Raw genomic sequence first — 115,343 nt, 5'->3', positions numbered from 1 at the left:
AGATGAATTTGCTAAACATACACTATTTGCATACCCGGATGTGACGAGTCGTTTTTGGGATATGCGTATATTTGTTATTCAAATACTTCAAAATCGCCAAGCTTCCATTGAATCTCGTTTACTAGTATTAGGAATATTCATGAGAAAAATGCAAACTACTGAAGAGAGTGACTGGGAACAGCGGTTACCTCTTTATATAAGCGAATGTAACGATATTTTAAATCGTGCAGCGTCTTTTGGTATACACAAATATTTACCAAGCGATGAAGAAATGATTAATATTATATACCGCCTTCTAGAATTCCAAAAAGAATATGAGCTATTTAATCGCCGTTTCGATGAATGTATCGCACAGTTAGAAGAAGGTTTACAATTAAATGGTGGGGATACAGTAGAGCAGTCAGTTGCTTTGTACAAACAGTCCGTACAAAACTATTACAAACCTTTCTTTGAAGAAAAAGACTATATTTTAGAAAATTATTTAGTGAATTATGTGTTTAAAAATAGCTTACCACAAAGTCAAATGAGCTTTGTGAAGGAATATGAGCAATTGTTTATGTGGTTTTTATTTATTAAAGGTACGTTAATAGGTTTGGGAAGTTATCATCAAGGCTTATCGGAGGAAATCGTATTAAAATTCATCCAATCTTTTACGAAGACATTAGAAAATAATAAGGATTTTAGAAAACTAATGAAAAGTATATTGGAGAGAGAAAATGACTAGCATTCGATCACCATATAAATGAATGTCTATGTTTGACGAAGTAGTGAAGTTTGAAATAAATTAATAAAATAATTTATTAAATATATTAAACATTTTAAAAGCATGTCGATATAGAAATTGTGGGAAATAAAAAGTTGAAAAACGCTTTGTTTCCAAACAACCACAAGGACGTGGAAATAAAAAACATTCAAGGAGGAATTCCAAATGAGAATTCAAAATAACATTGCAGCGTTTAACGCACACCGTAACTTAGCAAACAATACTACAAATACGAGTAAACACCTTGAGAAATTATCTTCAGGTTTCCGTATTAACCGTGCTGGAGACGATGCAGCAGGTTTAGCGATTTCAGAAAAAATGCGTGGACAAATCCGTGGTCTACAAATGGCTTCTAAAAACGCACAAGATGGTATTTCATTAATCAAAACTGCTGAGGGTGCGTTAGAAGAAACACACGCAATTTTACAACGTATGCGTGAGTTAGCTGTTCAAGCATCTACTCAAACGAATGAGCGCGGTGATGATGCTACTAAATCAGCATCAGCAGCAGCAAAAACAGCATCAGCAGCATCAAAAACAGCATCAGCAGCAAGTAAGGGAGCGTCAGCAGCTACTAAATCACAATCTGCTTCGAAAAAAGCAGCATCAGCAGCATCAAAAACAGCATCAGCAACAGTTAAAAAAGCATCAGCTGACGCAATGAAAGCAGCGGGAAGCCTTGCATCAGCAGCAGCTTTAGAAGCATCAGCAGCAACACTTAACGGTTCAGCAGCGACAATTAATGGTTCAGCAGCTGTACTTCAACAGTCAGCAGCAGAACTTAAAGGCTCAGCTGATAACATCAATGCATCAGCAACTGCACTTAAAGCATCAGCAACACTTATTTCAGGTAAAGGTGCTGGGAATAAAGATACTGTAGCAAATAAAGACGTAGGTAAAATTCAAGAAGAATTATCAGCATTACGTAATGAAGTAGATCGTATCGCTGAACAAACTGAGTTCAATAACATGAAGTTATTAGATGGTACGTACCAAGGTAAGAAATTCCACATCGGTGCAAACACAGGTCAAAACATTGAAGTAAATATTGCTGAAATGGGTCTTAAAGGTCTTAATTTAACAGATGATCAAGGTAAAAATTTAATGGAAATTACTTCTCGTGCAGATGCGGATGCAGCAATCAAGAAAATCGATGACGCTGTGACAAAAGTATCTGTTGAGCGTTCTCGCTTAGGGGCAGTACAAAACCGTTTAGAACATACAGTGAAAAACTTAGGTACATCAGCTGAAAACTTACAAGATGCTGAATCTCGTATCCGTGATGCTGATATGGCGAAAGAGATGATGGGCTTCACGAAGAACAACATCTTAATGCAAGCAGCACAATCTATGCTTGCACAAGCAAACCAACAACCTCAAGGTGTTCTTCAATTATTACAATAAGAAATTTAGAAAAAGCCTTCTTTTTGAAGGCTTTTTCTTTATATTTATAAGAAATAACCGATATACATAGGGTAGTAAGGTGAATTTAACTCATTAATACATAAAAAATTAGGAACGTGAAGGAGAAGAGAAAAGGTGGCACATTTAGAATCAATCATTATTCCTGCACACCATACAATATGGAATGGCTATAATAAAAGAGAGTTAAGAATCGAATTTGCGCTACCTGAAAAAGGGACGAACGAGGAAACCGGATTCTTTATTTTTGCTCCTGGTTTTGGTGGACATATCGACTCTAATGTTTATAAAAAAATGCGGAGTCAATTTTCAGATTTATATAATGTAGTGACAATACAATGTGATTATTTTGGGAATCGTTTTATGCAAGGCGTTGACAGATTTACATTTAACGATGAAACTGCTTTTTTAGCTAAAATATTTTTAGATCATGAAATCGCACAAATCCAAAATGATTCATCAAATTTAATACCATTATTGCAAAATAAAGATGCAGAATTTCCTGTCTATGCAAAATTAGACGAAACTTTAGATGAATTTGCGGATATGAGTTATATGCAGGCAATCGACATTATAACCGCTATTGAAGCTGTTAAAGTTGTTTTAACTAAAAATGGTTTTCAATATAATGAACAGCGAATTATCGGATTTGGACAATCGCAAGGGGCCTATTTACTGCATCTTAGCAACCGCTTAGTGCCGCATTTGTTTTCTCATATTGTTGATCTAGCAGCGTGGGTCTCCCCAGTGTATTTAAAGTATGAGAGATGTCTATATACACAAAAATTATGTGTTTACTTCAATTACTTAGCAAAGGATATTATTCAAGATCAAGAGGCATTAACGTTACACCAACTTTATAAAAATTTTGAAAATGGTGCATTTATTTATTCAGCTATAGGCACAACAGATAATTTAGTGAATCCGGCGGATAAGAAAAAAAGTTTAAGCGAGTTACAACACGTTCAATTTGAAATTATTGACAATACAAAAGTAGATAATGTAATTTTTAAATCGACAAATCACGGTATGGATGCTGATTTCCTTGAACTTGTAAAGTATGTATTAAAAAAGAAACCCCAACATCATAATATAAATGAACGCCAACTATGCTATACAGTTACGAGTGCTAATACGAAAATCCATGTAGATTATCGTTATGGGTTACCACTCTTTCAGTTAGAAGATGGACATGTGAATATAGATGTAGCACTAGATGAGTTGGCAAAACAAACGAAGCGAAATACAAAGGCTTTGGAAGACTATACATTGAAATCGAAAAATATTATTGCTGAAATGAAACAACAACAACCAACAATAGAATATATCGATACAAAAATTGGTTCTCCAACGATTGCATTAGGTGGTTATTTATTACATAGTAAATATGACCCTATAAAAGAGGCAGAAAAAATAGCTGAAAAGGAAATCGAAGAAGATTATTTACATGTATTATTCGGCTATGGCTATGGCTATGTTGCACAAGCGTTAAAAGCGAAATTAAAGGATGCCCCATTACTCGTTTACGAGCCTGCCATGAGTGGCATTGAAAAAACAATGACTGTTGAAGGTGTGACAGTCATTTCTAATAAAAAACTGTTCCAAGAGCAGGTTAGAGCTTATCACAATGAATATGATACAAATATGAAATTAATTTGTTCTCCTAACTATGATAAATTGTTTCCGATGGAGCAGCGCAATATCAATTTAATTGTGAAAGAAAGCTACTTAGCAGATCGAATGAGAAGAAATACGATTAGTTTCTTTAGTGATATTTGGCAACAAAATGTTCGCCGTAATCTCCAATACTTGAATGGTGCAGAAAGCTTGAATCGTTTATATAAACGCTATACACAGCCTGTTATTGTCGCTTCAGGTGGACCATCATTAACAAAGCAGCTTCCTTTACTAAAGAAAATTGCAGATCAAGTTGTCATTATCGCAGCAGGTTCTACGACTAAATCCTTACTTGCAGCAGGCATTGAACCAGATTATGTCTTGACAATTGACGGTGCACAAATTAACTATGATTTGCATTTTAAAAACCTAGAAATAGGAAAATCAAAATTAATTACGGCGCTTAGTAGCCATTACAAAATAACTGAGAAGTATCAAAATAATTTGTATTTTTATGGTATGGGGATAGAAGATACAATTTTAGATTATTGCGAGGAAAAGTTAGGGATTAAAATACCGATTATGCTCAATGGGGGGAGCTGTGCACATACAGCGCTCCATGTTGCTACGTTTATCTCAAGTGGTCCTGTCGCATTAATTGGACAAGATTTAGCATTTACAAATAATCAAACACATGCAGCAGACAATGCTGGGTATGTAGAAATTGATGAAAATTGGCTAATTAGAAATCATGCTTATGAAGTAGAAGGGTATAATGGAGATAAAGTTTATACAGATTTAACGTTTAATTCAATGCGCCAGCAATTCGAGGAAATTTATGAAGTGTTAAAAAACAACCATGTCATTTATAACTGTACAGAGGGTGGCAGTAAAATTGAAGGAATGCCGCAAAAAACATTCCAAGATTTTTGTCAGGAGTATGCGGACCTTTTACAAACGAAAGAATTGCAAGATGCCAGCTATGAGAAACAAACAGTCACTTTAACGCAATTAAAAAAATTCTTTGAAGATGAAATGGATGTATATCGTCAATTGGAACACCAACTTCAAAAAGCACTGACGATACTAAGGGAAAAGAAATCTAACATTCAATTTACAAAACCTGTTCTCAAAAAGCTAGATAAAATTGACGAGAAATTAATTGAATTGTATGATCAAGTACTTCTAGATAGTGTCATATACCTTATTATTTTAGAAACGCGTAAAGATTATAAAAAAGGAAAAAATGAAACACTAGAACAGACGTATGAGCGTGTTTATAATCAAAGTAAAGCATTATATGAAAAATTATTAGTGGTATTCCAGAAAGCTAGACGTTATACACAAGAAGTATTATTAGAAATTGAAGAGAGAGGTACACGTTCATGACAGACTTACAAGAAGTGATTGCAAGTTATAATGAGTATATTTACAATATCCCCCATGGTGCACAGTATATTGCAGAACAATTAGCAGATGGCAAGCATGATGATGCACTACTCGCTGTACAAGATTTTTCAGAAGGTATGATTTGGTTGATGGAATTAAAACCATTGCTAAAGGAGCATAATATCGAGCTGAATTTTCCTATAGAGCAAATTCAAATGTTTTTAACGGAAATTAATGAAGGATTAAGTAAGAAAGATTGGGTATTAGTTGCGGATTTATTCGTATATGAAATCAAACCGTTCTTTGAAGAGCAAGTACAAATAATACAATAATAAACAGGGGATTTTCTATGTCAAAAATATTAATCACCGGCGCCGACGGTTTTATCGGCTCACATTTAACAGAGCAGCTCGTACGTGAAGGTCACGACGTACGAGCATTTGTTTACTACAATTCATTTAATTCTTGGGGATGGCTCGACCAGGTATCGCAAGATATTAAATCACAACTTGATGTATTCTCAGGCGATATTCGCGATCCTTACGGTGTAAAAGAAGCGATGAAAGGCTGTACACATGTGCTAAATTTAGCGGCACTTATTGCAATACCTTATTCATATCACTCACCAGCGACGTATGTTGATACTAATGTAACTGGGACGTTGAATATCGTGCAAGCGGCAAAGGAATTAAATGTAGAAAAGGTTGTCCACACATCTACGAGTGAAGTATATGGTACAGCTATGTACGTGCCAATTGACGAGAATCATCCACTACAAGGACAATCGCCGTATTCAGCATCGAAAATTGGGGCAGATCAAATGGCGTTATCATTTTATCGCTCATTTGACACACCTGTTTCTATTATTCGTCCCTTCAATACGTATGGCCCACGTCAATCAGCACGCGCGGTAATACCGACAATTATTAGCCAGCTCGCGAGTGGTCAAACGACAATTAAGCTTGGTGCAGTGAGTCCGACTCGTGATTTTAACTATGTGAAAGATACTGTGCAAGGCTTTATTTCTGTTATGCAATCTGAAAAGTCGATTGGGCAAGTTATTAATATCGGTTCGAACTATGAAGTATCGATTGGTGAGACAGCTGAAATGATTGCTGACATTATGGATGTAGATTTGACGATTGAGACAGATGAACAACGCCTACGTCCTGAAAAGAGCGAGGTTGAGCGTCTTTGGGCCGATAATCAAAAAGCGCGAGAGCTATTAAATTGGACACCACAATACGGCGGGAAAAAAGGCTTCCGACAAGGATTAGAAGAAACGATTGAATGGTTTACGAATCCTAAAAATTTAGCACAATATAAGGCGGATGTGTATAACATATGACGAAACAATGGATAGAATTTGCTCATAACATTAAACAGTTATACGGGAAAGAATTTGTTCCATTACACGAACCAACATTCAATGAAAAAGAAGTCGAATACGTAACAGACTGTATAGAAACTGGCTGGGTGTCGTCTGTCGGGGCATATGTCACACGCTTTGAGGAAGACTTGGCGAAATTTGTCGGTGTGAAGCGTGCGGTAGCTGTCGTGAACGGTACGGCGTCACTGCATATCGCCCTAAAGGCAGTTGGAGTTGAGGCTCAAGATGAAGTACTCATGCCTTCTTTAACATTTATTGCGACAGCGAATGCAGTGAGCTACTTGCAGGCGGTGCCGCACTTTGTGGATGTGAATGAAGAGACACTTGGTGTAGACCCTGTGAAACTTGAGCAGTACTTAGTACAAATTGGTGAAATGCGCGGTGGTGTGCTTTTTAATAAACAGACGAACCGTCGTATAATAGCACTTGTGCCAATGCACACGTTCGGTCACCCTTGTATGATGGACGAGCTCGTCGCTATTTGTGAAAAGTATCATATTGTTCTCGTAGAAGATGCGGCAGAATCACTTGGTAGCTATTATAAAGGGAAGCATACAGGGACATTTGGTAAAGTAAGTGCGATGAGCTTTAATGGCAATAAAATTATGACGACAGGTGGCGGCGGTGCAATTTTGACAGATGACGAGGAGCTCGCTAATTATATGAAGCACCTCACAACAACTGCCAAAGTGCCACACAAGTGGGAATTTGTCCACGATGAAATCGGCTATAACTATCGTATGCCAAATATTAATGCTGCGCTGGGTTGTGCACAGTTAGAAAAGCTCCGAATATTTATTGAGCAAAAGCGTTCGCTCACAAACTTTTATGATAAGCTTGTCGCAACTATAGATGGCGTGCGCTTAATGAAAGAACCGGTTCATACGTCAAGCAATTACTGGTTACAGACGATATTGCTTGATGAAACGTATAAGCGAGATGAAGTTTTACAGCTATTAAATGATGAAGGTATCATGAGTCGACCTATTTGGACACCGATGCATGAGTTAGGGATGTATAAAGGTTGTCCGAGGATGGATTTGATGGTGACGGAGAAATTAAAGAGAAAGGTTATCAATATACCTAGCACAGCAATTGAGGTGAAATTATGAATAAATTTGATGAAAGATACGAAATTCGTTTAGCGAAGTATTCAGATATAGAGATGATTATGGCGTTTTTAAATGAACATTGGCGTGAAGGCCATATTATGGCTATTAATCGAGAATTATTTGAGTATGAATATGTTAACGGAGAAATTGTGAATTTCGTGATAGCAATTGATAAAGTAAGTGGGTTGTTAGAAGGGATTTTTGGATTTTTAAATTGCTCTCATCCAAATAATATTGATAAAAGGGATATTTGGGGAAGTATGTGGAAAGTTGTTGACACGCGAGAAAACATGCCTTTTTTAGGAATAGAACTAGCTAAGCGAGTAGTCGAATTAACAAAATGTAGAACCCAAATTGGAAATGGAGCGAATCCACGAACAACCATTCCTTTAAGAAAAATGTTTTTTAAAGAAACGGTAGGAAAAATGCAACACTTTTATTTTTTAAATGATACTATAGATAATTTTAAGATAGCAAAAATTGAAAGAATAAATCATTCTGAAAATAAAGCAAAGAAGCGAACAAATTTAATTAGATTAAATTCTATAGAAGAGGTTACAAAAAACTTTAATCTAGACAATATAGATTCCATTCCTTATAAAGACTCCTGGTATTTAGAAAAACGTTATTTCAAACACCCAATTTATCAATATGAAGTTTACGGAATCAAAGATAAAAATAAAATAGGGGCTTTATTAGTTTGGAGAGAAGTAATACAAAATGATACTAAAATAATTCGTATTATGGACTTTTTAGGAAACGAAAGCTTATTTGAAGGTTTATATGACGATTTTAAAAAGTTATTTGTAGAAAGAAATATTGAGTATATAGATTTTTATGCTTATGGCTTTAATAATGATTATATATTAAATGCCGGGTTTATATTACGTATAGAAGATGATAGAAATGTGATACCAAATTACTTTGAGCCTTTTTTACAGGCAAATGTAGACATTTGGGTGCATCATAAATTGCCTAATACTAAGTTTTTTAAAGCTGATGGAGATCAAGATCGCCCTAATTCTATGGTGAAAAAAATGTAATATCACTAAAAAATACGCGATATGAACGGTTTGTATAACACTATAACCCAAATGGAGTTATATAGATAGAATAATATACTATCCAATACCAATATATCATCTTATATAAAATGTAAAGGGGATAGAATAATGAAACCCATAGTAATAGGCATGGTAGGTGCAGGGAGAGCAACAGAATTACATATGCAAGCTCTTGAAAGAGTTAGTAAAATCCCATTGAAATTTAAAACAATCGTTGCAAGACGGGAAGAGCAACTAATTCCGGCTAAGAATCTATATGGTTTTGAATATGCTTCTTATAATTTTGAAGATTTAATTAACGATGATGAAATTGATGTAATTGATATATGTACACCTCCATATGTACATGAAGATATGGTAATACGAGCAATGGAAGCAGGGAAGCATGTAATTTGTGAAAAGCCTCTCTCGGGATTTTTTGGACGTGAAAATGATGTATTACCAATTGGTAATAACGTTTCAAAAGCCGAAATGTACAACCAACTTTTGCAATCATTAGATAAACTACAAGCGGTTGTTGAAAAGTCGGGAAGGAAATTTATGTATGCAGAAAATTTTGTCTATGCTCCTGCTGTGGTTAAAGCTGCAGAAGTTATTAAGGCAAAAAAAAGCCGAATATTGTATATGAAAGGCGAAGAAAGTTTAAAAGGATCTAGTTCACCAGTGGCTGGGGAATGGTCAAAAACAGGAGGAGGCACTTTTATTCGGACAGGCTCACATCCTTTATCTGCAGTTTTATGGCTAAAACAACAAGAAGCCAAAGCAAGAGGAATTGAGATTCATATAGAAAGTGTTCTTGGGGATATGGGAAGAATTACACCTACTTTGACTGAGTACGAGCATCGCCATATTATGGCAAGACCTCAAGATGTAGAAGATATGGGTACAGTGATTATTACATTTTCGGATGGTTCCAAGGCAGTAGTTATTGCGACAGATGTTTGTTTAGGGGGTAGTAAAAATTATGTTGAACTCTACTGTAATGATGCTACTATTAATTGTACGATTACCCTGAACGATTTAATGGAGACATACTTCTTGGATGAAGATGGGTTAAATGATATATATTTATCTGAAATGCTTCCAAGTAAACAAGGTTGGAATAAGCCATTTATCGCAGATGAAATAATCAGGGGCTACACTGATGAGATGCAAGATTTCATGGAATGTATCTACTATGACCGAGAGCCGAAGTCAGGCTTTAAATTAGCATATGATACAATTAAAGTCACGTATGCTGCATATATGTCGGCCGAAATAGGTCGTAAAGTAAACTTATAATCGGAGAAAAAATATTATGACGTTAGCAGATTTATTTTATAAGACAGCCCAGTTAAATGGAGATAAAATTGCTATTTGGTGTGAGGGTGAAAGTATTACTTATAAGGAATTAGCAAAATTAACGAGTCAATATGCTAATTTTTTGTTAGAAAACGAAGTAGTATATGGTGAACATATAGGTATACCTATGTATAATAACATAATATCTGTCGCTTTAATGTTGGCGGCTGCGAATAATGGTATTACTTTAGTGCCAATTAATCCAACTTTACCAGAGGCAGCAATAATTCAGGCCTTTGAAGCATCAGATGTAAAACACATTATTGCTAATGCTAGATTTTTTGAAAAAAATAAAAATTTATACTTACAAGGTCGATCTTTTTGTCTGGATGCATATATGGAAGGGAAAACATCATTATTAAATGTAGACCAACAATCTTCTTTGAGACCATATAATGAAAAAGTGAATGGAAAAGAAACCTTTATTATTACACTTACTTCTGGTTCAACAGGGACTCCGAAACCTATTTTATTGACACAAGAAAATAAAAACAAACGTATTGTAGCACATTATGATTTATATAAAGTGACAAAAAAAGATAGAGTATTAGCTGCAACACCTTTATACCATTCTTTAGCTGAGAGGCTAGTTTTAATGCCTTTGTTAATAGGGGGTACGTGTATTCTAATGGCTCGTTTTACTCCAACTAGATGGTTAAAGATTGTCAAGGAACAACAAGTAACGTTTACAATTGCTGTGTCAGCACAGCTAACACAAATTAATCACCACTTGATGGAAGTGCCACAAGACGATATGAATTCTTTAAGGTGCCTTGTTTCCTCATCGGCACTATTGGAGGGAAATGTACGAAAAGAATTAATAGAGAGATTGCAGTGTGATTTTTATGAAATGTATGGAACATCGGAAACTTCTACTATGACAAGTATTAATTTTAAAGAAAGTTTAAGTAAGCAAAATTCTGTTGGAAAACCCTTGAAGGACGCAACTATTAAAATAATAAACGATGATTTTAAAGAAACTAAAACATATGAAATTGGTGAAATCGCCTGTCGTACATTATTAATGTGTGAAGGATATTATAAGAAAATGGACCTATTTGAAGAGAGCGTTGCCGGTGGTTATTTTAAAACGGGCGATTTGGGATATGTAGATGAAGATGGTTATCTGTATTTTGCAGGTCGAAAAAAGGAATTAATTATAACAGGAGGAATTAACGTCTATCCAACAGATGTTGATAAAGTAATAAGTAGTTTACCTGAAATTGAGGAATGTGCATCTTTCTCATATCCTGATGAGAAATTAGGAGAAGTTGTAGCAGTAGCTATTGTATTAAAGAAGGATAACGAACTATCTGCACGTGATATTCAGCGCTATTGTTCAAAAAAGTTAGCTGACTATCAACAACCGCAAAAAATTTTTTTTGTTAAAGATTTACCGAAAAATGCAATGGGAAAATTATTACGAACACAAATTATTAACCATATAACGGAGTGAAGTTTAGATGGATATTAGAGAATATGTATTAACCTCTCTACAAGAAAAACATGAAATTGAAAAACATGAGAATTTAGATGAATTAAATTATGTGGAAGAAGGTTATGTTGATTCTTTTGGTCTTGTGCAGTTTGTATTTGATTTAGAAGAACAGTTTAATATTACTTTTTCTGATGAAGAAATGATGTCTAAGGACTTTCAATTTGTAGGGAAACTTATTCAGTTGATAGAAGATAAATTAAGTAATTTATAAAGTTATTTTCCAATATAGAGGGTGTATGAAATGGAAGATTTAGTTATTATGTATCACTACGTTATGGAGCCGGAAGAGTGGAAGGGGAGTGTCCCAATCTCACCAAGTGATTTTAGAAAACAAGTGGAGTGGGCTAAAGAGCATTATGAAATTATTAAGCCAGAGGACATACATAAGCAAACGCAAAAACCAAAATGTATTATTTCATTTGATGATGCAACAAAAGATCAGTATACCAATGCATTTCGAATTTTAAAAGAATTAAATGTTCCTGGTTATTTTACAATTATGTCAGGTCCACTTATAGAAAGAAAAGTACCAATTTTTCATTTAGTGCATACGGTACTCTCACATTTCAAAGAAGAGCAAATTTGGGAAGAAGTTTTTCAACAAGTCAATGTAACTGAAATTAAAAATAAGAGTGATATTTATTCATATGAGATGAATGAATATAGACGTTATGTCAAATATTTATTTAATTTTTATTGGTCAGAAGAGCAAAGTCGTCCTTATTTAGAGAGGAAAGTAACTTCTATTTATCACACACTTGAAAACTTTATAGAAGAATTTTATTTATCAGAGAGAGAAATTCTTGAGATGGATGCGAGTGGTATGTCTATAGGTGTTCATAGTGTGAATCACTTACCATATGAAAGGAATCCACAGGGTTTTTATGATAAAGAAATACGTGGTTGTAAAAACTACTTAGAAAAATTATTGAATAAAGATGTGAAACTGTATACACCGTCTTTTGGTGGTGGTGAGCAGTCAATTCAAATGCAAGTGGAATTGTTGCCGATTTTAATTGAGAATGGTTTTATTTTAGGATTCACTACAGAAAAGGGTTTTACAGATATGAGAAATGGATTTTGGCATAAGCGAATTGATTGCAATCAATTAATTCTAAATGGAGTTGTTTGATATGAAAATATGCGTTATGACAGGTACAAGAGCAGAGTATGGTTTATTATATCCATTGATTAAGAAGATAAAAGAAGATGATGCATTCCAGTTGCAGTTAGTCGTAACTGGGATGCATTTATCTCCTGAATTTGGCAATACATACGAACAAATTGAACGTGATGGCTTTGTGATTGATGAGAAAGTGGAGATGCTGCTGTCAGGGGATAGTGCGAATAGCGTTGTAAAGTCAATAGGGCTTGCGACAATTGGCTTTGCGGATGCCTTCACTCGATTACGACCAGATTTACTCATCATATTAGGAGATCGCTTTGAAATGTTAGCCGCTGCACAGGCAGCTCTCATTATGCAAATCCCAATTGCACATCTGCATGGGGGAGAGTGTACGTACGGCGCATATGATGATGCGATACGGCATTCAATTACGAAAATGGCGACATGGCACTTTACAAGCACAGCATCTCATCGCAAGCGTGTTATCCAACTTGGTGAGAATCCAGAGCGTGTGTTTAATGTTGGAGCGATTGGCATAGAAAATGTTATGACTATTGACTTATTAACAAAAGCTTCGTTATATGAGCAGCTTTCTGTAGATGAAAATAAACCATTGTTTTTAATTACATATCATCCAGAAACGAACGGGGAAACGGGTGGAATCTTTAAGCTTTTAGCAGCATTAGAAAATTATCCAGAAGTTAACTTATTATTTACAAAATCAAATGCAGATAATGGTGGCAGAGCGATCAATGAAGTGATTCAGCAATTCGTTAATGACCACCCAAATGCGCAATTATATGATTCATTAGGGCAATTGCGCTATTTAAGCGCTGTAAAACATGCACAAGTTGTCATTGGTAATTCTTCAAGCGCATTAATCGAGGTTCCATACTTGGAAACACCGACAGTTAATTGTGGGACAAGACAAAAGGGACGAGAGCGACCAAATTCCGTGTTCGATGTGGCTTTAAGAACGAAAGATATCGTGGATGCGATTGAACAAGCCCTATCATTTAATGAGCCGTATGAACAAATATTTGGAGATGGTCAGGTTTCTAAAAAAATTATAAATATTTTAAAAGAGTTACCGTCATTTACAGTAGTAAAGGAGTTTTATGATCTATGACTAAAACATACATCATCGCAGAAGCCGGTGTAAATCATAATGGTTCGCTAGAGTTAGCAAAGGAGCTCGTCCTTGTCGCAAAAGATGCAGGCGCGGATGCTGTAAAGTTTCAGACATTCAAGGCTGAAACAATAGTGACGAAAGAAGCACAACAAGCAGACTATCAAGTTGAAAATCTAGGTGAAGCTACATCACAATATGCGATGCTCAAAAAACTTGAGCTAACATTTGACGAATTTGTAGAACTTCATGCATTTTGTGGTGAGCAAAACATCGCTTTTTTATCGACACCTTTTGATTTTGAAAGTGTCGATTTTTTATTAGACCAATTAGCGATGCAAACTGTGAAAATTCCATCTGGTGAGCTAACGAATTCGCCCTTCATCCATTACATTGCGACAAAGCAACGTCCAATTATTTTATCTACGGGTATGGCGACGGTGGATGAGATACATGAAGCACTAGCGTTTATTGCGTATGGTCTAGCTTATCCACAGCAGAGTGTTGATACTACTGAAGTTAAAGCGTTTTATAAAACATTGATAGCGAAAGAACTGCTACAAAAATATGTAACAGTGCTACACTGCACAACACAATACCCAGCACCTGTACATTCTATTAACTTAAAGGCTATGGATGCAATACGTACAACATTCCAAGTGCCTATTGGTTTTTCTGATCATTCGGAAGGCATTATTATACCCATCGGAGCTGTAGTTATGGGTGCAACAGTTATTGAAAAACATTTTACTTTAGATAAGAAAATGGAAGGACCTGACCATGTCGCATCATTAAATCCACAAGAATTGAAAACGATGGTACAGGGAATACGTGAAATTGAAGAGGCACTCGGCGATGGTGTAAAAGAGCCGACAGCAGTTGAGCTGCAAAATCGCCAGTCAGCCCGTAAAAGCTTAGTCGCGAAAAAGGCGATACAAGTAGGAGAAGTATTCTCAGAAATGAACTTAACCGTTAAACGTCCCGGTAATGGGATCGCGCCATCAAAGTACTGGGGATATATTGGTAAAACTGCTACTAAAAATTATGCAGAGGATGCGATGATTGATGAATAAACCGCTTATTATTATTGGCAACGGTGGACATGCATCGGTTTTAACAGAAACATTACTAGCGCAAGATGAGAAAATTATTGGCTTTACCGCACTGAATGAAGAAGATAATTTTTTTAACCTTCGTTATTTAGGGCAAGACGATATTGTGCTGCAATATAATCCAAAAGAGATTGATTTAGTGTTAGGAATTGGTATGGTGGGACCTAACAGTTTACGCACTAAAATTTATCAACATTTTACACAGTTAGGTTACAGTTTTAAATCTGTCATCCACCAGACTGCCATTATCGCCCCTTCTGTTACTTTAGGCGAAGGTGTACAAATGATGGCAGGTACAATTGCTCAAACAAACGTCAAAATTGCCGATAATACTATTATTAATACAGGTGCTCAAATTGATCATGATTGCATGATTAGAGAGCACATACATATCGCACCAGGGGCTGTATTATCTGGTGCAGTGACTATAGGTGAAGGGACGCATATCGGTACAGGCGTTACTGTTATTCAAAATATAACGATTGGAAAAGGCTGTTTAATAGGAGCTGGAGCAGTCGTTTTGAAAAACATAGAAGATAATAAGACGGCGTATGGTGTGCCAGCGAAGGAAGTGTAAATAATGAAACAGTGGCAACAAATTATTGTGAAAAAAAATTATACACTACTAGAAACAATGCAAGTTATTGATGCATCTTCACTTCAGTTTGCAGTTGTTGTAGACGACGAACAGCATTTGCTTGGTACTGTGACGGACGGGGATATTCGGCGTGGTATTTTGCGCGGTGAAGGGCTAGATGTATCGATTGATGAAGTGATGAATACAACACCTATTACCGCTCTAGCTGGGCAAAAACCTTATAAGTATAAACAGTTGATGCAAAAAAAGAAGCTGAAGCAGCTACCGATTGTAGATAGTGCAAAACAATTAATCGATATAGTATTTTTTGATAAGTGGCAAAATATTGGTGAAAATAAAAATAGTGTTATTTTAATGTTGGGTGGTTTAGGCACACGTCTACGCCCATTAACGAATGACGTACCGAAACCGATGTTGAAAGTGGGGAATAAGCCAATCGTCGAAACAATCGTTGATAGCTTCAAGCAACATGGCTACACGAACTTTATTTTTTCGGTTAATTATAAAAAAGAGATGATTCAAGAGTATTTCCAAGATGGTGAGCCTTTTGGAATTTCGATTGAATATATAGAAGAACAAAAGAGGATGGGGACAGCCGGGGCATTGTCGTTATTAAAAGAGCGTCCGGTAGCACCTTTTTTTGTCATGAATGGCGATTTGCTGACACAAATTAATTTTGATCAACTCATGCAGTTTCATAAGGAGCATGAAGCGATTGCGACGATGTGTGTGCGGGAGTATGAGTTTCAAATTCCGTACGGTGTGATTGAAACGAACGGCGCGAATCTTGTCAATATAAAAGAGAAACCTATACATCGTAGTTTTATAAACGCAGGTATTTATGTTTTAAGTCCTGAGGTATTAGATTTTATACCACAATCTGAGTTTTATGATATGCCGACATTGTTTGAGCAATTGATGGCAAGAGGTAAAAAAACAGCAGCATTTCCAATTCATGAATACTGGTTGGATATTGGGCAGATGGATGATTTTTATCGGGCGAATGAAGAGTTTGGGAGGTTGGATATATGACTGCAAGATGTTTAGCTGTAATTCCTGCGCGTGGAGGATCAAAAGGAGTACCGGGTAAAAATATAAGACTACTAGCAGGAAAGCCACTCATTGCTTGGACAATTGAAGCAGCTAAAAGATCGAAATATATTACGACAACAATTGTTTCGACGGATGATGAAGAAATTAGTACAGTCGCTATTGAATATGGTGCAGAAGTTCCTTTCATTAGACCCGCCCATTTAGCTGAGGATGATACACCAGGTGTAGCGCCCATTTTGCATGCGTTAGAACAATGTCCAGATTACGATTATGTAGTAGTGCTCCAACCAACTTCACCATTAAGAACAGCTGAAGATATTGATGGGACTATCGAAAAAATGTTTAAAAATGATGGGGATTTTTGTGTTTCTGTTGCAGAGGCGGCACAATCGCCATATTGGATGTACACATTAAATAAAGATGATGTTATGCAACCATTAATAGATTCGCCATTAGTAGTAAGAAGGCAAGAATTACCGAAAGCATATATTTTAAATGGCGCTGTATATGTGGCGAAAGTGGAAGAATTAAAGAAAACGGAAAGCTTTATTACTTCAGAAACAGTTGCATATGAAATGCCAGAAGAGCGATCTTTTGATATTGATGTGGAGAAAGATTTTTTTGTTTGTGAGAATATCATGCAACCGCTCGTTGAATAAAATATAATTCCAGTGGCGCTTCCTGAAAATTGTGGGGAATTTAGCCGTTTCGCAAAAAAACATGAAACTTATAGAAATTACTTCCGATAATAGAAGCAAGTAAAAAAATATTTATGTGAGGTGAATTCAATGCGTATTACATCGCAAGGGCAGCCTACAGAAGGAGGCAACGTAACTCCAACCAAAGCATCAGAGAAAATAACATCTACCGATTATACTCATATAAGTTCAACACCAATTGGAGAAACAGCGTTAGTTACTGTAGAAGAAAAAGAAATTTCAAAAGAAAAACTACAACAAGCAGTTGATACGATGAATAATGTGTTGGAGGCAAACAGCAATACGGCAAAATTTGTTTATCATGAAGGGTTAGATCGCTTTTATGTAACGGTTGTAAATAAGGAAACGGATCAGGTTGTAAAAGAGATTCCACCTAAAAAGTTATTAGATGCCTTTTATGAAATGCAAAAGATGCTTGGGTTGATAGTAGACGAAAAAATCTAAACGTATTCAATATTAAGGAGGAAAATGATTATGGTAAATCGAATTGGCGGTCTGGTCTCGGGAATGGATATTGATGGACTTGTACAAAAAATGATGAGAACACAACGAGCACCATTAGACAGACTATTTCAAAATAAGCAAATAGGGGAATGGCAACGTGATGCTTACCGAGCTGTTAATACAAAAATCAGAGCATTTGATACGTATATGGCTGACAATTTAGTGTTAAAGGAACTTAATAGCAAGACGGCTTCTAGTTCTAACTCTAATTTAGTCGATGCTAAAGCAACTGGAAGTGCGTCAGGTACAATAAGTATTGAAGAAGTAAAACAATTAGCAACTGCAGGTCGTCTAGTAGGAGCAAAAACAGTAAAAACTGAAACAGCAACTGGCTCAACAAAATTAAGCGATTTGGGTGTAACTAGTTCAACGATTGATATTAAAGCGATTCAAAATAATGGGACACTTGCAAAAGAAGCTACAAAAATTAGCATTATAGAAGGTATGACAGTGGATCAGTTTATTAATAAAGTTAATACTAGTAATGCTGGTGTGACAGCCATTTTTGAAAATGGCCGATTCTCCTTTACCGCTAAAAATACAGGTGATGTAACAAATGGGGAGGAAATCGAGCTTGTCGGTGCAGATGCTCTAGGATTTTCAGCAGCTGATTTTGCTAATCCAGATATAAGTAAAAAAGCTAGTGCAACAGCGGGACAAAATGCTGTTTTCACAGTTAATGGTATCGAAACGGAACGTACATCCAACACCTTCTCCATTTCTGGTTATAACATTACATTAAAGGAGAAATTTGACCAAGGTCCTGCTGTTACAATCACTGCGACAAGCAATGTAGATGAGATGGTAGATAAGGTGAAAGATTTTGTGAAAACCTATAACGGGTTTGTCAAAGACTTAATGGATCAAACAAATGAAACAAGATACCGAGATTATCCACCACTAACGGATGAACAAAGGAAAGAGCTGTCTGAGAGTGAAGTAAAACTTTGGGATGAAAAAGCGAAAAGTGGTTTACTAAGTAGAGATAGTATTTTGCGCGATGGTTTATCTAATATGCGTTCTTTACTCTACCAGTCTAATCCCGCAGTCGAGGATACAAACTATAACACCCTTTATAAAATTGGTATTACTACAACTCAAAATTATAACGATGGTGGTATGATTGAGATTAATGAGGAGAAATTGCGTCAAGCCTTAACAGAAAATCCAGATGCTGTTGAGCAACTCCTTACAAGTACTGGAAATAAAAATGGTACTGTGACAAAAGTGAACCCAGATACTGGTGTAGAGGAGACCATTACAACAGATACACGTGGTTTTGTTAAAAAACTACGTGATTCATTGGAAGGTTTTAAACTTGCTATTGAGGATAAAGCTGGACGAGCAAATATGGCCGATGAAAAATTTAGTATTGGTCGAGATTTGAAAGCAACAACTGAGCGAATGGATAATTTAAAAAGAAGATTAGAAACGATTGAGCAAATGTATTGGAAACAATTCACAGCTATGGAGCAAGCAATGAACAAAGCCAGTGAACAATCAAGTATTTTTATGCAAAGGTAAATAAGAGTCGTCATTAAGTGAAATAGAGGTGTACTATGCAACTAGTAGAACAACTATTACAAGTATCGACGAACTTATATAAAGTTTTAGACGATACACTAATTAGTGAAGAACGTGATGAATATATTGCACATATACATGAGCTTCTGGATCAACGTAAAATTATTATAGATATGTTAGTACAAGAAGGTGGTTTTCGCTTTGACAAGCAAAATCGTATTCATTGTAAATTACTAGAATTAGATAATGGAATTAAAGAAAGATTGGAGATTGTAATAAATTCCATTAAGAAGGATTTAACAAATCTACAAAAAGCTAAAAAAAATGAATCTCAATATTATAATCCTTTTGCTAGTGTGCGAGTAATGGATGGGATGTATTATGATAAAAAAAATTAGTAAATTTAAAGATGTGATGTGACTTACTATTGAATAATCACAAATAACATTTAGATAACCAAAATCATATAATCACTGATTCTTTAGATAAGGAAATTGATGTATATAGATAGGTATAAGTGCAAATTGTACAAATCAATGTTTACGAATTTATATATTACGACTTTTCTCAAAAAAGTAGAAATTTGATGGGAGAGCTTTGTGATATATATTATATATGGTAATATTCGAAAAAATAAATGTGAATATATTCTAAAAAAGGGGTTGACCTTTTATGTCAGCTAATTTATCGGCGCAAAATGCCTATAAACAAAATACTGTTTCTACTGCTTCTCCAGGAGAACTAACACTGATGCTCTATAATGGTTGCTTGAAGTTTTTACATCTGGCTAAGATAGCTACTCGAGAAAAAAAGATTCAAGCTAAAAATACCAATATTCAAAAAGCGCAAGCTATTATTCAAGAGTTAATAGTGACATTAAACATGGATTATGCTATTTCTAAAAATATGTTAGCATTATATGAATATATGAACCAACGTTTAATGGAAGCCAATATGCTAGATGATGTAGCCATTATTGAGGAAGTGGAAGGATTTGTGACGGAATTTCGCGATACGTGGAAGGAAGTAATTCGCATTAATCGACAACAGCAATTTGGTCAGGGAAACAGCGGACAAATTTAGACACAATTAGAGACCATCGAAAGAGATGGTCTCTTTTTTGTTAAACCGTTATTATCATGAAATAGTCATAAATTAGGCTATTCAACGGTAAAATATGTTACTTATTCCCTGTGGCTGTTAGTTGGGCATCATGGCATAATCAAAGCAATAAACATGTTTAAAAGAGTACTGGGGTGGGAATATGATCTTTAAGCGTCAAGAAGGTTTCCGATTTAAATTTAAGGAGCCTATTCAAATAACTTTTGCTATTTATGAGAATGGGAAGGTCAATCATGGACAAACGGCTATGGCTGACTTGTTGGATATAAGCCCACGTGGATTAAAGATGTTTACGGAAGTGGATTTAGGTATAAACCCTCCTCCATTAGATATCCATTTTGTGCTTGATACACAAGAAGTTCGCGCTTATGGAGAAGTGATTTGGAGTCGTCCATTTGGGAGCGGCAAGCAATACGGCATCTATTTCAATAATCAAGGACCCGTGGAAGATTTGATTGTTGAAGAACTAAAGCTTCGACGAAAAAAGGAAGCAGCAGAAGCGAAAAAACAAAATAATAATTTATAAAAATTTTTGTAAAAAAAAGAATGATTTTAGAGGAATTTCACACACTTGTGTAGAAATAGATAGTATAGCAGTTATAAAGGAGGAGTTTACATGTTAAACTTTAACATTCGTGGTGAAAATATTGAGGTAACTCCAGCTATTCGAGAGTATGTTGAGAACAAAATCGATAAAGTTGAACGCTATTTTAACGAAGATGTTAATGCCAACGCTAATGTCAATTTAAAGGTTTACAATGACAAACAAACTAAAGTGGAAGTTACTATTCCAATGAAGAATCTAACTCTTCGTGCTGAAGAGCGTCATAATGATATGTATGCTGCTGTTGATCTAATTGTTGATAAATTAGAGCGTCAGATCCGCAAGCATAAAACAAAAGTAAACCGTAAATTCCGCGAGCGTGAAGGTGCAGGCCTTTATTTTGCTACTACTCAAGCAGCCGCTGATGCTGTGTCAGAGGAAGAAGAATACTCAATTGTTCGTACAAAGCAATTTGATTTAAAACCTATGGATCAAGAAGAGGCAGTTCTACAAATGAATATGCTTGGACATGATTTCTATGTCTTTACAGATGCTGAATCGAACGGCACAAATATTGTATATAAACGTAAAGATGGAAAATATGGCTTAATTGAAACTACTTAAAACTTCATGATGACAAAGGCTCTCGCGATGGCGAGGGCCTTTTTTTGGTATGACAATCATATGTAGCCGGGGTGACAGTTTGCATGAAACTGTTACACAATGGTAAAATGAAAGTTGAATCTATATAGGAAGTGAAAAACATTCATGGCAAACCTATTAAATAAATTATTTGATTTCAATAAACGTGAGCTAAAAAAATTAGAAAAAATCGCTGACCAAGTTGAGAGATTCGCTTCTCAAATGGAACAGCTTTCAGATGATCAACTACAAGCGAAAACAGATGAATTTAAAAAGCGCTATGCTGAGGGTGAGCATTTAGAGTCGATTCGTGCCGAAGCGTTTGCTGTTTGTCGAGAAGCGGCAAAACGTGTATTAGAGATGTACCCATTCCGCGTTCAAATCATGGGGGCAGCCGCTCTTGATGAGGGGAATATTGCGGAGATGAAAACCGGGGAAGGTAAAACTTTAACAGCGACAATGGCTGTTTATTTAAATGCCATCACTGGTAAAGGTGTACATGTTGTAACAGTCAACGAATACCTAGCGAGTCGTGATGCTGCTGAAATGGGACAACTTTATAATTTCTTAGGCTTATCTGTTGGGCTTAATTTAAATAGCCTTTCAAAAGATGAAAAACGTACTGCTTATGAGGCAGATATTACGTATAGTACAAACAATGAGCTAGGATTTGACTACTTACGTGATAACATGGTGCTTTACAAAGAGGAACGTGTACAACGTCCATTGCACTATGCTGTCATTGATGAGGTGGACTCGATCTTAATTGATGAAGCTCGTACGCCATTAATTATTTCGGGTCAAGCTGGGAAATCAGCACAGCTTTATAAACAGTCTAATGCGTTTGTGCGTATGTTAAATGCAGAGACAGACTATACGTATGAAGAGTCAACAAAAGGTGTTACGTTAACAGATGCAGGTGTGGAAAAGGCAGAAAAAGCATTTGGCATCGATAATCTATTTGATTTGACACATGTTCGTTTAAATCATGCGATCAATCAATCATTAAAGGCGCATGTTAGTATGCATAATGATGTCGATTATGTTGTGCAGGATGGCGAAATTGTGATCGTTGATGGCTTTACTGGTCGTTTGATGAAGGGTCGTCGTTATTCTGATGGCTTACACCAAGCGATTGAGGCTAAAGAAGGCGTTGAGATTCAAAATGAATCGATGACAATGGCGACAATTACCTTCCAAAACTACTTCCGTATGTATCAAAAGCTTGCAGGGATGACAGGTACAGCGAAAACAGAGGAAGAGGAATTCCGTAATATTTACAATATGAATGTTGTCGCTATTCCGACGAATAAACCGATTGCTCGTGATGATCGTGCTGACTTGATTTTTGCAACGATGGAAGGGAAATATAAAGCAGTTGCTGCTGATATCGCAGAGCGTCATAGAGCTGGTCAACCTGTTCTTGTTGGTACAGTTGCTATTGAAACGTCTGAGATTATTTCTAAACTATTGGATAAACATAAAATTCCTCATAATGTATTAAATGCGAAAAATCATGAACGTGAAGCTGAAATCATTGCGAACGCTGGTACAAAGGGTGCAGTGACAATTGCAACTAACATGGCTGGACGTGGTACAGATATTAAACCTGGCGAAGGAGTACTCGAAATTGGCGGTTTAGCGGTAATCGGTACAGAGCGACATGAATCACGTCGTATTGATAATCAGCTTCGTGGACGTTCTGGTCGTCAAGGGAATCCAGGGGTTACACAATTCTACCTATCCTTAGAGGATGATTTAATGCGTCGTTTTGGCTCTGATAATATGAAGTCGATGATGATGCGCTTAGGTATGGATGATTCCCAGCCATTGCAATCTAAAGTAGTGTCGAGAGCTGTAGAATCAGCGCAGAAACGTGTCGAGGGTAATAACTTTGATGCGCGTAAACGCTTATTACAATATGACGATGTACTACGTCAGCAACGTGAGATTATTTATAAAGAGCGTTATGATGTACTAGAAACAGAAAATATGCGTGTGCTTGTTGAGTCTATGATTCAAGAAACAATTGATAATGTTGTTAGCCTGTATACTCAAGGTGAACAGAAGGATTGGAACCTAAAGGCTATTGAAGACTTTGTAGCGGCTAATCTTTTAGAGGAAGGTCAACTTAAAGTATCTGATTTCCAAGGCAAGTCTGCTGAAGATATTAATCAGCTAATCTCTGATGCTGTTCATGTTCGTTATGATGAAAAAGAGGCAGAACTGACACCAGAGCGTATGCGTGAGTTTGAAAAGGTTATTTTATTACGATCAATCGATACAAAATGGATTGATCATATTGATGCAATGGATCAACTACGTCAAGGTATCCATCTGCGTGCTTATGGTCAAAACGATCCTCTTCGTGAATATCAACAAGAAGGCTTTGCGATGTTTGAGGATATGGTAGCCTCTATTCGCGAGGATGTTGCGAAATATGCGATGAAAGCAGAAATCCGCAATAATCTGGAGCGTGAAGAGGTGGCAAAGGGGCAGGCTGTTAATCCGAAAGAAGAAGGTGGCGCTGCGCCGAAAAAGCAACCAGTACGTAAAGCTGAAAACATTGGCCGTAATGATTTATGTCCATGTGGTAGTGGCAAGAAATTTAAAAACTGTCATGGCACAGCTCAATAATATCTAGGTGAAAAAATCATTTTAACTACGTGTTGAAATGATTTTTTCTTTATAAAATTACTTAAAAATGAAGAAATTTTAGTATAAAAAGTCAGAATTTATAGACAATTGAAAAATATGGGTATACAATAGCTGTAATAATAGGTATATAGTACAAGTTATTTATCCTATTATTATCCTGAATTTTTGATGGTGATACTAAGTCTTAAGGAGGATCGGGATTTTCAAGCAATCTTACTCATTGAAAATAGCGGGAATGTACGCATATTTGTATATTCCTTTTTATTTTGACTGGAAGCAACATAAAATGTATAAAGGGGGACTATAGATGCATAAAAAAGATATTATGAATAGTGAAACAATGATGTATATGCCTGTGTATGATTCCTTTGGAAATTTATGTACGCAGGTGTATGAGAAAAATAATGAGTATATATCTACGTTACCACCAACGAAATTATTGGACTTTAATCTGCGTTATTTTGGTTCTAGTTTAAGAGGAGCGTTCGATGGTTCGAAAATGATCCTAGGCAAGCTTAATAAAAATCCTATCGTCGTGCACGAACGTTGTAATATTTTATGGTTTCCTAGTAGGTCTCCTTTACACCCTGACTGTATCTGGTTCGCTGTTCATCATATAGATGACTATGTCGCTGTGGATAAAAAGAGGACAAAGGTTACTTTTATGAATGGCAAGGAATTTATTGTGGATGTCAGTGTCAATGCGTTAGAGTCTCGGATTCAAAGAGCATTTTTATTAAAATATAGACTAGAGAAACGAACAAAATATTTACTTGTTCAGTATGACCGTGTGAAAGTATTTCAACGTCTTGCCAAGAATATGTTTGAGGACGAGACGCAGGATAGTTGACTTAATTCCACAAAACATCTGCTAGATAGTATGTTTTCGTTTCTAAAAACGTTATAATAAAAAGATACGGAGCTTTATGATTAAAGTGTTAGCTCCATGACTAACGTTCGGAGGATTTAACGATGATTGAATTAGCAGATGTACGCAATGTGTTAGACACTACAGCCAAAAAATTGGCGGACTTTAGGGGGTCTCTTTGACTTAGAGAACAAAGAGGCACGTATTCAGGAGCTAGATGAAATGATGCTAGAGCCAGGCTTTTGGGATGATCAGCAAGGTGCTCAGGTGATTATCAATGAAGGAAATGGCTTAAAAGCTATTGTCAATGAATATAAAGATTTAGTGGAAACACATGAAAATTTAGATATGACACTGGAACTTTTGCGTGAAGAACCAGACGAAGAATTACAAGAAGAACTAGGCAAAGAACTAGCAGAATTCCAACAAAAGATGGCTGATTTTGAGCTTCAATTACTGCTAAGTGGCCCATACGATCAAAACAATGCCATTTTAGAGCTGCATCCTGGTGCTGGTGGTACGGAGTCACAGGACTGGGGTTCAATGCTATTACGTATGTATACACGATGGGCTGAGAAGCGTGGATTTAAAGTGGAAACAGTGGACTATCTACCAGGAGATGAAGCTGGGATTAAATCTGTAACATTGTCGATTAAAGGTCATAATGCTTTCGGTTATTTACAAGCGGAAAAGGGTGTGCATCGTCTAGTACGTATTTCTCCATTTGATTCGTCTGGCCGCCGTCATACGTCCTTCGTTTCCTGTGATGTTATGCCAGAGTTTGACGACAATATAGAAATCGATATTCGTACAGAGGATTTAAAAATTGATACGTATCGTGCAACAGGTGCAGGTGGTCAGCATATTAATACGACAGATTCTGCAGTCCGTATTACGCATATTCCTACTGGTACTATCGTACAATGTCAAGCTGAGCGCTCCCAGATTAAAAACCGTGAAAAAGCGATGACGATGTTAAAAGGGAAGCTATATCAATTAGAACTTGATAAACAGCAGGCACAATTAGATGAAATACGCGGTGAGCAAAAAGAAATAGGCTGGGGCTCCCAAATTCGTTCGTATGTCTTCCACCCATACTCGATGGTGAAAGATCATCGTACAAATGAAGAAACAGGTAATGTGGGTGCTGTGATGGATGGCGACTTAGATCCATTTATTAATGCCTATTTACGTTCAAAAATAAATTAATACCCAGATTCCCCAAGAGTGAGATGCTCTTGGGGAATTTTTGTTAAAAGGGTGGATGATAGGGTGCATCTTGGCTCAGCTGTTTTCGTTCATTCATGTAATATTTATACAGCATAGAAGCGTTAAGAAATTGTTTACTAATGGAAGCATAACGAATAGGTAGTTCGATTTGTTTATCATTTTTTAACGTTACAATACACCCCAATTCACTAGGAGTAATATTAATAATTGCATGAAGCCCTATCCATATATTGTGAATGGAGCTGGGTGAATAAGTTGGCAGAAAAATACAGGGATAACCATAATCAAAGGCCACGACGATTGGTAGCTTATGTTGATTGCCGAAAAAACGTTTAGCCGATTGTTTTGCGGCTTCATAAGTTGATCCTAATGAGAGACAGGATTTTCGAAGGACATGCATCGGTTTGCGTGTAACAATCAGCTCATTATGCTTATCAATCACATGCGTGAAGACTTTGGAGTCATGCTGAATAGGTTGCAGCAAATAAGTATTGAATGAAATTAAGTAGCCGTTTACAAAGTTAGTTGTCATATAGGGAGTGCCTCCTCTTTTCTAGTGATAACGGTAGTGTAAAACAGAATATGACTTTCTTAAATTAAATGAAATAGTTGAAAATCGTTCAGAAAAGCACGAAATGCCTAGAGAATTTGCTCTAAATATAAAATGATTAATAGCTAATCCAAGATATTTTCGAATCGTAAGCATTGCTTTTTAAATTCAATTTTCATATAATTTAGAAAAGGATCGAGGTGGGATCGTTGGATAAATATTATTCGTATACAGATTTTCTGAAAGCCGTTGGTCAGTCGAAAAAAGTTGATGAGGCAGAGAAATTATTAAACGAGATTTATTTAGATTTATTTTTAAATCGTATCCAGCGTATGCATCGGCAAGAGCAGCTCATGGTTCTGATAGATAGAGCACTCGATGAAAAAGATGAAAACGCATTTTATCAATACGCATCCGAACTAACTTCCTTACACCAAACAGAAGATGAATCATATTGACGAACCCGCTCTCCATATCTATTGGAGAGTGGGATTTTTTTGCCTTTGAAAATAGTTGCAGAGGATGTGAAGATTGTATGTTTTGGTTAGAAGAAGTGATCTTGCTTATAGAATGGGGAAAGTCATTTAAAAAGTTTGAGACGCTGTTTATAAAAAAAGTGAGAGACGCTCTAAAAGTACAGACCCCGGCTCCTGAGAGAGTGTGAGCTGCACATAAAGCAAAACAGGAAATCCCATCCATCGATGAAGCTTGAAAACCTAATAAAACGGCTATTATAAGAGTAACAAGTTAAATTGACTGTATTGTTATGTAATAAAAATTTTAGAGATGAAAAAAAAAATTACAAACATTCGTTCGTTAAATGTTCGAAATTTTAATATTGCTATGCTAAAATATATGTACAAATTGGAAGAAAGGACGGGGACATGAGTGCAAACATTTGATTTACAAGCGCCATATCAGCCTAACGGGGATCAGCCACAGGCCATTGCGGAATTAGTGGAGGGTGTGAAAGCAGGCAAACGTCATCAAACATTGCTTGGTGCTACTGGAACAGGTAAGACGTTTACCATTTCGAATGTCATCCAGCAAGTCAAAAAACCAACACTAATTATGGCACACAATAAAACACTAGCTGGCCAGTTGTATAGTGAATTTAAAGAGTTCTTCCCAAATAACGCCGTTGAATATTTTGTCAGCTACTATGATTACTACCAACCAGAAGCTTATGTACCGCAGACAGATACCTATATAGAAAAAGACTCTAGCATTAACGATGAAATTGATAAGCTGCGTCACTCTGCTACTTCTGCATTGTTTGAGCGTGAGGATGTCATTATTATTGCATCTGTGTCCTGTATCTATGGTTTAGGTTCTCCCGAAGAATATCGAGAAATGGTTGTTTCCATTCGTACGGGTATGGAAATTGAACGTAATCAGCTACTGCGCAAGCTTGTAGACGTTCAGTATGAGCGAAATGATGTTAGTTTTACTCGCGGAACATTTCGGGTACGTGGAGATGTAGTGGAAATCTTCCCAGCCTCTCGTGATGAGCATTGTATTCGTGTGGAATTTTTTGGGGATGAAATCGATCGCATTCGTGAGGTAGATGCACTAACGGGAGAGATTTTATCGGATCGAGAGCATGTTGCTATTTTCCCTGCATCTCACTTCGTTACACGAGAAGAGAAAATGCGTAAAGCGATTGAAAACATTGAAAAAGAATTAGAGGAACGACTTGCATTATTACGTGCAGAAGATAAATTACTAGAGGCACAGCGTTTAGAACAGCGTACACGCTATGATTTAGAGATGATGCGTGAAATGGGCTTTTGCTCTGGGATTGAAAACTATTCACGTCATTTAACATTGCGTGAAGCAGGTGCTACTCCATATACTTTGTTAGATTATTTCCCCGAAGACTTTTTACTTGTGGTTGATGAAAGTCACGTAACACTTCCACAGGTTCGAGGAATGTACAATGGTGACCAAGCACGTAAAGGAGTGCTCGTAGAACATGGCTTCCGATTGCCATCTGCTCTAGATAACCGTCCATTACGTTTTGAAGAGTATGAAAACCGCGTACATCAAGCGATTTATGTATCAGCCACACCAGGTCCTTATGAACTGGAGCATACACCAGAAATGGTAGAGCAAATTATCCGTCCAACTGGATTATTAGATCCATTAATTGATGTACGTCCTATTGAAGGTCAAATTGATAATTTAATTGATGAAATACAAGATCGAATTGCGCGTGATGAGCGAGTTTTAGTGACAACGCTAACGAAGAAAATGTCTGAGGATTTAACGGCTTACCTGAAGGAAATGGGCTTAAAAGTAGAATACTTACATTCAGAAATTAAGACACTAGAACGTATTGAAATTATCCGTGAGCTACGCAAAGGAACGTATGATGTGCTAATAGGTATTAATCTATTGCGTGAAGGTCTTGATATCCCTGAGGTGTCCCTTGTGGCAATTTTAGATGCTGATAAAGAAGGATTTTTACGTTCAGAGCGTTCATTGATTCAAACCATTGGTCGTGCTGCTCGTAACGCGAATGGTCATGTCATTATGTATGCGGATCATATAACAGACTCGATGAAAAAGGCGATTGATGAAACGCAACGTCGTCGTGCGTTACAAATGGCTTATAACGAGGAGCATGGCATAACACCTCAAACGATCATTAAGAAAATCCCAGATGTGATTCGTGCAACACAAGTAGCAGAAGAAGAGGAATCGTATGTAACAAAGGCAACAAAAGGCAAAAAGCTGACAAAGGCGGAAAGAGAACAGCTCTTGGCTTCTCTAGAAGTAGAAATGAAGGAAGCAGCAAAAGCGCTTGACTTTGAACGTGCGGCTGAGTTACGAGATACAATATTTGAATTGAAGGTAGAAGGGTGAATGACTTGTGAAAAATACTGAAATCGTCGTGCAAGGTGCACGTGCTCATAATTTAAAAAATATTAATGTCACAATTCCACGTGACCAATTAGTCGTTTTAACAGGATTATCGGGCTCTGGAAAGTCTTCTCTAGCATTTGACACAATTTATGCGGAGGGCCAGCGTCGTTACGTTGAGTCCCTCTCCGCCTATGCCCGTCAATTTCTTGGACAAATGGATAAGCCAGATGTCGATGCCATAGAAGGTTTATCGCCTGCTATTTCCATTGACCAAAAAACGACAAGTCGTAACCCACGATCTACTGTCGGTACGGTAACGGAAATCTATGATTACCTACGTTTACTTTATGCACGTATTGGTAAACCGATTTGTCCAAATCATGGCATAGAAATCACTTCCCAAACGATTGAGCAAATGGTGGATCGTTTATTAACCTATCCTGAGAGAACTAAGATGCAGCTCCTTGCACCAATGGTTTCTGGACGTAAGGGTACCCATGTTAAACTGCTAGAAGATTTAAAAAAGCAGGGGTTTGTTCGTGTACGAATTGATGGGGAATTGCGTGATTTAGATGATGCTATCGAACTTGATAAAAATAAAAAGCATTCCATTGAAGTAGTAGTGGACCGTGTTGTTATGAAGGAAGGGATTGCTGCTCGTCTGAGTGATTCTTTAGAAACGGCTTTACGCCTGGCAGATGGACGTGTGCTTGTCGATGTGATGGAACATGAAGAGTTATTATTTAGTGAGCATCATGCCTGCCCATTATGTGGTTTTTCTATTGGTGAGTTAGAGCCTCGTATGTTTTCATTTAATAGTCCGTTTGGTGCTTGTCCAAGCTGTGATGGCTTAGGTTCAACACAAGAGGTAGATTTAGATTTAGTGGTGCCTGATTGGGATCGTTCCTTGTTAGAGCATGCCATCGCACCATGGGAACCAACAAGTTCGCAGTACTACCCACAATTACTAAAAGCTGTATGTGATCATTACGATATTCCAATGGACGTGCCTGTGAAGGATTTGCCAAAGGAAAAGATGGATAAAGTTTTATATGGCTCTGGAAAAGACAAGATACACTTTCATTATGAAAATGAGTTTGGCAATGTGCGAGATCAAATGATTGAATTTGAAGGGGTGGTGCGCAATGTTGAGCGTCGTTTTAAAGAGACGACATCCGATTATGTTCGTGAGCAGATGGAAAAATACATGGCACAGCAGGCTTGCCCTTCATGTAAAGGGTATCGTTTAAAGCCTGAGACGCTAGCAGTGAAAGTAGCTGATAAACATATCGGTGAGGTCACACAATATTCAATTCAGGAAGCAGACACTTTCTTTAAAGAGCTTGATCTCACTGAAAAGGATATGCAAATTGCTCGATTAGTTTTACGAGAAATCGAAGAACGATTGGGCTTCCTTGTGAATGTTGGTTTAGACTATTTAACATTGAGTCGTGCAGCAGGTACATTATCTGGTGGAGAGGCACAACGTATTCGCCTTGCTACGCAAATTGGTTCACGATTAACAGGAGTCCTCTATATTTTAGATGAGCCTTCGATTGGTTTGCATCAGCGAGATAATGATCGACTGATTAGCACATTACAAAATATGCGTGACATTGGAAATACGCTGATTGTGGTAGAGCATGATGAAGATACGATGCTTGCTGCAGATTATCTCATCGATGTAGGACCTGGAGCAGGCGTCCATGGCGGTCAAATTGTGGCAGCAGGTACACCACAGGAAGTTATGAATAATGAAAAATCCTTAACTGGACAATATTTAAGTGGTAGAAAGTTTATTCCTTTACCAATTGAAAGACGCCAACCAAATGGTCGAAAGCTCTCCATTAAAGGTGCCAAGGAAAATAATTTACGCAATGTTAAAGTAGATGTTCCATTAGGCTTATTTGTAGCAGTGACAGGTGTGTCTGGTTCAGGGAAATCTACACTGATAAATGAAATTTTATATAAATCTTTGGCACAGAAGCTTAATCGTTCAAAGGTTAAGCCTGGCGAGCATAAAGAAGTGACAGGTATCGATGAGCTTGAAAAAGTAATCGATATTGATCAATCGCCAATTGGTCGTACACCTCGTTCAAACCCAGCAACTTATACAGGTGTTTTTGATGATATTCGCGATGTTTTCGCAGCAACAAATGAAGCAAAGGTACGAGGCTATAAAAAAGGACGCTTTAGCTTCAATGTTAAGGGCGGTCGCTGTGAAGCATGTCGTGGTGACGGCATTATTAAAATTGAAATGCATTTCCTTCCAGATGTTTATGTACCATGTGAAGTATGTCTCGGCAAACGTTATAACCGTGAAACACTTGAAGTGAAGTATAAAGATAAGAGTATTGCAGATATTCTCGATATGACAATTGAAAATGCAGTAGTGTTCTTTGAAAATATTCCAAAGATCCAGCGTAAGCTACAAACGATTGTTGATGTGGGGTTGGGTTATATGAAATTAGGGCAACCAGCCACAACCTTATCGGGTGGTGAGGCGCAGCGTGTAAAACTAGCCTCTGAATTACATCGACGCTCAACAGGGAAATCCTTCTATATTTTAGATGAACCAACGACAGGATTACATGCCGATGATATTGCTCGTTTACTTGTCGTTTTACAGCGTCTTGTTGAAAACGGTGATTCGGTATTAGTTATTGAGCATAACTTGGATGTGATTAAAACAGCTGATTATATCATTGACTTAGGTCCAGAAGGCGGAGACAAAGGTGGTACGATTGTTGCAACTGGTACACCTGAAGAGGTAGTAGAAGTAGCAGGCTCCTATACAGGCAAATACTTAAAACCAATTCTGGAACGTGATCGTATGAGAATGGATGCATTGCTAGCAGAAGCTACTAAGTCTTAAGGGTTTTACATTCGAACGGAAATGATTAATCTGGATTGAAAGGTGATCTTAAATTGGGGAAAGTCGCTCAATCCAGATTGAAAATGATTCGAAATGTGAAGAACCCACTAAAACAGAGGTCAGAAGTGATCCAACTAATCTAAAAAACGAGCAATAAAATCTTCAGAGGTAAAAGCCTGTCGATGTTGAAATGAAAAGACCCAATTTATTCAATTTTGCAGTGAAACTTTTCACATGATGAATCGTATAAATAGTATAACGAACTGAGGGAGGCTATTTATTTATGCAAAATGAACGTCAACGAATTTTAGAACTTGTAGAAAAAGGAACAATTTCGGCACAAGAGGCGATTACATTATTAGAAGCATTAGAGCAACCTGGCAAGTCTACTCAACATGTTATGAATGATGTGTCGAAAGAGACGCAATCCTTTTCAAATGAAAAAGAGCCATTATTTGAAGAAAAATCAAAAGATGGTGACAAGAAAAAAGATGATTTTATGAAATACTTCCAAGATGAAATGCAGGATTTTCGTAAGGATTTAACGCAAATCGGTTCTCTTTTTATGGATATGATGAATACGGCTGTTAAAAAGGTAAAGGAATTTGATGTAGCTTCTCCATTTGGAGATAAAATTGAATTTACCCATACAGAAGAAGTGGCTGCTGCCAATGTGGACAATATTATTGTTGAATTACCGAATGGTAACTTCTCATTGGAATCCAGTGAAGGGGAAACTATTCAGGTGATTTGCAAGGTAAAGGCACCTTTGATGAACGAAAGTGAAGAAGAAACTCGTAATCACTTCTTAGAGCAATTTGTTGTGAAAGAGGAAGCGCAATCACTTCGTATTTTGAGCCAATTAAAGCTTGTTCAAGTCAATGTGAAGGTGCTAGTACCAAAGGATAAACTTGAAAAATTATCTGTTCGTCTAATGAATGGTAGTGTTTCATTACAGGATACAGAATTTGAAGAATTAAAAGTGAAAACGTTAAACGGTGCCATTAAAGGTACGAAATTTAATTTTGGAAAAGCTGAAGTGGATTCTTCTAATGGTTCCATTGAATTAACGAATGTTCGAGGTAAGGATTTAGAGGCTGAAACATTGAATGGGCGTGTTTATTTGGATGGTGCATTGGATGAAGTTGAAGCTAAGTCTGTCAATGGACATGTAGTCGTAACAACATGCTCGACAAATTCTTCTAAAATTAAAGCTCAAACAGTTGCTGGAGCAGTGGAATTATATGTCCCAAGAACAATTTCATTGAGCGGTAAAGTCGTAACGAATTTCGGTAAAGTGGATGTGGGGATCCAGGATGTTTCTAAAATGGAGTCACAAGATCAATTCTTATCCAAAGTAGTCCGTTTCGACAAAGAAGTTGAAAATGCGAATCGCCTATTTATCGAGGGTGAATCGAAAACTGGTGCTGTTTTAGTGCGTTACACAACAACAGATGAACAACAAATTTAACAGTAGGAGCATTCAAGTTAAAGCTTGAATGCTTTTCTTTTCAAACAGGATTCGACCTAGCACATAGAGGCGAATCTTGTTTTATTTTTGTCATATTCTTAAGGATAATGGCAAGGAAAGAATGAAATAGAAGGAACTGCCACGGATTGAAATGAAACTGTAATAAAAAAACAGAAATAGAGTGCTATAATAGTAAAAGAAATACCTCTTACATAGATGAGAGTTTTAGGTGGTTTAATCATGATAGAAATGAAAAATGTGACAAAGAAATACCCAAACGGTGTTGTTGCGACAAATGGTATTTCAGTTAATATAAAGCAAGGCGAATTTGTGTATGTAGTTGGCCCAAGTGGAGCAGGGAAATCCACATTTATTAAATTGATGTACCGTGAAGAAAAAGCAACATCAGGACAAATAATTGTAAATGGTATTGATTTAGCAACTTTAAAGAATAAGAAGGTCCCTTTTTTGCGCCGTCAACTTGGTGTAGTTTTCCAAGATTTCAAATTGCTACCTCGTTTGAATGTCTATGAGAATGTAGCGTTTGCGCTTGAAGTAATAGAGGAAAAGCCAGATGAAATCCGACGTCGGGTTATGGAAGTGCTAGAACTAGTTGGATTGAAGCATAAAGCAAGAATGTTTCCAAATGAACTTTCAGGAGGAGAGCAGCAACGAGTATCGATTGCTCGTTCAATCGTCAATGTCCCAAAAGTGGTGATTGCAGATGAACCTACAGGGAATCTTGACCCTGAAACATCATGGGAAATTATGAATTTATTTGAGGAAATTAATGCACGTGGGACAACGATTGTAATGGCAACCCACAACCGTGAAATTGTAAATACGATTCGACGTCGTGTTATTGCAATTGAAGGCGGCTTAATTGTCCGTGATGAACACGGAGGTGAATACGGCTATGAAATTTAGTACAGTAAAGCGCCACTTCCGGGAAAGTATCAAATCACTTGGTCGAAATAGCTGGATGACCATTGCCTCTGTCAGTGCCGTTACCGTTACGCTCATTCTAGTAGGTGTTTTTGCGCTTATTATGATGAATTTAAATAAAGTAGCAACGGATTTAGAAAATGATGTCGAAATTAAAGTGTTAATTGATGAAACAGCAGATGAAGCTGCTGAAAAAGCACTCATCGAAAAAGTCAAAAAATTGCCTGGTGTCTCCGAGATGACGTATTCCACTAAGGAAGATGAGTTAACCAAGCTAGTAAAAGACTTCGGTGATGATTTTAAACTATTTGAACAAAGTAACCCTTTACGTAACGTTATTTATGTAAAAGCTGCTGATCCACAGCAAACAGCAAAAGTTGCGAAAACCATTGATAAATATGAGTATACATATGATGTAATGTATGGCGAAGGAAAAGTTGAAAAACTATTTAACTTCTTAAATATTAGTCGTAATGTAGGAATCGTACTTATTTTAGGGTTATTATTTACGGCAATTTTCTTAATTTCGAACACAATTCGTATAACGATTATAGCTCGACGTGATGAAATAGAAATTATGAAACTTGTAGGGGCTACAAATTCATTCGTGCGTATCCCATTCTTATTAGAAGGTATGTGGCTTGGAATTTTAGGTTCAATTATTCCGATTGCGGTTGTCACGACCCTTTACCACAATATATATAAAATTATTGCACCACGTTTACAAGGAGAGCTTGTTCAATTACTAGATTTTTCTCCACTTGTGTATCAGGTAAGCGGTCTTCTGTTACTCATTGGTGTACTGATCGGTATTTGGGGAAGTTTCATGTCAGTACGTAAGTTTTTAAAAATTTAGTCACAACGGATATTTGTGAAAAAGAAAAGAATAGTCGAAGGGGAGTTCAATCGGTGAAAAGTAAGGCGAAAAACATATTAAAAACACTTGCAGCAGCATCTGCTCTAATTCTTTTTATCCAAACTCCATCAGCATATGCAACAAGTTTATCGGATTTAAAAGAAGAAAAGAAACAAGTTGAAACAAAGAAGAATCAGTTAAATTCATCTATCAGCAATAAATCAAATGCAATTACAGCTAATCAAGAAAAGCAACAACAAATCTTAGATCAAATTCAAGCATTGAACGCTGAAATCGACAAAACTAATAGTAATATTAAAAAAGTACAAGCAGATATTCGGGCAACAAATGAGGAAATTAAAAAGTTAGAAGCTTCTATTGAAGAGCTTTTGCATAAAATTGAAGAGCGCGATTTATTGTTACAAGAACGTGCACGTGCCATTCAAGCTGGGGGCTCTGTAAGTTATTTAGATGTTTTGCTAGGCTCTAATAGTTTTGTAGACTTTATTGATCGTTTCTCTGCAGTTAATGCATTATTGGAAGCGGATCGTCAAATTATTCAAGATCAAAAAGATGATAAACAAAAATTAGAAGAGCAAAAGCAAAGTGTAGAAGAGAAACGTAAAAACTTAGAAGGTAAAAAAGCCGAGCTTGAACGATTAAAAGCATCATTAGACAGTCAAAAAACTGAGAAAAATAAACTAGTAGACCAATTAGAAAAAGAGCAAGAAAAGCTGAAATCAGAAAAGGTATTACTTGAAAAAGAATACTCAGAGGCTTTGGAAGTAAGTCAGGAATTGCAAGATCAAATTATTGCTGAACAAAATCGTTTGGCTGAAATTGCACGTCAGCAAGAGGCAAAACGTAAAGCAGCGGCCGCGGCAGCAGCTGCTGCTGCTAACAATGGTGGCGGATCATCTGGTGGTACAGTCCATGCGCCTCAATCAAACGGAACTTGGATAAAACCAACGAATGGTCGCTTAACATCACCATATGGTTGGCGAAATCTTGGAGCAGGTCCTGAATTCCATTATGGTGTCGATCTTGCAAATGCAACGGGAACACCAATATGGGCAGCAGCAGATGGCGTTGTTTCTTACGCAGCACCACTTAGTTCGTATGGTAATGTTGTCATTGTAACGCACTCTATCGATGGACAAATTTACACAACCGTTTATGCACATTTAAGTGCATTTAATGTTAGTGTAGGACAAGAAGTAACACAAGGTCAGCAAATTGCAGCCATGGGTAGTACAGGTCGCTCTACTGGCCCACACTTACACTTTGAAGTGCATATTGGTCCTTGGAAAGGACAAGCAGTCGGCAGTGTAAATCCACTGAAATATATTCCATTGTAAACATAAAAGCTATACACTAGCGTTTTCTAGTGTATAGCTTTTAATATTTCATCGAATGTTTCACCATTCACCAACTTATAGGTTTGCCCATTAATAGCCAATAAGCCATTTTTGCAGAACAGTATTTTTAATGTATGGTCAAAATAAGTAAGATCCAATTGATAGACAACATCAGCTTTTTTGTTATTTAATAAGGTTCTTTTTAATTCCAAAGTACGTAAGTCTAAACGCAAACATCTAATCGTGGATTTTCACGATTGAGAATGCAAAGCTTTTATTGGTACCATTGTCAACTTCCAAATCGTTATCTTATTTACTATTTCTAGAAGATCTTTATTAAGAAAAAATCTTGTAGTAAATTCTTTGTTCAATACTCTGAGTACAGCATCAGAACACTATTACTAAGACAAATAGCAGCAATCCATAGTATAAGTCGCTTTGAAAGCATAATTCCTCCCCTTTTCTCATTTTACGAAATATTCCATTGAAAGTTTCATCGCTATTATAAGATTCTAAATTATGTTATGATGAATATATACTTAGTGGGGTATTTTTATTGTTGTTATTTCTGAAGATTTTCGTAAAACAGTGTGAAATAGTCTTTTTTTAAAAAGGTTCTATGCTATGCTTTCGGAGGAGGATTCGTTGAATTGATAAATACAGAGTGGTACTCAATCCGTACATTAACTTTACCAGCTACTGCAGTCGCTTTACTTATTACTTTTTTTATTGTGTGGCTTATCTTGCGCTTACAATTTTCTAAAAAGTGGTCTGAGCTATATAGTGATGCCATTTTCACCTTTATTATTGTTTGGAAGTTAAGTTTGCTTGTAACAGATTTCAAAACGGTAGTAAACAATCCAATTACATTGCTTTATTTTAATGGCGGAACAATGGGTGTTCTTCTCGGTGTCATTGTAGCATCTTTGCAAATATGGAGAAAGCGACAGAGTCTACAGCTTGAGGAACAAGAGATGATAGCTGGTAGCTGGGCTATTATTCTCACGCAATCCATTTATCAAATGCTTGCTGTGCTATTTAATGACAACAACACATCAAGTGAAGTTATAACATTAGCTGTGCTAAGTGTAGTCACGCTCGTCATATTATGGAGATTAGTAGCGGTGAAACAAGCTCTCATACTCTATACAATTAGCTATTTGATAGTGGCTATCTTCCAGCCGCTTGGTATAGGGCAAACAGCTGTGGCTGTCAGTGTAATACTACTTTGTTTGGGCTTAACTATTCAGCATGAACGAATCAATGTGGGAGGTAAGAAATGAAAAAAAATATTGGACTGCTGATCGTTGTGCTATTAGTGGTTGCGATGATTGGTACATATGTAAAACAACAAATTGACGAAGAACGTGCTATTGATAAATCGGCCCTAGGTAAGGATATGGAGGAGCTAGAAACCGGCTTAAGCAAAGGCGATATACCGCCTGATTTCACCTTAACAAGCTTAGACGGGGAAGATATCACGTTAAGCGATCTTCGTGGAAAAAAAGTCGTTTTAAATTTCTGGGCGACATGGTGCCCACCTTGTAAGGCGGAAATGCCTCATATGCAAAGCTTCTATGATGAGTATGCAAAAGAGAAAAACGTTGAAATTATAGCGGTCAATTTAACAGAAGCCGAACGTGATGTGACCGCTGATGCCAAAGTGGACACAGTGATGACATTTAGAGATAGCTTTGAGCTAACGTTCCCTATTTTATTGGACCCTGACAATGAAGCTGGCTTGAATTATCAAGTCATCACGATTCCAACCACTTATTTTATTGATTCCAAGGGCCTCATTCAACGCGCCATCAGAGGACCAATGGACGTGGATATGTTAAATGATTATGTAGATGCACTAGATTGATTCATAAAAAATCTGCTCGTTTTCTAGAGTGGAAACAAGCAGATTTTTTTATTTTTCATGAAATCAAGGTGAATACTCGCGGGAACCAAGGTATATCCGTGCGAATCAACAGCCAACATCCATGTGTAAAGTGAAATATTCTCTCTTAACAAATTTGAAAGGTAATTTTGTATGTTTGAAAAAATAGAGTCATACAGTAAAAGAGACGGAGGAGGGAAGATTTGCGCAAATTAACAGCCGGTGTCGGAGTCCTACTTAGTAGTTTGGTGGTGGGCAGTGGTATTTACTTTGATTGGTTTAATATTGGCGATAAAAAGGAGCCTGTTACGGAGGTTGATACTATTGGTGAGGCTATGACAATCATTGAAGAAAAATCAGTATACAGTACAAAAAAGGATGAATTAGTGGAAGGGGCTCTTCGTGGGATGGCTGATGCCATTAAAGATCCTTATAGTACGTATTACTCCAAGGAAGAGGCTGAGCAACATCGGCAAATGCTAGCTGAAGAACGAGTAGGCATCGGTATTGAACTAACCGAAAATAAAGGGAAGTTTATCGTTGTGTCACCTGTTCGCTCATCACCAGCAGAGAAAGCAGGCATGCGTTCACTCGATGAAATTGTACAAGTTGATGGGGTACGGATTGATGGGAAAACGATGAGTGAATTAATGCATTTAATTCAAGGTGAAAAGGGAACGAAAGTAACCATTGTTGTCTATCGTCCAAGTGAAGATAAGCATATTAAGATGACGATGGAGCGTGCAGCAATTTCCAATAAAACGGTAACTAGTGAGGTAGTGAAGGTAGAAGATACAGCTATTGGCTATGTAGTGATCTCATTATTCGGTGAAAAAACCGCCAATGAATGGGTGGCAGAAACGAGTAAATTACTTCGTAAAGATGTGGAAGGAATTGTGATCGATGTACGGGATAATCCAGGTGGTTATTTACATAGCGTCGCAGCGCTACTGAGCACAGTATTGGACAATGGCAAAGTATTTGCATATATGCAAAATGCGGAAGGTGCTATGGAACCATTAAAAACGCAAACAAAAGGCTTTGATGAAAAATATATAGAAACGATGAATAAAATTCCAATTGTTGTTTTGCAAAATCAAGGTAGTGCATCTGCTAGTGAAGTATTAAGCGGTGCTTTAAAAGGCTGGGGACGCGCTTCACTTGTTGGGGTTAAGAGCTTTGGAAAAGGGACTGTACAAGAATCTTGGGAGCTTTCCAATGGCGGCGAGCTTAAATTATCAACCAACAAATGGCTAACACCAAAACGTGAATGGATTCATGGGCAGGGCATTGAAGCTAGTTTAATGATTGAGCAAAATGAATTATTTGCTTTTCAACTTCATCCACTAACAGGTAAGTTTAAAGTGGGTGATATGAGTGAAGAGATTTCCTATTCACAAAACGCCTTGCAGAAACTAGGCTATCAAATCGATCGTTTAGATGGCTATATGGATGAAACGACCGCAGAGGCCGTTAATCTTTATCGTAAACAGAAAAAATTAAAACTAGCAGAAGATGAATTTTATATGGACACGACTTTCTTTAATAGTTTAAACGAAACGTTAAAGGATTTTAAAGCCGATCGTCAAAATGACCAACAATTCCAAATGGCCACTAGTTTTTTACTGCATACGATTGACCAATAAAACTCGCAGACAGAACAAAAATAYCWTAATAYAWAKSTTTCTATGAGTTTGTACTACGAAAGCGTGTAGTTCTTTGATACAATAAATTCATAGTATTCAAGATAGAAATGGKGGGTGTTCGTATGGTTAGTGAGATATTAATAGAAATTGTAACAGCGATTGGCCGCTTTTTACTCAACCCATTACTATATATAGTCATAATATTTGCTATTATTTTAGGTTATCGTCGAGTAAAACAGGAGCGTAAATATTTTAATAGACGTATTATTTGGGGCTGGACGGAGCTAATCGGACAATGGAAAGATGGGTGGATCTATGCACTAATTATTTCTATCATTAGTATTGGAGCAGGTCTAACTGTCCCAAAGGAATTTTTAATCATTTTAACGGCAGTTTCTATAGTAGCACTTATCTTGTTTGTCATGAATGCAATGTCGCCTATTTTGACAATGGGGATTGCCACACTTGCCATATGGGGTATGTCCTATTACAATTGGTCATTTTCCTGGTGGGAAATTTCGGTAGAGGCTGTCCATTTAGAGAGTGGCGCAATTGTGACAATTACCATTCTTGCGGGCCTTTGTGTTATTGCAGAAGGGCTATTAATTCGACGTATGGCGATGAAGGTTACAACACCTTGTATTGAGAAAACGAAGCGGGGTATGCAGGCAATTGTCTATCGGTCAAAAAATGTATGGGTATTACCTATTTTCTTTGTTATTCCTGGTGATGCGATCTCGGCTATATTCCCATATTGGCCACAGTTTACGATAGGTCATAATAGCTTTGCAATTGTGTTATTTCCACTTGTCATTGGCTTTACTAAACTGACAAGAAAGGAATTACCAGCTTACATGTATCCAAAAATTGGCCGACCTGTCTTTTTACTAGGACAGCTTATTTTAATAGGAGGATTGGCTGCGTATTTTGAGCCAGTGATTGGCTTCATTACACTTGCTGTTGGTGTAATTATCCGCATTATAATTGCTATCTACTTTGCGCAACAGGAAAAAACAGATCATTATGCAGTTGCGCCAAGTACGAAGGGTGCTATTATTGCAGCTGTTCTTCCTGATTCACCTGCTGAGAAGATGGGCTTACTTGCAGGAGAATGTATCCGCAAAGTAAATGGTGTGTCAATTTTTACAGAAAATGAGTTATATGAAGCACTGCAATTAAACGCAGCTCATTGTCGTCTAGAGGTTTTAGACCGAAACAATGAATTACGTTTAACACAACATGTGATTTATAGCAATGATCATTACCGTATTGGATTATTATTAGCTGAGCCGAGGGAAGTATAATGGACGTTTTTGGGAAAATGATGCTAGCATTATTCATACCAGCTTTATTGGTATTACTATTCACTAGAATTACCTATAACCGCTATGTTGCATTATTATTAGCCATTGCACTTATTGCTGCCTCTGTATATGCAGGCTATACATCCCCACCTATTATTTTCGTTATCGATGCATTTTCATTAACAGTAGGCTTTTGGCTAGCAAGTAAAATGAATAAATAAGGAAAGGTCAGTCCAGGCAATAGGACTGACCTTTTTACATGAAAAATCGCACTGCTGCCATAATGATTACTCCTGCAACTACTGTAATCGATAAGCTTTTTGTGACAAGGGCAATAATAAGAGTAGGAACAAATGTAATAAAGACTGGCCAATCAAGTGTCACTACTTTGCCGCTTTCAGTATCTATTAAATTTTCAATGACAAGAGCACTTAATATACAAACAGGAATAAAACTAAGCCATTTTAGCACAACATCAGGTAGTGTTACACTACGCACAAAAATAAATGGAATGACACGCGGTAGCCATGTTACAAGTGCGCAGCCGATAATAAGCCAGACCATATAAGAAGTTGTTGTCATTTATCTGTCACCACCCCAATTGTTGCGACAATCACGGTTGCCAGTAGCACAGCCACATGTGAAGGGACTACATAAGAAAGACCGTACATAATAACCGCCATATAGCCAATTAACTTGATATAATGCATGATTTTACTTTTACCAACACTGCTCAATTGCAAAACTAAAAGTGCAACAAACATGGCAACCAAGGCAAAATCTAAACCCCATTTTTCAGGATTTGCTACCCACTGTCCTAAAAAGGCACCCGTAACACAGGAAAGAATCCAGAAGATATAGGCTGTTATATTTAACCCATCCATCCATTTACCATATAATTTACCTGTTTGCATTTGCTTTGTGACTGCTACACCAAAGGTTTCATCCGTTAATAATGTACCAAAGCCAACATTTCTAAGCATGGAGTAGCGCGTAAAATGAGGTGCTAATGTTAAACTCATTAATAAATGGCGTAGATTCACTACGAAAATGGTTACAATGATAGCAGAGGCAGGGCTACTTGTTAAAAGAAGTGCACAAAAAATAAATTGTGCAGAACCTGCGTAAATCAGTATCGTTAATAGCGCGATTTCAAGGACAGATAACCCTGAAGCGGAACCTACAACCCCAAATGCAAGTCCTATACTAATATAACCGAGTAATGTAGGCACGCAATCTTTCACGCCTTGTAAAAAACTGTCATTGGAAGAGCTTGTTGTGTCATCATGTTGAAGCTCTGTTGTACTTGTCATAAATAGGTCATCCTTTCTTGATAATTTCCATGTATACTATTGATGGAATTGTTTGATAGTTCTTGATGTTTATTAAAGTATACATATGTCTGATAAAATAAACAATAGAAATTGGTGAGTAAAGATGGAACAAATGAGTCGAAATTTAGCATTTCAATTAAAGAAAATTAGACAGCAACGTCATTTAAGTCTCGATGATGTGGCCAAAGCGACAGGTGTCAGTAAAGCACAGCTTGCACAAATCGAAAAAGGAGAGGCCAATCCAACTGTTTCAACAATTTGGAAAATTGCAGCGGGTATGCGTATGTCATTCTCTTCATTATTACAGCCACCAACTGCCCATTACATGCGTTATAGCAGTAAAGATGTACCACATGTAGATGAGGATGAGGGACGCTATCGTGTTTACTCCATAATTCCGTATAATCCAGAGCGAGGCTGGGAGTTTTATAAGGTTGAAATGGAGCCAGGGGCAGTTAGTAGGAGTGAAGCCCATACAGAAGGGGTAGAGGAAACTGTAATGGTTATTAAAGGACAAGCAGTTATTTCTGCTGGAGACATGCATGAATTACTAGATGAAGGGGATACACTAGTATTCTCAGGGCATCAACCCCATGAATATCGCAATACTTCAGAAGGGTTAACAATTTTTCATTTAATTTTACAGTATAAATAGAGGTGTCGATATTGAATGAATGGTTTACTGTAGAAAATATTGAACAGGTTGCGGCACAGTATCGAACGTTCGGCCCAATCATTGGTTTACTGCTCCCGTTTTTAGAGGCGTTTTTACCATTCCTACCATTAGTCGTATTCGTTGTGGCGAATGCCAGTGCATTCGGCTTATGGCTAGGATTTCTATTATCTTGGCTAGGCTCTGTAGCTGGCTCCTATGCGGTTTTCTTACTTGTGCGTCATTTTGGCAAACATCCAAGATTACAATTTTTAACAGGTAGTAAAAAAGTACAGAAGCTTATTAAATGGGTGGATATGAATGGCATCAGCCCTCTTTTTGTCCTCCTCTGCTTCCCTTTTACACCATCTGTGATTGTCAATATTGTAGCGGGATTGTCACATATCCATAAAAAATTTTACTTAATCGTTTTGCTTGCAGGAAAGTTTGTCATGATTTTAGGTATGAGTGTATTGGGCTATGATTTAAAATCGCTCTTGACAAGCCCAGTGAGATTGATAATTGCAGCTGTGGCCATTGTTATTTTGTGGTGGGTCGGTAAGTTGATAGAGAAGCGTTTGAATGCCCGTGTAGAAAGAGATTTAAAGCAAGCGCGAAATTTGACGAAAAAGCAGGACCACCATGCCAGTTAAGTAAATAAACTGTAGCCTCTTTCATTATGTGAAGAGGCTGCTTTTTTGTGTAATAAATAAACCTTTTTATAGGTAGGTGAAGGTTGATAGATAGTATTTACTAGTTTTTTTCGATAGAATTTAAGATGGATGATTTATGTTGTTTTTAGTAGGCTGGGAAAACTGCTCCACCATAGATGAGAAACGATCAATAGTCTGGAGAAGCCGCTCCAAAATAGATAAGAAGTAATCAATTCAGCGAAAGAATCGCTCAAATAAAAGTACAAATTTTTATTTCATTAAAAGAGAGACACCCGCAACAGCAAGTTAATGAGGAGGGGGAAAGTAAATGACATTGCGTATTGTTTCAGGACGTTCGGGAACAGGGAAATCAGCATTTATTCATCAGGAAATTGTTGAGCAATTAAAGACAGATCCATTGGGACATCCAATTTTCATTATAGTGCCTGACCAAATGTCTTATTCTACGGAATATGAGCTGACAAATAAGCATGGTTTACAAGGCTTGATTCGAGCACAGGTGATGACGTTTAAACGTTTAGCATGGTTGGTTTTACAGGAAACAGGAGGTATTGCTCGTAAAGAAGTGAATGGCTATGGGTATCGAATGCTTATACGTAAACTTTTGGAGGAACAAAAAAGCGAGTTTTCCTTATTTCGACAAGCAGCAGGAAAACGTGGCTTTACGGAGGAAATTGAAACCCTTTTAAGAGAATTTAGTCGCTATAGCGTCAATAGCTCAGTCTTGGCAGAGGTAACGGAATCGTTAAAGGCAATAGATGCACCTAATACATTGCAGGCGAAAGCGAATGATTTACATGTCGTTTTGCAGGCATTGGAGGAACGACTTGGTACGACCTATGTTGACAGCGAGGGCTATTATCCGATTTTAACGGAGCAACTGAAGTATGCAGAAACGATGAAGCAAGCGACCATCTATATTGATGGTTTCACCGCCTTCACTGTGCGAGAGTTAGAACTGGTTCGTGAATTGTTAAAGGTAACGAAGCAAGTAACTGTCGTCCTTCCATTTGATCATATGGATGAAGCCTTTGATGAACAAGCATTATTCCATGAAGCAGCGTTAACGAATCAACGTCTTCAGGATATAGCAAAAGAAGAGGGCATTGATGTTGAATTACCATTACATTTTTATAAGACTCAAAGATTTCATTCTAAAGATTTACAGCATGTGGAGGCAAAGTTTGCTGATTTGGAGCCCAAAACGATAAAAACTTCAGGAGATGTAACCGTGCTTGAAGCATCAAATCGTCGAGCAGAGATACATGCGATTGCCCGGGAAATAACAAAACTGACAAGAGAAGACGGTTTTCGCTATCAGGATATCGTACTTTTGTATAGACAAGCCGATCTCTACGATCCACTTATTACAAGTATTTTCCAACAATATGAAATTCCTATTTTTACAAATACAAAAAAGACAATGCTACATCATCCATTAATAGAGCTAAGTCGTTCAGCCTTGGAGGTTATGACCTCGAATTGGAAATATGAGCCAGTTTTCCGTAGTGTCAAAACCGATTTGTTTTTCCCATTACAAGCTGAGCTAACAATTTGGCGTGAGAGAGCAGATCGATTAGAAAATTATTGCTTGGCACAAGGCATCTATGGTGAACGATGGTTTGAGGAGGCACGTTGGTTTTATAAAAAATATCGAGGTCTAGAATTCCATTCGCGTGTACAAACAGATGAAGAGCGTGCAATGCAGGCAGAAATCGAGGCCATTCGAGATGAAATACGCCAACCTCTAAAACTTTTACAAGACAAGCTTGATAGCGCCAAAAATGGCAGAGATATTGCGACTGCTTTATTTGAACTTATAGAGTCATTACAGGTATATGATAAACTGCAAGCCATGAAAGATCGTGAGCTAGAGCGAGGTGACGCATTAGCTGCAAGTGAACATGAACAAGCTTGGAATGAATGGATTGCTGTTCTTGACCAATTCGTTTATATGTTTGGAGAGCAGGAGATGTCTGTAGAGCAAGCAGCCAAAATTCTTGATGAAGGCTTTGATACATTAGAATTTTCAAGAATTCCGCCAACCCTTGATGAAGTAATGGTGGCTACTGTTGATTTAGCTMGTTTATCCAATATCAAAGTCGCTTTTATAAGAGGAATAAATGAGGGTGTTTATCCAAMTCGRATRGAGTATGAGGGCTTGTTGTCAGATATCGAACGTGAATGGTTTAGTCAAATTGGCTATGAGCTTGCTCCTACCTCTACTAATCGTTTATTACAGGAAAATTTCTTGTTCTATCGCGCTATTACAACGCCATCTAACAAATTGTATATGACCTATCCTACGGCGGATGAGGAAGGCAAGGCACTTCTAGCCTCACTTTATATTAAGAAAATAATAGGAAATGACAAAAAGGCTGGCTTATTAAGTGGTGTTTCGATAGAACGAGTGGTAGTCGATCCAATTGAATTACTAGACGGGGATGTTTTACCATATTTACGCCATCCAAGGACTGCATTGGCACATCTAATGGTACAGCTACGTCAAGCTGAACATAGCCGTGAACTAGCGCCAGAATGGCTAGCTTTACAAAGATTTTATACACAAGATCCGTATTGGGCACTCATTTTCGACCGCGTACTTTATCCAATTACCCATAAAAATGAGGCTGAGCCACTTGAAACCTATATTACACAGGAATTATATGGTCAGAAGCTAACATCCAGTGTGTCGCGAATTGAGAAATACTTCAGATGTCCTTTTTCTCATTTCACTACGTATGGTCTACGTCTTGAAGAACGAGCTGAGTATCGGCTAGAAACGTTTGCAATGGGTGACTTATTCCATGAGGCATTAAAGTGGATTACAGAGGAAACACATCGTCAGCAATTATCTTGGATTCGTTTAACAACAAAGCAAATTAAACAATTAGCACGTCAAGCAGTAGAACAAATTGTTCCAGTCTTTTCCCATCAAATCCTATTATCCAGTGCCCGCTATCGCTATATTCAGCGTAAGCTAATTCGAATTGTTGAGCGTACAATGACAGCACTGACACAGCATGCAAATGTATCACACTTCAAACCAATTGCAATTGAGGCATCGTTTGGTCCTGGACAACATGAACAGCTACCACCATTAGAGATTGATTTGACTGGTGGTAAGAAAATGTTTATGCGTGGACGTATTGATAGAGTGGATAGTGCAACGATAGATGACCGCTCTTATTTGCGGATTGTCGACTATAAATCCTCAGCTCGTGACCTTGATTTAAATGAGGTTTATTACGGATTATCCTTACAGGTCCTAACGTATTTAGATGTTGCAATGGAAAATAGTTCTTACTGGCTCTCAGGTGAAGCAGAGCCAGCAGGGGTACTGTATGTCCATGTCCATAATCCTATGCTGAAGCTGGATAAAGATTTGACGGACAGTGAAATAGAAGAGGATCGTTTAAAGCAGTATAAAATGAAAGGTTTGCTATCTGAAAATGCTGAAGCGATTTTATCGATGGACGAGCAATTGGAAGAAAGTAGCGGACATTCAAAAATCATTCCTGTCTATATGAAAAAAGATGGGACACCGTCTGAGTCACAATCGCGTATAGTTCCTGTCAATGATATGAAAAAGTTGCAGCATTTTGTTCGTCGTAAACATCAGGAGGCAGGGAATGGTATCTTATCTGGTGATACGGCCATTAGCCCCTATAAATTAAAAGCCAAAACGGCATGTGATTATTGTCAATTTGCTGCGGTTTGCCAATTTGATCCATCAGATGGTAAACAAAACTATCGTCAATTAATGCAAGCAAAGCCGAATGATATTGTCGATAAAATTCGGAAGGAGATAGAATAGCATGGTACAAACAATTCCTGTTAAGCCAGTAGATGTCACATGGACAGACGATCAGTGGAAGGCCATTTATGCTAGCGGTCAAGATACACTCGTTTCGGCTGCAGCAGGGTCGGGGAMRWCWKCRGYWYKRATCAATCGTATGATTGAAAAAGTCATTGCTACTGAAAACCCGATCAATGTAGATGAACTATTGGTAGTGACCTTTACAAATGCCTCAGCCGCTGAAATGCGCCATCGTATGTCTGAGGCATTAGAAAAGGCGATAGCAGAAAATCCAACATCTAATCATTTAAGACGGCAGCTAAGTCTTGTGAATAAAGCACAAATTTCTACGCTACATTCATTCTGTTTAGCAATTGTGAAGCAATATGCCTACTTACTTGATATAGACCCAGGCTTCCGTATTGCCAATGAAGCAGAAATAGCATTATTGCGAGATGATGTTTTAGCAGAAGTTTTAGAAGATGCCTACGATGCTGAGGATGAGGCTCACGTACAAGCTATCTATCGTCTTGTCGATAGCTTTACCTCAGATCGTGATGATCAAGCCATCGAAACGCTGATTAGTAAACTTTATGATACGTCTCGTGTCCATGCAGAGCCTCAAAAATGGCTTTGGAGCCTGCCGAAAGCATATGAATTAGCTGCGGAAGTGACAATCGATGATTTAGAGCTATCTCAATACGTCAAATTAACCGTACGTCATAGCCTGGAAGAGGCGTTTATGCTAATTTCTGAAATGCGCACAATTACATTACAGCCAGATGGACCTGCACCCTATGCAGAAACGGCAGAGGTAGATTTTGCTATGATTCAGGAAGGGATACGCATTAGTCAAAGTGGGACATGGCAGGAGCTATTTGATTATTTTGCAACGGTTAAATGGTCTACCTTAAAGCGGGTATCGAAGGATGCACTAGTTAATGTAGAGCTACAGGAGCTTGCGAAGAAAAAACGAGAAGCAGCCAAAAAAATGATGAATAAAATCAAGGAGACATATTTTGTTCGTACGCCTGCACGGCTACTTGAGGAAATGAGGTTAATGGCACCGACCATTACTACGCTAGTTGAATTGACCACTACATTTAGTGAACAATTTCGACTAGCCAAGTTAGAACGGGGAATCATTGACTTTTCAGATTTAGAGCATTATGCACTTCAAATTTTAACGGTAGAGATAGATGGTGCACTTCATCCATCACCGGTTGCACTAGATATGAAAAAGCGTTTTAAAGAAGTACTTGTGGATGAATATCAGGATACCAATATGCTACAGGAAACCATCTTACAGTTTGTTAAAACGGGTGAAGAACAAGATGGCAACCTTTTTATGGTTGGGGATGTTAAACAAAGTATATACCGTTTCCGATTAGCTGAGCCAAAGCTTTTTATGAAAAAATATAGTGAATATTTGGAATCACCTGATGTAACGGGGATGCGAATTGATTTAAACGCTAACTTCCGAAGTCGAAAAGAAGTATTAAATGCTACAAACTATGTTTTTGCACAAATTATGGGTGAGCGTGTCGGTGAGATTTCGTATGATGACAATGCGTCACTAAAGCCTGCTGCGCCCTATGATGATAAAGAAATACCTGTTGAGCTGGTCGTATTGCATCCACCACAGGAAGAGGAAACACCAGAAGAACTGGAAGAACTAAGCAATGAGGCAACGGAGCTAGAGGAATTAAAAAAATCACAATACGAGGCACGATTTATTATCGATCGTATACGTCAAATGATGGAAGATGGAACAACCGTATACGATACGAAAACAAAAACAGAGCGACCATTAAAGTATAGTGATATTGTGATTTTAATGCGCTCGATGACATGGTCAACAGACTTAGTAGAGGAATTTAAGATGGCAGGGATTCCACTCTATGCAGAATCATCTAAAGGCTATTTTGACGCACTCGAAGTAATGATTATGTTAAATGTCCTGAAGGTAGTCGATAATCCCTATCAGGATATCCCCTTAGCCTCTGTACTGCGCGCACCGTTTGTTGGTTTAACGGAAAATGAGCTGGCGAAAATTCGTTTAGCCGATCAAAAGGTACCTTTTTATGATGCTTTACGACAATTTATTCGTAGTGAAGGACATGGTGTGCAAACCACTACATTTGAGAAGTTGCAACGCTTTATGCTAGCCTTTGAAAATTGGCGTGATTTAGCACGTCGTGGATCATTATCAGATTTAATTTGGAAAATTTATTTAGATACACATTATTATGAAATGGTTGGGGCAATGCCGAATGGCAAACAGCGTCAAGCAAATCTACGCGTATTACATGATCGTGCATTAATGTATGAAAAAACGGCATTTCGTGGGCTATTCCGTTTTTTACGCTTTATTGATCGTATGCGTACGCGTGGCGATGATTTAGGTACGGCCAAATCAATTGGCGAAAAGGATGATGTAGTACGTCTGGTGACAATACACTCTTCCAAGGGGTTAGAATATCCAGTCGTCTTTGTTGCAGGAATGGGACGTCCGTTTAATAAAATGGATTTTCATCAGCCCTATTTGTTTGATCAAGATTTTGGACTAGCTGTTAAGGCCATTGATCCCGAAAATCGTATCACCTATACATCGTTACCGTTTTTAGCATTGAAGGAGAAAAAAGAACTGGAGATGCGTGCAGAAGAAATGCGTGTCTTATATGTTGCGATGACTCGTGCGAAGGAGCGTTTGATTTTAGTAGGCTCAGTGAAGAACTGGGAGAAAACACGCGACAACTGGCAGGACGCACAAAGTTTACCAATGGATGCACCGCTTCAAGAATATTTACGTGCAAGAGCTAATAGCTATTTGGACTGGGTTGGCCCAGCAGTAGCAAGACATGCAGATTTTGCAGTAGTAGCAAGCACATCTTATAAAGAAGTGGAGGATCAATCACATTGGTGGGTTCAAGCCATCGATACAAAGCATTATTCATATGAGATAGAGGCGATGGGCGATGAAGTACAGCAAGTGCTTGCGATGCAAGAGGATGAGGACTTGCTGGCTGAAATCACTACCCGCTTTCAAGCGCAGTATGTCTATCAAAAATCTACAAGAAAGCGCTCCAAAACATCTGTTAGTGATATAAAGCGATTAGAAAATTTACAGCGCCAGGAGGAACCTGAATTTTATTTTGCCTCTCCTATCAAGCAAAAGGCTTCGTCCATTGCACCTCGACCCGCTTTTTTACAGGAGCAACAGCTAACTGGTGCTGAAATTGGTACAGCTGTACACACAGTGATTCAGCATTTTCCTCAATATGGCTTTAGTCATATCGATGCTGTAAGGGACTTTGTGGAGGATTTAGTGGCAAGACAGCTTTTAACAGAGGCGGAGGGCAAAGTAGTTCCGCAAGCGAAAATTTATCGTTTTTTTGAGACAGAAATAGGGCAACGCTTTCAACGCGCAAGGCAGATACGTAGAGAAATGCCGTTTACAATTAGTAGAATCGATGAAGATGGTGATGCTCAAATTGTGCAAGGGATCATTGACTGCCTATTTGAGGATGAATACGGTAATTGGGTCTTGTTGGATTATAAAACGGATCGTATACAATCTCATTTTGCGCAGGAGCCAGCCTTGTCAAAGGAAATACTAGGTCGTTATGCCGTACAGCTTCGTGTTTATAGCGAAGCCATTGAATCCATCTTACACATTAAGGTGAACGATAAAGTATTATTTTTATTCGATAATGAACAGACCATACACGCATAAAGAACTTGTTACGGGCAAAGTGGGGCAAAGTTTTTTCTTGCCCTGCTTTCACCATAGCTGTTAGTCAAGAGGAGGCTATTTTGTGGAGTTAAAACCAACAATGTTGCAGGAACGAATAGCAACATTAGATATTTTACGAGGTATTAGTTTAGTAGGTATCTTATTAGTAAATATGTATACCTTTTATTTGCCAATGCCGCATATTGATTTGGCATCATGGTTTACAACCCCATCAGATATTGTTTGGCAGAAAAATATAGATATTTATGTGCAAGGCAGCTTTTACCCGCTTTTTGCCATGCTATTTGGTTATGGGCTAGCCATGCAGTGGCAAAAGGCTCAAAGTCGTCAACAAAACTTTTATACGCTGGGGCTTCGTAGACTGTCCATTCTGTTTGCTTTTGGTTTTATCCATGCTGTGCTAATTTGGTGGGGCGACATATTAATGATGTATGCATTTTGTGGCGTTTTCTTAGTGCTTTTACTACGATTGAGTCCCATCTGGCTATTAGCGAGTGCTTTGATTATTAATGGCTTGATGCAAGCTTTTATGCTCTTTGTAGTAGGGATTGTAAATTTTAATACAAAAGTAGATGATTACTTAGATATCGTTTCAGTAGAGAAGGCCATCACGGCTTATGGGACAGGAAACTGGGTAGATGCCTTTTTGCAACGCTTAACAGATTTATCAACGCAGGCAGGCATCGAGATGTGGTTTGTCGCACTGTTCACGATTTTACCGTATATGTTAATAGGGGCCGCTGCCTCTAAATGGCATTTAGTAGAACGGGCTAAAGAATTGAAGTGGCTCTGGCTGACGTTTGCAATTGCTGGATTGGTCATCGGTATTGGTATAAAAAGCTTATCTATTATGTTTACAAGAACATATTTACTAGATTATTTAAAGGTATACATAGGGGGCCCAGTTCTATCGGTGGGCTATATTGGGGTCATTGTGTTACTTTGCTTAGTGCCAATAATGCCAAAACTACTTAGTCCTTTTGCTAAAATCGGACGCATGTCATTAACGATGTATATTCTTCAATCTATTATAGGTACTTGTTTATTCTACCAATTTGGCTTTGGCTGGTATGGTAAAGTAAGTGTAGAAACAGGGGTATTAATTGCTGTCGGCATTATTGTTGTGCAAATGATCATAGCAGAAATCTGGTTATCTAAGTGGAAACAAGGACCGTTAGAAACAATATGGCGTAAATTAACATATAAGCAAAAAGTAGAAGTGCGTTAATATATTCCTCTTCACATGCATATTTTATGAAGATATAACAACTTATAAAAATGTTGTCGCAAAAATGAGGTAATTTCTATCATATTGTTGTATTATGTAGAAAAAAGAAGGAGCTCTTTCAATCATGAAAATTTTATCATTCAAATTAGGTGGACATGTAAGCTTTGGACCAAAAGTAAAAAAAGAAGAAGCGGTATGGGATGTACTCGCTATTCAAAGTGAACTTCAAGTTCTCCCTTCTTTTTCAAGTTCAATCGTGGATGGCATTGCTTTAGGCTTTGATTTTGTGGAACAGATTCGTAAATTAGTAGAAGCAGCAGAAAAATCAGATAATGCTAATAGTTTTAAACGTGAATTTACAGAGATCGAATGGCTTTCACCAATTCCACGTACACTTAAAAATATTATGTGTATTGGTATAAACTATGATGAACATGCAAAGGAAATGGGTGCAGAGGCAGCACCAACGGATTTAATGGTATTCACAAAATCACCAACTGCAATTGCTGCAGATGGACAAACAATTTCCATACATGCAGATCTTTCTTCAAAAATGGATTATGAAGGTGAGCTAGCTATCGTTATTGGTAAACGTGGCAAAAACATTCCTAAAAACTTAGCGTTTGATTATGTATTTGGTTATACTATTGCCAATGATGTAACAGCTCGTGATTTACAAGAGAAACATAAACAATTCTTCTTGGGTAAAAGCTTGGACGGTTCTTGCCTTCTTGAACCAAACCTGGTGACAAAGGAGGAGATCCAAAATCCAAAAGACTTAACAGGAGTAACAAAGGTCAATGATGAAGAACGTCAAAATGGCTCTACAAAAGATATGATGTTCGCTGTTGGAAAGATAGTGTCCATCTTATCTGAGATTGTAACATTAGAGCCAGTATGTGTGATTTTAACCGGTACGCAAGCTGGTKTTRGCAAAGGGATGAACCCGCCACAATTCTTAAAAGCTGGAGATACAGTAAAAGTGTCTATTCAAGGAATTGGTACTTTAGTCAACCATTTTGAATAATGATGATATCAATCCGCGTGAGTCTATACTCCGCGGATTTTTTACTGCTTTAAGGCATAGTAACAGATGTAAAAACTATGAAATGCAAGGATTCCAAGTTTTAAATGATGTAAATTATGTGAACACTATTGTAATATTTGAAACCCTTTCCATCGCATGGTAGGATAGAGTTTGATAGAAAAAGAATGAGGGGGACAATCATGAGTTTTTTAACTAGCCAAACGCATTTGCATATTACTACGTGGGTAGTAGGTATTGTCATCTTTTTAATTGCGGCACTAATGGGCAAGCAATCAAAAGGCTTACATATGACATTACGTCTGTTTTATGTACTAATAATCATCACAGGTGGGGCATTATTTATCGAGGCAATGGACTATGGTAAAGGTATGCTTTACGGATTTAAGTTCTTAGGTGGCATACTTGTAATTGGCATGATGGAAATGGTATTAGTACGTCAAAAGAAAAATAAACCAACAGCTATGTTTTGGATTTTATTTGCAGTATTCCTATTAATCACTTTGTTCCTAGGATTTAAACTGCCAATGGGTCAAGATTTCTTAGCATAATGATTTAAAAGTCGTGAAGTAGTTGCTTCACGGCTTTTATTTTGTAAACGAAAACGGAAGACGGAATTGACACCTTTTTGTCGTAATTCATTTCGCTTTTACGCAAAATCTTTGGAAAAGATAGCGACGTGACAGAGTTATTTGGTAAAATGACGTTGATTGGTTTGAAAGAGAGGGAATAACAGTGAAATTTAAGAAGTGGATAAGTGCGACGGCTGCATCACTTTTATTAGCAACTTCATTAGTAAGTACTATACCAGTAGCACATGCGGATGAATCAGCGACTAGAACAATAGCAGAAGAAAGCATCTATGATTTAATCGTTGACCGTTTCTTTAATGGCTCGGGCACAAACGATTTTGATACAAATACGCAGGACCCTTCGAAATTTGCGGGGGGCGATTTTACAGGTTTACAGGATAAACTGAAATTTATCGGTGAGATGGGCTATACAATTGTTTCCATTGGGCCTATTTTTTCTACAGAGAAGTATGATGGATCAATGCCCACAAGCTATACTACAATAGAACGTCATTTTGGAACAACGGAAGAATTCCAAAGTACTGTAGAGGCCTACAAAGCTAAAAATATGTCCATTATGGTGGATTTTCCACTTACAAATGTGAGTCCAAATCATGAGTGGGCAAAGGATGCATCGAAAGCGGATTGGATTGCATCTACCAATAATGGACAAGTACAGTGGGATTTATCGAATAAGGATGTGCAAGAAGCACTTATTCAAGCAGTAACTGAATTTGTTTCTACATATGACATCGGTGGTATTCGTTTAACAAATATCGCAGGGGCTGATATAGCGTTTATCAATGCAGTAATAGCTGCATTAAAAGAGACAAAAACATCACTTTATGTGATAGCAAATGAAGAAAGCGATGCTGACTTTGATGCAACTTTCTCACCTGTAACGGCAGATATCTATCGTAATATATTTAAAAACGTGGATATGGATTCTTCTAAATTAATGGAACCCTTCGCAGGAGAAAAACCGACACAAATTATGGTGGATTCACTTGAAACTCATCGTTTTACATTTGACTCTGCTAATGAAAATATGTTCCCACCTACCCGCTTAAAAATGGCGATGGGTGCTTTATTTATGCTACCAGGAATTCCTGTCGTACAATACGGGACAGAAATAGCTATGAATGGGGAAGCAAAACCAGATACACACCAGCTTTATAACTTTAAAACAGACGAGGAACTGATAGATTATATTAAAAATGTTCAATCTTTACGTAATCAATCAGCTACTTTACGTAATGGTGATTTTGAAGTCATTACAAATGAAAATGGCCTTCTTGTCTTTACACGTTCTTCTGACGAAGAAAAGTGGGTAATCATGGTTAATAATACTGGTAAAACACAACGCGTCGACTTAACACCTGAACAACTTGGTGAAGGGAAAATGCTGAACGGTATTTTACATGAGGAAAAAGTTCGCATAAATGAAAAAGAAGTCTATCCTGTTATTTTAGACCGAGAAATGGTTGAAATTTATCAAGTTCGCAATGATGAAGGCTTAAACACTCCTTATATGGTGGCTCTTGGCTTAGTATGGGTGATCTTTATTGGCTTTGTAGTCATCATCATTAAACGAGGGAAAGTTCGTCGTCAGGAGCAAGACGTCCAATAATAATAACACGACAAAAAAGCATGCCAGGAGCCATCCTAGCATGCTTTTTATTAGCCTTCAAAGCTTTTATTTGTGAAGAAAATTGCAATAGTCCCAGGTCCGACATGTGAGCCGATCGCGGAACCTATCATGGTAATTTGCACAGCTTGAGGTGAAAAACGCTCCTGGATAGAGGCTTTTGCTTCATTCGCAAAGGCAGCGTCGTCACTATGGCTAATACCTACGATTTTATTTGTAAAGCTGCCACCACGCTCCTGCATTAAATCTAACATACGATTAAGTGCTTTTTTTCGACCGCGTGACTTTTCAATCGGTACAAGTTTGCCATCTTCTACATTTAAAATAGGCTTAATACTAAGAAGGCCACCTAAAAATGCACTAGCTTTTGATACACGACCACCTTTTGCAAGGTAATCTAAGTCTTCTACAGTAAATAAATGCTCGACCTGAGGTGCAAGGGTGTTTATTTTAGAGGCCATGTCTTCTAAGGATACTCCTATATTTCGCAGTCGTACAGCTTCTTCCACGACAAGGCCATGGCCTAGTGATGCGCATTTAGAGTCGATAATGACTAGTTTTAAGGAAGGATACTGCTCAAGTACCTGATTGCGAATCATTTGAGCAGTACTATATGTGCCTGATAATTCTGATGAAAAAGCGATATAAATACCTTCTTCATCATTTTTGGCTAGCTCCTCAAAATGCTTCAAAAAGAGCTCAGGTGACACTTGTGATGTTTTTGGCTGAGCACCTTGGCGTATTGCATCATAGATCTCTTTGGAATCAATTGAAATCACATCTTCATATTCTTTGTTGTTCAATTGCACTCGTAAAGGGAGTAGCACGACATCATTTTCTTCATAGTAAGATTTTGGTAGATCACATCCACTATCCGTAAAAATCTTCATTCTCTTGTCCCCCTAATTTCAACTTACTTTTGCTTTTTAACTTTATTCAGTAGATACTCACTTTAGATAAATGGAAGGGGTACCACTGAATAAAGTTAAACTGGTAAAAATGGAATGTTAACTTGAACTTACTACTTAACTATGATAATTTCAAGCGTTCAATGAGTATTTTTGCAATTCCATCATCATTATTCGTTGTCGTAATTTCATTGGCAATGTTTTTAAGACTTGAAATACCGTTCCCCATCGCTACACCAAGTCCAGCATATTCGATCATTTCTAAATCATTGTCTTCATCACCAAATGCGATGATGCGCTCACGAGGAATACCTAAATCTTTTGCCACATGTGCAATACCCACAGCTTTATTTAAGCCGCGACGCACAATTTCAATAATATGAAGTGGCGCGCCCCATCGACGATGTTCAATGACTTCAGCATGCACTGCCTGTAAATGATCACGTATAATAACCGAATTGGCTTCATTTGCCTGAATCAGCAAACTTGTAGGATTTTCCAAGAGGTGTGTGTATAAATCGCCAAGTGTAATTTTTGGGTTACCCATATTAAAGATATTTAAGATACGATCGTCCTCTGTGTGAACATAAACTTCATCTTTTACCTCAGCGATAATATTTTCGTATTCATAACTGTTAATAGAATCAACGACATCATGTACGACACTTAAATCAATTGGTGTGTGCATATGTTGCCAAGAGACATTTTTAGGATGATGCACATATGCGCCATTAAAATTAACAATGGGTGTAGTGAGCCCAAGTTCTTGATAATAAATAGTACTTGCTCGGTAAGGACGTCCTGTCGCAATCATCACTTGATGCCCTTGTTCCTTAGCCTGCAATAATGTTTTTTTCGTTTTTGCAGAAATTTGCTGTTGATCTGTTAATAAAGTTCCATCTAAGTCTAATACGATTAAATGCGGTTTCATAGCTCGTTGCCCCTTTCCTATAGTTTGAATAGTATCTCTTTGTCTTACATTCGTCAAAATTTTGTCACAGTGAAAAAAGTTTGCTAACATAAAGATGAGAGAATAGTTGGGAGTGACAATAATGTTTGTAGAAAAAGAAGTGTGGGGAAATATTCCTTTATTACATATACATACAGACAATATGAATGAAGAAACCCCGGTAGTCATTTTTTTGCATGGCTTTATGAGTGCAAAAGAACATAACTTACACTATGCATACCAATTGGTGCATAAAGGGGTGCGTGTCCTATTGCCAGATGCAAAATTTCATGGTGAGCGTAGCGAAGGCCTAACAGAAATGCAAATGAATTTAAATTTTTGGGACATTGTTTTAAATTCTATTCATGAAGTACAACAATTATATGATGAATTAAAGAATAAAAATTTATTAGCTAGTCATAAAATTGGCATAGGAGGCACTTCAATGGGTGGCATCGTGACATCAGGCTGTCTGAAACTTTATGATTGGATACAAACAGCTGCAATATGCATGGGTGCACCTGGTTTTATAAAATTGGGTGAATACCAATTGCAACAATTTGCAAAAAGCGGAGTTAACTGGCCGATGTCAGAGGAAGACGTTGAAAAAATTAATGAAGCCCTTGCTAAATATGATGTCAGTTTAACACCAGAAAAATTCGCGGGTCGCCCTGTATTCTTTTGGCATGGAGAATTAGATAAAACAGTTCCTTTTCACGAAACGTATAAATTTTATGAAACATTACGGGGATACTATAAAGCAAACCCTGAATATTTAAAGTTCATGGTTAACAAAAGGGCTGGACATGCTGTACCACGTGACGGTATGCTAGCAGCCACAGCATGGCTTGCACAGCATTTGGCATAATAGGGTGCATCTGCTATGATAAGGTTAACACTATGATGGAAGGAGAAATACGAATGGATCAGGATATGAAAGATAGCATGTTAGGTGCTTTAGAAAACGTAATTGATCCTGAGCTTGGCATTGATATTGTCAACTTAGGTTTAGTATATGATGTGGAATTAGATGATGAAGGTGTTGCAACTGTTACGATGACGCTAACATCTATGGGCTGCCCACTTGGTCCAGTCATTGTGGATCAAGTGAATACGGCGTTAGGTGAACTTCCAGAAGTGAAAAGTACAAATGTTAATATTGTATGGAATCCACCTTGGTCGAAAGATAAAATGTCACGCTATGCCAAAATGGCATTGGGCGTACGTTAAAATGGCTTATTTAAAACCCTGCTTATTGAAAAATAAGCAGGGTTTTTGCTTGTAACGAAACTAATCGATACGGCATATTTGTAATGGACAATTTTCACAGGCAATTTCATTTTTTAAAAATTGTAAATCATGAATGGTAATAAATCCTTTATCAAAAGTGATAATCTCATGTTTTTTTAAATCATTCAGCATACGATTAATCATTTCCCGACTTGTCGCACACAAATTTGCGATTTCTGTATTTGTTAGCTGAAAATCAATAAAAATCGAGTCATTTTCTACAGGTTTACCATACGTATTGGACAGCCGAATGAGCGTTGAAAATAGAGCACCTTTTTTCCCGTTTAACACTAAATCGCGCAAACGACTCTGATGCTTTAAGTTTTCTGTTTGTAGCCACTTCATGTATTCCACCATAACTGTCGGCTGCTCTTCTAGTAAATGCTCCAAAGATTTACGACTCAAAACATACAACGTAGAGGGTTCTAAAACTTTGGCAGTCATCGAATTATAGACGAGATTACAAAATAACGAACCTTCTCCTATTATGCTGTCAGGGCCACAAATACGAATGGTTAATTCCTTACCCGTCTCGGATTCTTGGCTAATCGAAATAACACCTGATTGGATGTAATAAATTTCTTTTGCCCGTTCGCCCTCTAGAAAAATTTTATTTCCTTTATTCACTTTGATAAAAACACCGTGGTTTTGAAAAAGATCGTTAATTTTTTCAAACATATTATCCATTAAAACCATATCTCCAACACATCGCTTTCTTTTTGTAATAAATGGCGATTATTACAAAAGGATAGTGGATTTCGATACTAAAACATAGAAACATACCATTATTATAACGTAAACTTCCATAATAAGTGAAAAAATTTTAGGGCGATTTCTTTGCTAAGCATTGTCGAGTGATGTAAAATAAAGTTAGTCAAAAAAGGTCAAACTTTTTTAATGAATAAGAATGGGTATATAAATAATGAGAAATATGAAAAAAAGGAGTGCTAGCTATGCAATTTCAACAAACAGACAATAAAAAACCATTAGAACAATTTGGACGCAATTTAATTGAAGAAGTAAAAAACGGCAAGATGGATCCTGTTATCGGGCGTGATGAAGAAATTCGAAATGTAATTCGTATTCTAACACGTAAAACAAAAAATAATCCTGTATTAATCGGTGAACCAGGAGTTGGTAAAACGGCAATTGTGGAAGGTTTAGCACAGCGTATTGTTAAAGGTGATGTACCAGAAGGCTTGAAAGAATGTGTATTATATGAATTAGATATGAGTGCGTTAATCGCTGGTGCAAGTTATCGTGGACAATTTGAAGAACGCTTAAAAGGTGTGCTAAAAGAAGTAAAAGAATCAGAAGGACAAATCATTCTATTTATTGATGAAATTCATACGATCGTAGGTGCAGGAAAAACAGATGGCGCTATGGATGCAGGAAATATGCTAAAACCTATGCTAGCACGTGGTGAATTACACTGTATTGGTGCTACTACCTTAGACGAATATCGTATGTACATTGAAAAGGATCCTGCCTTAGAACGTCGATTCCAGCAAGTACTAGTACGTGAGCCATCTATAGAGGATACGGTATCCATTTTACGTGGTTTAAAGGAACGCTTTGAATTACATCACGCAGTACGTATTCATGACAGAGCAATTGTTGCGGCAGCAGAACTATCCAATCGCTATATTACAGAACGATTTTTACCTGATAAGGCCATTGATTTAATTGATGAGGCTTGTGCAATGATTCGTACAGAAATTGATTCAATGCCACAGGAATTAGACGCAGTCACACGTCGTATTATGCAGCTTGAAATTGAGGAACAGGCATTGCGTAAGGAAAAGGACGAGKCAAGTAAAAAACGTCTGGAGCAATTACGCGAAGAATTAACTAAGTTAAAAGAATCATCTAAGGGCATGCGACAACAATGGGAAGCAGAAAAAGAAAAACTACACGATATTCAGAAAAAACGTGAAACATTGGATAAATATCGTCGTGATCTAGATGAGGCAGAAAGTAAATATGATCTAAATAAAGCTGCTGAATTACGTCATGGTAAAATTCCAACACTTGAAAAAGACATTCAGGTACTTGAAAAGGAATTAGAGAACGGTGCAGAATCTCGTATTTTACGTGAAGAGGTAACAGCAGATGAAATCGCTGCAATTGTTTCACGTTGGACAGGAATCCCTGTAACAAAATTAGTAGAGGGTGAGCGTGAAAAACTATTACGTTTAAAGGATACATTACATGAACGTGTGGTTGGACAAGATACAGCAGTTCAATTAGTGACAGAAGCGGTATGGCGTGCACGTGCAGGTATCAAAGATCCACACCGACCTATTGGTAGCTTTTTATTTTTAGGTCCAACTGGTGTAGGTAAAACAGAACTTGCCAAGGCACTTGCTGCACAGTTATTTGATTCAGAAGATCACTTTATTCGGATTGATATGAGTGAATACATGGAGAAACATAGTGTGTCTCGACTTGTTGGGGCTCCTCCAGGCTATGTGGGCTATGAGGAAGGTGGACAGCTAACGGAAGCAGTTCGCCGAAATCCTTATTCTGTGGTGCTACTAGACGAGATTGAAAAAGCTCATCCTGATGTGGCGAACATTTTATTGCAAATTTTAGATGATGGGCGCATTACAGATAGTCAGGGACGAATGGTGAATTTTACAAATACAGTAGTCATTTTAACTTCGAATATTGGATCAAGTTATTTAATGGAGGCAAAGGAAAATGATGCGGCTGTGGAGGACTTAGTCATGTCAGCCCTACGACAACATTTTAAACCTGAGCTATTAAACAGAATGGATGATATCATCTTCTTCCATGCATTATCTACTAAACATTTTACTGCGATTGCCTGGAAGTATGTGGAGCAATTGATTAAACGTGTCGCAGAGCAAGAAATTACTTTATCTGTCGAGCAAGAAGTCATTGATTGGGTAGTAGAGCAAGGTGCAGATGCCCAATTTGGAGCAAGACCACTAAAACGCTTTGTACAGCGACATATCGAAACAGCCGTTGCTAAAGAACTATTACGCGGAGAAGTTTTACCAGGGGAGACGTTGCATGTGAAAATGCATGAGGGTCAATGTGTTGTGGAAAAATAACAGAAAAAACCTGTTCGGCATGAAGCTGAACAGGCTTTTTCTAGCTGAATTAATGATGGTCTGCAGCTTCTGGTGTAGGGTCGTTTGGAATGATTGCTCCAATAATAAAGATAAGGATGGAGAATACAACAGAAACGATTGCCCCAGTTTTGAAATCAAATGGTACACCAAGTACAGAGCTGACTACGTAGTTTAACATAGAAACTAGTAGGAATGACCATATGAACGTTACGATATATTGCATTAATTTCACCTCAACCGAACTTTTTTCATCATAAGGTTTTACTCATATTCATTATCATATCATAACATAAATCAAAAAAAAATGAACCATTTATGTGAAACATGGCGATTTTGTCACAACAAATATGCGATTTAGTATTTTATGTTTAGTAATGTAAAGTATTTAGGAACAGCTCTGAAATAGGGGAATGCGCTCCTAAGCGGGTGAAAAGTGCTCCAAAAGGGAAGAACACCGCTCATACATGATGCAAGGTGCTTTGAAAAATAATGAACAAGCTCAACAAAGTACGTTAGATAAAGCTCTAAACAGAATAACCTCATTCCATAAAATTCTTCACTTCTATATTCAAAGAACACTACCCTCAGCCGCATAAATTTTAAATCATCTTGCGTCATTCCTTTTATATGCGTTATAATTATGACCAGTTACTAATAATTGATAGTAAGAAAGCTGAGGGGTTGCTATATGAACGCTGGTATTATAGGAATAGGCAAATATGTTCCTGAGAAGGTCGTTACAAATTTTGATTTGGAAAAAATCATGGATACTTCTGATGAATGGATTCGTACTCGAACAGGCATTGAAGAACGTCATTTTGCGGCAGATGATCAGGAAACTTCAGATTTGGCAGTAGCTGCTGCAAAAGAAGCTATTGCAAATGCGGGTATTACGCCTGAGGAAATTGGTTTAATTCTTGTAGCAACTGTCACACAGGATCAAACTTTTCCAAGTGTAGCTTGTATGATTCAGGAACAAATCGGAGCAGTAAATGCTGCAGCAATGGATCAAGCAGCAGCATGTGCAGGATTTATATATAGTTTAGTGACAGCAAAGCACTTTGTTGAGGCAAATGCTTATAAATATGTCTTAGTAGTAGGTGTTGAAAAGCTGTCTAAAGTCGTTGATTGGGAAGATCGCAATACAGCTGTATTATTTGGCGATGGTGCCAGTGCAGCTATCATTGGGCAAGTCTCTGAAGGTAGAGGTATTCTATCCTTTGAACTTGGTGCAGATGGTACAGGCGGAAAGAATCTTTATTTAACGAAGCAAGATACAATTGCGATGAATGGTCGTGAAGTGTTTAAATTTGCTGTTCGACAAATGGGTGAATCGGCTGTTAATGTATTAGAGAAAGCGGGATTAACAAAAGAAGACGTTGATTTCCTAGTGCCACATCAGGCAAATATACGTATTATGGAATCTGCACGTGAGCGTTTAGAGCTACCACCAGAAAAAATGTCAAAAACGATTCATAAATACGGAAATACTTCAGCAGCATCTATTGGTATTTCCTTGGTAGATGAGCTCGAAGCAGGTAAGATTAAAGAGGATGATTTATTAGTCCTTGTAGGTTTTGGTGGCGGCTTAACATGGGGTGCCGTAGCCATGAGATGGGGAAAATAAGTAGGAAAAATGCTTGAGGGGAGTAAGACAATGAGTAAAAGACGAGTAGTAATTACAGGAATTGGCGCAGTTACACCACTAGGAAATAGCATCGAAGAAACATGGGCAAACATTAAAGCTGGTAAATCTGGCATTGGTGAGCTGACACGTTTAAATAAAGATCTTTTTGCCGCAAAAATCGCCGCAGAAGTAAAGGACTTTGATATTGAAAAATACATTGATCGTAAAGAAGCACGTAAAATGGATCGCTTCACACAATACGCATTAGCGGCTTCTATTATGGCAATGGAAGATGCACAGCTAACAATTGATGAAGAGCTAGCTCCACGTGCAGGTGTATGGATTGGTTCTGGTATCGGTGGGATGGAAACATATGAACAACAATTTTTAACATTCCAAGAGCGTGGCGCAAGACGTGTTAGTCCTTTCTTTATCCCAATGATGATTCCTGATATGGCATCGGGCCAAGTCTCTATTCACTTTGGTGCAAAGGGGATAAATTCTTGTTCTGTAACGGCATGTGCTTCAGGCACAAACTCTATTGGTGATGCCTTTAAAGTAATTGAGCGTGGAGATGCTGATGTTATGATTTCTGGTGGTGCTGAATCACCAATCGTAACAATGGCGGTTGCAGGTTTTTGTGCCAATACAGCACTATCATTAAATCAAGATCCACAAGCTGCATGTCGCCCATTCGATAAAAACCGAGATGGCTTTATTATCGGAGAAGGAGCGGGTATTGTCATTTTAGAAGAATATGAACATGCAAAAGCTCGTGGTGCCAAAATCTATGCTGAAGTTTTAGGTTATGGTGCAACTGGGGATGCGCATCACATTACGGCTCCAGCTCCAGAGGGTGAAGGTGCAGCACGTGCGATGACGCAAGCATTAACAGATGGTGGCGTAGAGCCATCACAAGTTGATTATATTAATGCCCATGGTACAAGTACGCCATATAACGATTTATTCGAAACACAAGCTGTGAAAACTGCTTTTGGTGATCATGCGTATAACCTTGCAATGAGCTCAACAAAATCTATGACGGGTCACTTATTAGGAGGAGCAGGTGGTGTGGAAGCTATTTTAACAGCATTAGCCCTTAAAGAAGGGATTTTACCACCTACAATCAATTTAAAAGATCCTGATCCTGAATGTGATTTAGATTATGTTCCAAACGAAGCAAGAGAAGCAAATATTCAATATGCAATGAGTAATTCTCTTGGTTTTGGTGGTCATAATGCAAGTCTCCTATTCAAAAAATATGAAGCATAATAGATAAACATAAAAAAACGTCAGCCAAATTTAAATGGCTGACGTCTTTTTTTATAGTTTTGTGAATAAATGATAAGTAAGAAGAAATAGAAAGGATGCCATTACTATGTTTCGTCTCTTTTTATTTTTAGTAAGTTATGGCTTAATGATCCTCTCTGTAGGGAAGCTCATATTGTATTTAAATTACCGCACACTAGGTTATTCATGGAAGGTTGTTTTCAAATTTATTTTTCAAACAACAGAATTTTATATGGCGGTAGGAGCCTGTATCATCATCTGCGCAGTTGTGCTTGATTTGGGCTTTGATCGATCCTCAGACAAGCCGTAAGTTTAGCGACGTGCGCGACCAAGACCCATAGCATCTTCCATACGTTTTAATGTAGCACTAGCAATCGCATTCGCCTTTTCAGCACCTTCATCTAGAATGACATCTAATTCTGATGATTCTACTAGATGATAGAATTTCTCTTGAATAGGTGTTAGGTGTTCAATTACTGCTGTTGCTACACCCTGCTTGAATCCACCATAACCAATTCCCTCATATTTTTTGACTAAATCTTCAACGGCTACCCCTGAAATAGCTGATTCGATTGTCAATAAATTTGAAACACCTGGTTTATTTTCCACATCAAATGCAACGATGCCGTCAGAGTCAGTTACAGCTGATTTAATTTTTTTCTCAATGTCTTTCGCAGTATCTAATAAGCGAATTGTCGCTTTCGTATTTGGATCTGATTTACTCATTTTCTTTGTTGGCTCTTGTAAGGATTTAATGCGTGCGCCAGCTTTAGGTAATTGAATTTCAGGAATTGTTAAAACATCGCCAAAGCGTTTGTTAAAGCGTTCTGCAAGGTCACGAGTTAGCTCAATATGCTGCTTCTGATCATCGCCGACAGGGACAATATTTGTATTATAAAGTAGAATGTCTGCAGCCATTAGCGGTGGATATGTTAAAAGAGCAGCAGATACGCTTTCCTTACCATGTGATTTATCTTTGAATTGTGTCATACGTTCTAGCTCACCGATAGACGCAACACATTGTAACATCCATCCTGCCTGAGCATGCGCTGGCACCTCTGATTGAATAAATAATGTCGATTTTTTAGGGTCAATGCCAGTAGCAATGTAGGTAGCAGCAAGCTTACGAATACTTTCTCGTAATTCTTTAGGATCTTGTGCAACAGTGATGGCATGTTGATCAACGATACAATAAATAGCGTTTCCTTCATCTTGTAGTGCCGGGAACTGCTTGAATGCTCCTAAATAGTTCCCTAATGTTACGATACCTGTAGGCTGTACGCCAGAAAAAATAGTTGTCATTAAAAAATTCCTCCTCGAATTCAATTGCTGTAACTTGTGTCACAGCGTTGTCTTCACCTTTCAACTTGGTGATGAAGACAAAAAAACATCATGCGTCCTCATTAGATTTTTCTAATGAAGGGACGAATGATGTTTGAATCCGCGGTACCACCCAGCTTGCCTAAAAAGGCCACTCAGCTTCGTAACGTGAAGGGACGAGCTTTGCTAATAGCTTCAAGTAGCGTTCACAAAGCTAACTCGGAAGTCCATTCCACATGCATCCACGATCTGTTTACAGCAACCACAGACTCTCTATACGTGAATTAGCATATGTACTACTCTTCGTCAGCGTTTTTCTCAATTTAAATTGTTCAAATTGATTTGATTGCAAAGAATTATATTATAAAGATTCCTTTGTGTAAAGTCAGACTTTTGACGGTGTTTTTTTTCTAGAAAAAATTATATGCTTTTTTTGTTATGTAATTTTGTTATAAATTTATAATTTTTTATTAAAAAATTGTTTGGATGTACACATGGGATTGACAATTTTCTCGATTATTTTTCTTAAATGAGAACAACTGAGATATCTGTTTAGATGTTTAAAATGCTTTAAAAATGGGAATGGTAGTAGTAGCACATAAGTTTGAAGAAAATACATCATATTTGAAAGCTGTATGAATAGACAGAATATTTATGGATAGGTTCAGATTTTTTTATTGGAACTATATTCAAATACAGCTGAGTACTGTATAATGGTACTGTGTATTTTACATTACATTAATTCTAATTTAACACATTGGTTCTGGTTTATAGATAATGATTTTTAAATGAAAGGATGTGTCAGAATGATCGTAACCCTATTTACATCACCAAGTTGTACCTCTTGTCGTAAAGCAAAAGCTTGGTTAGAGGAGCACGAAATTCCATATACAGAACGTAATATATTTTCTGAACCGCTTAGMATAAGTGAAATAAAAAAAATTTTACGAATGACAGAAGATGRAACTGATGAAATCATTTCCACTCGTTCTAAAATATTCCAAAAATTAAATGTGGATGTTGAAAGCTTACCATTACAACGTTTATATGAATTAATTCAGGAATATCCTGGCKTASTACGTAGACCAATCATTTTAGATGAAAAACGTCTGCAGGTTGGCTACAATGAAGATGAAATTCGTCGTTTCTTACCTCGAAAAGTTCGAGCATATCAATTACAAGAAGCGCAACGAATGGTGAATTAAACCTTTCTATTCTGAATAATATATGTAATAGATGTTACAGATGTGGAATACATGTTGTGACATCTTTTTTTTATGTTTTACTTCTGTAAAACCTTCTATATGAAGTATAATAATTAATAGGGAAAAGTCATATATTTCCGTAAAAGTATGTTAAACTTGATTTAAGTTAAATAGTTTACTACAATTTCAATAATTCAAATATCTTCTGTGAAACGGTGTATATCCTTTTCATTTTATGACAGAACAGCATACAATAGAGTTAGAGACAACTGTGAACACAAAAATTCATGTTTACGGTTACTCGATGGTTTTACTGTAGTGTGGTCAAAGGTTGAAAAACAAATGCAGTATGAAGGTTAAAAACAAAGAATAAAAGCATACTAATGAAACAAACTGTTTTTCGACATATGACAGTGAAGGGAGATGAGGTCTAGTGGACATCGAACGTGTAAATGAAAATACACTCAAGCTCTTTATTACGTACAATGATATAGAGGATCGCGGCTATAGTCGTGAAGAAATTTGGTACAATCGAGCAAAGGGTGAACAACTTTTTTGGGATATGATTGATGAAGTAAACACGGAGGATTATTTTGATGTAGAGGGTCCGATTTGGATTCATATCAATGCATCTGAAGTAGGCTTAGAAATCATTGTCACACGTGCACATATTTTAAAAGACGGTGAAACATTAGATGGTCATTCGAATTTTGATGAACACAAAGATATGTTTGCACCATTCGATGAAGTTGGAGAGGATCTTCTTAGCCAACTAACTCAATTTGGTGACATGGATGAGTCAGAATTATTTATGGATACAGACATTTATGTTTATAAATTTAAAGATATTGATGAGTTAATCCCTGTCGCAAAACGAATGACAGACGAATTAGTGGATTCCTCATTATTCAAATATGAAAATTGGTACTATCTAGTTGTTGATTTCGGAAACGCAGATGAGGATTTAAATCGTCATGATAGAAATGCAGTTATCAAGGAATTTTTAACACCATCCAATTTTACAATTCATCGTCTAGAGGAGTACGGTGAAAAGATTATGAAATTCAATTGCTTTGAAACAGTTCGAAAATACTTTGCATAGGCAATGAAATACTAATTATTTTAGACTGTAGTGAAACTCGTAAATGAATCGAGTTTCGCTACAGTCCTTTTTTATGTTTTCAGCATCAAAGAGCTTGAATAAGAGCGCATTTTTAAAATTTCAAGAAAAAGGTGCTTTATTTTTGTTAGTGAAAATCCATTCTATTATAGTTGGCTAAAAAGGAGCTGATACTATGCTGATTGCCTATAACAATCAACAGCAACTATTTCTCCCATATCAATATACGAGGAAAGCTTTACAGCGATATAGGCGGCAAATGAAATTTTATTGCCCTCAATGTTTAGAACAAGTTCAATTGAAAATAGGTAACTATAATATTCCCCACTTTGCTCACTTCACAAAAAATCAATGTTCACAGCTGTTCGCAGAAGGTGAATCTAAAATACATTTACAAGGTAAAGTGCAATTATATGAGTGGCTCCAAAAGCATGGACATCAGGTGAAACTAGAACCATATTTAAAGGAGGTTTCTCAGCGCCCAGATTTGCTTGTTACACTCGATAAGGAGCAGTTTGCAGTTGAATTTCAATGTAGTACTATCTCTCATGAAAAATGGCACCAACGAACAATGGGCTATGAAAGAAACGATATACAAGCAATTTGGCTTTTTCAAACTCCACAAGGCAAAGAAGCTGTCAACGGCATCAGAAAAATTAGAATCTCTCCACTCTTGCAAAAGGCGTTTATAACGACAACGGATTTACCATATTTATTGACGTACAACCCGGTGACAGCCCAGTTTGTTTATTGGACGAATCTTCTTCATGTTCATGGGCATACTTTCATAGGTAAAGTACAGAAAATTTCGGTCGATCTACAACATTTCCCTTTTTATAGACCTCAACGTATTACCCCAGAAGAATTTCAACGCTATTGGCAGCTCTATAAACAGACTTGTAGGCAATTTGCGCATAGTCGTCTTTTACATAGCAAGAAGGGGGCACAAGATCCATTTTTACGTAATTGCTATGAATTAAATCTTTCTCTTACTGCTCTGCCACCATACATTGGTATTCCAGTGAAAGAAGGAGCAGCTATCCCTTTGTTTACGAGCGAGTGGCAAATAATGCTGTTTTATTTTAGTAAACAATTAGGACGTCTTCCATTTGAATTAACAAAGGGGCAGATGGAAAACTTTTTATGTAAGCATCAACTGGAAGTAACCGAACAAGCACTCAGGGCTATTCAAAATTATGGGTATCTTCTTAAGCGTATGCATCATGAGGATGGTTTACTAGATAATTGTGAGCAAGTCTATGTACATTTATTTGCAATTGCCACAATATACTGAGAAAATATGAGAGTAAAAGGAAAAAAGCACATATAAAGGGGGCTGGCATATATGGCTAGTAACAGTAATCAGGTTTTGGTTCGAAAAGAAGTACCAGAAGAATTAACATGGCGCTTAGAAGACATCTTTGCAACAGATGCAGCTTGGGAAGAGGAATTGAAGGAGGTTGCAGAGCTTGCTAAACAAGCACCTAGCTATGCAGGTACTTTAAATAATGGGGCAGAGGCATTATTAGCAGCTTTACAGTATCATGATCATATATATGAACGTGCAATGAAGCTCTACACATATGCTCATATGCGCTATGATCAAGATACTACAAATAGCTTTTATCAAGATATGAACAGCCGTATTCAAACATTGGCAACGAGTATCTCAGCTGGCCTTTCCTATTTAACGCCAGAAATTCTGTCATTAAGTGAAGAAACGATTGAACGCTACTTAACAGAAAATCAAGACCTAGAACTATATAAGCAATCTTTAAAAGAAATTACAATGGCACGTCCACATGTATTACCAGCCGAACAGGAGGCATTGCTAGCGCAAATGTCTGAGGTGACAGGTACAGCTTCGAATACATTCAGCATGTTAAACAATGCCGATATGGTATTCCCTCATGTGAAAAATGAAGAGGGAGAAGAAGTACAACTTACGCATGGTAATTATATCAAGTTTTTAGAGAGCAAGGATCGCTCTGTACGTGAAGGCGCATTTAAGGCTATGTACGAAACATACGGCAAGTTTAAAAATACGTTCTCGGCTACGCTAACTGGTAATGTAAAGAAGCATAATGTAAGTGCTCGAATTCGTCATTATGAATCTGCACGCCACGCTGCCATGTCTAATAACTTCATTCCTGAAAATGTCTATGATCAGCTGGTGGAAACAATTCATAAGCATTTACCAGCTATGCAACGTTATATTTCGTTGCGTAAGAAATTATTGGGTGTAGACGAATTGCATATGTGGGATTTATTTGCGCCACTAGTTAAAGAGGTGGAAATGAAGGTCTCTTATGATGAAGCGAAAGATATTTTAGTAAAGGCTTTAGCTCCATTAGGGGAGGAATATCAAAGCATCGTTCAAAATGGACTGGATAACCGCTGGGTCGATGTTTTAGAGAATAAAGGGAAGCGTAGTGGAGCCTATTCTTCAGGCGCCTATGGTACGAATCCGTATATTTTAATGAATTGGCAGGATAATGTGAACAATCTATTTACATTAGCACATGAATTTGGCCATAGTGTTCATAGTTATTATTCACGTAACAACCAGCCTTTTGTTTATGGAGACTACTCTATTTTTGTGGCAGAGGTCGCTTCTACTTGCAATGAAGAGTTATTAAATGACTATTTACTGAAAACAATTGATGATCCACAACAAAAAATATACTTATTAAACCATTGGCTAGATGGCTTCAGAAGTACGGTATTCAGACAAACAATGTTTGCAGAGTTCGAACACCTTATTCATCTGATGGATAAGAACGGTGAATCCTTGACAGCAGATCGTTTAACAGAAGTTTACTATGAATTAAACAAAAAGTACTTCGGTGATGATATGGTGGTTGATGAGGAAATAGGCTTAGAATGGGCTCGTATTCCACACTTCTACTATAATTACTATGTTTATCAGTATGCGACTGGTAAATCAGCCGCTACAGCATTGAGTAAACAAATTTTAGAGGAGGGTGCACCAGCTGTAGAACGTTATATTAATAACTTCTTAAAAGCGGGATGCTCTGATTTCCCTATTGAGGTATTAAAGGCAGCAGGCGTTGATATGAACGTAGCTAAGCCAATTGAAGATGCATGTAAAGTATTTGAAGAACGTTTAAATGAATTAGAAAAATTATTGTTAAATAACTAATTAATTGGGCTATAGGAGTGTTCCTATAGCCCAATTATTTTTATTAACAGCATAAATTAAAAGGAAAGAATAATGTTTTTTTTTGATTTCTAAATAGTTTAAAAGTGTGCATCTTGGAAAAATACTGTTTGTAATCGCTTTCTATTTGACAAATTTGTGAATCTAGTATTGGTTTCATTGCTAAATATATTATTCCATGATAGAGTAATTCTTGTGAAATAAATCACAAAACAAACATACACCCCTTTGTTTGAACGTGAACATTTCTCCCATCCCCTTTGTGAAAAAGAAGCGTCTCTATCGGTCGAGGATAGAGGCGCTTCTTTGTATTTTGCGTTATCTTGAAAAAGGGACTCCATCATGATGATTGAAGTCCCTTTTGTTTATTTTATTATTTAAGACGCCATAACGTAGCGTGAGTAGTCTGGATTCGTTCGATCTTTTGTTGCAGCATGCGTTTCTTTAGTTCACGCTCTGCTGCTTGCTCTGTTAATGAATAGATAAAAGCTATTTCATTTGTAGAAWGAGTATGGAATTTAGAAAATAAGTCCTCTATTGATGGTAAAGGCTGACGGACAAGCTGTTCGTTCAGCATTTCTTGTAAAATATGTTCATAAACTTCATAGGAATAGCTACCACTAACTTTTAGTCCCTCATCTTCAATACATTCATTGAAAAATACGATACTTGGTACTTCATCTACTTCCATTTCGCGTTTAATATATAAATCGCATTGGAAAGCACGTGCTGCCTCTTTTGAACCAAAGTCAACAGTAAACTCATTCATATCGAGTTGAACATCCTCAGCTATTTTTAAAAGCGTTGCATAGGAGTTTACATCTTGATGACTTAATAATACGTATTCTTGTAGTTTCGACAAATAACGCGCACCTGCACGTTTCCCCTGTAATTCAGCTGCTTTAATAGCGATAGAAGGTAAAACAGGGTGATTAATATCAAGTTCGATTCCTGAAATACAGCCTTTGACACGTTTACTTAAGCAATTTAAAGAAGTAAGTTCTGTACTTAAAACAAAGCGCCATGTGAAGTAATGGTTGTATTCAAGCTGTAATTTACGAAGAGTTGCTTGCATACTGAAAGCTTCAGGGCAAAGTGGATCTACGAAAATATACAATTCAATTGGCTTGTTTGCAGTAGAAATCGTTGGCGTTGTCTCTTGCAACATTTGAATATTATTCACGTAACAAYWCCCCCTCATCGTCATTTGGCGTATTAACCATGTGATGAGCTGTTAATACTAAACGTTGATAATAAGTTTCACGGAACTTCCCTTCCAAACCTACCTCATCCATTGCTTCTGACATACACTCTAGCCAAGCTTGAGCGCGGTCAGGTGTAATAGGAAAATTCATGTGACGCGCACGCATCATCGGATGACCATGCTCCTCAGTAAAAAGATTTGGCCCTCCTAAATACTGTGTTTGGAATTGAATTTGTTTACGGGCTGTTTCTGTTAAATCCTTTGGAAAGATTGGAATAAGATCAGGATGCTGAGCAACTCTTTTATAGAACGCATGAATGAGTTCTGACAGTTTTTCAGCTCCCAGCTCCTCATAAGGAACAGTGTATTTTCGACTCATAAGTTATATGCTCCTTTAATTCTTTATATCGTAAAGTACCATATTGTATACTTCATCCTCATCAAATTGTGAAATTCTTGTGACTACCTTCATTCTATCAACGTCTTTTCGTTAACACAAACAAAGAGCTCTTTCGAATTGCTGTTCGCTACAAAAGCACAAATTTCACCACTATGGGTGAAATTTGTTGGAAATGACATAGATAACAGGAAAGATGCGATTACACTGTAAAGTAATTCATCACTTTTTTGACATAATTCTGTGTTTCTTTGAAAGGAGGGATTCCTCCATATTTCGTAACACGAGATGCGCCAGCATTATAAGCTGCTAATGCTAGTGAAGGGTCATTATTAAACTTATCTAGCATTTGACGCAAATATTTTGCACCAGCCATAATATTCTGCTCTGGATCAAAAGCGTTAGTCACACCCAAATATTGTGCTGTTTTGGGCATGAGTTGCATTAAACCTTGCGCACCCGCATGGCTTACTACAGTTGGATTAAAATTAGATTCTTGTTTAATAACCGCTGCAATAAGCTTCGCGGGTATCTGATAAGTAGCGGCTGCTTTTTCAATAATGGCAGTATACTCATTTGATCCTGCTAGTGAATTAGCATATGCTGTAGAGCCTATTACATCGTCTGAAACATAGGAATCAAGTTTGTTATTAGCATATGTGTTTGCTAAAGCTTGTTTGACTGATTCAGGTATAAACACAGCATTAGACCCTTTGTAAAGTAATGATTCTAATGAACTTTGCTCCAAAGTAGCTATTTCTTTGACGAAATTTGAATTATTTGCTGTTCCTGTAGCAAGCAAGCTTGATAATTTAGCATTACTTGCTGTCGAAGTTTCTCCTAATAATTCGTTAATCATATCAGAAAAAATAGACTCATTGTCTGTGGGTGAACTTTCGCTTGATCCAAGTGTTTGCAAAGCCCGAATTTCTAGTAAAGATTTGAATGATTGAATATCCAAGGAGTCAGACACCTTCCTTTTTTCTACTTTTATAAATTTTGTGCTTTTAGTGCCTTCATAAAACGAGCAATTTTTTTATCAGTTGGTTGCTTATCAATACCATATTGTTGTAAAAATTCGTCGAAAATTATATTTCCTTTTATTGCATCTTTTGCTTCATATTCTACCTCATAATCGTCACGCTGCAAATAGAAAGAATGATCAAAAACGAGAAGTCCCTCTTTGTAGGGAATTTCGACACGATCTGTAGTGAGAGAACCAAATACATGCAATTGTTCTAAAGGAATGTGATAAAGAGCTAATCTTTTAGCTACCTGTTGAGCATAAAATCCTTTGCCATCTAACATTTGTTGCGCCTCTATTGCTGTTATTTCATCCGTCGTTTCAAGGTGTGCGTGCTCGGCGTTTTTTTCTTTGAGTGTACATTCGTAATAATCACCAATTTGTCTAATACGAAGACCACTTTGTAGGTTGCGAATTGCTTGATCAGGTGTGTCAAAATAATGATTTGTTTGACGATGAATAGCATTTTGGCTAATGTGGAACTCTTGTAATAATTGCTCGTATTGTTGTTTTGTTAATAGATTTTTAAATTCAATTTCAATTTCTTGTGTCATTTATAGTCACCTATTTATTTTTTATTTTTCATCCGTTGTTTCGCTCGAATTAATATTTACACACTGCAACTATTTACCCTGTGTGCTAAAATAAGAGGAAGAGTACAACGAAAAGGGGAACCGCATGTGCGTAAAATTTATACAATAGATACATCGAATTTTGAACAAGATCAACTTCATTTTAGTTTAAACGACAATGAAGTAAATTTACAGTTAAAACCTGCTGGACAACTCATTGCAGATTCAGATGATTTTGCATTCATTTATTTACTTGATGCAGGTGAAGACTATCATTACTTGCGTTTTCCACCGAGTAGTTGGGAGAATCTTGTACATATTTTACAAAAAGGGAAAAATCCATTGCTACGAATAGGTGAAGAAGTGATTGAGCTGACAAATTTCTACGAGGAATTGGAAATGCTCGTGTATAATATTGAAGGAAATTACAATTATGGGGCAGAATTTGTCCAGGCAGTGGAACAACACTTCAAGGCTATTCTTGCTGAATAGAAAGACAAAACGAACAGACGGTGGTGTTCGATACCGATTGTCGGGAGGTTTTTACAATGGGACAATGGGAAATTTTTTTAAGTCCTTATAAACAAGCAGTAGACGAATTAAAAGTAAAATTAAAGGGCATGCGTTCGCAATTTGGTATTGTTAATGCCAATTCGCCAATTGAATTTGTTACAGGACGTGTCAAGCCTTTAGCAAGTATATATGACAAAACGTTAGAAAAAGGACTAGCTTTTGAGCCTTCTAAACAACTTGGTGATGAACTTGGTGATATTGCTGGCCTTCGGATTATGTGTCAATTTGTTGATGATATTTCAACGGTAACTGAGCTAATTCGTCAGCGAAAAGATATGCGTGTAGTGGAAGAACGCGATTATATTACACATAATAAGCCTAGTGGTTATCGCTCCTACCATATGATAGTGGAGTATCCTGTTGAAACAATTCAAGGAAAAAAAGTAGTATTAGCGGAAATACAAATCCGTACACTAGCCATGAATTTCTGGGCTTCAATAGAGCATTCTTTAAATTATAAATATAAAGGCATGTTCCCAGAAGAGATTAAGAATCGCTTGCAAAGTGCTGCCGAGGCAGCATTTCGGTTGGATGAGGAAATGTCATCCATTCGTAGTGAAATTCAAGAGGCACAGGCCTACTTTAGCGAATATAAAGAAGCATCGAATCCTAATTTACTAACGGAGAAGGAGCGTGACGCACAATGAAATTTTCGATTCAATCACGTAGAGATGCACAATCCAACGAGCTGATGGAACTTGCTAAAACCTATTTACAGGATTTTGGCTTGACCTATGATGAAGAGACGCCAGAAATTGTTGTTTCGATTGGAGGAGATGGCACACTATTGCATGCCTTTCATCGATACTCCCATTTATTAGATCAGGTAGCCTTCGTTGGTATCCATACAGGGCATTTAGGATTTTATGCGGATTGGAAACCATCTGAATTAGAAAAATTAGTTTTGTCCATTGCTAAGAAGGATTTTAATGTTGTGGAATATCCACTGCTGGAAGTAAGGGTAGAGCATCATAATGCCGAATCAAATACGTATCTTGCTTTAAACGAAGCAACCGTCAAATCGCCAGATGTTACACTTGTGATGGATGTAGAGTTAAATGGGAATCAATTTGAGCGTTTCCGTGGTGATGGTCTTTGTGTATCCACTCCCTCGGGTAGTACGGCTTATAATAAAGCTCTAGGTGGAGCCATCATACATCCTACACTAGCGGCACTCCAAGTCACTGAAATTGCCTCAATTAATAACCGCGTTTTCAGGACAGTAGGATCGCCATTAATCTTACCAGCACACCATCATTGTGTATTGCGTCCTGTAAATGAACAAAATTTTAATATGACTGTTGATCACTTGCAAATTACTCAAGGTGATGTCAAAGCCATAGCGTTTAATGTAGCAAATGAAAGAGTACGTTTTGCCCGTTTCCGACCATTCCCATTTTGGGAGCGAGTGCATGAATCATTTGTTGCAAATGAATAACGTGGATACAAGATTTACATTACAATTTGAGGCAAAGAAAAATGGCCAATTATTACGAGAGGCTCTTCAAGAGTGGCGTATTTCTAAGCGAGCTCTAACAGCTATTAAGTTTGATGGTGGCATGTTGACTGTGAATGATGTCGAACGTAATGTGAGACATATCCTGCAAGTTGGAGATTGTGTGAAAGTAACGTTTCCTCCTGAAGAAAAAAGTGAAGGGCTTGCTATCGAGCATGGAGATTTGTCCATTGTATACGAAGATGATGCCATCTTAGTGCTCAACAAACCAGCTCATCAAAGTACGATACCCTCACGAGAGCATCCAACAAACAGCATTGCAAATTTAGTTTGTGGCTATTTTCAGCAACAAGGATTGGCCTCTACGGCTCATATTGTTACAAGGCTAGACCGAGATACATCAGGTTTACTATGCATAGCTAAGCATGCTCATATTCATCATTTAACAGGGCTTGCTCAGCGTAAGAGAGAGATTTCAAGACAATATGAAGCCATTGTACATGGGCATGTCGAACAAAACTTTCAATCGATTATAGCTCCGATTGGTCGTAAAGAAGCTAGTATTATTGAAAGAGAAGTACGAKAAGATGGACAATATGCACATACGGATGTAAAGGTTCTGAAGCGTTTTTCACTGGGTGCTGAACCAATGACACATGTACGACTTCAATTGCATACAGGGCGTACACATCAAATTCGCGTGCACATGTCACATCTTGGACACCCACTTGTGGGGGATGACCTTTATGGTGGTAGTCGTCTTCAGATTGATCGACAAGCATTACATTGTGTATCTTTAAGTATGGAGCATCCTTTAACAAGTGTGCCATTACACTTTACAAGTATGCTAAATGAAGACATGCAAAGATTACTGAAGGAATCTTCAGCATAAATTTTTGATAAAAGGAGGTGTTCGCGCAAACGAGCATCTCCTTATCATTTTTTGAATTAGGTTAAACTGCGTATTTCTTCACGAGGGAGATTCTTAATATCACAGGTTGTATGGTAGGTGAAAATTGGATGTATTGTTTATCTGCGCGTCAACAACAACTATCTTGGAGTTTAGAGAAGTAGATTATTTTACACCTTATTCATAACAAAGTGACAAAGGTAAGGTATAGTAAAATAGAATCGTCATGATTTTAGGCGTAATATTGAATTTTATAAAAATCTGCCCAATTGCTCATAAATATAACTTAAAAAAGAGTTTGCAGAAAAGGTACATTACACTCTATTATATAGAAGGTAGATTTACGGCAGCATTGCCCGTAAAATGATTGAAAGCTCGGAAGGAGGGGACAAGCATGATAGAGGAAAGAAATGAAAAGGATGATGTGCAATTTGATGAGGCACATCTACGAGAAATGCTGGAAGCACATAATATTGACGCATTCCGTGATGAGTTTTTAGAACTTCATCCATATGATCAGGCAACGTTTTATGAAAAGGTGGAACCTGATATAAGGAAAATCATCTATTCGTTCTTGTCTCCGACAGAAATGGCTGATATTTTTGAGGCAATCGATATTGAAGATGATGAGTATAAAGCATATCTTGCTGAAATGGATCCATCATACGGTGCAGAAATGCTATCTCATATGTATGCGGATGATGCGGCAGATGTCTTAAATGAACTGGATACAGCACAGCGCGAAAGCTATTTAGAAATGATGGATGAAGAAGCGGCAGAAGATATTAATGAGCTACTAAGCTACGATGAATATACTGCTGGCTCTATCATGACCACTGAATATGTCGCTATACCAGAAAATTCAACAGTTCGTTCAGCTATGGCTATTTTGCGTAAAGAGGCACCAGATGCAGAGACCGTTTATTATATTTTTGTTGTGGATGAAGAACATCGTCTAACGGGTGTTATATCGTTACGTGACTTAATCATTGCTGACGAGGATACACTTATTCGGTCAATTATGAATGAACGTGTCGTAATGGTACATGTAGGCGATGACCAAGAAGAAGTCGCGCAAATTATGAAGGATTATAATTTTTTAGCGACACCTGTTATTGATGATAAAGGAGAATTACTTGGTATTATCACGGTTGACGATATTATTGATGTTATTGATGAAGAGGCTTCTGAGGATTACTCTAAATTAGCTGGTATTTCGGATATGGATAAATTTGATGTAACACCATTCCAAGCAGCTAAAAAACGTTTGCCATGGCTAGTAGTTCTACTGTTTCTAGGTATGTTAACAGCTAACCTAATGGGGCAATTTGAGGATACTTTAGATAAGGTTGCCTTACTAGCGGTCTTTATTCCATTAATTTCAGGAACTTCAGGTAATAGCGGAACACAGGCATTGGCCGTGGCCATTCGAGGGATTGCAACAGGTGATGTAGAAGAACATAGTAAATTGAAGTTACTATTACGTGAAGCAGGTACTGGCTTAATGTCAGGCATTGTTTGTGGATTAATTGTTATTGGGATCGTTTATTTTTGGAAACATGAACTTGTCCTAGGTATGTTAGTAGGGGCAGCGCTTTGTGGTTCTATTTTAGTGGCAACATTAGCTGGTTCATTTATTCCATTGTTAATGCATCGACTAAAAATTGACCCTGCCGTTGCATCAGGACCCTTTATTACTACATTAAATGATATTACAAGTATTTTAATTTATTTGGGCTTAGCGACAGTTTTCTTAAGCCAAATAGGCTAAGAACCAATTTGCTTACTTTCGCATATTGTATGGAAAAAAGGGAAGTGAGTAAAGTGGATCAAGAACCACGCTTGTTTATAAAATCACCATCATATTTTTTAAATATTTCTAAGGTGTTACATGAACTTGATTTGGATGAGAGTACATCTGTCTATGTAAAGGACACTATGTTCGATGAGCAAATAGTTGAAGAAAAAAATGAGGCAGTGGATGAAGTACAAATAGATCCTTATTTACTGAAACAGCTCCAGTTTTTAGAAAAACCATTTCGTCAGAGAGCCTATCAGCCATTATTAGTTTGTTTAAAGGATGGTAGAAAATTAACTGGGACAGCTTCAGATGTACAGAATGATTCTTTAATGCTCACATCATTAGAATTAAAAATACAGGAAATTATTCATTTTGAAGATATACAGCAAATACTTTGGCGAGGAAGAAAATTGCCAACTTTATAAAAAAAGTGTACAGCAGAGGATGCTGTACACTTTTTTTATGTGTGTGTGTCAAAGGTGAAAGAATTAGTCACAAATCCCTAAGTCAACATCAGCGATACATTGTACAGCGCAGAAGCAAGATAAATCCACAGTAATACAGCTATCTGTTGAGCTCCAGTCATCTACTTTACAGATTTTCTTCATGTTGATACAACAACCATCTTTGCTTAGTAAGTCTACTGTACTTTCACTAGAGTCAAATGTACATAGTGGCTCTAAAACACGTGAAGTAGCACAGCATTCATCAAACATATCTTCTACGCGGAAGAATACGGATGTACAAATACAAGGATCTGCTGTTGGAGAGTTAAAGAATACTTTGAAAGGAGTACCATCTGTTGTAAATAACATGAAAACACGTGTATCTGCTTGTGAGCGTGCAGGACTAACAATCCCGCCTAGTGGCTCTAAGAAACAGTTTGCTGTACATGGAGAACACTCATCTCGCACCGCTTGATTTTGAATATCTAAAATAGCGCGAACTACGTCACAAACGCAGCCTGCTGAATGGATTGGTCCAATAGGATTTGTTGGCTTACCACAACCCATATTGTCACCCCCTTTCCTTGTTACTACTTCTACAATATGTACTTTTGAAAACTGGACTCGGGCTTTTGTGTATTTCTTTGAATGAATAGTTTTTTTATGTGTGGAGAAACTGTAAAGAAAAGGAGGGTAAAACTTGAGGCTACTAGGAATGACGTTACCTCTCTTAGTTGTTTTATCGCTGTTAAATGGTTGTGCTGAAAAGGAAAAATTTATCGTCTATGGGTCTCCACAAAATGAAAGTGAAGTCGAAACCCTTATAAAAGAAGAAGACTATGTTGATCGTTCAACGGTTATCCACTATGACGATAGTATGCTTGTTGCAGTACAAATTAAACCATGGGAGAAGTGGAAAAAAACTAMGTTTGAGAAAAAGTTGCAAAAGAAATTTGAAAAGAAATATCCAAACAAGGATGTGTTTGTCTCCGCTGATTACAAAATTTTTTATGAAGCCAATAAAATAAAAAAGGATCAGATGGAAGATACTAAATTAAGCGATAAAATTACAGAACTAAAAGAGCTTGCAAAGGAGGAGACATAAATGGAAAAAGAGCAATATCAACAGTTAGAGCAAAATGTTACACCAAAGCCCCCTTATTTAAAGAATGTAGCAAAGGCCTTTTTCGTTGGCGGTTTTATTTGTGCAATTGGTCAAGCTGTGTCTCTTTTTTATATTATTTTCTTCAATTTTACAGAGGCGACAGCAGGAAATCCAACTGTTGCAACAGTGGTGTTTTTTTCCATGATTTTAACAGGTCTTGGCCTTTATAAAAGAATTGGTCAATTTGCGGGGGCTGGATCGGCAGTACCAGTAACAGGCTTTGGTAATGCTGTTGTTTCGGCAGCTATTGAGCATCGTTCTGAAGGGTTAGTATTGGGAGTCGGCGGAAATTTATTTAAATTAGCAGGATCGGTTGTATTATTTGGTGTAGTGTCTGCGTTTTTTGTAGCACTCATTAAGTATATCCTCGTAACGATAGGAGTGGTTTCATGGTAATTGTATTTCAATCGAAGCCCTCTCTTTTAGCAGGTGGAGTGGTAGCGGGTCCATTAGAAAATAGGAGTATTTTTAGTCAATATTTTGACTCTGTGTATGATGATGAACGTTGGCAAATGAAAACAAATGAACAGGGACATCGTAAAATGATCGAAGAGGCCTGTGAATTTGCTATGAAAAAAATGGGCGTACAAAAAGGTGATATCAATTATTTAATGGGTGGAGATTTAGTCAACCAAATGACACCAACTAATTTTGCCGCTAGGGATTTAGAAATCCCTTTTATTGGACTCTTTTCGGCATGTGCCACATCTGTATCTTCAGTCATTATTGCATGCCTGTTAACCGAGTTAGGTGCTGCTAATTTTTCATTAGCAGGTGCCTCTAGTCAACATAATGCAATTGAACGCCAGTTTCGTTACCCCATCAATTATGGAGCACAAAAACCGCAAACAGCCCAGTGGACTGTAACTGCTGCTGGTTATGCGTTAATTGGGAAGCATCGCGAGGAATATCCTTCTATAGAAGCGGCAACAATTGGCAAGTCTGTTGACTATGGTATGGATGATCCTTTCCATATGGGTGCTGCAATGGCACCTGCTGCTTTTCAGACGATTCAATCTCATTTACAACAGAGAAATCAAAAAATTTATCATTACGATTTAATTTTAACAGGCGATTTGGGCCAGCTTGGCTTAAAGCTATTGAAAGGAATGCTTGTGGAAAATGGCGTAAAAAATGAAGTGATCAAGTTATTACGTGATGCAGGTGCTGAATTTTATGGACAGGATGAAGCATTCCAATCTGGTGCAAGTGGTGCAGGCTGTTCGGCAGCTGTTTTTTTTAGTTATGTTRATCAACAAATGCGTGCAGGGAGCTATAAGCGAGTATTACTAGTAGCAACGGGTGCGTTATTATCTCCGCTATCCTATCAGCAAGGCGAGACGATTCCATGTACGGCACATGCGATAGAAATTACGATGAAATGAGGCAAAAAACATGGTTATGACTTTTGTATTTGCATTTATTGTTGGAGGCATTATTTGCGTCATTGGCCAATTATTAATGGATGTTGGCAATTTAACACCGGGCCATACACTAAGTACGTTAGTGGTTGTAGGCGCGATTTTGGATGGTATGGGCTTATATGAGCCATTAATTAATTTTGCTGGAGCAGGGGCGACAGTGCCCATTACATCCTTCGGGAATTCATTAACACATGGTGCTCTGGCGGAGGCAGAAAAACATGGACTTGTTGGCGTATTAACAGGCATGTTCGAAGTAACAAGCTCAGGAATCAGTGCTGCTATTGTGTTCGGCTTTATTGGTGCCTTAATATTTAGACCAAAAGGAAATATTGACTAGACGAATACCCCTCCCATTTTTACGACCGAAACATATTATAGGTTGTAGAAGGGAGGGGTGCTTTTATGGGATACCAAGGCTGGGGCTCACAACCGTACGGAAATAACGTTGGTGGGTGGAACAATAGCTACTGCGGAGGATACTCTGGAGGCAACAACTATGGTTATGGTTCTACATTTGTTCTAATTGTTGTACTATTCATTCTATTAATTATTGTTGGCGCTACTTACATCTAATTTGATGAACATAATAAAGGCTTTAGCTTTTATTTAGGAAATTCTAAATAAAGTTAAGGCCTCCACCATTTGCGAAATGTTTCGTGCAAGAAGCAAGGTCATATTGAGTTTTAATGATAGGAGGGAAAACATGCATCGCTCGTTTTTTAATTCGATTGAGCAAAAAACAGGTGTATCGATGGATGAAATCTTCGCATTAGCCAATGCCATTCAACATGCGGATTTTACCAGTGAAAAACAAGTAAGAAAAATTGTACGACGTGTTGCTAAAATATCTAACAGATCAATTACGCAAGAGTTAGAAGATAAATTAGTACAATCTATTATTCAAGATGGCGCATCACTAGATTTCGATAAAATCACTAGAATGATGAAGTAGCGCATGGCATATCTACTTGGCAATGCAGCTTGTTACGATAGAGTAGATAAATGGTGGCAAGCGAATTCGTCTCATAAAAAGGGGTGTTACGACATTATAAATATCGTAACACCCTTTCATTAAATATTCTTCTCCATAGCACGGTGTGGAATACCTGCATCCATAAACTCAGGTGAGGTAACTGTAAAGCCTAGCTTTTCGTAAAAGGGAATTGCATAGCTTTGTGCATGAAGTTTTAAGGTTTTTTTATTAATAGAAATGGCATGCTTCTCCATTTCCTTCATAATTAAAGCGCCTAATTTTTTGCCGCGTTGGGATTGTAAAATACAAACACGCTCAATTTTAGCTGTATTGTTGTCAATACTGCGTAAACGTGCTGCTCCTACAGGCTCATCGTTATCATACATAATGAAATGTGTTGCAGTTGCATCCTCAGCATCACATTCTAGATGAAGCGGAACACCTTGCTCTTCAACAAATACTTTTTTGCGAATAGCAAAGGCATCATCGTGTTCTTGCTTTGTTTCAACAATTTTAACGGTATACAACAATCACTCAGCTCCAGACAAACGGAATGTTTCGTAAGTTGTCCATGAACCATCTTCTAATTGATATAAAAGATGAATGCGATCAATTGTATCTTTTTCATCAACGCCTGTCATGCGTAATTGACCAAAAATGTCATCATGCTCTGAATCTGACATTTTTTGAGCGATTGTAATGTGTGGAACAAATACATGCTTCATTTCCCAATAAGTGTTTTTTTCTTGAAGTTCATGTTGGAATGCTGCTAATTGTTCTGTTGGTTCAATGCGGAAGTAAATCGCATTTGTTGTAGGGAAAAACGAACTAATGCGAGATGCATGAATGTTTAAAGGTGCATATTTAGCAGCAAGTTCATCTAATTGCTTGACGATGGTTTGAATCTCTTCTTCAGACGCATCGAAGCTGTCCTTTAATGTCATATGCGGTGTAATCTTTGCATAATGAGGATCGTATCGTTTGCGATAAGTATTCGCTAAATCTTGCAATTTTTTTGATGGAAATGCCACAATACCGTACTTCATAGTCCATTACCTCCCGAAAATAAACAATTTTTCTAATTAAGTATAACAGAAATTTCAGTTTTCGTAATTTGAATCGCTTCATATTAATTGAAATTTTCAATTAATGCACGTCGAAGGTCTGGTTTCCAATATTTCCATGTATGATTGCCATCAAACTCGTCATAAAATGTAGTAAACCCTTTACTTATCATGAGATCATGCAATTGACGATTAGGTGTTAAAAAATCTTTGATGGTTTTATCCATTGTCACAACCTGATCTTCGCCTTTGCCGACGATATGGTAGATAGAAATAGATCCTGGATCTTTAAAATTTTCCACAGCCTTTAATACATCAGCATCTACATAAGGTGATTGTAGGATGACTTTGCCAAAGATGCTTGGATATTTTAAAGCAGCCATTAAGGAAGCAGTGGCAGCCATAGAGTCACCAATCACTCCACGACTCATACCCATTTGGTAAGTGGCATACTCCTGATCTAAATAAGGCACTAGCTCATGTGCTAAAAAGCGAAGATAGGCTTCATGTTGCTCACCGCTCGGGATATATTTATGACGTCGATCTTTTATGTCTTTGTAAGGAACAAATGCAATAATTAAATTTTCGATTTCATAGTCATCAATCAGTTCATCAGCTAGCTTTGTAATACCACCAAGTTGGAAATAATCTTTACCGTCTGATGCGATTAAAATGTTGTATTTATATAGTGGAGAATAATTTGCAGGAACATAAATATAGAGCTGTAATTCTTCCTGTAATGACTCACTGTAAAATGTTAAATCCTGTACTGTTCCCTTATCCAATGATGACACTCCTTCTTGTGTTTGTAACAAAATTGTACCATATTACGTAAGTAAAGGTATAATAGGTTGGGCTAGCATTATACTAGCAATAAAAATCGAAATGAGGGTTAATTATGCATAATAAAAGTATTCGTGTGCACTCTGACGAAGTAGCAAAGGCAGCTCAAGCCGCGTTAATTCGTAGAGGTGTAGCGATAGAGGATATCGCGCAAATTGTTTACGAAATGCAAAAAACCTATAATGAAGGTTTAACACTAGAGCATTGTGTTCATTCTGTTGAACGTGTATTACGTAAGCGAGAAGTGCAACATGCTTTATTAGTAGGGATTGAATTAGATGAATTAGCAGAGAAAAAATTATTATCTTCACCACTACAACAAATTATCGAATCAGATGAAGGTCTATTTGGTGTAGACGAAACAATCGCACTAGGATCTGTATTTACATATGGCAGCATTGCCGTTACTACTTTTGGTCACTTAGACAAGCAGAAAATAGGGATTATTAAAAAACTGGATACAGAACCCGGACATCATGTCAACACGTTCTTAGATGATTTGGTTGGTAGTATAGCAGCGTCAGCAGCTTCCCGTATTGCACATCGTATGCGTGACCTAGAAGAAGAAGGCGAAACATTCGCTGATATCGAACCTGAAGAGCTAGGACCAAAACCAAAATCACATAATGAAATTTAAAATGAGTTTCTTCTATATAAAAATGAGCCTTCTCAAATTTTGAGAAGGCTCTAATTTGTATTACTTTTTATCGTTATAAGCTTTTACCAATTCTTTTACTTTTTCGCTATCTGCTTCAAGTTTTAAACCAGTATCAATTAATGGAGAGACTGTGGATACAGCTGGTTTTTTATTGCCTTGATAATAGCTAATGAATTCATCTTGGTTAATAGAGTATAGAATTGCTTTACGTAAATCTGCTGAATCAGAAACCGCACGGCCAGATGTATTCATTTGTAGGTAAGACACAGCATTACTATCTGCCGTATTTAATGTTAATTTAGCATCTGATTTGACAATATCCAGTTTCGTTTCTGGTACTGTTTGCAGAACATGAATTTCACCATTACGTAATGCAGATAGGGCACTATCAACATCAGAGATAAAACGGACATTGATTTTAGCAATTTTTGGCTCATATTCGCTACCAGCTCGATAAGCAGGATTTTTCACAAACTGTGCTTCATAATCATTTTTCTTCACTAAAATGTAAGGACCACTTGCATATAACTGGTTATTGAATGTAGCTGAACCTTCCGTTACAGTAGCTTGATCACCATAGGCAATGTCCTTGTCAGGGTTGTAGTTAGCCACATCATACGTATTAATACTTGTTACTTGTTTTTCAGATACGATACCACCAGATTGGTGTGCTAAATAGTTTAATACTTGTGGGAAAGGTGTAGGTGTTGTAATTTTAACAACTTGGTATGCACCTGCTGCATTATTAACAGCACCTTTATCTTTTGCTAATTGCGCTACAGAAGCAGGTAGGTTTTGTGATAATGCTTCTAAAACGGATTGCTCAGAGCCTGCTACTTTTTTATTTTGTAATTCAGTTAAATCTGAAACGATTTCGACTGTTTCAATGTTTTCATGAATGCTGTAAGTACGATGATCTGGTACTGAATTAGCGTCTTTCGCACGGTTTAATGAAAAGACTACATCTTCAGCTGACACTAATTCACCTGAATCAACARCTGCACCATCTTTCACTGCTGCAAAATTGATATCATCTCGTAAAATGAAGTAATATTCTTGATTCCCTTCAGCCATTACATGGTTGTAAGATAATGAACCATCTGACACAACTTCATCTGTGTCTGTTAAGTTAACAAGACGAACATACATATTCGTGTTTAATGTGTTGATTGAACCATCATTCCCTTTGATTGGGTCTAGTGAAGTAAGAGAATTGATTGTTTGGTGTAAAATTAAAGGTTCTGTTGTATTTTTAGATGTATCATTAAATTCTATTTTTTCCCAAACTTGTGCTCGAGATTTTGGTAAAAGTACTGTTTTAGGGTTTACAAGTTCAGAGTAGATACCTTGATACTTATTGGAAATATATAAAGGCGCAATATAAGCTTGATCGAATACTAATAATTGTTCTAAATCTTTATATTTAGCTGCTGCTTCTTCACCAGTCAATGTACTCGCTTCATCAATCAATGCATCTAGTTTTGAATCTGCCACCACACTGTAGTCACCGCCAGTTTTAAATAAACCACGAACAGCATAGTCTGGGTTCCCTGTAACTGTCGTCCAGCTTGAAAGAGCAAGATCATAATTACCTGCTTCTTTTTGAGCAGAGAAAGAACCGTAATCAGGTTGAATATTTAGCTTTACATCAAAACCATTTTTCACTAATTGGTCACGCACAATATTCATATCTTCTTCAGAAGCTGCCATCCCTAATACTTCAATGGCAACCTTGCCATTGCTCTTGTCACTATCTTTTGAATCTTTACTGCCTTCTACGTCAGTTTTTGTTTGTACACAGCCAGCCAAAGCTAGTACTGCAACGAATAAAAATACAAGTAATTTCTTCATAGTTACCTCCGATTAATTTGTTTTTGGATCTAAAGCATCTCGTAAACCATCTCCTAAGAAGTTAAAGGAGAGGACAAGAAGCATAATACAAAGACCTGGGAAAATCGCGACATATGAATGTGTTTCCAGGTACGTACTACCAACTTTTAAAATATTGCCCCATTCAGGAATGTGTGGCTCAATACCTAGCCCTAAAAAACTTAAACTACTTGTGGAAATAACAGCTCCACCAATCGTTAATGTTGCTTTCACAATCATTGGTGCTAAAGAATTGGGGACAATGTGCTTGAAAATAATAGCTGCATCAGATGCACCTAAAGCTCTAGCCGATTCTACAAACTCATAATTAGCAAGCTGCATAACATTTGCCCGCATTGTACGGGCATAGGTTGGAATTGCTCCAACACTAAGTGCAATAATAAGATTCACAGTATTAGCACCAAATGCGGCGATAATAGCAATGGCTAACAATATCCCAGGAATGGCATATAAAATATCGAGACTTCGCATGATGATATTATCGGTGGATTTACCATAATAGCCTGAAAATGCTCCTAATGCGCCACCAATAACTGCGGGGATAATCGTGGAGAAAAATCCGACGATTAATGATATTTGTGCCCCAAACACAATACGAGAAAATAAATCTCGACCATAGTTATCTGTACCTAGTGGATATTCTAATGCCGGTGTTTGTAGCAATGCTCCATAATTATTTTCAGTAGCGAAATCATAGTCGAAAGTCCAAGAACTTGTAACGGATAACGAGAACATGAAAATAATGAAGAATAAGCCGAATACAGCCATTGTATTGCGTAAAATCTTCTCCCATATTTTTTGCCATTTCTCAATAGAAGATGGATTTGCCCTTCTAGCCTTTTGGATAAGGCTATATCCTAGTAAAGTCGCAAATAGATTACCAGTGAAAGTCGCCAATAATAGGACAATACCTGGAATGAGCATCCAGTTAGGTGCCTCAGTTGCTGTGACATATTTCGTACATAAAATGGCCATCACGATATAGAGAAGCGAGAGTACTAAGAAAACGCCCATTGCCAGTACAAAGGTATCTGTGACATATGGCTTAAATAAATTCAATGCTGCAATACCTAAGATGAATAGCTGTGTTATAAAGGCATAGGCAGCAAAAGTATATTCAGCAGTCTTTCTTTTTGACACAAGCATAAATGCAAAGGATGTCGAAAAAATATTGCCTGACAGTATCGTTATTAAAAGAGGATAGCCAAACATTCGAGTATTTTTTTGAATGTCACCATACGTTGCTAAATCCTTTTTAATTCGTAAATTGACGAAGGCAACATATGCCGTAGTGATGACATAAATAACAAAAAGAAGCAGAACCACTGGTCGCCAGCTATTGCTGGAAAAATTATAGCTATAGGCTAGAAATAGTAAAGAAAACAGTAAGGAAAAGACAAAAGTAAAATGAGAATTGACATATTCCTGTGTAATCTTCAAGAGTAGTTTGACATGTAAGATGTTTTTCACAGGTGATCCTCCTTTAAGACTTCTTCATTTTCGAGCGAATGCGTGGATCAAAAAAGGCATACATGATATCAATGAATAAATTGACAATCGAAATGGTGATGGCAATATAAACAACGCCCCCAAGAATGGCCGGAATATCAGGGATAAATTGTTTATCGACGATATAACTACCTATACCACTAATGTTGAATACCTTTTCTGTTACAGATGCGCCTCCCAACATACCTCCAAAAAGAAGTCCAATCACCGTAATAATCGGAATCATAGCATTGCGAATGGCATGTTTTGAAATCACTTTGAATTCATTTAAGCCCTTAGCTTTTGCTGTAATAATGTAATCCTCATGAATCACCTCAAGCATACTTGACCTTGTCATCCTAGCAATAGAAGCCGTAATGGATGTTCCTAAGACGACAATTGGCATGATAAGCGATAGCCAATTATGAGGGTTATAGGTAGCTGGAAACCACTGTAGCTTTAGAGCAAATGTCAAAATAAAAATTAAACCTTGCCACAAGCTTGGGATGGATAGACCAATTAAAGCAATGAACATAAATGTATAATCCAAATATGAATTTGGACGAACAGCTGAAATAATTCCAACTGGTATGGCAATAGCAATAGCCATTAGCAACGACAATACGGCAATTTCAAGAGTGACAGGAAATTTTGTAGCAATGCTATGTGTGATATCTTCTTTACCTGCAAAGGATGTGCCTAAATCAAATGTAAATAGACCAGATAATGCGTTCCATAGCTGTGATAAATAAGGTTGATCCAAACCATGAATGCGATTAAAGTTTTCTATTTGCACAGGTGTTGCTTCAACTCCGAGTAGGTTTCTTGCTGGATCAAAAGGTGATAAATATAAAATGGTAAACACTAATGTAGCCACTCCAACAATTACAATGAAGCTTTGTAAAATACGTTCAATGATAAATTGCAGAAATGGATTCGCAAATAAGATAAGTACTACATAAAATAAAACAGCTGGTAGAAAGGTAAGAGCCACAAAACGTTTGTTAGTTAGTTGCTGATTAAAAAATTGGACATAGGATAGTTGTTGTATGTCCTCTTTTTGTAAATCCTGATCCACTTGCTGTTGAAGCTTCCTTTGAGCTAAGTGCTTGGCTGTGAGCTGAATTTGTGACTCCAATACAGCCTCTTTAAAAAATGTAGCTTTTGCTATTTCTTGTTGCTCAAATTCCTTTTGCCACTGGGCAACCAATCCATGCTCTATATAGTACTGACTACGCAATGCAAAAGCCTGATCATAAGTGTTTGAAAGTTTCCTTTTCCGATAGATAAAGTATGTAAAAGGGTGAACTAAAATACTAAAAAGAAAAAGAAGTAGATGATAAGGCTTTTGATGCATTAGTTTTTGATAAACCGTAGAAAAGAAAATAAATTTCTCTGGTTTTAAATGATTTTTTGAAGTAACCATGCATTTCCTCCAAACGTAAATAAAATATTCAGCATTATATTGTATAATTCCTATCAGTATTGTAAAGTATGGATTATACTTGAAAGTAAGTCAATCACAAATTTTAAAAAGGATGGGTCGAATGAGTGAAAAGCTTTTAGAAATCAATAATCTTCGCGTATCCTTTATCACAGGGGAGACAGAATTTGAAGCCGTTAAGGACGTTAACTTCCATCTAAATAAAGGTGAAACACTAGGAATTGTGGGAGAGTCTGGGAGCGGGAAAAGTGTAACGGCTCGCTCCATTATGCGTTTATTACCATCGCCACCTTCATTTTTGAAATCTGGCTCAATTGTGTTTAAAGGGCAAGAACTCACTGAATTTAGTGAAAAACAAATGGAAGGGATACGTGGACAAGATATTAGTATGATTTTCCAAGATCCGATGACATCCACAAACCCTACTATTCGAATAGGTGATCAAGTGGCTGAAAGTTTAATCAAGCATCAGTCAATGTCAAAAAACGAAGCCTATCAACAAACAATAGAATTATTAAAATTGGTTGGTATTAGAGACGCCGAAGAACGGTATCGACAATACCCTCATGAATTTTCAGGTGGTATGCGTCAACGGGTAATGATTGCTATGGCGCTTGCTTGTAATCCCTCACTGCTTATTGCAGATGAGCCAACAACAGCACTGGACGTTACTATTCAAGCTCAAATCCTAAAATTGATGCGCGATATGCAAAAGAAAATGGGAACGTCTATTATTTTAATTACACACGATTTAGGCGTTGTTGCAGGTATGTGTGATCGCATCATAGTGATGAAAGAAGGAGAAATAGTTGAACAGGGCACAACAGAAGAAATTTTTGCAAATGCCCAGCATCCGTATACCCAGAAATTATTGAATGCCTTACCAAAACTGCATGAGAAAAAGCAGCCAAAAGAGATTGCTACTATTCAGCCAGGTATCGATCGACATAAGCCGTTAATCGAAGTGACCCATCTATCCAAAGAATTTCCATTAGGTCGTGGTCAAACGTTGAAAGCAGTGAATGATTTATCGTTCTATATATATCCTGGTGAAACATTGGGCTTGGTTGGTGAATCTGGTTCAGGTAAATCGACTACAGGTAGGACGATTCTTCAACTTCATCAGCCTACAAATGGAGAGATTCTGTATCAAGGAATACCTGTAACGAGGCTATCGAAAAAACAGCTAAAGGCAATGCGTCGCCATATGCAAATTATTTTCCAAGACCCCTATTCATCGTTAAATCCTCGCAGAAAAATCTTAGATATTATTGGCGAGGCTCTTGATATTCATGGTCTGGTGAAGACACATGAGGAGAGGCGACAACGGGTAGAGGAATTGCTTGAACTTGTTGGTTTGAAAAAAGAGCATGCCATGCGTTATCCTCATGAATTTTCGGGAGGTCAGCGTCAACGAATTGGTATTGCGAGAGCATTAGCGGTTGAGCCAAACTTTATTGTTTGTGATGAACCCTTATCGGCACTTGATGTTTCCATTCAAAGGCAGATTGTTGATTTATTAAAAGAATTACAACAAAAGCTTGGGCTGACGTATTTATTTATTGCCCATGATTTATCCATGGTGAAGCACATCAGTGATCGTGTAGCCGTGATGTATGGTGGAAAGATTGTAGAACTGGCAGAAAGTGAAGAGCTATACGCTAACCCACAACATCCATATACACGTGCATTACTACGTTCTATTCCTATTCCAGATCCTGCAATTGAGAAGCAGAAATATACTGATGCTGATCATGCAGAAGACGTGAAAATACGTTATGAGGTAGAAAATAGTCAGTTAGTAGAGGTTTTACCAAATCACTGGGTAGCAGTGACAATATGATAGCTTGAATGTAGTAGCTTGATATTTTACAATAGAAACATCGTGAAACTTGTTGTCTTTCTGATGATGAGGTGCACAACTTATACGAATCGTAAGTATAAGCAATGATGATTAGTTGTGAGGGGCCTACTACATGAAAATGCAAGATATAAAAACATTAATAACAAGTGGTACGATTATTTTGGCTGTAGCATTGTACATGATATTTGGCAGATCACCTGCGGAAGATCAAAGTACTAAATCAGTTACAGATCAGCAAGGTACTATTACCATTGAACAAGTGGAAGGAAAAACAGGTAATAAACGCTTTGAGATAGACTATATTAAAGCATATGATGGGTTATCACTATAAAACTGTATATTAAATTATTGTACACATTAAAATCGTAAAGTGTTGGTATTACTGTAATTTCATGTAGGACTCTAAGAATCAGGTGTACACATTAAAAAATGTTTAGTTATAGAATTTAGTTGTATCTTGATTAATTGTTTTCTAAGAAATTGTACGTATTTATCCCATGTAGAGAAAATAATGCATCACTATATAGATATTACTTATTATAAAGGACTATTAATCTTCAGTTTAAAGACTGAAGATTTTTTGTTTGAATAAAATTATTTCATGCCTTTTGAAAAGAAAGCTAATTCATATGCATTGTGATTTTACAATATAGATAATAGACTAAAGTAAAGTGTTTATTGAATTTAAAGAAGAACTAATAGATATGAATGATAAAGATATTAAGACCTTAATTACAAGTGGGACTATTATTTTGGCATTTGTATTCTATTTGATTTTCAGTTAATGGAAAGCATTTATTATTAATGATATTTAATAATTGAAGGTAAAGGTGTTAATCGAGCATTATCTATTTTATTTGAAATTATAAGGAGGATATATGTTTTATATAACGAGTTTTAGATCACCTAAGAACAAAGTAGGATTTCATTTGGTACCTGATAATTGGAATGATTATGGATATCGAACATTGTATAACTTATTTTATGTGGATGAAAAAATGAATGAGCATGAAATTGGACATGTGAAAATTGGTTATACTGATGAAGAATTAGCAAGTCAATTATATTATCCTTTTGAGAATTTACAGGAAGGTTTATTTTCCTTAGGACAAGGTGTTTCTTATTATAGTAATTTAAGAAAGCTTGGAGATTCAGTCAGACTAAATTGCCTAATTGGATTAAATGATTTAGCTTATTACACAGATAAATATGAAAAGTACAAGCATTTAGAAATTGTAAGAAAATCTTTAATGAGAGAAATGAATATAAGGAACATGGAAAAGCAGTACAGGAGGGTAGCACATGGGGGAGCGGTTTTAACTAAATACGAGCTTGATTTTCCAATTCAATCAGGTAATGGAACTGGAAACTTTGAATTTGTAGTAACACCTGAATCATTTCCACCAACTAATATTCATGCTTTAATAGGTACAAATGGATCTGGGAAAACTACTACATTGAAAGGTATTATAAAGGGCTATTTATCAGATTCATTGAGTGAACAGTTTTCAAATGCCATATTTGTTTCTTTTAGCTTATTTGATAAAAGTATTGAGTATGATTTTACTGATAAATCAAAAGAATACTATTATGTAGGTGTAGTTAATTCATTAGATTCCAGTATAAAATCTCTAGAAACATTAAATACTGAATTTAATGTTTCTATTCAAAATCTATTAAAGAAAAACCGAATTTTATATTTACATCGAATGATTGAAATATTAAGTACTGACAATAATATTAAAAATTTAGGGCTATTAAATATTGTTGAAGATTTTTTAGAGATAGATTTGGAAAAAAAAGGGGAAGACTTAATCAAGGAACATAGCCTAAGAATGACACAAGTTTTCGATACGCTAAGTTCGGGACATAAAATTATTTTGTTAACAATTTCTAAAATTGTAGAATTAGTTGTTGAGCAATCTTTAATAATAATTGATGAACCTGAAACACATCTTCATCCACCTTTGCTATCTGCATTTATTCGTGCAATTTCTGAAATAATAATAGCTGAGAATGCTGTTGCAATTATGGCTACTCATTCACCAGTAGTTTTACAAGAGATACCTAAATCTTGTGCGTGGATTATAAGAAAACATGGGTCAGAAATGAAAATTTTTAGACCAAGACTAGAAACTTTTGGAGAAAATATTGGGGTACTTACTGAAGAAGTATTTGGTTTAGATATTCCTAAAACGGGATATCATACCCTTTTACAAAAAGTCATAGAAGAAACAAATTCTTATGAAGATGTTTTAGAGAAATTTAATTATGAATTGGGTATAGAAGCCAAGTCCGTTATAAGAACTTATATTAATGAAAAAAATTTGAGAGAGGATTAATTTAATGTAATGTATTTATTAAAAAAGCCTAGTTATAAGATAGATGATTTTTATGATGAGCTATTGATTAATCGTCACAACAACGAAAAAAATGATTTTTTGATTACAAAGTTAAATACATTAAAACAAACGCTTATTAATGCTGAAGAACAGTACTTTAACAATGGAGAAAATAATAAGTTACATGAAATAACTCAGGAAAGTGAAATTAATCTACCTTCAAGAATTGATCAAGTTAAAAATAATAAAGTCACCTTTAAAGACATTGAAAAAGTATATTCAAATTACTTTGTAGAAAAACCCGGCTCTACAAAAATTGGTCGTGTTATATATGATTCAATTTTAGCAAATGCAGAGTATAATTTATGTCCTTATTGTTCTCATAGAGAGGTTAATACTTTAGATCATTATTTACCAAAATCACAATTTATTACTTTTGCTATTACTCCAATAAATTTATTACCTTGCTGTACAGATTGTAATAAAGAAAAACTAGATACTTTTAGTTTGAAAAAAGAGAGTATGCTAGTTCATCCTTATTTTGAGAATGTAGATGATTTTAATTGGCTGCATTGTGTAGTTAAAGAAAACGTTTGGCCAATAACATTTCAATATAGTATCTCAAATAATATCCAGAACAAAGAACTGGAGTCACGAATCCAATATCAGTTTATTTTATTAGGGCTAGGTAAATTATATGGAGACAATGCAGGTAGGGAATTTAATAGAAGAGTTAAGTCGTTAGTTAAAGAATACAATTCAAAGAAAAGTGAGGAAGTATCGCGATTTTTGGAAGATAATATTGAATCTTATAAAGTAGCAGGAAGAAATTCTTGGCAGACAAAAATGTTTGAAGCATTAAAGGAATCTAAATGGTTTATAACAGAGGCATTATCTAACTTAGAATCATTTTATTTGAGTTCCAGAAAATGATACATAGTTTATGTTTTATTCTTCTGTTTATTGCTTCTAAGTGCATGTACAGAAGAAACTTGTACGTATATTATTGAAAGAGAAGATGTACAAATTATTGTAAATTCAACAAAAGAAAATGCTGAAAAGCATAAAGTAAGTGAATTTGAAGAATATGAGTTGCAAGAGATAATTGACGGATTATCACTATAAAATATTGTACACATTTTTGCTAATAATAAGATAGAATATAAAATAGTATGATCTTCAGTTGTGAGAACTGGAGATTTTTTTTATTCTGTTTGTTATAAAAGCCGTTAGAAATTAAGGCTATTCGTAACAAGTAGTGGAGACTAATTTTTAAAAATTATATTTCACTACGCATTTTAAACATATTGCGGAGAAAGGAATTAATATTATGATTAATTTATATGTGGATGATTTAAGAGATTGTCCTATTGGTTTTGCCGTGGCAAGAACGTTTCAAGAAGCAATTCACTTACTTGAAAATCACGAAGTAGATATACTTTCTCTTGATCATGATTTAGGAGAAGATCTACAAGGTAATCTATTGCCAACAGGTTATGACTTAGTAAAATATATTTGTGAAAAAGGGTTACGGGCAAACAAAATATATATTCATACTGACAACCCTGTTGGTAGAGAGAATATGTATCAAACACTGCATGGAGCGAAACGAAGAGGGTTCATTGATTCAGATATTGAAATTTACCACTATTCTATTACGGAAAATAAATATACCGAATGAAGTAATACTAAACAATTCGAAAATTGTTTAGTAAGAAAAGGAAAATTAATGGGCAGTCAACCACTTATTACGAATGCCCGAAATTAAAATTAATGAAATGAGCTTGATTTATTGTTATGGTCATACATTGATAATAAAATGTAGAGTGGCGATAATAAGAGTTGGAAAAGGAGTAAGGAAAATGAGTGATAAAGACATAAAGACTTTAATTACGAGTGGTACAATTATTTTAGCGGTTGTATTGTATTTGATATTTAGTTAAATCATGCAGCTAGGAGAGTAGATAAGTTTGAAGTTAGAAGGGGAATAATATTGAAAAAAATTTTGTATGTATTATTTTTCTCTACATTACTTTTAAATGCATGTGTAGAAGAAAATACGACAGATAATGTAGGTACAGAAGACATTCTGGGGATTGTTTCATCAACTATAAAAAGTGCTGAAAAGTATGATGTAAGTAATTTTGAAAAGTATGAATTACAAGAAATCATTGATGGAGATACAATAAGAATAAAATACAATGGTAGCTCTGAAAAAGTTAGGCTGCTTCTTGTCGATGCCCCAGAGACAAATCATGAAACATTAGGTGAGCAGCCGTATGGACCTGAAGCTAAAGAGTTTTTAAAACAGTTATTAGGTGGTCAGGATTCAGTATATGTAGAATTCGATGTTTCGTATCGTGACAAATATAAAAGGTTATTAGCTTACCTTTATACAGAAGATGGAATAAGCATTCAAGAACAACTTTTAAAAAATGGTTTAGTACGAGTAGCATATATTTATGATCCTAATACGAAGCATGTAGAATGGTTTAAGGAAGTTCAAAAGACTGCACAAAATAAAGCAATTGGAATTTGGTCAGTTGAAGACTATGTAACCAAACGAGGCTATGATAAAGAAGTTTATTATGCTTCTGTCAAAAAGGATACTTTCGCTAGTGTAGATGAAAATAAAGTGGATTTAACTGAAGATAATGGGAGCTGTGCAATAAAAGGTAATATTAACTCTAAGGGAAACAAAATTTATCATATGCCAGGGCAACAAGATTATGATAATACAGAAGCAGAAGAAATGTTCTGTACAGAAGAAGAAGCAAAAGACGCTGGATTTAGACCAGCAGCTCGTTAAGGATACGATTGAAATATTTATACAATATTATAGAAGAAAGTGATTATTTTGAATTATTGTAACTATTTCACTTGATTAATAAAGTACAGATGGTATATATTTTTGTATATAGAAATCCGACAAAATTTTTATTATTAATATTGATGAAATGAACATTCGTTTATATATCAGGAAAATCTGTTTTTAAAAAAACAGTATTAACTTGAATATATGTAGCGGATGTTTTTTTTGTCGTTTCATATAGTATAAACGCAAAATATTTTTAAATATATGTAAGTTGTATAACCCTAGTATTCATCAATGATAGAGAGGTGTTTTAATGTGAATAATAGAAAGATAATCGAAATTTTTCCTAATAAATACGAATTTATTACAACAACAATTTGGTCAAATGATGCTATTAAAAAAACAAAGAAACAATTGGCTTTAATTTGTATACGAGAAACAGCTACTAATCTACAAGTTATTCACCCGCTTAGCAATTTTATTATTAATTGGAAGTGGAAGGATCGAGCATATAATACGCAACGTAAACAAGCGAAAAATATTGTTCGATTCTTAAATTATTTATTAAGCAAAGGGATGGTTATTAAAAGTTTATCGAACTTAACGATTGAAATTGGAAATGAATATCTAGATAGTATGGTAAGTGAAGGACGTAGAAGAGATACAGTGACGGATGCAGGGAGAAGTCTTACAGCTTTTTATGTATGGCTTTCCAAACAGGGGCTTTTAACTGAAATTAATGAAAATTTTATAGAAAGCAAAAAATATACTAACCCGAAAACGTATAAAAGTTTTTATGAATCATTATTTAGTCCAATTTTGCCTCCAAAGATGGCAACTAATAGAAAACACTTAATCCCAACAAAATATATCCCTCTACTTTTAGAGATAGCTACATTGTATGCACACCCAATTGTATTAGGAATTTATCTACAAATATTTGGGGGATTAAGAGCTGGAGAGGTAGTTAATTTAAAACGTACACAAATCAAAAAAAAGTTAGATAGCGGTGATTTCTTACTGGATATTAAAGAGCAAAATTTCAGAATGGATCTTAAAGATAGTTCTGGAGCAAGTTATGTGAAAAAAAATAGAAAACAGCAGGTTCTTCAAATAAAGGATTGGGGTGAAATATTATATAAAGAACATTTTGAAATTTATAAAGACCAAGATATAACAAATACAGGGGCACTATTTATAAATAGGGATGGTCTTCCGATGTCTGGCAAGAGTTACTGTCAATACTTTTATAAAGTAAAGGACAAGTTTGTGAATTTTTTAAGAGATTATGGGACTGCTGAAGATCGTATTATAGCGGCAGATTTAAGAATTAGTAACTGGGGAACCCATATTGGTCGAGGTACTTTTACAAACTTGATTGCAGAAGAAATTGAGAATCCAGCAGAATTAATGTTTTTAAGAGGGGATAGTGATTTATTATCGTCATTACCCTATTTAGCAAAAACGGATAGAGTGAGAAAAAAAATTGAAGATCGTCTACAAAAGATGCATGAAGAATATGTGCCAACTTTAGTGTTAAGGAAGACTGAAAATAATAGGTAGGTTTTTATATGGATAATAAAGAAGTGCGACTACTTAAAATGGCAGAAATAGCGAAAATGTTAGGGTTAGGGCATAGTACATTTACTAAAAAGATTTATAACGAAGATATTGAAAAAATTTATGTGAATAATAAAGTATTTATTCCGAGTACTGAATTGAGCAAAATAAAATCAATAGTAAAGTTTAATGAAGAGTTTTTAACTGGAGAGTATATTTCAACATCAGAGGCAAAAAATTATTTCCAATCTCACTTTATAGATATAAAAAGAACTGATATTTCAAACTGGATTAGAGTGGGGAAAGTGAAAACTATACTCCACATGGGATATAGATATATCAAAAAACAAGATTTATTAGAATTGGTTACTAAAATTGTAGATGAAAGGACTATACCAGACGGCTATTGCTCTGTAAATGAAGCTGCTGAATATAGTAATAATTCTGAAGCAACAATAAAAATTTGGGCAATGAATCAAGATATTCAATCTAAATTGATTATTCAGGAGGGTTATAAAAGGATATTTATAAAAAAGATGAGTTATTAAGGGTAAAAAAAGAAAAAAATGAAAAGATATTGAGTTGTTTAAATATTGATGTAGAAAAAAAATCTCTATTTTTGAATGTAGAGGATTTTGAAAATAAAAAGAAAGAAAAAGAGAAAATAGAAAATGATTTAGGATACATAAATTTAAAGGATATCGAAAGTAAATATTGTATTGATAAAAAGTTCATAAAAAGGCATAGTGTTAAATATTTCAAGAATACCAAAAAAATACTCGGTGATTGGTTTATTTCAATTGTAGATATTCAAGAATATTTTGAGCATTCATCAATTGAAGGATTTATAAGTATGGCAAAGGTATCCAATGAATATAAAATCAAAAGAGAAAGGATACATCAAATTGTAAAAGAATTTAATATACCAATGAAAAAAGGGCACAGAGGTAAAATTTATTTAGATGAAAACTCAATTCGATCAAAATTAGGTGAAGAAGTAATTAAGAACTTAAATCTAAAAAAGGAGAAAGAAAAAGAAAAGGCAAAAATTCAAAAAGAGAGGGAAGAACGAATAAAATTAAAAAAGGAGAAGGAAGAACAAGCAAAAGTAAAAAAACAACTACCAAGTGGATATGTAAGAATGGGGGATTTAAGCAGTTTATTAGAGATAAGTAATTATGCGATTAAAGCTTTAGTGAGAAAAGGAATAATACACGAAACAAAGATAAGAGGGATGAATTGCTATAATATCGGAGAATTGAAAAACTATTATGAATATATTGAAGAACAAAAAAGACAAAAAGAAGAGAGGGAATCTAGAGAGAAAGTAAATTTAATAATACCGAAGAATTTTATAACAAAACAAGAATTAAAAAAAATAATAGGAAAAAGTAATAGTACTATATCGAGGTTAGTGAAAAAAGGGGTCTTAAGACGAGAAAAAATAGGTAAACATAATTATTATGATAAAAATTTTTTATCAGATTACTATGATTATAAAATATCCATAGAAAAAAAGGCAAATATCAAGAAAGTTTCAATACAAAAATCTAATCCTTTAGGGGGGATTTTGACTAATGAAATAGCAAAGACATTAAGTCGTAGAATTAAAGAAACTATATTTATAGATGAAATCAAAAGATTAGTTACTATAGGTTTTTATCATATTGATGAAATTGTAGAGAAATTAATGGTTGATAAAAAAGAAGTCGTTAGGGCTTGTAAACAAGGGATTATAGATTGTAATTATATTAAAAAAGAAATTTTTCTACATAATAGTCAAATTAAGTTATTACAGAATCATTTTGATTTACTTAAAGAAATAGAAGAAAATAGATATATTTCTCTCGGTTTAGCAGCTCAGATGTTAAAAAAGCAGAATAAAACAATAAGTAAAATGTGTTCAGAGGGTATCTTAAGTTATGCTGAAGTATATGGGAAACTGTATTTAAAAAAGGATACAATTTTGAATTATCTTCAAGAAAAAGAAGATGAAAAACTCCAGAAACAACAAGCACAAAAACAGAGATACGAAGAAAAAAGAAAAAAAATAGAGGTACAAAAGCAGAAAGACGAAGAAAAAAGAAAAAAAATAGAAGGTTTTATAAAAATAAGTGAAGCAGCAAAAATCTTAGATGTGTGCATTGAAACAGTATCAAAATATATAAAAAAAGGTATAGTTGAAAAATCTAATAAAGTGGGTAGAAATATATATATATGTATGGAGGAAATAAATACATTAAAAAAAGAACGAGAGTTGAATCGAGTAAAATCACGCACTAAAGAAGAATTGATTGCTGAATATGCTTCTTTCATTAATGGGGTTTCAGTAAGAACTGTACACAAAAAGACTTTTGATTTATATAAAAAATTTGGATTGGCAAAATTGAATGCTACAGAAGGTCGGATTAGTAATATAAGAAGGACTTTGAGCTATGTAATAAGGCTATATGAAGATATCTTAACTAAATTAAAAGGAGAAATTTTTTCTGTTAGTGAAGAAAGCATTGAACTAGTTTTAAAGAATCAAAAATATTCCAATCCGCTAAGAGAATTGTTTTTGAAGTTCATTAAATATGCATTTTCAAATAGTAATATGGAGTTACCAAGAGAATATATGCTTTCTAGAAAAGTGAAATTAACGAATAAAGATATTAATGATGAAAGGTACAGCCCTGAAACGTATCAAGTGTATTATTTACATACGAAGAATACTCAACATATTTCGGCAGCTATCACATCCAGGGAATACAGTAATATGTGGGTTTTTGTAACGATGCTTTTAACTAATGCGTGGAGACCAAGCGATATAATTTATGAAATGCCAAGAATCGATTTAGAGGTAGTGGGAATAGCTGACTTCGTATGGTTCCAATCTAATGTACTCACTCTCGAAAATTGTAACCTCATAATTCAACAATTGTATTTAAAATTAAATAATGCAGAAGCTAGTAAAACTTCGACAGTATTAAATTTTTTGGTGGTTCCTACGATGATTGAGGCTCTTGCAAACGCCTGTGTTATTTCAGAATTACATGCAAGGAAAGCTGAAAATTCAGGAAAATATGAGGAAAAATTATTAGGTAGCTTTATTAATCAAAATACATTAGAAACCAATACTTCTGGTAATAGGAAACATAAGAAGTTTTTTGGTAAGAATATTCAATTAAAGGACTTTAAAAGTAGAAAGCTGCAAAATAGTACAATAACCTATTTATTTTTAGGGATTAGTGAAAATCAAGAATCTGCAGAGTTATCTTTAGAAATGCCTGCATGGATGAGAAGCCACAAAAGTATCGAGACTACTGCCACGTATATTAAGCTAACAAATAAAGATGGTACTTTAGATAGAGTAGCTATTAATTTATATGATCGAGGACATTTTGGATGGTTGTATAATTATATGGTTCAATTTGCATATAAAAATTTGAATTATACTCAAACTATTGAGCAAAGAACAGATACTATTATTGATTTAAAAAAAGAATTTATGCCCTTAGAATTAGAAGATTGGTCAAAAGAACTATTGAATCAAACGGAAAAGCAGAGAAATGTAATTTATAAATTAAATCAACTTGATGAAGACTATTTGAAGCAATTGATACTAAAGGTTTTTAAGGGTGAAATGCCAGCAAGGGATACTACAGGACAGTGTTTAAATTTCCCAAGCTGTGAATATCCAAATCGAAAACTTTGTGTGGGTTGTGAGTTCCATATTCCCCAATTATATCAGTTTTTATTTGAAATAAAGATAGAATTTTTTAGATTAATTGATGCTATAGAAAAGAATACATCTTCACTACTAATTAAAAGGGATACTAAATTATTGATGAATTTATTAGTTGTTTTAAACGAGGCAGTTAATACATTTGGAATAGAAATAATTAATTCGTTTATAAGTATTGAAGAAAGAAAAGAAAATTTGCATAAAATAATCGGAAAGTTAATTTATTGAGGGAGGTGTAATTAATTATGGAAGTACAAAAAGATATTAATTTTAGAGGTGTAAGTAAAGTATATGTTAAAGAAAAGGTGATTTTTAATAAATCAGAACTAGGAGAATATATAAAGATATTTGATGAACTTAAAGAGAAGGGCTATATTATAGCTGAATCTTATGAGTCTAATAGATGGATTTTACCCTGTAAAGCATCAAATGAGTATCATAATTTGAACTTTGAAGTGGATATTTTTCCTGATTTTAAAGAGGCTTTAAAATGTTTTTGCCTAATAATATTAAGGAAAGGGAAATCTAGAGCTCATGTAGTGCTTAGTGCTATTAAATTGAATGCAACAATTATAGTTTCTAAGGGTTTTAAAGATGCTGAATCATTCGAAATGCTCCTTCAAAAAGATAGTCAAAAATATATTTTAGCAAGAACGGTAATAGCTTTTTTAAAATATATAAATATACCAAATTCGGAAAAAATCGAATTAATTTGTGATGAAGTTTGTGAATGTGAAAGAGGAAACAAAGAGTTGCCACCTATAAAGGAAGTATTATTATTTGATGAAGTATTAAATGATTATTTTGTATTGAATGAAAATACTTTCGATTTAATATATTGGCCGATTAGATTATGGTGGGAAATCACTACGATTTTACCTATGAGACCATCAGAATTTTTGAGATTAAAGACTAATTGCGTGGAAAGGGATTCAAACGGTATCTATTGGTTAACTGTTATTAGATCCAAAAAAGTGAAGGAATCTGTTTATGATGTTGATCCCGTACAAAAAATTCAAGTTAATGAACATATTTATAAGTTAATCCAAAAGTTTGTGAATGAATTATTGCAAGCTGAAATATTTACAGAGTATCTATTTTCACAAGAATATTATGATTTACGATCGAATTATGGAAAAACAAGAAAAACCGTAGTAAACAGGTTACATTTGGATCAATTTAGATCGATTTTAAAAAAATTTCAAAAAGAAGTAGTCGAGGAAAAATATAAAATAGATATGACAAAAACAATAGTGCCATCCCATACTCGGCATTTCGCAATTATTAATTTGTTTTTACAAGGATTCAATCTTGTATCAATAGCAGAACTTGCAGGGCATAATGACTTGAATTCTCCTGCAAATTATTATAATCATGCAAAAAATTATGTAGAGTCTTACACTTATTTATTAAATAAGGTTAATCTAACCAATAATATAAATAAAAATTTTAGTGATGGCTTTATTGGCGGTAGGCGTGAAAAAATTGATAGAGGTAAGATTTATTCTACCAGTGAGGCTGAGAGTTTATTTCTGAAAGTAGATTATGGATATTGTAAGGATACAATTGATTTTCCGAAAAACTGTGGGGAAGATTGTAGAATATGTCCATTTTTTATCTTTAAGCCAACAATAAATGATACTACAGAAGCTTTATATTGGTTAGAGGAGTATTCTGGAAAATGTTCGGCGGATATTGGCAAAGTTGTTGAATCAATGATCAATTCTAGTAAAGCTTTACATGCTCATTATAAGCCCGATTTAAATGAAGTTTTAAAATTAAAATCAAGATATTTGCAGCAGCTTATGGATCACAAATTGAAAGTCGAACAAATATTGATGGAGGAACAATTGTATGACTGATGTTATTAAAGGGAAAAGGGGTCCTAAAGAGAAGCTAACGGATATTCAAATGAGAGAGCTGGCTTTGAAAGTAAAAAGGAAATATAAAAATAAGGCTTTATCTTATTTACTGTTAGAAAAGGAAACAGCGATTAGCAGAAATACTTGGAAACGAAGATTGGAGAGTTTTATACAAGAATTAAATACTCCAATTGTTCGTGAAATCAATAATGTAGATGGCGATGAAATTTATTTTCCGAATATTGAAAGTATTTTCGAATTGTATGGAGATAACACTGATAAAATTATTAACGAACTTCAGGATTTCGAAATATTATTTCAACTTTTATTTAAAGAAAGAAATGAATTGAAGACTAAATTTAAAACGATCCAGAAGGTCGCAGAAAGAGCTAAAGAACAAGAAGAGTTTATTGCTAAGCTGAAGTTAGAAAAAGAGCACTACAGGCAATTATATGAGCAAATTACAGTAGCCAGTGTAGATTCAACTTTAAGAAATCAAATGGGGCTGAAAAATAACTTAATCGATTTTAATGAATCAGTTAATCAAAATTTAGGTTTAAATAATTTACATGATTATTTCCCTGCACCACAGCAAACGAAGGAAGAAAAAAAATCGATAAATATGGAGAAACTTAAAGATAAATTTGAAAATTTATTTTGATTTAATTCAGAAGGAGATTTTGAAAGAGCGAACGGTTAGAGTTATATGACAGATTCACAACCCATACAGCCTTGATGAAATTTCTGTAAGGGTTGTGAAATTTTAATTTTGTTTTTGTAAGGTATTATGATTAACCTTCTCGATTTCTAAATATTTATGGAAAGCGTTATTAATCATATATCGCTCATTATTAGTACGTTCAGTATATTTGAGAGCAAGTTTATTTATGATTGCCTTATTTCTACGTTCACTATAGAATTCAAATTCATTTTCTCTTATTTCTTTTCCTAAAAAAGTTAATTCACATAGTATTTCAATTATATTATTACAAGTGTCAGAGTTCGTTTCACCCAAACATTTTTCGATTTCTAATCTTGATAATATTGATTTTTCTCCAGCGAAGTCATATAGTAAGCTTTCAAAATTCTCTATTCTTCCTCCGTTTTCAGGAAGTAAAGATTGTAAAGCATATTGGGAATAAAGGTACTCAGCTTCTAAAAAATCAGCTTCTTCTACTATGGTATGTCCTCTATTAATAGATTCTTGTATTGCTGCTTTAAATAAAAAAACAATATCACGAGGTCTAGGTAAAATTAATTTTTCAACGTATTCCTTAAGGCTAACGCCATTTATTGTTTTGCAAAAGTATTGATTCCATAGTTCTTCTGGACTTGCGATAGATTGACTGCTATACTCGATTCTATTTTCTATGACTCTGAATAATTGAGATGTGTCATTCCAAGACATATGTTTAAATGGAATTTTATCTTGTTCAGGTGCAAAAGAAAGGATTCTGCTAAATATATCGCTACGCAAGAAAACGATAAGAGCCAAATTAACACTATTGTGTTTATAATTCTGTTTTTTAAAGTCATCTGAAATTTTATGAGTAACATTCAAGAGTCCAAATAATAATAAACTTAATTGCTCTAAATCTTCATTATCACTCCAGGTCTTGTCTAGGTTATCAATAAGAACTATTACCTTTTCTTTTTTATTAAGAATTTTACCTAGATGGAATCGTAAGTTACTAATTACAGTTTCATGTAAGATTTCACTAATTTTTATTCTTTTATCTTCTAACGAATACCCTTCCTTTTTTTCAATGATATTTTCTAAGATATTTTCTAATCTCAATGTAAAATCAGCATTAATGAATTTATAATTTTTTCGTAAAATTCAACAAACTCTTTTTCGTCTTCGCTGAAATCGTAATGCTGAGGTTGGTTTATTAAAGAATCATAATATTGTTTTGAAATTTCTGTGTAAATTAAGTATTTCCATATACTCTCGATTAAATGCCCTTTTTCAGAATTTGATAAAACCTGTTTCATAATGTGCAATATTCCTTCAAATTCATGACCAAATGGTTGAATTACAACAACAAAATTTCTTTTATCATGATTAAAAGTATCAGTTAATTTAATTAAATTTGCAGTTTTTCCTGTTCCTTTTCTTCCCACAAATAATATTTGTCTAGAGGTTAGAGCTTCTTTATATTCAGATGTTTCAATAAAATAATCAATTAAATCTATTTGTTCATTTTCAGCAATATGATCGCCTAAAATTAAATTTGATAAAGCACTTAAAGCTTTTTTATCTTTTACATACCCAGTATATTTTTCGTTATTAATTTTAAATTCTTCTTGAAGTGGAGCAATCCATTCTCTTACAATTTCTTCGCAATGAGCAATATTTTTAGGCGTTTGGATTAATGCTTTATAATCCATTGGAGCATCTTCAGCATCATCATAAGAAAGTAAAAGAGACTTAACATTAAATCCGTAAGCTAGTCCTGCAATGAAAGCTTTTTTTGCATCTATACTATTGAACTCATCATTATTTCTCGCATTAAAATGAATAACTATTCCATAGGAATTAGGGAGAAATTCTAAAAACCAGTTTAATAATTGATTACCTTCATAAGGATCTTCAACTTTTAATGGAATACCGCTTTTATCTAATATACTTGTAACTTTCTCGGTTGGAGCTTCATTTCTATCACATTTTAAATAAACTAGATTTTTATCAATAGATGTTTGATAAGAATGTATATTGTTTTCAGATTCATGAGGAAGTTCAGAAAAAAAGTTATCTCTTAAATGATAACCGTCTTTATAAATGGTGTACCCTATACTACTAATAGGGAGCTTACCGTATAAACTTTTACCATTTCCGATATTTTGATTTAATACGATCCAAATTTTCTTTTTCTTAGCTATTGCGTAACCTAGTTCAAATAGCACGTTATAATTTAATAAGGATAAATCACAAATAAATACATCGTTTGCATCAATTGTTGCAAAGATTTTTTCAGGGATGAAATTACCGTTAATACCTAATGACTCCCATGAAGTAATTTCTAAAATTTGGGATTTGTTGATTTCATTGATGGCATAATTAATTTGAGACATTAATTCTTTATCTTGACTACTATATGCGAAAAAAGCTCCCAAATAAGACACCTCCTATTTTAATACAAATTATATACTTAATTTGTATTAAAATCACTTCAATTTATCTATGTGTTTATTAGTAATTTATTAATATGAAGTTAACTGCACTGTAAATAGAGGTTTCTTTATGAGTACTAAAATATATTATTTTTGAAAGTAGTATAAATAGTTAATGTGTCATCGTTTATACTTGCCAAGTACATTATTCATCTTAAATAGTTTTTATTGTTGAAGATCCTTTCCGATGTTAGCTCTCATATTAGAGCAGAAACAATAAGAATCTATACAACCGCTAATAGGTATATTATGTTTGTATTATGGTTATTTATGGTTATATATTCCTATTATCTAACTAATGACGTACAATATATGTACAGTATAATTTGTTACAATTATTTTAAAAGGAGGAAATTATGTATTTAAAGTATGAAACCTATGCTGATTTTGTTGAAGGAAATCAAGCCTATAAATATCATGAGTGCGAAACTTGTAATGGTATTAGAGAATTAAGTATTGAAGATTTAGACATTACGATTGAGAATAGAAAAATGCACTTCAAGGATTTTTTAGTACTAACTTGTCTAAAATGCGGAGAAAATTGCGTACCTCAACATTCTAAACAAATGGTCGATGGCTGTTATAAAATCATGATTAGGGATGGTCATTTGGAAGGTATTCAAAAATATACTGGGTACAAGAAAAAATTTATGTATTGTTCACAACAAAACTTCAATTATGATCATAGAGATTATTATAATATTCCAGGATTATGCTTTGATGAAGAAAATTCAGAAGAGGGATTTCTTACGCCTGTATATTTCACCAAAAATGTATTAATTTACTTTATGCATCACCCAGAATATAAAATGAATTTATTTTCTGAATCATATGGAGTAATAAGTTATAAAGATGAATGGAATGTTCCGTTTGGTATAAATAGGAATGGTAAAGTGATTTTTTGGTTAGGTGATCTGAACTTAATGGATATAACAAGTTTAGAAATAATGAAACCTCATAATGTTGATTCAGATCATAAACTTATCGATTCTGAATTTTATGCAGCACAGCTGTGTTGTATTTGGAGTGAACCTAATAAAGAGTTAAAAGCATGTTATAAAAAGCAAGAATTATTTGATTTAATATTGAAAAAATATGGTATTAATTTATTTCATTTAGAAGATGAAATAGAACAACAGATGAGAGACTTTGATAAACCTGTAATTTTCACAAAAAAATCAATTGAAGCAGCAATTAATATGTTACATAAAGTACTAATTGAGGGCGTAAATATAAAGTCTTTTAGAGAATTATATGTACAATTGTATGAACATCCAGAAAAAGGGTATAAAGAGTGGAAATCTATAAAATTTTATCATAAGTTGCTAGAAAAAATAATATCCGATCAAGACAAAGTGAAAGAAATTATTGCACCACTATATTTGATAAATGATTTGAGGCAATATTACGACCATTTATTACCGAAGGATAAAAAAGAATATATTGAAGCTAATGTAAAAACATCATTAGGTATAGATTCTTTTGAAAATATTGATTTAGTTTATGATGGATTGATAAATAAATTGAACATATTATTTCAATACTTAGTTATCGAATATTCGAGAGATTGATATTTTACTGATTTATGTTGCTAATCTTCTGATTAAATAAAGAAAAGGTCATCTGAAAATTCAGACGACCTTTTCTTATATATTGAAAATGCTTTCGCTATGCTACATTTAAGGTATCGTAGAAAATTAATGATTCCAGTATAACCAGCAAACGATTATCTCTTAACGGAACTCTTGGTGATCGTTTAGATAAGGCAAAACGCTTTTTAGTCATAAATTTTGTAGCTAAATGATCAATTCTTAAAGGTGAATTTAAAACCGTAAAGCCATCTAGCTTCCATACATCATAATCTCGATCATCAGCATAAAGTTTTTGTGCAATACGTATTTCTAGTTGTCCAGTAGCAAAAACGTAAGTTTGCTCGCCAATTTGTTTGGTTAATAAGACATTCATTCCTGGTTTCCCTGTTTTTTGACTAAATCCTACTGCTTGATTAGCTAGACTAACCTGAACATTTTCGTCATTTGTTTCATGTGAACATAAAATCATACTTATCTCCCCTTAATATGATTGATTTTTTACATAATCGATACTAACTTTAATAAATCAGTTACATTTTCAACTTCGAAAAAGCTAATGTCCTTCTCATTAAAAATATCTTGTACAAACTTCACTAATTTCGTAGGAGAAATAAGATGCAATAAAGTATCATATTCATCCAATTCGTCATCAAAATCCGTGATAAGAGCTACCACCATATCGAAATCATTATCAATTGAAGTTAAAAAGAATGACATAGCAATATCAGTTTCATAATCTCCATCTTGATATACTGCGTTTAACGTCACTACATCACCTTTAATGAATACGAAGTTAGGAAGTAATTCATCCAGTTCGTCTAAATTAATATACGTCCCTACTAATTCCTTTGTTTGTAATAAAATAGTTTCATGTAAATATTCATTTGATACAAGAGCTACATTTACATTTTGAGGACAGCCTTCATTTACTTCAATGTCTTTCGATTCATTTGATACAAGAGTTACATTTACATTCTCGTTTGTAGTAATCATATTAAACGCCTCCGATTCTTCATGTTTTTTTATTAGCGTTTTTAATTCAGTTATAGCCAAATTAAAATTAGTGTATGAAATTTTTAAATCAACATTTAAAATTTCTTTTGCTTTTTGCAACAATTGTTCATTATCTGCGTATCGTTCAAGGAAACTTACCCAAATTACCAAGTGCTCCAAATGAACCTTTGAATACCTAATAATATTAGTATTAATTTTAAGCACACGACTAATTGCTTGCTCCAATGCACTCGCTCTATCTGGAAGATCTTTGTAATTATTAGAGGTTTTTACAATCTGTGATGAAAAATTTCTGTAATTTGTTGGTTCTACTTCATTATTTGTTCCTAATTCATCATCCGCTGAAATGATAATCAATTTTGCTAATGTTAGATTTGATATGGATTTAAATTTGCTAGTTGATTTAACAAAAACACTTGTTTTCATACCTTGAAAATTAGTTAAAGCCCTTTGTCTTAAATTCATTAAATTTGCCCTCCTTGGTAAGTTGAGAGATTATTTTTGACTCCCTTTAACGTAATTATATATGTAAAATTATGTTATTTAACCTTTAGTTTTTTTGAATCTATTATTAAAAAAAGTAAAGGGACACTAAAAAAACAAGATATCATTTGATACCTTGATTTACTAGAAATACAACGATAACCCTAAAACAATTGTCACTCCCATTTTTGCACTTTAAATCTCCTCAACTATTAAACTAAGTAGGGGGGCGTTATGAACATCACAAACTGGTTTAATTCTCTTTAATAGTATAAAATATGAAAATATAGGGTTATATTTGTAGAATTTTGCTTAGCATATGCTTTGTGCGAAATTTTGGCGATACTGATGACATCAAAGATGACGCCTTGGTGAGGGTAGTCGAAGCTCCTGATGTTGTATTTGCTTATGAAGCAGTGGCGTTAGCCGTTAAAAAAACTTTTTATATAGAGAAATTTTTGTGGTAGGGGGCAGTTTTTGTGACGCAAGAGGTTGAAAAAAATCCAGTAGTTTTTATTAGTTATACGCATGATTCTGATGAGCATTTAGATAGAGTTCTAGAATTTTCCAATAAACTTCGTGCTGAAGGTATAGACGCTGTTTTAGACCAATATGAGGAATCACCTCCTGAAGGCTGGCCTCGTTGGATGGATAGACAAATTCGTAGAGCTGATTATGTCATTATGATTTGTACGCCTTTGTATTTTAAAAGAGTTATGGGAGAAGAAAAACAAGGTGTTGGATTGGGGGGAATTTGGGAATCAGGATTGATTTACCAGCATTTATACAATGAGGGTGGAATTAATAATAAGTTTATTCCGGTTTTATTTGAAGATGTTTCTTCATATATGGATATTCCTACTCCATTACAAGGTTCTACTCACTATATTGCTAATAATGAAAGAAGTTTTGATAGATTATATTGGCGATTACGTGGCGTATCTAATGCGGCAGTTAAACCAGATTTAGGAAAACTACGTCCTGTAGAAGAAAAAGAACGAAAAACTATGTTCGTTACTTCTTTGATTGATATTGAGGTTTGGAATCAAGCTAGTTGGAAAGGCTGTGCTTATTTATATTCTCCGAATGGAGAATTACCACCAGCCATTGGTTTGTTATTTGAAAACAAAAAGGCTGCTGAAGTTATTTTGAAGCAGTGGAAGAGTGCATTATTCAAGAATCATTCTTCCAATGATTTTTATGAGGAATTAAGGATTTCTATAATCAATACTGACTTTGAGGGAGAAAAAGCAGGTTATTTTATAACAGTCGGAACTAACCCTGATGGATTATTAAAGCGTTATAAAGATTTAGGTGTAGAGGTTGATTATGATACATCACTGTTTATGATGGTTAGTCGAATTCAATATATGAACCGTATTCAAGGCTCTGTACATCAGCAGATATTTTTTGACCACTATAGTAAGCATGGTAAATATTTTGTTGAACTTGGTTATTTGGAAAATGGACAAATAAATCTTTTAAAAGATTTTAGGTTGGAGAAAACAGTTATTGAACAAAGACATATTTCTGAAATAAAAGAAGATGATTTAGATGTTTCAGTATTGGGTAGATATCAAGAAATGTTAAACGATTAAAATTTTTATATCGTTAACTTTGTTCCATAAATGGTTTAAGATAGTTAGTTTTTTAAAAGAAAGGCAAAGTTATTTACCTTTGAAAAATAGGCTAGTTTGGAAATGGTTTTCATCTGCATTCACTACCATTTATTTGTATACAAAAGTATTTAAAGGTTATAGAGTATGCAAAATAAAACTGTATAACGTTCTCAAATAAAAGTTTGAAAATGCATGAAAAAAGCACGAATGTCGTCACATGAGCGTTTCGTGCTTTTTCTTATGAACAATATTTATGCAGTATTTTATACAGCGTGTTTAAAACGTTGAGACGATTGAATTTATGAAACGTATTCCTCATTTTGTATAGAATTTTGTATATTCTTAGTGTTATAAATCATCATTTTTCTGAAGAGATTCCCTTTTTGATAAAAGTCACTTTTCATTCCCCTTAAATCGACCAAAAATCTCATTAGATACATTCAATAACATACGAATATCATCTACATCTTTATCTTCAAGTGTATTTATTAAAAGGTTTAGAATCTCATTTCTATTGCTCGGTGAATCATCGTGTGCTCTTGTTTCAGGTATGAGCACACTTGCTGCATCAACCTGTAGAGCGTCTAATATTTTCGTTAATGTTTGTAACGTAATATTTCTTTCGCCACGTTCAACGTCTGATAAGTAGGGGGCTTGAAAATCACACATCTCTGCTAATTCATCGATTGTTAGTTTTTGAGCCTTTCTTATTGCCCTAATGTTCATACCCACTCTTTTTGTTAAATTCATTTGAATCACCTCAATTAAAGCCTAATTGAGCTAGGGGAAACATAAAATACCACTTAAATATAAAAAAAATAACTTATAAGTTATTTTTGGTTGCTTTATATTATCTTTTAGTATTAAGATGTGAATACCTAATTTAAATGTGCGAATAGCATGAGGTGACCATGTAAGGAGAGAAATTAAAAGATGGTTAATACAGATAATTTTAATAAGAAGTTTTCAGAGCTTTGTTCTGTAATGAGCAATGATGTATATAAGTATTACTTTTACGGATCAGATGAAGAAATGGATATTGTAATTGATTTTTTAAATCATGGGGAAATTGAATA

The 115,343-nt window shown here is 35.8% G+C and carries 104 protein-coding genes, 2 pseudogenes and 1 other annotated feature (2 of these 107 only partly in view); of the genes and pseudogenes, 83 read left to right on the top strand and 23 right to left on the bottom strand.

The window, feature by feature from the left end:
- From fliB to prfB, 25 genes are all read left to right on the top strand, one after another.
- Positions 1–724, top strand: partial view of a flagellin lysine-N-methylase gene (gene fliB / locus ACHZEU_RS10385; protein WP_257961506.1) — the 3' portion only. 437 nt of this gene lie to the left of the window's left edge; only the last 724 of its 1,161 coding nucleotides appear in the window; its start codon lies beyond the left edge, outside the window; its stop codon occupies positions 722–724.
- A gap of 204 nt (positions 725–928) precedes the next feature.
- Positions 929–2,167, top strand: a complete 1,239-nt coding sequence (locus ACHZEU_RS10380) for a flagellin (RefSeq protein ID WP_279493955.1) — start codon at positions 929–931, stop codon at positions 2,165–2,167.
- 135 nt (positions 2,168–2,302) lie between these two features.
- On the top strand, positions 2,303–5,191 hold the full coding sequence (locus tag ACHZEU_RS10375; protein ID WP_279493956.1) for a 6-hydroxymethylpterin diphosphokinase MptE-like protein: 2,889 nt from the start codon (positions 2,303–2,305) through the stop codon (positions 5,189–5,191).
- The gene (locus ACHZEU_RS10370; protein WP_257961508.1) at positions 5,188–5,523 is read left to right on the top strand and encodes a hypothetical protein; all 336 of its coding nucleotides are present in this window, start codon (positions 5,188–5,190) and stop codon (positions 5,521–5,523) included. The genes ACHZEU_RS10375 and ACHZEU_RS10370 overlap by 4 nt, the downstream gene beginning before the upstream one ends.
- 17 nt (positions 5,524–5,540) lie before the next feature.
- Positions 5,541–6,539 carry an NAD-dependent 4,6-dehydratase LegB gene (locus ACHZEU_RS10365; protein WP_216486552.1) on the top strand — a complete coding sequence of 333 codons (999 nt, stop codon included), beginning with the start codon at positions 5,541–5,543 and terminating at the stop codon, positions 6,537–6,539.
- Positions 6,536–7,693 (top strand): LegC family aminotransferase, encoded by a 1,158-nt coding sequence (locus ACHZEU_RS10360; protein WP_279493959.1) that lies wholly within the window; start codon positions 6,536–6,538, stop codon positions 7,691–7,693. The genes ACHZEU_RS10365 and ACHZEU_RS10360 overlap by 4 nt, the downstream gene beginning before the upstream one ends.
- A complete protein-coding gene (locus tag ACHZEU_RS10355; protein WP_279493960.1) occupies positions 7,690–8,736 on the top strand; it encodes a hypothetical protein in 1,047 nt (348 codons plus the stop codon). Before ACHZEU_RS10360 ends, ACHZEU_RS10355 begins: the two co-directional genes overlap by 4 nt.
- Before the next feature lie 129 nt (positions 8,737–8,865).
- On the top strand, positions 8,866–10,038 hold the full coding sequence (locus ACHZEU_RS10350; RefSeq protein ID WP_279493961.1) for a Gfo/Idh/MocA family oxidoreductase: 1,173 nt from the start codon (positions 8,866–8,868) through the stop codon (positions 10,036–10,038).
- 16 nt (positions 10,039–10,054) lie between these two features.
- Entirely contained in the window at positions 10,055–11,554 is a 1,500-nt protein-coding gene (locus ACHZEU_RS10345; protein ID WP_279493962.1) for a class I adenylate-forming enzyme family protein, read from the top strand.
- A 7-nt stretch (positions 11,555–11,561) separates the two neighbouring features.
- Positions 11,562–11,807, top strand: coding sequence for an acyl carrier protein (locus ACHZEU_RS10340; RefSeq protein WP_279493964.1), 246 nt, complete (start codon positions 11,562–11,564; stop codon positions 11,805–11,807).
- A 30-nt stretch (positions 11,808–11,837) separates the two neighbouring features.
- Positions 11,838–12,728, top strand: a complete 891-nt coding sequence (locus tag ACHZEU_RS10335; protein WP_279493966.1) for a polysaccharide deacetylase family protein — start codon at positions 11,838–11,840, stop codon at positions 12,726–12,728.
- Between the two features lies 1 nt (position 12,729).
- Positions 12,730–13,851 carry a UDP-N-acetylglucosamine 2-epimerase gene (neuC, locus tag ACHZEU_RS10330; protein ID WP_279493967.1) on the top strand — a complete coding sequence of 374 codons (1,122 nt, stop codon included), beginning with the start codon at positions 12,730–12,732 and terminating at the stop codon, positions 13,849–13,851.
- On the top strand, positions 13,848–14,924 hold the full coding sequence (gene neuB, locus ACHZEU_RS10325) for an N-acetylneuraminate synthase (RefSeq protein ID WP_279493968.1): 1,077 nt from the start codon (positions 13,848–13,850) through the stop codon (positions 14,922–14,924). The genes neuC and neuB overlap by 4 nt, the downstream gene beginning before the upstream one ends.
- Positions 14,917–15,540, top strand: a complete 624-nt coding sequence (locus tag ACHZEU_RS10320; RefSeq protein WP_279493969.1) for an acetyltransferase — start codon at positions 14,917–14,919, stop codon at positions 15,538–15,540. The genes neuB and ACHZEU_RS10320 overlap by 8 nt, the downstream gene beginning before the upstream one ends.
- A gap of 3 nt (positions 15,541–15,543) precedes the next feature.
- The gene (locus ACHZEU_RS10315; RefSeq protein WP_257961516.1) at positions 15,544–16,593 is read left to right on the top strand and encodes a nucleotidyltransferase family protein; all 1,050 of its coding nucleotides are present in this window, start codon (positions 15,544–15,546) and stop codon (positions 16,591–16,593) included.
- Positions 16,590–17,273 (top strand): acylneuraminate cytidylyltransferase family protein, encoded by a 684-nt coding sequence (locus ACHZEU_RS10310; protein WP_279493970.1) that lies wholly within the window; start codon positions 16,590–16,592, stop codon positions 17,271–17,273. Before ACHZEU_RS10315 ends, ACHZEU_RS10310 begins: the two co-directional genes overlap by 4 nt.
- A gap of 129 nt (positions 17,274–17,402) precedes the next feature.
- Positions 17,403–17,777: a flagellar protein FlaG gene (locus tag ACHZEU_RS10305; RefSeq protein ID WP_279493972.1), complete on the top strand. Its 375-nt coding sequence runs from the start codon at positions 17,403–17,405 to the stop codon at positions 17,775–17,777.
- A 30-nt stretch (positions 17,778–17,807) separates the two neighbouring features.
- Entirely contained in the window at positions 17,808–19,361 is a 1,554-nt protein-coding gene (gene fliD / locus ACHZEU_RS10300) for a flagellar filament capping protein FliD (protein ID WP_279493973.1), read from the top strand.
- Positions 19,362–19,396: 35 nt separating this feature from the next.
- Positions 19,397–19,759: a flagellar protein FliT gene (locus ACHZEU_RS10295; RefSeq protein ID WP_216486501.1), complete on the top strand. Its 363-nt coding sequence runs from the start codon at positions 19,397–19,399 to the stop codon at positions 19,757–19,759.
- Positions 19,760–20,033: 274 nt separating this feature from the next.
- Positions 20,034–20,444, top strand: coding sequence for a flagellar export chaperone FliS (gene fliS, locus ACHZEU_RS10290; protein WP_279493975.1), 411 nt, complete (start codon positions 20,034–20,036; stop codon positions 20,442–20,444).
- Positions 20,445–20,625: 181 nt separating this feature from the next.
- On the top strand, positions 20,626–21,009 hold the full coding sequence (locus tag ACHZEU_RS10285) for a PilZ domain-containing protein (RefSeq protein ID WP_048392058.1): 384 nt from the start codon (positions 20,626–20,628) through the stop codon (positions 21,007–21,009).
- A 90-nt stretch (positions 21,010–21,099) separates the two neighbouring features.
- Positions 21,100–21,651, top strand: a complete 552-nt coding sequence (gene hpf / locus ACHZEU_RS10280) for a ribosome hibernation-promoting factor, HPF/YfiA family (RefSeq protein WP_004227537.1) — start codon at positions 21,100–21,102, stop codon at positions 21,649–21,651.
- A gap of 144 nt (positions 21,652–21,795) precedes the next feature.
- Positions 21,796–24,306 (top strand): preprotein translocase subunit SecA, encoded by a 2,511-nt coding sequence (gene secA / locus ACHZEU_RS10275; RefSeq protein ID WP_054549768.1) that lies wholly within the window; start codon positions 21,796–21,798, stop codon positions 24,304–24,306.
- A gap of 328 nt (positions 24,307–24,634) precedes the next feature.
- Positions 24,635–25,177, top strand: coding sequence for a competence protein ComK (locus tag ACHZEU_RS10270; RefSeq protein ID WP_048392056.1), 543 nt, complete (start codon positions 24,635–24,637; stop codon positions 25,175–25,177).
- Between the two features lie 122 nt (positions 25,178–25,299).
- A protein-coding gene (gene prfB / locus ACHZEU_RS10265) for a peptide chain release factor 2 (protein WP_237497242.1) occupies positions 25,300–26,404 on the top strand; the annotation gives its coding sequence in 2 pieces (ribosomal slippage) (positions 25,300–25,374 and positions 25,376–26,404; 1,104 coding nt in all).
- Between the two features lie 43 nt (positions 26,405–26,447).
- Here the strand turns inward: prfB and ACHZEU_RS10260 are convergent.
- Positions 26,448–26,957: a competence protein ComK gene (locus ACHZEU_RS10260; RefSeq protein WP_048392055.1), complete on the bottom strand. Its 510-nt coding sequence runs from the start codon at positions 26,955–26,957 to the stop codon at positions 26,448–26,450.
- Positions 26,958–27,184: 227 nt separating this feature from the next.
- Here ACHZEU_RS10260 and ACHZEU_RS10255 point away from each other — a divergent pair, with 227 nt between their 5' ends.
- The 12 genes from ACHZEU_RS10255 (at position 27,185) to ACHZEU_RS10200 (ending at position 42,404) form a co-directional block, all read left to right on the top strand.
- Positions 27,185–27,433 (top strand): IDEAL domain-containing protein, encoded by a 249-nt coding sequence (locus ACHZEU_RS10255; RefSeq protein WP_054549770.1) that lies wholly within the window; start codon positions 27,185–27,187, stop codon positions 27,431–27,433.
- Positions 27,434–27,863: 430 nt separating this feature from the next.
- The gene (gene uvrB, locus ACHZEU_RS10250; protein ID WP_115674275.1) at positions 27,864–29,843 is read left to right on the top strand and encodes an excinuclease ABC subunit UvrB; all 1,980 of its coding nucleotides are present in this window, start codon (positions 27,864–27,866) and stop codon (positions 29,841–29,843) included.
- Between the two features lie 7 nt (positions 29,844–29,850).
- On the top strand, positions 29,851–32,718 hold the full coding sequence (gene uvrA / locus ACHZEU_RS10245; protein ID WP_279493977.1) for an excinuclease ABC subunit UvrA: 2,868 nt from the start codon (positions 29,851–29,853) through the stop codon (positions 32,716–32,718).
- Between the two features lie 283 nt (positions 32,719–33,001).
- A complete protein-coding gene (locus ACHZEU_RS10240; protein WP_066036284.1) occupies positions 33,002–34,189 on the top strand; it encodes a DUF4097 family beta strand repeat-containing protein in 1,188 nt (395 codons plus the stop codon).
- A gap of 240 nt (positions 34,190–34,429) precedes the next feature.
- The gene (ftsE, locus tag ACHZEU_RS10235; protein WP_016991524.1) at positions 34,430–35,116 is read left to right on the top strand and encodes a cell division ATP-binding protein FtsE; all 687 of its coding nucleotides are present in this window, start codon (positions 34,430–34,432) and stop codon (positions 35,114–35,116) included.
- Positions 35,106–35,990, top strand: coding sequence for a permease-like cell division protein FtsX (gene ftsX / locus ACHZEU_RS10230; RefSeq protein ID WP_004227513.1), 885 nt, complete (start codon positions 35,106–35,108; stop codon positions 35,988–35,990). The genes ftsE and ftsX overlap by 11 nt, the downstream gene beginning before the upstream one ends.
- Before the next feature lie 53 nt (positions 35,991–36,043).
- Positions 36,044–37,348, top strand: coding sequence for a murein hydrolase activator EnvC (locus tag ACHZEU_RS10225; protein WP_279493980.1), 1,305 nt, complete (start codon positions 36,044–36,046; stop codon positions 37,346–37,348).
- A gap of 650 nt (positions 37,349–37,998) precedes the next feature.
- Complete coding sequence (locus tag ACHZEU_RS10220) at positions 37,999–38,631, top strand: hypothetical protein (protein WP_048392049.1); 633 nt, start codon at positions 37,999–38,001, stop codon at positions 38,629–38,631.
- The gene (locus tag ACHZEU_RS10215) at positions 38,628–39,215 is read left to right on the top strand and encodes a redoxin domain-containing protein (RefSeq protein WP_048392048.1); all 588 of its coding nucleotides are present in this window, start codon (positions 38,628–38,630) and stop codon (positions 39,213–39,215) included. The genes ACHZEU_RS10220 and ACHZEU_RS10215 overlap by 4 nt, the downstream gene beginning before the upstream one ends.
- Positions 39,216–39,436: 221 nt before the next feature.
- Positions 39,437–40,879, top strand: a complete 1,443-nt coding sequence (locus tag ACHZEU_RS10210) for a S41 family peptidase (RefSeq protein WP_048392047.1) — start codon at positions 39,437–39,439, stop codon at positions 40,877–40,879.
- Positions 40,880–41,001: 122 nt separating this feature from the next.
- Positions 41,002–42,183 carry a PDZ domain-containing protein gene (locus ACHZEU_RS10205; protein WP_048392046.1) on the top strand — a complete coding sequence of 394 codons (1,182 nt, stop codon included), beginning with the start codon at positions 41,002–41,004 and terminating at the stop codon, positions 42,181–42,183.
- Complete coding sequence (locus tag ACHZEU_RS10200; RefSeq protein WP_004227503.1) at positions 42,183–42,404, top strand: DUF2198 family protein; 222 nt, start codon at positions 42,183–42,185, stop codon at positions 42,402–42,404. The genes ACHZEU_RS10205 and ACHZEU_RS10200 overlap by 1 nt, the downstream gene beginning before the upstream one ends.
- 34 nt (positions 42,405–42,438) lie before the next feature.
- Here ACHZEU_RS10200 and ACHZEU_RS10195 read toward each other — a convergent pair whose 3' ends face one another.
- Both ACHZEU_RS10195 and ACHZEU_RS10190 read right to left on the bottom strand, forming a co-directional pair.
- Positions 42,439–42,765, bottom strand: a complete 327-nt coding sequence (locus tag ACHZEU_RS10195; protein ID WP_048392045.1) for an AzlD domain-containing protein — start codon at positions 42,763–42,765, stop codon at positions 42,439–42,441.
- The gene (locus tag ACHZEU_RS10190) at positions 42,762–43,496 is read right to left on the bottom strand and encodes an AzlC family ABC transporter permease (protein WP_048392044.1); all 735 of its coding nucleotides are present in this window, start codon (positions 43,494–43,496) and stop codon (positions 42,762–42,764) included. Before ACHZEU_RS10190 ends, ACHZEU_RS10195 begins: the two co-directional genes overlap by 4 nt.
- A gap of 124 nt (positions 43,497–43,620) precedes the next feature.
- On the opposite strand from ACHZEU_RS10190, the gene ACHZEU_RS10185 reads away from it, so the two are divergent.
- The 8 genes and pseudogenes from ACHZEU_RS10185 (at position 43,621) to ACHZEU_RS10150 (ending at position 56,874) form a co-directional block, all read left to right on the top strand.
- Entirely contained in the window at positions 43,621–44,172 is a 552-nt protein-coding gene (locus tag ACHZEU_RS10185; protein ID WP_048392043.1) for a helix-turn-helix domain-containing protein, read from the top strand.
- Positions 44,173–44,183: 11 nt separating this feature from the next.
- Positions 44,184–44,822: a TVP38/TMEM64 family protein gene (locus ACHZEU_RS10180; protein WP_004227497.1), complete on the top strand. Its 639-nt coding sequence runs from the start codon at positions 44,184–44,186 to the stop codon at positions 44,820–44,822.
- A 328-nt stretch (positions 44,823–45,150) separates the two neighbouring features.
- Positions 45,151–48,660, top strand: a complete 3,510-nt coding sequence (gene addB, locus ACHZEU_RS10175) for a helicase-exonuclease AddAB subunit AddB (RefSeq protein ID WP_404804465.1) — start codon at positions 45,151–45,153, stop codon at positions 48,658–48,660.
- A gap of 1 nt (position 48,661) precedes the next feature.
- Positions 48,662–52,378 (top strand): annotated as a pseudogene (gene addA / locus ACHZEU_RS10170) (helicase-exonuclease AddAB subunit AddA).
- Positions 52,379–52,460: 82 nt separating this feature from the next.
- Positions 52,461–53,627 carry a DUF418 domain-containing protein gene (locus ACHZEU_RS10165; protein ID WP_048392039.1) on the top strand — a complete coding sequence of 389 codons (1,167 nt, stop codon included), beginning with the start codon at positions 52,461–52,463 and terminating at the stop codon, positions 53,625–53,627.
- Positions 53,628–53,751: 124 nt separating this feature from the next.
- Positions 53,752–54,654, top strand: coding sequence for a fumarylacetoacetate hydrolase family protein (locus ACHZEU_RS10160; RefSeq protein WP_404804464.1), 903 nt, complete (start codon positions 53,752–53,754; stop codon positions 54,652–54,654).
- A 200-nt stretch (positions 54,655–54,854) separates the two neighbouring features.
- Complete coding sequence (locus tag ACHZEU_RS10155) at positions 54,855–55,223, top strand: YisL family protein (protein ID WP_004227486.1); 369 nt, start codon at positions 54,855–54,857, stop codon at positions 55,221–55,223.
- Positions 55,224–55,407: 184 nt separating this feature from the next.
- Entirely contained in the window at positions 55,408–56,874 is a 1,467-nt protein-coding gene (locus ACHZEU_RS10150) for an alpha-amylase family glycosyl hydrolase (protein WP_281216897.1), read from the top strand.
- 50 nt (positions 56,875–56,924) lie between these two features.
- Here the strand turns inward: ACHZEU_RS10150 and ACHZEU_RS10145 are convergent, their stop codons facing one another.
- Together ACHZEU_RS10145 and ACHZEU_RS10140 are read right to left on the bottom strand one after the other, a co-directional pair.
- On the bottom strand, positions 56,925–57,782 hold the full coding sequence (locus tag ACHZEU_RS10145; protein ID WP_036076685.1) for a DegV family protein: 858 nt from the start codon (positions 57,780–57,782) through the stop codon (positions 56,925–56,927).
- A 139-nt stretch (positions 57,783–57,921) separates the two neighbouring features.
- Positions 57,922–58,731, bottom strand: coding sequence for a Cof-type HAD-IIB family hydrolase (locus tag ACHZEU_RS10140; protein ID WP_048392035.1), 810 nt, complete (start codon positions 58,729–58,731; stop codon positions 57,922–57,924).
- Between the two features lie 121 nt (positions 58,732–58,852).
- Here ACHZEU_RS10140 and ACHZEU_RS10135 point away from each other — a divergent pair, with 121 nt between their 5' ends.
- Both ACHZEU_RS10135 and ACHZEU_RS10130 read left to right on the top strand, forming a co-directional pair.
- The gene (locus ACHZEU_RS10135) at positions 58,853–59,617 is read left to right on the top strand and encodes a prolyl oligopeptidase family serine peptidase (protein WP_281216896.1); all 765 of its coding nucleotides are present in this window, start codon (positions 58,853–58,855) and stop codon (positions 59,615–59,617) included.
- Between the two features lie 53 nt (positions 59,618–59,670).
- On the top strand, positions 59,671–59,979 hold the full coding sequence (locus ACHZEU_RS10130) for a metal-sulfur cluster assembly factor (protein ID WP_004227477.1): 309 nt from the start codon (positions 59,671–59,673) through the stop codon (positions 59,977–59,979).
- 60 nt (positions 59,980–60,039) lie between these two features.
- On the opposite strand, the gene ACHZEU_RS10125 is transcribed toward ACHZEU_RS10130, so the two are convergent.
- Entirely contained in the window at positions 60,040–60,726 is a 687-nt protein-coding gene (locus ACHZEU_RS10125) for a Crp/Fnr family transcriptional regulator (protein WP_404804463.1), read from the bottom strand.
- Between the two features lie 266 nt (positions 60,727–60,992).
- Here ACHZEU_RS10125 and ACHZEU_RS10120 point away from each other — a divergent pair, with 266 nt between their 5' ends.
- A complete protein-coding gene (locus ACHZEU_RS10120) occupies positions 60,993–63,119 on the top strand; it encodes an ATP-dependent Clp protease ATP-binding subunit (RefSeq protein ID WP_404804462.1) in 2,127 nt (708 codons plus the stop codon).
- A 49-nt stretch (positions 63,120–63,168) separates the two neighbouring features.
- On the opposite strand, the gene ACHZEU_RS10115 is transcribed toward ACHZEU_RS10120, so the two are convergent.
- Entirely contained in the window at positions 63,169–63,363 is a 195-nt protein-coding gene (locus ACHZEU_RS10115; RefSeq protein WP_004227469.1) for a YjzD family protein, read from the bottom strand.
- 465 nt (positions 63,364–63,828) lie between these two features.
- On the opposite strand from ACHZEU_RS10115, the gene ACHZEU_RS10110 reads away from it, so the two are divergent.
- From ACHZEU_RS10110 to ACHZEU_RS10100, 3 genes are all read left to right on the top strand, one after another.
- Positions 63,829–64,767 (top strand): beta-ketoacyl-ACP synthase III, encoded by a 939-nt coding sequence (locus ACHZEU_RS10110; RefSeq protein WP_048392032.1) that lies wholly within the window; start codon positions 63,829–63,831, stop codon positions 64,765–64,767.
- Between the two features lie 30 nt (positions 64,768–64,797).
- Positions 64,798–66,039 (top strand): beta-ketoacyl-ACP synthase II, encoded by a 1,242-nt coding sequence (fabF, locus tag ACHZEU_RS10105; protein ID WP_404804461.1) that lies wholly within the window; start codon positions 64,798–64,800, stop codon positions 66,037–66,039.
- Between the two features lie 106 nt (positions 66,040–66,145).
- Positions 66,146–66,367: a hypothetical protein gene (locus tag ACHZEU_RS10100; protein ID WP_404804460.1), complete on the top strand. Its 222-nt coding sequence runs from the start codon at positions 66,146–66,148 to the stop codon at positions 66,365–66,367.
- 2 nt (positions 66,368–66,369) lie between these two features.
- Here the strand turns inward: ACHZEU_RS10100 and trpS are convergent, their stop codons facing one another.
- Positions 66,370–67,359 (bottom strand): tryptophan--tRNA ligase, encoded by a 990-nt coding sequence (gene trpS / locus ACHZEU_RS10095; RefSeq protein WP_048392030.1) that lies wholly within the window; start codon positions 67,357–67,359, stop codon positions 66,370–66,372.
- A 115-nt stretch (positions 67,360–67,474) separates the two neighbouring features.
- Positions 67,475–67,696, bottom strand: a binding site (T-box leader).
- A gap of 490 nt (positions 67,697–68,186) precedes the next feature.
- Between trpS and spxA the strand changes: the two genes are divergently transcribed.
- From spxA to pepF, 4 genes are all read left to right on the top strand, one after another.
- Entirely contained in the window at positions 68,187–68,582 is a 396-nt protein-coding gene (gene spxA, locus ACHZEU_RS10090; RefSeq protein WP_404804591.1) for a transcriptional regulator SpxA, read from the top strand.
- Positions 68,583–69,015: 433 nt separating this feature from the next.
- On the top strand, positions 69,016–69,684 hold the full coding sequence (gene mecA / locus ACHZEU_RS10085) for an adaptor protein MecA (RefSeq protein WP_404804459.1): 669 nt from the start codon (positions 69,016–69,018) through the stop codon (positions 69,682–69,684).
- Between the two features lie 193 nt (positions 69,685–69,877).
- Complete coding sequence (locus tag ACHZEU_RS10080) at positions 69,878–70,996, top strand: competence protein CoiA (protein WP_103117493.1); 1,119 nt, start codon at positions 69,878–69,880, stop codon at positions 70,994–70,996.
- Between the two features lie 51 nt (positions 70,997–71,047).
- A complete protein-coding gene (gene pepF, locus ACHZEU_RS10075) occupies positions 71,048–72,865 on the top strand; it encodes an oligoendopeptidase F (protein WP_404804458.1) in 1,818 nt (605 codons plus the stop codon).
- A gap of 391 nt (positions 72,866–73,256) precedes the next feature.
- Here pepF and ACHZEU_RS10070 read toward each other — a convergent pair whose 3' ends face one another.
- From ACHZEU_RS10070 to ACHZEU_RS10055, 4 genes are all read right to left on the bottom strand, one after another.
- Positions 73,257–74,066 carry a DsbA family protein gene (locus tag ACHZEU_RS10070; RefSeq protein WP_404804457.1) on the bottom strand — a complete coding sequence of 270 codons (810 nt, stop codon included), beginning with the start codon at positions 74,064–74,066 and terminating at the stop codon, positions 73,257–73,259.
- Complete coding sequence (locus ACHZEU_RS10065; protein ID WP_404804456.1) at positions 74,059–74,466, bottom strand: globin; 408 nt, start codon at positions 74,464–74,466, stop codon at positions 74,059–74,061. The genes ACHZEU_RS10070 and ACHZEU_RS10065 overlap by 8 nt, the downstream gene beginning before the upstream one ends.
- A gap of 220 nt (positions 74,467–74,686) precedes the next feature.
- A complete protein-coding gene (locus tag ACHZEU_RS10060) occupies positions 74,687–75,445 on the bottom strand; it encodes a lytic transglycosylase domain-containing protein (protein WP_404804455.1) in 759 nt (252 codons plus the stop codon).
- Positions 75,446–75,474: 29 nt separating this feature from the next.
- Positions 75,475–76,062, bottom strand: coding sequence for a CYTH domain-containing protein (locus tag ACHZEU_RS10055; RefSeq protein ID WP_404804454.1), 588 nt, complete (start codon positions 76,060–76,062; stop codon positions 75,475–75,477).
- A gap of 126 nt (positions 76,063–76,188) precedes the next feature.
- On the opposite strand from ACHZEU_RS10055, the gene ACHZEU_RS10050 reads away from it, so the two are divergent.
- The 6 genes from ACHZEU_RS10050 to ACHZEU_RS10025 all read left to right on the top strand — a co-directional run bounded on the left by ACHZEU_RS10050 (position 76,189) and on the right by ACHZEU_RS10025 (position 81,245).
- On the top strand, positions 76,189–76,572 hold the full coding sequence (locus ACHZEU_RS10050) for a hypothetical protein (protein ID WP_004227440.1): 384 nt from the start codon (positions 76,189–76,191) through the stop codon (positions 76,570–76,572).
- Between the two features lie 56 nt (positions 76,573–76,628).
- Entirely contained in the window at positions 76,629–77,300 is a 672-nt protein-coding gene (locus tag ACHZEU_RS10045) for a GTP pyrophosphokinase family protein (RefSeq protein ID WP_004227437.1), read from the top strand.
- Complete coding sequence (locus tag ACHZEU_RS10040; protein ID WP_004227435.1) at positions 77,297–78,091, top strand: NAD kinase; 795 nt, start codon at positions 77,297–77,299, stop codon at positions 78,089–78,091. The genes ACHZEU_RS10045 and ACHZEU_RS10040 overlap by 4 nt, the downstream gene beginning before the upstream one ends.
- Complete coding sequence (locus tag ACHZEU_RS10035; RefSeq protein WP_404804453.1) at positions 78,066–79,001, top strand: RluA family pseudouridine synthase; 936 nt, start codon at positions 78,066–78,068, stop codon at positions 78,999–79,001. Before ACHZEU_RS10040 ends, ACHZEU_RS10035 begins: the two co-directional genes overlap by 26 nt.
- Before the next feature lie 412 nt (positions 79,002–79,413).
- A complete protein-coding gene (gene mgtE / locus ACHZEU_RS10030; RefSeq protein WP_048392024.1) occupies positions 79,414–80,790 on the top strand; it encodes a magnesium transporter in 1,377 nt (458 codons plus the stop codon).
- Positions 80,791–80,843: 53 nt separating this feature from the next.
- Complete coding sequence (locus tag ACHZEU_RS10025; protein WP_257961533.1) at positions 80,844–81,245, top strand: hypothetical protein; 402 nt, start codon at positions 80,844–80,846, stop codon at positions 81,243–81,245.
- A 63-nt stretch (positions 81,246–81,308) separates the two neighbouring features.
- Here ACHZEU_RS10025 and ACHZEU_RS10020 read toward each other — a convergent pair whose 3' ends face one another.
- Positions 81,309–81,833 carry a CotY/CotZ family spore coat protein gene (locus tag ACHZEU_RS10020; RefSeq protein ID WP_404804452.1) on the bottom strand — a complete coding sequence of 175 codons (525 nt, stop codon included), beginning with the start codon at positions 81,831–81,833 and terminating at the stop codon, positions 81,309–81,311.
- A 133-nt stretch (positions 81,834–81,966) separates the two neighbouring features.
- Here ACHZEU_RS10020 and ACHZEU_RS10015 point away from each other — a divergent pair, with 133 nt between their 5' ends.
- From ACHZEU_RS10015 to ACHZEU_RS09990, 6 genes are all read left to right on the top strand, one after another.
- Positions 81,967–82,371, top strand: coding sequence for a YhcN/YlaJ family sporulation lipoprotein (locus ACHZEU_RS10015; protein WP_404804451.1), 405 nt, complete (start codon positions 81,967–81,969; stop codon positions 82,369–82,371).
- The gene (gene spoVAC, locus ACHZEU_RS10010; protein ID WP_016994343.1) at positions 82,372–82,827 is read left to right on the top strand and encodes a stage V sporulation protein AC; all 456 of its coding nucleotides are present in this window, start codon (positions 82,372–82,374) and stop codon (positions 82,825–82,827) included.
- The gene (locus ACHZEU_RS10005) at positions 82,821–83,816 is read left to right on the top strand and encodes a stage V sporulation protein AD (protein ID WP_404804450.1); all 996 of its coding nucleotides are present in this window, start codon (positions 82,821–82,823) and stop codon (positions 83,814–83,816) included. Before spoVAC ends, ACHZEU_RS10005 begins: the two co-directional genes overlap by 7 nt.
- A gap of 16 nt (positions 83,817–83,832) precedes the next feature.
- Positions 83,833–84,192, top strand: a complete 360-nt coding sequence (gene spoVAE / locus ACHZEU_RS10000) for a stage V sporulation protein AE (RefSeq protein WP_369700615.1) — start codon at positions 83,833–83,835, stop codon at positions 84,190–84,192.
- Positions 84,193–84,257: 65 nt separating this feature from the next.
- Positions 84,258–84,428 carry a YjcZ family sporulation protein gene (locus ACHZEU_RS09995; RefSeq protein WP_009374137.1) on the top strand — a complete coding sequence of 57 codons (171 nt, stop codon included), beginning with the start codon at positions 84,258–84,260 and terminating at the stop codon, positions 84,426–84,428.
- 130 nt (positions 84,429–84,558) lie between these two features.
- Positions 84,559–84,807 carry a stage VI sporulation protein F gene (locus ACHZEU_RS09990; protein WP_004230969.1) on the top strand — a complete coding sequence of 83 codons (249 nt, stop codon included), beginning with the start codon at positions 84,559–84,561 and terminating at the stop codon, positions 84,805–84,807.
- 119 nt (positions 84,808–84,926) lie between these two features.
- Here ACHZEU_RS09990 and ACHZEU_RS09985 read toward each other — a convergent pair whose 3' ends face one another.
- From ACHZEU_RS09985 to ACHZEU_RS09975, 3 genes are all read right to left on the bottom strand, one after another.
- Positions 84,927–85,355, bottom strand: coding sequence for a GNAT family N-acetyltransferase (locus ACHZEU_RS09985; RefSeq protein ID WP_026023480.1), 429 nt, complete (start codon positions 85,353–85,355; stop codon positions 84,927–84,929).
- A 3-nt stretch (positions 85,356–85,358) separates the two neighbouring features.
- Entirely contained in the window at positions 85,359–85,874 is a 516-nt protein-coding gene (locus ACHZEU_RS09980) for a YjcG family protein (protein ID WP_404804449.1), read from the bottom strand.
- Positions 85,875–85,957: 83 nt separating this feature from the next.
- Positions 85,958–86,677, bottom strand: a complete 720-nt coding sequence (locus tag ACHZEU_RS09975) for an esterase family protein (RefSeq protein ID WP_115673838.1) — start codon at positions 86,675–86,677, stop codon at positions 85,958–85,960.
- Positions 86,678–86,790: 113 nt separating this feature from the next.
- Between ACHZEU_RS09975 and ACHZEU_RS09970 the strand changes: the two genes are divergently transcribed.
- Positions 86,791–87,372 (top strand): phosphatidylglycerophosphatase A, encoded by a 582-nt coding sequence (locus tag ACHZEU_RS09970; protein WP_054549790.1) that lies wholly within the window; start codon positions 86,791–86,793, stop codon positions 87,370–87,372.
- A gap of 60 nt (positions 87,373–87,432) precedes the next feature.
- On the opposite strand, the gene ACHZEU_RS09965 is transcribed toward ACHZEU_RS09970, so the two are convergent.
- The 3 genes from ACHZEU_RS09965 to ACHZEU_RS09955 are packed head-to-tail and all read right to left on the bottom strand — an operon-like array spanning position 87,433 to position 92,197.
- Complete coding sequence (locus tag ACHZEU_RS09965; RefSeq protein WP_404804448.1) at positions 87,433–89,244, bottom strand: ABC transporter substrate-binding protein; 1,812 nt, start codon at positions 89,242–89,244, stop codon at positions 87,433–87,435.
- Between the two features lie 12 nt (positions 89,245–89,256).
- The gene (locus tag ACHZEU_RS09960; protein ID WP_404804447.1) at positions 89,257–90,753 is read right to left on the bottom strand and encodes an ABC transporter permease; all 1,497 of its coding nucleotides are present in this window, start codon (positions 90,751–90,753) and stop codon (positions 89,257–89,259) included.
- Positions 90,754–90,766: 13 nt separating this feature from the next.
- Positions 90,767–92,197 (bottom strand): ABC transporter permease, encoded by a 1,431-nt coding sequence (locus ACHZEU_RS09955; RefSeq protein ID WP_404804446.1) that lies wholly within the window; start codon positions 92,195–92,197, stop codon positions 90,767–90,769.
- 121 nt (positions 92,198–92,318) lie between these two features.
- Here ACHZEU_RS09955 and ACHZEU_RS09950 point away from each other — a divergent pair, with 121 nt between their 5' ends.
- The 12 genes from ACHZEU_RS09950 to ACHZEU_RS09895 all read left to right on the top strand — a co-directional run bounded on the left by ACHZEU_RS09950 (position 92,319) and on the right by ACHZEU_RS09895 (position 107,046).
- Entirely contained in the window at positions 92,319–94,058 is a 1,740-nt protein-coding gene (locus ACHZEU_RS09950; protein WP_279494001.1) for an ABC transporter ATP-binding protein, read from the top strand.
- 133 nt (positions 94,059–94,191) lie between these two features.
- Positions 94,192–94,410, top strand: a complete 219-nt coding sequence (locus ACHZEU_RS09945; RefSeq protein ID WP_404804445.1) for a hypothetical protein — start codon at positions 94,192–94,194, stop codon at positions 94,408–94,410.
- Between the two features lie 547 nt (positions 94,411–94,957).
- A complete protein-coding gene (locus ACHZEU_RS09940; RefSeq protein WP_279494003.1) occupies positions 94,958–96,421 on the top strand; it encodes an ATP/GTP-binding protein in 1,464 nt (487 codons plus the stop codon).
- Between the two features lie 9 nt (positions 96,422–96,430).
- A complete protein-coding gene (locus ACHZEU_RS09935) occupies positions 96,431–97,354 on the top strand; it encodes a hypothetical protein (RefSeq protein ID WP_279494004.1) in 924 nt (307 codons plus the stop codon).
- Positions 97,355–97,384: 30 nt separating this feature from the next.
- Entirely contained in the window at positions 97,385–97,546 is a 162-nt protein-coding gene (locus ACHZEU_RS09930; protein WP_279494005.1) for a hypothetical protein, read from the top strand.
- A gap of 205 nt (positions 97,547–97,751) precedes the next feature.
- Positions 97,752–98,102, top strand: a complete 351-nt coding sequence (locus tag ACHZEU_RS09925) for a cyclic-phosphate processing receiver domain-containing protein (protein WP_279494006.1) — start codon at positions 97,752–97,754, stop codon at positions 98,100–98,102.
- Between the two features lie 312 nt (positions 98,103–98,414).
- Complete coding sequence (locus ACHZEU_RS09920; protein WP_279494007.1) at positions 98,415–99,230, top strand: thermonuclease family protein; 816 nt, start codon at positions 98,415–98,417, stop codon at positions 99,228–99,230.
- Between the two features lie 321 nt (positions 99,231–99,551).
- Positions 99,552–100,799 carry a hypothetical protein gene (locus ACHZEU_RS09915; protein ID WP_279494008.1) on the top strand — a complete coding sequence of 416 codons (1,248 nt, stop codon included), beginning with the start codon at positions 99,552–99,554 and terminating at the stop codon, positions 100,797–100,799.
- Positions 100,800–100,807: 8 nt separating this feature from the next.
- Positions 100,808–101,344, top strand: coding sequence for a hypothetical protein (locus ACHZEU_RS09910; protein WP_279494009.1), 537 nt, complete (start codon positions 100,808–100,810; stop codon positions 101,342–101,344).
- A gap of 29 nt (positions 101,345–101,373) precedes the next feature.
- Positions 101,374–104,751, top strand: a complete 3,378-nt coding sequence (locus ACHZEU_RS09905) for a hypothetical protein (RefSeq protein WP_345803576.1) — start codon at positions 101,374–101,376, stop codon at positions 104,749–104,751.
- 17 nt (positions 104,752–104,768) lie between these two features.
- Positions 104,769–106,385, top strand: a complete 1,617-nt coding sequence (locus ACHZEU_RS09900) for a tyrosine-type recombinase/integrase (protein ID WP_279494011.1) — start codon at positions 104,769–104,771, stop codon at positions 106,383–106,385.
- A complete protein-coding gene (locus ACHZEU_RS09895; RefSeq protein WP_279494012.1) occupies positions 106,378–107,046 on the top strand; it encodes a hypothetical protein in 669 nt (222 codons plus the stop codon). Before ACHZEU_RS09900 ends, ACHZEU_RS09895 begins: the two co-directional genes overlap by 8 nt.
- Before the next feature lie 102 nt (positions 107,047–107,148).
- Here ACHZEU_RS09895 and ACHZEU_RS09890 read toward each other — a convergent pair.
- A pseudogene (locus ACHZEU_RS09890) lies at positions 107,149–108,776 on the bottom strand (P-loop ATPase, Sll1717 family).
- Positions 108,777–109,915: 1,139 nt separating this feature from the next.
- On the opposite strand from ACHZEU_RS09890, the gene ACHZEU_RS09885 reads away from it, so the two are divergent.
- The gene (locus ACHZEU_RS09885) at positions 109,916–111,130 is read left to right on the top strand and encodes a hypothetical protein (protein WP_279494015.1); all 1,215 of its coding nucleotides are present in this window, start codon (positions 109,916–109,918) and stop codon (positions 111,128–111,130) included.
- Positions 111,131–111,227: 97 nt separating this feature from the next.
- On the opposite strand, the gene ACHZEU_RS09880 is transcribed toward ACHZEU_RS09885, so the two are convergent.
- Together ACHZEU_RS09880 and ACHZEU_RS09875 are read right to left on the bottom strand one after the other, a co-directional pair.
- Positions 111,228–111,620 carry a hypothetical protein gene (locus tag ACHZEU_RS09880; RefSeq protein WP_279494016.1) on the bottom strand — a complete coding sequence of 131 codons (393 nt, stop codon included), beginning with the start codon at positions 111,618–111,620 and terminating at the stop codon, positions 111,228–111,230.
- Positions 111,621–111,649: 29 nt separating this feature from the next.
- On the bottom strand, positions 111,650–112,630 hold the full coding sequence (locus ACHZEU_RS09875) for a hypothetical protein (RefSeq protein WP_279494017.1): 981 nt from the start codon (positions 112,628–112,630) through the stop codon (positions 111,650–111,652).
- Between the two features lie 497 nt (positions 112,631–113,127).
- Between ACHZEU_RS09875 and ACHZEU_RS09870 the strand changes: the two genes are divergently transcribed.
- On the top strand, positions 113,128–114,246 hold the full coding sequence (locus ACHZEU_RS09870; protein ID WP_279494018.1) for a toll/interleukin-1 receptor domain-containing protein: 1,119 nt from the start codon (positions 113,128–113,130) through the stop codon (positions 114,244–114,246).
- A gap of 414 nt (positions 114,247–114,660) precedes the next feature.
- Here ACHZEU_RS09870 and ACHZEU_RS09865 read toward each other — a convergent pair whose 3' ends face one another.
- Positions 114,661–115,017, bottom strand: a complete 357-nt coding sequence (locus ACHZEU_RS09865; protein WP_279494019.1) for a helix-turn-helix transcriptional regulator — start codon at positions 115,015–115,017, stop codon at positions 114,661–114,663.
- Between the two features lie 183 nt (positions 115,018–115,200).
- On the opposite strand from ACHZEU_RS09865, the gene ACHZEU_RS09860 reads away from it, so the two are divergent.
- Positions 115,201–115,343, top strand: the start of a protein-coding gene (locus ACHZEU_RS09860; RefSeq protein WP_279494020.1) for a hypothetical protein. Its footprint extends 295 nt past the window's final position; only the first 143 of its 438 coding nucleotides appear in the window; its start codon is at positions 115,201–115,203; its stop codon lies off the right edge, out of view.

This window comes from Lysinibacillus sp. S1 (assembly GCF_044986265.1).
In the GTDB taxonomy this organism is placed as follows: domain Bacteria; phylum Bacillota; class Bacilli; order Bacillales_A; family Planococcaceae; genus Lysinibacillus; species Lysinibacillus capsici.
The sequence above is the reverse complement of the archived record's forward strand: the minus strand, read 5'-3'. Positions and strand labels throughout refer to the sequence as shown.

Excerpts from the sequence above, each read along its gene's own strand:
- ACHZEU_RS10185 (WP_048392043.1), top strand. The coding sequence starts at position 43,621 with ATGGAACAAATGAGTCGAAATTTAGCATTTCAATTAAAGAAAATTAGA.
- ACHZEU_RS09925 (WP_279494006.1), top strand. The coding sequence starts at position 97,752 with ATGATTAATTTATATGTGGATGATTTAAGAGATTGTCCTATTGGTTTT.
- ACHZEU_RS10240 (WP_066036284.1), top strand. The coding sequence starts at position 33,002 with ATGCAAAATGAACGTCAACGAATTTTAGAACTTGTAGAAAAAGGAACA.
- ACHZEU_RS10145 (WP_036076685.1), bottom strand. The coding sequence starts at position 57,782 with ATGAAGATTTTTACGGATAGTGGATGTGATCTACCAAAATCTTACTAT.
- ACHZEU_RS10270 (WP_048392056.1), top strand. The coding sequence starts at position 24,635 with ATGCATAAAAAAGATATTATGAATAGTGAAACAATGATGTATATGCCT.
- ACHZEU_RS09875 (WP_279494017.1), bottom strand. The coding sequence starts at position 112,630 with ATGAATTTAAGACAAAGGGCTTTAACTAATTTTCAAGGTATGAAAACA.
- secA (WP_054549768.1), top strand. The coding sequence starts at position 21,796 with ATGGCAAACCTATTAAATAAATTATTTGATTTCAATAAACGTGAGCTA.
- fabF (WP_404804461.1), top strand. The coding sequence starts at position 64,798 with ATGAGTAAAAGACGAGTAGTAATTACAGGAATTGGCGCAGTTACACCA.
- ACHZEU_RS10335 (WP_279493966.1), top strand. The coding sequence starts at position 11,838 with ATGGAAGATTTAGTTATTATGTATCACTACGTTATGGAGCCGGAAGAG.
- neuC (WP_279493967.1), top strand. The coding sequence starts at position 12,730 with ATGAAAATATGCGTTATGACAGGTACAAGAGCAGAGTATGGTTTATTA.
- trpS (WP_048392030.1), bottom strand. The coding sequence starts at position 67,359 with ATGACAACTATTTTTTCTGGCGTACAGCCTACAGGTATCGTAACATTA.
- ftsE (WP_016991524.1), top strand. The coding sequence starts at position 34,430 with ATGATAGAAATGAAAAATGTGACAAAGAAATACCCAAACGGTGTTGTT.
- ACHZEU_RS09980 (WP_404804449.1), bottom strand. The coding sequence starts at position 85,874 with ATGAAGTACGGTATTGTGGCATTTCCATCAAAAAAATTGCAAGATTTA.
- ACHZEU_RS09950 (WP_279494001.1), top strand. The coding sequence starts at position 92,319 with ATGAGTGAAAAGCTTTTAGAAATCAATAATCTTCGCGTATCCTTTATC.
- ACHZEU_RS10360 (WP_279493959.1), top strand. The coding sequence starts at position 6,536 with ATGACGAAACAATGGATAGAATTTGCTCATAACATTAAACAGTTATAC.
- ACHZEU_RS10350 (WP_279493961.1), top strand. The coding sequence starts at position 8,866 with ATGAAACCCATAGTAATAGGCATGGTAGGTGCAGGGAGAGCAACAGAA.
- ACHZEU_RS10135 (WP_281216896.1), top strand. The coding sequence starts at position 58,853 with ATGTTTGTAGAAAAAGAAGTGTGGGGAAATATTCCTTTATTACATATA.
- ACHZEU_RS10055 (WP_404804454.1), bottom strand. The coding sequence starts at position 76,062 with ATGACACAAGAAATTGAAATTGAATTTAAAAATCTATTAACAAAACAA.
- ACHZEU_RS10380 (WP_279493955.1), top strand. The coding sequence starts at position 929 with ATGAGAATTCAAAATAACATTGCAGCGTTTAACGCACACCGTAACTTA.
- ACHZEU_RS09955 (WP_404804446.1), bottom strand. The coding sequence starts at position 92,197 with ATGGTTACTTCAAAAAATCATTTAAAACCAGAGAAATTTATTTTCTTT.
- ACHZEU_RS10020 (WP_404804452.1), bottom strand. The coding sequence starts at position 81,833 with ATGGGTTGTGGTAAGCCAACAAATCCTATTGGACCAATCCATTCAGCA.
- ACHZEU_RS10285 (WP_048392058.1), top strand. The coding sequence starts at position 20,626 with ATGATCTTTAAGCGTCAAGAAGGTTTCCGATTTAAATTTAAGGAGCCT.
- ACHZEU_RS10195 (WP_048392045.1), bottom strand. The coding sequence starts at position 42,765 with ATGACAACAACTTCTTATATGGTCTGGCTTATTATCGGCTGCGCACTT.
- spoVAE (WP_369700615.1), top strand. The coding sequence starts at position 83,833 with ATGACTTTTGTATTTGCATTTATTGTTGGAGGCATTATTTGCGTCATT.
- ACHZEU_RS10370 (WP_257961508.1), top strand. The coding sequence starts at position 5,188 with ATGACAGACTTACAAGAAGTGATTGCAAGTTATAATGAGTATATTTAC.
- pepF (WP_404804458.1), top strand. The coding sequence starts at position 71,048 with ATGGCTAGTAACAGTAATCAGGTTTTGGTTCGAAAAGAAGTACCAGAA.
- ACHZEU_RS09900 (WP_279494011.1), top strand. The coding sequence starts at position 104,769 with ATGGAAGTACAAAAAGATATTAATTTTAGAGGTGTAAGTAAAGTATAT.
- ACHZEU_RS09940 (WP_279494003.1), top strand. The coding sequence starts at position 94,958 with ATGTTTTATATAACGAGTTTTAGATCACCTAAGAACAAAGTAGGATTT.
- ACHZEU_RS10310 (WP_279493970.1), top strand. The coding sequence starts at position 16,590 with ATGACTGCAAGATGTTTAGCTGTAATTCCTGCGCGTGGAGGATCAAAA.
- ACHZEU_RS09910 (WP_279494009.1), top strand. The coding sequence starts at position 100,808 with ATGGATAATAAAGAAGTGCGACTACTTAAAATGGCAGAAATAGCGAAA.
- ACHZEU_RS09885 (WP_279494015.1), top strand. The coding sequence starts at position 109,916 with ATGTATTTAAAGTATGAAACCTATGCTGATTTTGTTGAAGGAAATCAA.
- ACHZEU_RS10155 (WP_004227486.1), top strand. The coding sequence starts at position 54,855 with ATGAGTTTTTTAACTAGCCAAACGCATTTGCATATTACTACGTGGGTA.
- ACHZEU_RS09970 (WP_054549790.1), top strand. The coding sequence starts at position 86,791 with ATGCATAATAAAAGTATTCGTGTGCACTCTGACGAAGTAGCAAAGGCA.
- ACHZEU_RS10080 (WP_103117493.1), top strand. The coding sequence starts at position 69,878 with ATGCTGATTGCCTATAACAATCAACAGCAACTATTTCTCCCATATCAA.
- fliD (WP_279493973.1), top strand. The coding sequence starts at position 17,808 with ATGGTAAATCGAATTGGCGGTCTGGTCTCGGGAATGGATATTGATGGA.
- ACHZEU_RS10110 (WP_048392032.1), top strand. The coding sequence starts at position 63,829 with ATGAACGCTGGTATTATAGGAATAGGCAAATATGTTCCTGAGAAGGTC.
- ACHZEU_RS10315 (WP_257961516.1), top strand. The coding sequence starts at position 15,544 with ATGAAACAGTGGCAACAAATTATTGTGAAAAAAAATTATACACTACTA.
- ACHZEU_RS09880 (WP_279494016.1), bottom strand. The coding sequence starts at position 111,620 with ATGATTTTATGTTCACATGAAACAAATGACGAAAATGTTCAGGTTAGT.
- ACHZEU_RS10295 (WP_216486501.1), top strand. The coding sequence starts at position 19,397 with ATGCAACTAGTAGAACAACTATTACAAGTATCGACGAACTTATATAAA.
- ACHZEU_RS10355 (WP_279493960.1), top strand. The coding sequence starts at position 7,690 with ATGAATAAATTTGATGAAAGATACGAAATTCGTTTAGCGAAGTATTCA.
- ACHZEU_RS09945 (WP_404804445.1), top strand. The coding sequence starts at position 94,192 with ATGAAAATGCAAGATATAAAAACATTAATAACAAGTGGTACGATTATT.
- ACHZEU_RS10345 (WP_279493962.1), top strand. The coding sequence starts at position 10,055 with ATGACGTTAGCAGATTTATTTTATAAGACAGCCCAGTTAAATGGAGAT.
- ACHZEU_RS10045 (WP_004227437.1), top strand. The coding sequence starts at position 76,629 with ATGGGACAATGGGAAATTTTTTTAAGTCCTTATAAACAAGCAGTAGAC.
- ACHZEU_RS10365 (WP_216486552.1), top strand. The coding sequence starts at position 5,541 with ATGTCAAAAATATTAATCACCGGCGCCGACGGTTTTATCGGCTCACAT.
- ACHZEU_RS10100 (WP_404804460.1), top strand. The coding sequence starts at position 66,146 with ATGTTTCGTCTCTTTTTATTTTTAGTAAGTTATGGCTTAATGATCCTC.
- ACHZEU_RS10260 (WP_048392055.1), bottom strand. The coding sequence starts at position 26,957 with ATGACAACTAACTTTGTAAACGGCTACTTAATTTCATTCAATACTTAT.
- ACHZEU_RS10140 (WP_048392035.1), bottom strand. The coding sequence starts at position 58,731 with ATGAAACCGCATTTAATCGTATTAGACTTAGATGGAACTTTATTAACA.
- ACHZEU_RS09865 (WP_279494019.1), bottom strand. The coding sequence starts at position 115,017 with ATGAATTTAACAAAAAGAGTGGGTATGAACATTAGGGCAATAAGAAAG.
- ACHZEU_RS09990 (WP_004230969.1), top strand. The coding sequence starts at position 84,559 with ATGCATCGCTCGTTTTTTAATTCGATTGAGCAAAAAACAGGTGTATCG.
- ACHZEU_RS10125 (WP_404804463.1), bottom strand. The coding sequence starts at position 60,726 with ATGGATAATATGTTTGAAAAAATTAACGATCTTTTTCAAAACCACGGT.
- ACHZEU_RS10305 (WP_279493972.1), top strand. The coding sequence starts at position 17,403 with ATGCGTATTACATCGCAAGGGCAGCCTACAGAAGGAGGCAACGTAACT.
- ACHZEU_RS10190 (WP_048392044.1), bottom strand. The coding sequence starts at position 43,496 with ATGACAAGTACAACAGAGCTTCAACATGATGACACAACAAGCTCTTCC.
- ACHZEU_RS09995 (WP_009374137.1), top strand. The coding sequence starts at position 84,258 with ATGGGATACCAAGGCTGGGGCTCACAACCGTACGGAAATAACGTTGGT.
- neuB (WP_279493968.1), top strand. The coding sequence starts at position 13,848 with ATGACTAAAACATACATCATCGCAGAAGCCGGTGTAAATCATAATGGT.
- ACHZEU_RS10200 (WP_004227503.1), top strand. The coding sequence starts at position 42,183 with ATGGACGTTTTTGGGAAAATGATGCTAGCATTATTCATACCAGCTTTA.
- ACHZEU_RS09935 (WP_279494004.1), top strand. The coding sequence starts at position 96,431 with ATGTATTTATTAAAAAAGCCTAGTTATAAGATAGATGATTTTTATGAT.
- hpf (WP_004227537.1), top strand. The coding sequence starts at position 21,100 with ATGTTAAACTTTAACATTCGTGGTGAAAATATTGAGGTAACTCCAGCT.
- ACHZEU_RS10320 (WP_279493969.1), top strand. The coding sequence starts at position 14,917 with ATGAATAAACCGCTTATTATTATTGGCAACGGTGGACATGCATCGGTT.
- mgtE (WP_048392024.1), top strand. The coding sequence starts at position 79,414 with ATGATAGAGGAAAGAAATGAAAAGGATGATGTGCAATTTGATGAGGCA.
- ftsX (WP_004227513.1), top strand. The coding sequence starts at position 35,106 with ATGAAATTTAGTACAGTAAAGCGCCACTTCCGGGAAAGTATCAAATCA.
- ACHZEU_RS10130 (WP_004227477.1), top strand. The coding sequence starts at position 59,671 with ATGGATCAGGATATGAAAGATAGCATGTTAGGTGCTTTAGAAAACGTA.
- ACHZEU_RS10215 (WP_048392048.1), top strand. The coding sequence starts at position 38,628 with ATGAAAAAAAATATTGGACTGCTGATCGTTGTGCTATTAGTGGTTGCG.
- ACHZEU_RS09895 (WP_279494012.1), top strand. The coding sequence starts at position 106,378 with ATGACTGATGTTATTAAAGGGAAAAGGGGTCCTAAAGAGAAGCTAACG.
- ACHZEU_RS10115 (WP_004227469.1), bottom strand. The coding sequence starts at position 63,363 with ATGCAATATATCGTAACGTTCATATGGTCATTCCTACTAGTTTCTATG.
- fliS (WP_279493975.1), top strand. The coding sequence starts at position 20,034 with ATGTCAGCTAATTTATCGGCGCAAAATGCCTATAAACAAAATACTGTT.
- ACHZEU_RS10040 (WP_004227435.1), top strand. The coding sequence starts at position 77,297 with ATGAAATTTTCGATTCAATCACGTAGAGATGCACAATCCAACGAGCTG.
- ACHZEU_RS10340 (WP_279493964.1), top strand. The coding sequence starts at position 11,562 with ATGGATATTAGAGAATATGTATTAACCTCTCTACAAGAAAAACATGAA.
- spoVAC (WP_016994343.1), top strand. The coding sequence starts at position 82,372 with ATGGAAAAAGAGCAATATCAACAGTTAGAGCAAAATGTTACACCAAAG.
- ACHZEU_RS10205 (WP_048392046.1), top strand. The coding sequence starts at position 41,002 with ATGGTTAGTGAGATATTAATAGAAATTGTAACAGCGATTGGCCGCTTT.